Source organism: Dorea amylophila (genome assembly GCF_025567265.1).
Lineage (GTDB): Bacteria > Bacillota > Clostridia > Lachnospirales > Lachnospiraceae > Dorea_A > Dorea_A amylophila.
The window spans coordinates 1-96,566 of record NZ_JAOQJW010000008.1 but is presented as its reverse complement, the minus strand read 5'-3'; the positions used below and the strand labels follow the sequence as shown (position 1 = coordinate 96,566).

The following is a 96,566-nucleotide window of genomic DNA, read 5'->3' as shown; positions in this document are numbered from 1 at the left end:
CGGTGGAGGCCACTACGGTTAAGCATTGCCATTTAAGAAATGTTATGTTAATATACATTCATCGACAGCTATTCTGTCTGTCGGATAAATTCAAAATATATAAGAATCGGGTCTTGTATATTTCAAAATAGCGTTAGCTATTCGTGAGGGAAATCAGAAGATAATTCACAGAAAATTTTGAAACAAAGGAAAAATGAAAAGCATATTTGCACGATTGATGTTGCAGAAAAAATATATTTTTCTTATACTAAGAGTAAACATCCGGGATTTTTTTCGTGCAGACTATCTGAAAAGAAAAGGAAGCGAGGTTGTAAATATGTTGACGGCTGAGTATGATTATGAGACAGATATTGAAGTACAGAGAGGCGAAGCATATGATGAAGGAAGAGAAGAGGGAAAATTAGAAGGTAAATTGGAAGAAAGAAAAAATCTTACAAAAAAACTATATGAAGAAAAATTTACAGTTGCTGAGATTTCAAAACTGTTGAAAATGAAAGAGGATGAAGTGAAAGAAATTATTAATTATTAGCAGAAGGGAGCTGATCGTAGCTGATCAGCTCTCTTTATAATCGTGTACAGCTTTGAATATAGTAAGTTTACGGCAGCCGATTTCCGGCAGCCATATACAACCGATACCATTCTTCACGGGTCAGGTGCACATTAGATGCCTTACTGATCTGAGCAATCCGGTCCTTATTAGTTGTGCCGATGATCGTCTGGATTCCGGCAGGGTGGCGTAAGATCCAGGCAACAGCGATGGCACTGTTGGTTACGTTATATTTTTCAGCTAGTTCATTGATGACCTTATTGAGTTCCGGGAATTTTTCATTTCCAAGAAAGACGCCTTCGAACATACCGTACTGGAATGGGGACCATGCCTGAATGGTGATATCTTTTAAGCGGCAGTATTCGAGAATGCCGCCGTCACGGTTGATTGCAGAATCATTGTACATATTTGCATTGATTCCGGAATTGATCATTGGACAGTGTGCGATACTGAACTGCAGCTGGTTGATGAGAAGTGGTTCATCCAGATATTTATTCAATAATTCTATCTGCATCGGGGTCTGATTGCTGACACCGAAGTGACGTACTTTGCCGGCGGCTTTTAAAGTACGGAATGCATCGGCTACTTCTTCCGGTTCCATTAAGGTATCCGGACGGTGCAGTAATAAGATGTCGAGATAATCTGTGCGCAGGCGGTTCAAGATATCATCTACGGACTGCAGGATATGTTCTTTGGAAAAATCAAAAGCAATACCGGGGCGGATCGCGCATTTGGACTGCAGAATGATCTGGTCACGCAGGGAAGGAGTCAGGGCTTTGCCAAAAAGCTCTTCGCATTGTCCTTTTGCATAGATATCTGCATGATCGAAGAAATTGATGTCATGTGCAAGCGCAGTGTCTATCCATTCTTTTACGGCATCTGCCGTTTCCAGACTGTTAATACGCATACATCCCATACCAATTTCTGGAACAGATAAATTTGTATTGTGAAGTGTGATTGTTTTCATGGAAACCTCCTTAGATAAAACATTTGTATAAATGTATTTTAACATATCGTGTAAAGAAAGATAAAAGAAAAATTCAGTGAATTTGAAATAAGGCTACCGCAATCCCACTGGCTTTAGACGGTGGGTTAAGGTAGCCAAAAATCAGAAATTATCGTATACTCATGGCATGGGAACATGGAAATCTAAAACAGACACAAATACCTATTACAATATCACATTTTTTTTGTCTGTAAATATAGGAAGAAATTACTGGTTTCGAGGCAGATATCAGATGATATAAAACAGTTTTCGTATGAGATATGTCAGAGACACAGTGTGATAATAAGATATATGGAAACAGATAAAGACCACATTTACTCTATGATAGAGACAGAACCAACAATGTCTATTAGTAAGATTATAAACCTGATGAAGAGCTATACAACATACCATATATGGAAAAGATATCCCCAATATTTACGAAAACAATTCTGGAAAGAACATACCTTTTGGACAGATGGATATTTTGCCTGTAGTGTAGGAAATGTATCGGAAGAAATGCTGAAGAGATATATAGAAAATCAAGGTTGAGAAAGAAGGTGACAGTGGATGTTAAAGGCATATAAATATAGAATATATCCAAATAATGAGCAGAAAATACAGATTGCAAAAACATTTGGCTGTTGCCGTTTTGTATATAATCAGACACTGGCATACCGGAAAGAAGTATATGAGAAAGAGAAAAAAACAGTTAGTAAAACCGACTGTAACAATTACTGCAATAGACAATTAAAGAAAGAGTATGAATGGCTGAAAGAAGTGGATAAATTTGCTCTGACAAATGCGATTTATAACATGGATGCTGCATACCAGAAGTTTTTCAAGGAACACGCAGGTTATCCGAAGTTTAAGAGTAAACACAATAATCATAAGTCATATACAACAAATTTTACGAATGGCAATATAACAGTAGATTTCGGGTGCAATAGAGTAAAACTGCCTAAATTAAAAGGAATAAAAGCAAAACTGCATAGAAATTTTATCGGACAGATAAAATCGGCAACGATATCACAAGTTCCGAGTGGAAAGTATTATGTATCAATTTTAGTGGAAACAGAACACGTGGAACTGCCACATATAAAACAAAATACAGGAATAGATTTAGGTATTAAGGAGTTATGTATTACTTCTGCTGGAAAGAAATACGAAAATCCAAAAATCATCAGAAAATACGAAAAGAAACTGGTGAAACTGCAAAGGCAGTTAGCCCATAAAGAGAAAAGAAGTCAAAATTACTACAAAACAAAGAAAAAGATAGCAATATGCCATGAAAAAATAACAAATACCAGAAAAGATTATCTGCACAAGATGTCCCATGAGATTATCAGCGAAAACCAAGTGATAGTTTCGGAAGATTTGCAGATAAAAAACATGGTAAAAAATCACCGTTTGGCAAAGTCTATAAGTGATGTATCATGGTATGAGCTGACAAGACAGTTAGAATATAAGGCAAAGTGGAATGGCAGGAAATATGTCAAAATAGACACATTCTATGCCAGTAGTCAGCTGTGTTCAGTCTGTGGATACCAAAATACAGAGACAAAAAATCTATCAGTAAGGGAATGGACATGTCCTGTCTGTGGAACAAATCATGACAGGGATATCAACGCAGCAAAAAATATACTGGAAGAAGGACTAAGACAAATAGCATAAAAATAACAATATAGGGCAGGGACTGCCCGAATTAACGCCTGTGGAGATAGTAGGTTACGAGGTCTGCGAAGCAGGAAGCCCATTGGCTTTAGACAATGGGTAGTTCACTCGTTGACTAACTTTGTAATTGGGAATAGAATTAAGAAATGAGTATTTCTAAAGATAAGGACATTACAATATGGAAAGAGATTTAACAACAGGAAGTGTATTTAAAACAGTCATTTATTTTTCACTTCCATATCTGTTATCGTACTTTTTGCAGACATTATATGGTATGGCAGATTTATTTATAGTCGGACAGTTTGGCGGTGTCAGCAGTACGACGGCGGTATCGATCGGAAGCCAGATCATGCACATGCTGACAGTTATGATCGTAGGGCTTGCAATGGGAGCGACGGTTATGATCGGACGATGCATTGGCGCAAAAGATTATAAGAAAGCAGCAGAGACAATAGGGAATACTGCGACGATGTTCATGGGAATTGCGATCATACTTATGATCATATTACTGGCAGCAGTCAGACCGATCGTCAGTGTAATGTCTACCCCGGCTGAAGCCGTAGAGGGGACGATCCGTTATCTGACCATCTGCTTTATAGGAATTCCTTTTATTACGGCCTATAATATTATCAGTGCAATCTTCAGAGGAATCGGGGATTCGAAAAGTCCGATGTACTTTATTGCGGTAGCATGTGCGGCGAATATCGGACTGGACTATCTGTTTATCGGAGTGATGGGACTGGATGCGGTCGGAGCCGCACTTGGAACGACCATCGCACAGGCAGTCAGTGTTATCGTGTCATTGACAGTGATCATTAAAAAAGGCACAGGGATTAAATTAAGAAGGTCTGATCTGCGGCCGAAGAGGCACACGATGAAAAACATATTAAAAGTTGGTGTGCCGGTTGCATTACAGGATGGATTTATACAGATATCCTTTATCGTAATCACGATATTTGCCAATCAGCGTGGATTAAATGATGCGGCGGCTGTAGGAATTGTGGAAAAGATCATCGGAATACTGTTCCTGGTACCATCTTCGATGCTGTCAACGATATCGGCACTTGCTTCGCAGAATATCGGTGCCGGTAAGCATGACCGTGCACGTCTGACATTGCGGTATGTATTGTACATGACAGTAGGATACGGATTAGCTGCGGCAACGATCGTGCAGTTTCTATCTGTTCCATTTGTCGGATTATTTACGAATGACGGTGCAGTACAGATACTTGGAGGACAGTATTTAAGAAGTTATGCATGGGACTGCGTATTTGCAGGAGTGCATTTCTGTTTAAGTGGATATTTTTATGCATATGGCTTGTCTATCGTATCATTTATCCACAATTCCATATCTATCGTATGTGCCAGAATTCCATTGTCTTATTATGCGGCAACGCATTTTCCGGATACATTATTTCCGATGGGGTGTGCGGCACCGGCAGGATCGATGGTGTCTATTGTCATCTGTGTCGGGGTATTTGTATGGATGAATAAACACACGGAAAAATATATGGAAAGAACGTAGTGATTGGAGAGAAAATATATGACGATCGGAATTATAGAAGACGACACATTATTACATCAGGCACTCAAAACAGCACTGCAAAACGCAGGCTATCAGACCGTATCCGCATATACAAAACAAGAGGCTCTTACTACAATTACAGGCAGTGAGAGCCTTCTTCTCATTGACATTGGACTTCCGGACGGCAATGGATTTCCTGATAAGAAGCAAGTATACAAGAACGAAAAGGAAATTATCCTTACAGCCAGAGAATATCAGTTACTGGAATATCTGATGTACAATCAGGGAAATGTACTGACGAAAGAAAATATCCTGGAATATGTATGGGGAATGGTTAATTATTTTAACATTATGTTTACAGGAATTGTGGGCAGGAAAAAAGAGCTGGAGATTATGAGAAAGATTGGAATGACACGCCGGCAGGAAAGAAAGCTGTTATTGCTGGAAGGCAGCTATTATGTACTGCTTATCGCAGGCCTTGTAGCGTTAGTTGGAACAATCATACTAAAAGGAATCGACGTTTATATGAGAAAACAGCTTTCTTATTTTACCTTTCATTATCCGATAGGAGCGATTGCAGGAAGTATTGTAATTCTGGAAATAGTGTGCGTTATAATTTGTAACCTACTTATATTGAAAAAAATGAAAAAGTAGGTTAAATAAATAATTTCACCAACCGCGTCTTATCCAGCACAAAAATCGATACATCCATAAAAAGATGCGCCAGTAGCGTACTAAGGATCACACCGTTGGAAGTCAACAGGAATCCACAGTGGAATCCATACCAGCATACGATGGCGGAATAACTTCCCATCAGTACCAGAAGCGGCAGATTTCTTGCGACACCCTGCAGTGTTTCTTTGATATCTTCCAGTGTAGAATCAAAGTACAGGAAACGGCCGACTGCCAGTGTGATAAAATACATGATCAGTGAATCATAGTTCGAATCATGGTAGATGAACTTGATATATAATAAGATCAGAATAATATAAAAGGCAGAGATCAGCCGCACGGACGCCTTTTGTCTGGTCGGAATTGCAGTTAACGGAACGAACAGGATATCGAACCAGTTTGTCATAAATACAGAAAATACCAGAAATAAAAGTAAGATAATATTTTGATATTTCTGCCAGTAGAGTGCGGCTTGAGGAATACGTTCATCTATAATATAATAAAGAGACAGGAACAAAAGCACCGAAGTACTGGAAAATACCATCTCATAAAAGCTTTCAATAAGCGAGATTTCTTTTATTTTGTGGATATGGTTCAGCTTCCGGATCTGTTTTGGCGTCAGATCCTGTGTATTAAGTTTATAGTGTTTCTTAAGCTTTGCTGCCAGAATAACGATCGCAAGCACTGCGATCAGGCAGAGCAGGGAGACAAGCATGAAGCCTCCGGCATTCTTAAAGTTAAAATAATGAATTAGATAATATTGGAACATATCATATACCTTCTTTGATGTAATATTTTTTCGGTTACATATTGTAGCACTTTGAAAAAATATTGCAAATAGGAGAATTAGTAGTGGCAGGTCTTGTAGATATGAAATTGAGTTAAATGTCAAAAAAATTAAAAAAATTTAAAAAAGTACTTGCATTTCATAAAATTCCATGCTATTATAAATGAGCATTGTTGATGCGGGTGTAGTTCAATGGTAGAACACCAGCCTTCCAAGCTGGATACGTGGGTTCGATTCCCATCACCCGCTTTTTTGCTACCCTTTTTTAAGGTATGCAGGAAAGGAAGCATGAATTATGTCATTAGAAAAAGCAAAGAAGTATCTGGAAGAAAAAGGTTATGCAGATCACATCATTGAACTGGAAGAATCAAGCGCAACGGTGCAGCTTGCAGCAGAGGCACTTGGTGTAGAACCGGGAATGATCGCAAAGACGATGTCATTTCTGGTTGATGGAGAACCGATACTGATCCTGACAGAAGGAACGGCGAAGGTTGATAACCGTAAGTATAAGGATCTGTTTCATGTAAAGGCGAAGATGATTCCGTTTGGTGAAGTAGAAGAATATATTGGACATGCTCCGGGCGGAGTGTGTCCATTTGGGATTAAAGAGGGAATCACAGTCTACCTGGATGAGTCATTAAAACGTTTTGAAACAGTCTATCCGGCAGCCGGCAATGATCACAGTGCAGTCAGGCTTACAATTGCGGAACTGGAAGATGTCGCCGGGGCATGTGGATGGATTGATGTGTGTAAAGAAATTTTGCTATAAATTTTGCTATAAAGCAGAAAAGAATAGACAAGAAAAAACATGACATGGTAGAATAAAGGAAACATTTGTGGCAAAACAGACGAAAGTCTGCGACGCAAAGCTACAGAGCCTGTAAAATGGTAGCCAGTTGCAGATAATAGTAGGCACTGCTTGTTTAGCAGTGCTGTTTTTTTATAGCAGGAGTGAAAAGAAAATGAAAGGAAAAAGAAAGGAAAAAGAGTGATCGCAGGCATTCTGCTTGTGGGAATTATAGCGGTCACCCTGACAGGGTGTAAACATACAGACAGCAGTAAAAAAGAGACAGAAAAGCCGGTCATTACGCTCGGCAGCGACAACTATCCTCCATACAATTATCTGAATGAGGATGGTGTACCAACTGGTATAGATGTAGAATTGGCTACAGAAGCATTCAAAAGAATGGGATATCAGGTGGATGTTGTACAGATTAACTGGGAGAAGAAAAAAGAACTGGTGGAGAGTGGAGAGATTGACTGTATTATGGGATGTTTTTCCATGGAAGGACGCCTTGACGATTACCGTTGGGCGGGACCGTACATCGCAAGCCGCCAGGTGGTTGCTGTAAATGAGAACAGCGATATCTATAAACTGAGTGACCTGGAGGGAAAGAACCTGGCCGTCCAGTTTACAACCAAACCGGAGGGAATCTTCCTGAACCGGATGGATGAGAGAATCCCCAAACTGGAAAATCTGATCAGTCTCGGACACAGGGAACTGATCTATACGTTGGAAGAGATGCGTCAGGATGGCACATCTCTGAAAATCATTGAAAAATATCTGGATGATCCCCAGAAGTATTTGGAGGTGGATGATCTTGGATATTAAGAGAAAGAAAAAAGAAAAACGAATCCGGCTGCTCGGTGGTCTGATTGGAATCTGTGTGGCTGTAGTCTCTCTGATTTATATGCTTACGAGTGCACTTGCCATCTATGACAGTACTGCAGATAGAGTAACATTTTCTGATTTTGTAAAAGACAATATGCTTGCTTTTTTTGTCGCTGTAGGATTATTTGTACTTAGCATAATTAGCATTATCCTTGTACTTTTACAAAAGGCAAGAAAAGCAGAAGCTGTCGCAAAGCTTGTGGCCGGAATGAATGATCATATAGCAAAGCCGATCTAGGTTGATAAGCTGCTGTCGACATTAAAGACTATATTGACGGAAAATATAATTTTATAAGAAGCGGTGAAAGAAATGAAAATATCTGACAGAGTCATCCTTCCTTTGGTTGGAAGTGCATTTCAACCGGGAAAGGCAGCAGAAGCAATTGAGAAAATAGAAGATAAGGAACTGGCACAGATTGCACAGGGAGAATATTATTTCTTCTCAGCTCAGGCAGAAAGATGTGTGGAGACGATAAAAGATTATCTGGATCATGATGATGTGATGCTCCGGCTATCGGCAGATATGCTTTACACATTTGCGAATCTTACACTTGGAGATTCTCAGGCAGCACAGCATACAAGGGAAGATGTGCATCAGTGTCTGACACGGGCAATGCAGGAGGACACGCCTGTGAATGTAAAGGCGGCGTGTCTGTTCGCATTTTATGTAATCAGCACATTTCTTCATATATCGCCGGAGGAAGGAACCCCGCCACTTCAGCAGTACATTCCGTATCTTCCAATTGGGCAACGATTATTTGCAGTAAGTCTTTTAGCACATGAGATTTATCTGAGACAGGATTATGCAAAGGCAAAAGGTGTTGTACAGGGGGCATTTCTGATGGCAGACGGAGTTTATCCGATTTCCATGATTTATCTAGGGTGCGTACAGGCAATGTGTCAGATTAATCTGAAAGAACAAGAAGAAGCAATTCAGACGGTGACCCGGGCATGGGAGAGGGCAAGAGCGGACAAATTCATGGAACCATTTATCGAGTATCATGGTCTGCTTCAGGGGACTATGGAAGTCTGTATCCGGAAAAAAGAGCCGGAAATGTACAAGAAGCTGGTGGATGGTGTACTTGCATTTAGCCGTGGCTGGATGAAAATTCACAATCCCAAGACGCAAAAGGCAGTGACGGATCTTTTGACTCCGCTGGAATTTTCCATAGCCATGCTGGCGTGCAGGGATTGGACGAACAAGGAAATCGCAGAACATATGGGAATGTCAGTGAATACGGTCAAGCACTATGTCTCTGGAATTCTGGAAAAACTACAGATTGATAAACGCGATAAGATTAAAGAATTTGTAAATCAATAGAATAACAGGATACGAAAAAGTGTCTGTTTTACAAAAGAAATTGTAAAATAGGCACTTTTTGGGCTTTCAACGGGCATGTGAGGAATGTATTTTTTTTGATACAATATGTATAGAGACTTATTTTTGAGAAAAAAATGAGGAGGGATAATACATATGAAGAAACGTCTGGTCAGTATGATTTTGAGCGCGGTGCTGTTTGCAACATCAGTGCCGGTCGCAGCATTTGCTGAAGATGCGAATACGCAGAATCCGGTTGTGCATTCGGAGGAAGGAACGTCTCAGGGTTCGAATGCGCGGAAGGAATCCGGCATTGACTATAAGAAAAATGGAGGAACGTTTGCGGAAGGTTACACGGCTCCGTCTAATTACGATGAGCCGGTGACAGAGCTTCCGGGAGCGGAGCAGATCACAAAAGCGGGATATGAATTTGCCGGCTGGTATGATAATGAGGAGTTTAACGGAGAGCCGGTTACTTCGCTTAGCACTGCGGATCATTCCGGCAGTGTTGTCCTCTATGCAAAGTGGACGGAACGCTACTACTATGTGGATATTCCACAGACGGTCAATGCGGATGGGGATAAGTTTACGATAAAAGCGGATGCAGGTGGATTATATGACAAGGATCATGTGAGCGTGACAGTCCAGTCTGAAAATGACTGGAAATTAAAGAGTGGATTACATAGTCTTGCATATGAACTGAGAAATCCGCAGAGTGGTTCGGCACTGGAAAATGGTTCGGTTGTCGCAAGTCTTACGAAAGATGAGAGCCATAAGCAGCAGGAATATAACTGCAACATTCTGGACAAACCGAACTATACAGGTGATTATACAGATCACCTGACTTTTGACATTGCATTTCAGGATACAGCGTACAACATTACATATGAGACAAATGGCGGAACTATCACGAAGAAGAATCCGCAGAAGGCAGATCAGATGATCACAGTAACACAGGAGCAGTACCAGGCAGGAACTATTCTGAAAGATCTGCCGGCACCGGTGAAAAAGTCCAGTACATTTCTTGGCTGGTGTTACGATGAAGCATGCACCAGATATGTGGACAGTAAGGATCGTCTTCTGAGTGATGTGACATTGTATGCCTCTTATGCAGACAACCAGCCGATGGAAGAAGTGTCCATGGCGACTTATGCCAGAGCAAATGATGTGGCAGCAGATTTTACGATTCCGATGACGGATACAAGTGCTGCCATGACGCCTGATCAGGTGCGAAAAAATTTCACGATAAAAAATGTGACAGATTCTTCCGAAACGGTTACAGTAGATGTGACTGAAGGAGCAGACCATACATTTACAATCAGCAATCCGAACGGATGGACACCGGGGGCAGCCTATAAGCTGGAGCTTCAGGAAAAGGCGTTATATTTTACAGGATTTGACCCGACGATCCGTGTCTATGATTTTACGGTCTATCGTGAAGAAGTCAAAAATGTAGAGTTAAATAAAGAGATCAAGTATATTCATAAGAAAGAGCTTTCCGATCTGACTGTAAATGGAAAGAAAGTAGAGGAAGTCTCAATCGCGGCAATGACGATTGGAACAGACGGTTCCCTGACCGAAGAAGGCAGTGATACGACCGGAACATTTACTTATAAGAAGCAGTTAGAAGTCGGCGACCAGGTCGCAATTTATTCCGGTGATGTGATACCGACCATGGATATGTCCTCTGGTGACAACAGTGATGTGTCATTTATCGAGATTACAGGAGCGGATGGGGACAAGTATACATATCGCGGCTCCAGACCGGAAGACGTGCTCTTTATGCCGGATGTGCTGCCGCTTTCTATGGACAAAGATCAGGACGGTGACTCGGATAATAACAGTGTAACGATTAATGTCAGCGACCTGACCTTTGGTGATGATGCTATGAGCCGGGCTATGGATCTGGACAGTGAGACAACCGTAGATGAGGGCGATTATCTGGCACTTTACACAGGTACAATGGGAGAAAATGGAAGCGGAACCGTGTCTCTCTATGGAGAGATTACGAGTGTTCTGTTATCAGGAGAAAGATACATAGTAAGCTATATACCTGTGAGCGAAGAAGATATGCGCCATACTATGGACGTGTACCAGAAGGAAAATGTAGAAGGGGAGGACCTTCTGGAAGATACCGATGTGCAGGAGCTGGAAGAGGATATTGAGACACAGGCAGTAGACAGCGGATTTGCATCCGAAGTGGCAGAAAGAGTTGCCGATGCGGCAATGGAGACAGAATCTTTTGAGGAACTTCAGGAATCTCTAAAGGAAGATATGAATGCAGACATCATGGTTCAGAGCCAGGGCTATGGCCAGTTGAGAAAGGCAAGAGCCGCAGGCGGTTCCCGTGTGGAATTAGGAGTACCGACAGTAAAAGCGAATCTCGGAACGACACTGAAACATTTTGACGGAGATGTGAGTGGACTAAGGCTTGCACTGGAGATCGGCGTGCCGATTACAGTTCATGTGAACCGGGGTGCAGACATCGAGATCATGATCACGGCAACATTTGAACAGGAAGTCCGTGTATCCATCGATGTGGACGGCTCAGCCGTGTGGAAAAGATGGGGATTTATTCCGTACATTGCAGATTACCGCGTAACGGCATCTCTGGAATTATATGAATACACAGGAATCGGACTAAATGTCAACTTCAAGACTGCAGAAACCGGAAACCCGGTGTCTGATTCCAGTTCGAAATTACGAAAAGGTGTCAACAAGATTACCGAAGAGCTGAAGAATATGATGGAGAATGGCGAGGATTATCTAAATTCTGCATCAGGTCTCGTCAGTGGCGGAGATGAAATATCCGTATCCAAGTCTCTGGCAGAGAGGTACTCGGAACTTCTGGCAGACGAGGCAGACTGGGTGGAAATCTACAAGCGTCCGCTGGTAGACCAGCATTTCCGTGTGCTTCTGATCATTGATATTCAGGTGAAGCTGGAATTCGTTGTTTCCGCAAATGTGAACATTTCCATCGGAATGACGTACTGGTATAAGAATGCGAAAGAGTATGTCTTCTGTGTACGGGTCAAAGAGCGGACAGCGACCAATGATACGATAGATCTGGTAGAGGAGCAGTATGAATTTACGGCATATGCTATGGGAACTCTTGGCATCAAAGCCGGTGTGAGACTGACGGTGCGTGTGGGATTATTATCAACGTCCATCGCCAGTGTCGGTATCTCGGCGGATGTGGGCGGTTATGCACAGGTCTGGGGTTACCTCTACTACGAATTGAAATATACGGCATCGGCAGGACGAAGCAGCCGTGCTATGGGAGCTATGTATCTGGAAATCGGTATTTATCTGGAAGTGAAGTTCGAGGCACAGGCACTGTCCAATGCATTTACCTATAATCCGACACTTTACGAGAACGAGTGGCCGCTTTATAGGGTAGGTGTTCTGGAAAATGTACTGGATTTTGCTTATACCCAGGATAAGGTTGCTGAGATTAATATGAAGCGGGAGATTCAGTCGGTTCAGATCCCGGATGAATATTTCAAGATGCAGTACATGGATATGAAGACCGGACTGGACGACGGAAAATATTACGAGAAGATCTACGAAGATGATACAAAGTATTTCAACATTTCCATGACGAACAGTGCGTTTATGTATGATCCGGCGACCAATATTATCCGTGTAAATCCAGGTGATGAGCCGGAGCAGGACGGCGAGATGATCATTACATGGAAAAACCAGGAAGGTACCTTTAATACGAAGCCATGTGCAAGAAAGATCAAGCTTCACTGGGACCGCCTGCGAGATGGTTACTATATTGCATTCCAGAGTAATGGCGGATCTTTCGTCGATGCAATTACCGGAAAATATAACGCAGAGATCAAGAGGCCGGAAGATCCGGTAAGACTCGGATACACATTTGCCGGCTGGTATGAGGACATGGATCTCACCATTCCATACACAATTCCGGAAACCATGCCGGAAGAAGACAGACTTGTCTATGCAAAATGGGAGGCAGCCGATGTGGGTTATACAGTCGTAGATTATATAGAAGGAACGAATGGAACCTATGAAGCGCAGACTCCGGTGAAAATGAATGGCAGGACGGAAGAGGAAGTAAGCCCGGTTCCAAAAGAGCGGGAGGGATTTGTAACACCGCCGCAGCTTACGGAGACTGTAAAAGCAGACGGCAGCCTGGTCATCAATTACTATTATGCAAGAAATAAATATACACAGACATTCAAGTCCGAAAAAGAGACGGAGAATGGAACGGAGACAGAAGTGATCGCAGACGGAAATTACCGATATGGAACCATGATGCCGACACCGGCAGTCTACAGACCGGGATATGAATTCCTTGGCTGGGAGGACGAAGAAGGTGCGGAGGTTCCAAAGGAAGTTCCATCTGAGAATAAGACCTACATTGCAAAATGGAAAGCACTGGAAGGAATTACTTATACCGTGAAATACTACGTGCAGAATACGGATAACAGCGGATACAGCTTAAGCGAGACTGCGGCTCTGACCGGACAGATGGGAGAGAAAGTCACAGCAAAAGCAGCAGATCTTGACGAGAAAGTCTATCACTTAAAAGGTGAACTGCCGAAGGGAACGATTAAGGCAGATGGCAGTCTTGTACTGAAAGTGTACTATGATCTGAATGAGTACAAACTGACCTTTGATGCAAAAGGCGGAGAATCAGACCAGACAGAAGTGACGGCAAGATATGGTGACAAGATTGCATCACCGATGCCGACAAGAAAAGGCTATGTATTTGAAGGCTGGTATACAGACGAGGCATGTGAGAATGCATTTGGCCAGACGATGCCGGCAAAAGATATGACGGTCTATGCAAAATGGGAGAAGCAGAAAGTCAACTATACAGTCCGGCATCTGATGGAAAAACTGCCAGATGCAGAAAAAGAAAAACCGGGTGGAGATAAAGAAGAGTATCCGGACACAGATAAACCGGTTGTAGAAGAAGATCCATATATCTTATATGAAGAGGAAGTCTTTGCGGCATATCCGGAAGATAAAGTAACGCCGGACGTGAAGAGTTACGAAGGATTTACTTCACCGGAAACACAGACCACGACAGTGGACGGAAACGGCAACACAGTTATTGAGTACAAGTATGCGAGAAATATCCATAAGCTGAAGCTGGTAGACCGTGGGGCCGATGAAAATAATATGGAAGGATTCGGAATGCCATTTGGTGCGGCAATTACAGAAGTAGCGCTCCGGAGTGGATATCGCTTTGAAGGCTGGTATACAGATAAAGATTTCAACAATCGATTCGATGGAACCATGCCGGACAAAGATCTGACGCTCTATGCAAAACAGACACCGGTGATGAGCAGCTATACTGTCTATCATTATAAAGAATCTGTAGATGGTTCTTACTTTGGACTAACGGACGAAGAAGTATTAAGCGGCCTGACAGAATCAGAAGTGACTCCGCAGCCAAAACAGTATGAAGGATTTACTTCACCGGAGGCCAAAACAGGACAGGTAAATGGCTGGGGCGGACCGGATATCTGGTATCGCTATACGCGGAACAGCTATAATCTGACTTATGTCCTGAACAATGGAGAAGATAACAAGACTTCAAAAGTCCGCTATGAGGCAGATATTACAAATACTCCGTCGCGGACAGGCTATGCATTTGCAGGCTGGTACACAGACGAAGCACTGACACAGTCGTACGTACAGACGACCATGCCGGCACATGACCTGACACTCTATGCAAAATGGGAAGCCGGAATGAAGACTTATCAGGTGAGACATTATCAACAGTCCATTGGCAATTCAGAGCAGTATGATTTGGCAGAGACAGAAAATGTCACAGCTAAAACAGGAGAACATCTTACGCTGGCAGTAAAAGCGTATGAAGGATTTACAGCACCAAAGCCGGTTAGCTATGATGTGGTAGACGATGGAGAGGTTACGTATGTAGATTACAAATATACGCGTGACCGTCATCAGGTAACGATCCATTACAATAACGGTAATGACAGCGAGACAAAAGAACTTGCATATGGCGAGAAATGGGAGGAAAAACCATATCGTGCCGGTTATGCATTTGCAGGCTGGTATACAGACGCAGAGTTTAAAAAAGCATTTGACGGAGTGGTTCCGGATCGTGACATCACACTTTATGCAAAATGGGATGTGCAGAGTGTAAACTACACAGTCAAGCATTGTCTGCAAAATGCCAATGATGACGGATATTCGTTGGGAGCACAGGAGAACTTTAACGCCGATGCGGATACGGTTGTCACACCGGAAGTAAAGAACTATGATGGATTTACAGCACCGGAGAAGCAGCAGGTGACAGTCGAAGGTGATGGAACAACTACAGTCATTTATCGTTACACAAGAAATGTGCATACGCTGACGCTTAAGAACTACGATGGTAAGACAGATAAGACGGTAGAAGCAAGATATGAGATGTCCATACCGAAGCCGACAAGAGCCGGTTATGCATTTGCAGGCTGGTATACAGATGCAAAATGTACGAAAGAGTACAAAGCGAATATGCCGGATCAGGATCTGACACTCTATGCAAAATGGGAAGCAAACATTGTCAACTATGTAGTAGAACATTATCAGCAAAATGTACAAGGTGATGGTTATACGCTGAAAGAAAGCAGTCATGCACGGGCGGCTGTGGATAGCGAAGTGACACCAGAAGTCATGAAATATAAAGGCTTCGAGGAACCGAAGACAGAGAAAGTTACCATTTCCGGAGACGGACAGACGACAGTGAAGTACTATTATAAGAGAAATGTACATACAGTCACATTTGACGCAGATTCCGGAACATTCGCTGCAGAAAAGGGCGGGGACGACAGTAAGATCGTCGTGACCGGACGCTATGGTGCGAATATCACAGTGCCGAAAGCGCCGGCAAGAACCGGATACCAGTTCCTTGGCTGGGACGAAGACGTTGAAATGACGATACCGGATAAAGACCTTACCTATAAGGCACAGTGGCTGAAGATGGAATACACACTTCAGTTCAAGACAGGCGGAGGAACAACGATTGAGCCAATCAAAGGAAATTATGGTGACAAGATAAATGCACCAGAAAATCCGACAAGAAAAGGATATATTTTCAAAAACTGGAGTGAGAATGGCAAGAAAGTCGATAACCTTCCGACGACTATGCCGGCAGAAAGTCATATTTACACAGCAATATGGGAGCGGGAGACATACCAGATTACTTATGACTTAAATGGCGGAAGCATGAAGTCCGGGGAGAAGAATCCGACGACTTACAACGTGGACACCACTGTATTCAAACTGAAAAATCCAGTCCGCGCCGGATATACATTTACAGGCTGGAGTGGAACCGAAATTACAGGAGTAAGTGACAATGTGTCTGTAAAACAGGGCTCTATAGAAAAACGGGAGTATAAGGCGAACTGGAGAGAGAATACATATCAGATTACATTTATCTTAAGCGGTACGGAGGCGAAAGGTTCCATGGCAGCCAAGACGGTCAATTACACGGAAAATGTAACACTTCCAAAATGCGGATTCACCTGCAAAGGCCACTCCTTTAAGAGATGGTACACCGTGGATAAGAAGGGCAAGAAGACTTATTACTCTGACCGGCAGAAGGTGTCGAAGCTGACCGATGTGAATGGAGGCGTTGTGACACTCTATCCGGAATGGGAGGCAAATGTGTACAATGTTACATTTGACTATGGTGACGGAAGAGCGAAGACGGTAAGAAAGACCAAATACGGTGATAAGTACCAGTTCCCGTCAGATCCGACTCGTTACGGCTGGGAGTTCAAAGGCTGGAAAAAAGAAGGATCCAACACAGCATTTGACATGAGTACGAAAGAGTTGCAGCTTCAGGACGCAAAAAATATTACCTTATATGCAAGCTGGAAAGCAAATTCTTTTTATCTTTACAAACCATCGGATTATGAAAACACTTACCGGGTAGATGATGATGGCAAGACTGTAATATTTACTTTCTATGTAGACGGAAATCAGACGAAAGTGCCGACAACCGGAGATACTGGACAGAATCCGGCAGTTTATCATATGAATATGACCAATCTTTCCTACGATGCGATCCACCAGAATTACTCATCTATGGAGGTCATGGTGCTGTACAGGACTAAGAAAATTAAAGATGGTTATTCGGATCTTAAGATTTCTTATCATACAAGATCTGACAATAAAGATCATAATGACTGGCAGGTTCACACCGAGGATCTGAATAAGAATAATGGTAAGATGAGAATATGTGATTACTATCTGATGGTTGACGGTAAAATTGATGTAGACAGCCTGACACTGGAATTTGACGCTCACGGAAATAAAAGAGATGAATACGATCTTAGTAGTTTGAGTATGTATGTATTTTTCAGATAAGAGGGGGAAGAGCAGATGAGAGAAAAAGCAGGAAAAAATAAAATACTTATTGTCATTGTCATCTGTCTGTGTGCGGTCATCATTGCGGGATTGATTTATTTCATGAAATTAAAAGGAGGTTCAGATTCGGCATTTAAGCCGGATCTGGATCCAAATGCGAAGACCCAGACGGCAGACGATACCGGGGAAAAGCCGACAGGAATCCGGATACCGGGCTATCCGTCCATTACGATCGAGGCAGACAAAAAAGACGTGCAGATGAACCTGATGAATCCGGAAGGAAACCCATGTTACTTTACATTTGAAATCGTGCTTAACGACACAGATGAGACGATTTACACATCGAAGATGGTGGAGCCGGGGAAGGCGATTACAGAGGTGACATTAGAGAAGGCACTTGCAGCGGGAGAATATCCGGCGACCATCAAGATTACGACCGCATCACTCACCGATGGTTCCGCCATGAACGGGGCAAATGTAGAGACGACAATCATTGCACAGTAACGGGAGGGAGAACGATGAAAAAGAGAAGTATAAGAACAGGAAATCTTTTCGCACTACTGACTCCGGTGCTGTTAATATGTGCAGAAAATCCAATCTATGCAGCCACCACCCAGACGGCAGGAAGTGCGACAGTCAGTTATCATGTGGACCCGGCTTACCAGGTGACGATTCCGGTAGATACAAGCATGCGGTTCAATGAGACAGAAACCTCTTACGGGAATATTGTAGTAGAGCAGGCGCAGATTGAGGATGGAAAATGTATCCAGGTGTCATTGCTATCTGATCTTAACTTAAAGAATTCCAACAATTCAAAGGCAGTGATTCCTTATCAGATTCTGGCGCAGGATGAGGCGGGAAGCCGGCCATTTACATCAGCACAGTATACAAAAGCCGGGGAAGAGACACCTCTTACTATCGCGATTAAAAAAGAAGACTGGAAGAAAGCGGCGGCCGGAGAGTACGCAGATACGGTGACATTTACTATATCATACGTGGACAAAAGTGAGTAAGGGGGCGTGCATATGAGGAAAAAGACAGAAAAATTGGATATCATTGTGGATAAAAAGACTGTCCGCATTACAACGGCAGTGTTTGTGACAATGATGACTATGCTGGCTGCAATCGCAGCGATGTTTTTTACGACCATGTCCGTTCTGGCAGCAGATGCAGGAAGCTCATCGAATTCCCAGAGCACCATCAGTACAACCGTGCCGGACTCCCATAATATCCGTGTGGAAAAAAGTCACGCAGATGTAGTGATAGAAGGGGAAGAAGATCAGATAGAAGGCAACATAGATAACTTTGTTGTGGATCGTTTTGCCGAGCCGAAGATACGGATCACACCGGAAGAAGGATGGAAGGTTTCAAGGATTCTTCTGAACGGGGAAGACGTTACGGAACAGTTCAAGGACGGATATCTGACACTGGAAGAAGTCTGCGAGGATACGACACTGGTCATTGAGACAGCAGAAGATACCAGCGGCGGCGAAAGCAAAGACCCAGATAAGGATAAAGATCCGGGAAAAAATCCAGATAAGGATAAAGATCCGAATAAAGGAACACCGGGCACTGGAAAGGGACATGAATCAGAAAAAAAGACACCGTTAAATAAGCTGAAAAACCAGATAGCAGCAGTCACAGGAGACGAAGCAAGACCGATGCTTTATGCACTGGCAGCAATTGCAGCAGCAGCTGTGATCAGTGTGACGGTTATAAGAAGAAAAAATAAATAACAAAAGGGCGTATCGGTACAGATAGCAAAAGATTTTATCCCCCTCTCAGGTGTCATGCATCTGGGAAGGGGATAAAATATTATACAGGCATGACCTTTTCCCAATTAGCCGGTACATATTCTGGAAATGTAAACCCCTCGTATTTTGCAACAGAAAAAAAGATAAACAGTATATAACAGTTGACAACAGTACTATGCTGTTATATACTGTTTACAACAGGAGGAAACATATGAAGATTATAATCAATAATTCGTCGATGGTACCAATCTATGAACAAATTATGGAGCAGATCAAAGCACAGATTATCTCCGGAGAATTAAAAGAAAATGATATATTGCCGTCCGTGAGAACGATGGCAAAGGAACTGAAGATCAGTGCACTTACAGTGAAGAAAGCATATGACAATCTGGAAGCGGAAGGCATGACAGTCACGGTTCATGGGAAGGGAACTTATGTTGCGGCATCCAATACACAGCTGATGGAAGAAGAACGCAGAAAAGAAGTTGAGACAGATCTGGAAGCAGTGATCCAGAAGGGAAGGCGCTGCGGAATGAAAGAGGAAGAGATTCGTTCATTATTTGAACTCATCATGGAGGATGAATACTTATGTTAGAAATCAAAGGGGTTAAGAAAAGCTACGGCGAATTTCAGTTAGACTGTTCATTAAACGTAGAAAAAGGAAGAATTACTGGTCTGGTCGGAGAGAACGGAGCCGGTAAGAGTACCTTATTCAAAGCAATGCTCGGACTTATTTCTTATGATGGCGGCGAGATAAAGATCATGGGAAAAACACCGGAACAGTTAGGTGAAAAAGAGAAAGAAGAGTTGGGAGTTGTTCTGGCAGAAGCCGGATTCAGCGGTTATTTGAAAGGGAAAGATGTTGAGGCAGTTCTGGCAAGATTGTATCCAGGATTTGAAGCAGAAAAATTCCATCTGATGTGTGACAGATATCAGATTCCGTTGAATAAATTTATAAAAGAGTATTCAACAGGTACGAAAGCAAAATTGAATCTGATCATTGCATTGACACACCAGGCAGAATTTCTAATGATGGACGAGCCGACAGCAGGACTTGATGTCGGAGCAAGGGAAGCGATGCTGGACATTTTAAGAGAATATATGGAAGAAGAGCCGGAGAGAAGCATCCTGATCAGTTCACATATTTCTTCGGATCTGGAGCATCTGTGTGATGACATCTATGTGATTCATAAAGGAAAGATTGTACTTCATGAAGAGATGGATACGATTCTTGAAAAATATGCGGTGTTGAAAGTCAGTGAGGCGCAATATCAGGCAGTGGATAAAAGTTACATTTTGAAAGAGAAAAAAGAGAACTTTGGAATTTCCTGCCTGACGAACGAGAAGCAGTATTATATAGAAAATTATCCGGAGATCGTAGTGGAGAGCGGCTCACTTGATCAGGTGATTCTTATGTTGACAGGAGGCGAGAGATAATGAAAGGAATCAGAGGACTGCTGGAAAAGGATTTTCGGTTGTTTTTCCGGCAAGGCAGCAATCTTTTTCTGATGTTGGCGTTTATGGCATTATTCTTTATACTAACGGGAAAAACAGGAGCTACCTTCATTGCAATGTATATTCCATCCGTTATGGCAGTTTATTCAGGGAATACGATCAGTTATGATGAAAATGAACATGGCTACACGTATTTATTTTCTTTACCTGTAAACAAAAAAATATATGTCAGAGAAAAATACATGTTTTCCTTTATTATGACAGTGTTTGGATGGGGGATTGGAGTAATCTGTGCAGGAATTGCTGTATTCATAAAGCCGGGAGAAGTTTTTGATTTGGAAATGTTGGCAATGGAGCTGATCACAATTTTTGTGTTTCAGGCGATTGCGGGGATTGTGATTGCAATTCGGTTAAGGTTTGTAGGAGAGAAAGGACGATTTGCACTGCCAATTGCAGTTTTAATTGTTTTTGCAAGTTGTTATATAATTGGATCTTTTGTGAGGGCTAACTCGGGATTAAAAGAAAGTATTTCGTATATGATAGGAGAAACAGGCGATTTTGGAATCGCGATTGCACTGATTGTATTAAGTCTGATTGTATGGTTTGCTTCGTATAAGTACAGTATGAGAGTTATGAAAAAGAAAGAGTTTTAACAATTATAAGGATTCAGACACAAAGCATTCTGATATTCCCGGAGGGTTCGCACAATTATGATTTAAACAGATTGATAAAACCACTCTATGACGGCCCGGTGAATCTGGCATTAAAGACCGGAAAAAAGATTATTCCGGTTGTCCTGGTGTTTGACTTTTTGAAAAAGAGGTAATATAATTACAAGAAACGAGTAGCAAGTAAGCGTAAATCCAGTTTACCGGCTACTCGTTTTTTATTTTGCAAAAAGTAAATATCGCCAAGAAAAAGTGTGTAGCGTGTCAGCGTAAGTCCAGCTTATATGACAGGGTACGCACTTTTTTTGTGTCAAAAAGAAAGGAGTTTAAACGAAATGGCGGAAAGCAACAAGATGAAGGAGATGCCGGTGAATAAGTTGATGGTCCAGATGGGAATCCCGATGATCTTATCCATGGCATTGCAGGCAGTCTATAACATAGTAGACAGTGCGTTTGTGGGAAATATGAGAGTAGGCAGTGAAGCAGCACTAAATGCTTTGACACTGGTATTTCCGGTTCAGATGCTTATGGTGGCAGTGGGGATCGGAACCGGTGTAGGAACCAATGCACTTCTTGCAAGGACACTTGGACAGGGAAATAGTAAAAAAGCTGCAAAGGTAGCAGGAAACAGTCTGTTTCTGGGAGTGATTATTTATGTGGTCTGCTTATTGTTTGGTATCTTTGGGGTGAAAGCATATATTTCATCGCAGACAGTAGATGCAGAAGTATTGGAGATGGGAGTCAGCTATCTGAGGATATGCTGCGTAATCTCTTTTGGTATTATTTTCTTTTCTTTATTTGAAAAGTTATTGCAGGCAACAGGACGTTCTCTTTATTCCACGATTGGACAGGTGGTTGGCGCAGTTGTAAATATCATTCTTGATCCGATCATGATCTACGGTATTGGACCCTGCCCGGAAATGGGAGTGAAAGGAGCGGCTTATGCAACTGTAATTGGTCAGGTAGCATCCGCGGTATTACTGCTCATTTTTCATATCAAATTCAATAAGGAATTCGAGCATGGGGCGAAATACATGAAGCCGGATGGCAGAATTATCAAGGAGATCTATACAATCGGACTTCCGGCAATCATTGCACAGGCACTGATGTCCATTATGGTTTATGTAATGAATCTGATTCTGAAATTCAATCCGTCAGCACAGACAGCTTATGGATTATTTTATAAAGTTCAGCAGTTTGTACTGTTTCTTGCTTTCGGTCTGCGAGATGCGATCACTCCGATCATTGCATTTGCTTATGGAATGAGAAGCAAAAAGAGAATTCAGGATGGAATCAAATATGGTCTGATCTATACGGTTATATTAATGATTCTGGGAATTGTAATTACAGAGATTTTTCCAGGGGGATTTGCAACGCTGTTTAATGCAGGGGCGTCCAGAGAATATTTTATCGGAGCAATGAGGATAATCTCAGTAAGCTTCTTGTTTGCCGGAATCAATATTGCTTATCAGGGCATTTATCAGGCATTGAATGGTGGCGTGGAATCACTGGTTATTTCGCTTCTGAGACAGTTTATTATTATTCTGCCGCTGGCTGGAATTTTTTCCGTGTTTGTCAGAAATGGTGAGATGACAGTTTCGCTGATCTGGTGGGCATTTCCAATTACTGAAATTATTTCATGCTTTGTAGGATATGTGTTCTTGAAGAGAATCAGTAAAAATAAAGTTGATGTTTTGAATTAAGGAGGAATCAGAGATGGAAAAAAGAATCATTACAATCAGCAGAGAATTTGGAAGTGGCGGACGTTTTATCGGAGAAGAAACAGCGAAGAAACTTGGGATTACTTATTATGATAAAAATATCATTAATGAGATTGCAGAGAAGTCTGGTTTATCTCCGGAATATGTCCGGGAAAGTGCAGAATTATCTCCGAAGAAAGGATTATTTGCATATGCATTTGCCGGACGTGATATCACAGGAAAATCCATAGAAGACATGTTGTATGAGGCGCAGAGAAAGGTTATTTTAGAACTGGCTGATAGGGAATCTTGTGTAATTATCGGAAGAAATGCAGATTATATCCTGAAGGATCGGGATGATGTATTGAACGTATTTATCCATGGGGATATGCCGGAAAAAACACAGCGTATTATGGACTTATATAATGTAGGAGAGAAGGAAGCTGTCAAAATGATGGTAGATACGGATAAAAGGCGTATGACGAATTATAATTTTTACACCGATCAGAAATGGGGAAAGGCCAGTAATTATACGTTGTGTCTGAACAGCTCGAAGCTTGGATATAACAGATGTGAGAAGATTATTATGGAGTGTAGTTGTAATCCTTGATGAGGCAACTGCTTACACAGATCCGGAAAACGAGGCGATCCTACAGAATTCTATCGTAAAACTGGGAGCAGGGACTGGTTAATTTAATACACAAAAGTGTTGACAGAAAGAGATGGATATAGTATTATCGAACTATAAAGTAACCGGTTACGTAACCGGTTATACACGAAGGGTTAATAGAGGAATGGAGGAAGAAGTGCATGAAACTTATCTACAGGATATGAACAGCAAATATGTTTATCCAATTATCTTTCAATTAAACAGAAATACTTTGATCAATATCAGAAGTCAGTAAGCGAAGAAAAATAACGATACGAACAACAGGAGAATTTGCATGAGTGAGATGTTAGAAAAGGCTAGAAAATATGAAGAAGAACAAGGAAAGCAGATAAAAGCAGAAGACAGACCGGCTTTTCATGTGAGTCCATATATCGGTTGGATGAATGATCCGAATGGTTTTTCATACTATCAGGGAGAGTACCATCTTTTTTATCAGTATTATCCATATGATACACACTGGGACAGTATGCATTGGGGGCATGTGGTAAGTAAAGACTTATTACATTGGAAATATCTTCCAGCAGCTCTTGCACCAGATGAAGAATACGATAAGGATGGATGTTTTTCGGGAAGTGCAATAGAGTTGGATGACGGTAGACAATTGCTTATGTATACAGCCGTAGATCATGAAACATTAGAAGATGGAAGTAAAAGAGATATACAGACACAGGCGGTAGCTGTCGGAGACGGAAGAGATTATAAAGAAACAGGAAAAGCAGTACCACAGGGAGATGCCACACTGAAAGGTGCAGTTTATGGACTGTATGCCCGTGAAGATATCGTGTACCCGGATGGAGCAACGGGAACTATTTATAAAGCAGGAGAGCAGGTAGCTTCTCTTACAACAGATGACAAAGGACAGGCTTCTGTAAATGGCTTATATCTTGGCAAATATTATGTCAAAGAGATTACTCCGCCGACCGGATACCTAGCAGATGCAGAAGAGCATGATCTTACATGCAGTTATGAAGGAGATATGACAGCAGAAGTAAAAAGAGAGTGCGCTTCCAGTGAGCAGGTCATCAAACAGCCATTCCAGATCATCAAAGCAGCCAACAATGGAAAGACAGATGCAGATCTGTTATCCGGAGCTGGATTTACAGTTTATCTGAAATCTTCCCTTACAAAGAAAGCAGATGGAAGCTATGATTTTGATTCTGCCAAACCAGTAGTGAGTGGAGAAAATGGAGCAACGGAGATTTTCACAGATGACAAAGGATATGCCTGCAGTATTCCATTACCATTTGGAAGCTATATTGTGCGTGAAACTACAACACCGCACAATTACAAGCCAGTTGATGATTTTGAAGTGAATATCACAGAGCATCATCCAAATGAGCCGCAGATCTGGCGAGTGCTTCTGGATAAAGAGTTTAAGGCAAAACTGAAAATCGTGAAAAAAGACGATGAAACAAAGAAATCCGTCCTGATTGCAGGAACAGAATTTAAGGTATATGACCTGGATAATAAAAAGTATGTTGAGCAGGTAACAACTTACCCAGTGACAACAACCCATAAGTCCTATTTTACGGACAATCAGGGGTATCTGATCATGCCGAAGAATCTGAAGATCGGACATTACCGGATTGAGGAAGTCAACGCACCGGAAGGGTACACAATCAACAAGAATTATGTAGAGATTGCAGTGGATGCAAACACAGCATACCAGATGGATTCTGAAAGCGGAGATGCCATTATTACGGTAGATTACGAGAACCATCCGGTAAAAGGAAAGCTGACGATTTATAAAAAAGGTGAGATGCTGACCGGATTTAAGAAAGATTTTGTTTATGAAGAAAGATACCTGAAGGGTGCAGAATTTAATGTCTATGCAGCTGAAAATATCTATACACCGGATTACCAGAAAGATGAAAACGGAAACAGACAGCTGATCTATGCAAAAGATGCACTGGTAACAACGGTAACGACTGGGGAAGACGGAAAAGCAGTTGCTGATAACCTGCCACTTGGTTCTTACTATGTAGTAGAAAAGACTGCACCGGAAGGATTTGTCCTGAACCATGACAGATCAGAAGTCGCATTTGTCTATGCCAATCAGGATACACCGGTAATTGAACAGGAAGTGACTGTTGGCGATGACCGACAGAAAGTTGCGATTCAGGTAGAAAAACAGGATGCAGAAAATGGTGCAACCGTAGCAGGAGCTGTCTTTGGTATCTATAACAAAGCGGATATTAAGGTGGATGGAAAAGTAATCGTGAAAGCAAACACACTCTTACAGGAAATGACTTCTGATAATGATGGTCTTGCAGTATGTACGCTGGATCTGCCACGTGGACAGTATTATGTGAAAGAGTTAAAAGCACCGGCGGGATTTGTATCCTCTGATGAAATTCTGAATCTGAATGCTTCTTACCAGGGACAGGATGTGAAGACAGTAAAACTGAAAACTGTGAAAAAGAACCAGCCAACAACAGTTGAAATCACAAAATCTGATGTAACAACAGGTGTGGAACTGGATGGGGCAAAACTCACCGTTCTCGATAAAGAAGGAAATGTTGTGGATCAGTGGACTTCTGTAAAAGATCAGCCACATGTGATCAAACGACTGACAGTTGGTGAGGAATACACCCTTCGTGAGGAAATGGCACCTTATGGTTATTTGAAAGCAACGGATGTGAAGTTCACGCTGGAAGATACCGCAGAGATTCAGAAAGTAGAGATGAAAGATGAAGTTCCAACAGGACTTCTGATCATTAACAAAAATGGAGAGTTTTTGGATAAAGTGACACTTCTGGACAATGTAAAAGGTACTGTGGAGCATCTCTTTGAGTATGTAACCGGAAGCCTTTCAAATGTAACTTTCGATGTATTTGCTGCGGAAGATATCAAAGCGGCAGATGGTGTCAGCGAAGATTATTTCAAAGCAGATGAAAAAGTGGGAACTATTACTACAAATTCCAATGGCATTGCACAGATGGGAGATCTCCCGGCTGGAAAATACTATGTGAAGGAAGTAAAAACAACCCATGGTTATGTGCTGGACGGAGAGCCGAGATATGTTGACCTTTCCTACCGGGACCAGAATACACCAGTCATCACTTATGATGAAAAATGGCAGAATGCCCGTCAGAAAATAAAGGTTACGATTCTGAAGAAAGAAAAAGACACAGAACGTGTTCTTGCAGGTGGTGTCTTCGGTCTTTATACCAGTGAAGATATCAAAAATGCAAAGGGCGAGGTACTTCTTGAGAAAGACAGTTTGATTGAGCAGCGAGTAACAGATGAAAAAGGACAGATTACTTTTACGGCAGATCTTCCGGTAGACGGAAAATACTATGTGAAAGAAATCGTTGCACCGGACGGATTTGTTACAACAGAAGAAGTACAGGAGTTTACCTTTGAATATGCCGGAGAAGACCAGACAGAAGTAAGCTACGATTTTACTTTTGAAAATCAGCCAACCACAGTGGAGCTGACCAAAACAGACCTGACAACAGGTAAAGAACTTCCAGGTGCACACCTGAAAGTGACGGATTCAGATGGCAATATAGTAGATGAATGGACTTCTACGGAAGAATCCCATGTGATCAAAGAACTGGTTGTTGGTAAGGAATACACCATGACAGAGACAAAACCGGCAGATGGATATGTTACTGCAGAAAGTATTACTTTTACAGTAGAGAATACAGCAGAGGTTCAGAAGCATGAGATGAAAGATGATGTGACAAAAGTAGAGATCAGTAAGACGGATATCACAGGAGAAACTGAGATTCCGGGTGCGAAACTGACGATTCTCGATAAGGATGATCAGGTAGTAGAGAGCTGGACTTCCACAGAGGAAGCACACTATATCGAAAAACTGCCAATCGGTAAATATACCTTACGTGAAGAGCAGGCACCGAAAGGATATCTTCTGACAGCCGATGTGACGTTTGAGGTGAAAGATACCGGAGAAATTCAGAAAGTGGCTATGAAAGATGATACTGCCAAGGGAAAAGTGATTCTCAATAAGACAGATAAATCGTCAGGAGAACCACTGAAAGGGGTAGAATTTGAACTCCGTGACAGCAAAGGAAAGGTTCTGGAAACCTTAAAGACAGACGCTGCCGGTCATGCAGAAAGTAAGCTGTATGAGATTGCCACATTTAAGAACGGCAAATATGATACAGCAATCAAGTATTATCTGGTGGAAACAAAAACACTGGATGGATACACACTGGATCAGACCAAGCATGAAGTGACATTTGCTTATGCGAATGACAGTACACCAGTCGTGGAAGTTACTTTCAATCTGACAAATGAGAAACCGGAAGTTCCAGAAACACCGAACACACCGGATACACCACAGTCCCATGAAGAGACAAAAGTATCAAATGCACCAAAAACAGGTGACAGCACGAATATTTGGCTGCCGATTCTGCTTCTGGTAATCTCCACAGGAGGTATGGCAGGACTTTATATCTGCAGAAAAAGGAAAAACAAATAAGGAAACCAACGGTTATGATTGGGAGCTTCTATGTGAGGCTCCCTTTTTCATACAAAAAAATCACAGAAAGGAACAGAAAACTATGATGAAAGCAATGGAAAAAAGACAGGAAGCACGAAAAAACCAGGAGAAAACTTTAAAGAGAATGATGGCTTATCAGAAGAAAGCCGAGCAGATGGTCAGTAGAAAAAGAATGAACCATCACATGATCAGAAAGGGGTAAAAGCGTATGATGAACAGAAAAGAATTTTATGAATATGTCAAAGACAATGTAAAGGAGTATCTGCCAGAGTCTTATAAGGACGCAGAAATCAAACTGCAGGAAGTAGAAAAAAACAACGGGTTGAAGTTGACAGGTATTACGATTCCAAACGGAGATCAGAGAATCGTACCGACAGTCTATCTGGATTCCCTCTACCAGGAATATATCCATGGAAAAGATGTAGACTCTTGTGTTGGCGATGTGGCTGATATGCGTATTGAGGCACAGGGAAAAGCAGAATTTTTTGATATGGGAGTTCCGGATATTCTGGATTATGAAAAGATGAAAAATAAGTTACAGGTAAGAATTTGTGATAAGGAATGGAATACCGATCGTCTTGCAGATAAAGTAGTCACAGAACACGGAGATTTTGCAGCTTATTATGCAGTAAACCTGGAGGAAAATGGAGAGGGAATCAGCAGTATTCCAGTAACTGTTTCTCTGATGAATGAATGGGGAGTATCTGTCGAACAGATTCAGGCAGATGCGATGATGGCAGATAAGAACAGAGGTGTGCAACTGGTGGATATGACACAGATTGTCGAATCCATGATTTTTGGAGGAACACCAAAGAATCTTTTGAATGAAAAACTGGATATGGAAACTGTGGAGAATCCAATGTTCTGCCTTACCAATGAATCTAAGATGAATGGGGCTTCCCTGTTACTGCAGGAAGATATTCGTAAACAGATTGGGGAATGTTTGGGAAGTGATTACTTTGTCATCCCATCTTCCGTTCATGAAGTGTTGATTCTCCCTGATAACGGAATTTTTCAGGTTCCAGAATTAAATGCGATGGTACAGGAAGTCAATGAGACACAGGTGGAAAGACAGGAACAGCTTTCTGATAAGGTTCAGTTCTGTGATAAAAAGACAGCAGTAATGGAAAATGCTGAGCGCAGGGAAGCACGTCTGGAGAAAGAAAAAGCAGCTGAAAAAGCGGAAGTAAAAGGTGGAATCCATGGAAGATTGGAGAAAGCTAAGGCAGAAATCAAGGAAAAAGAGTCAGACAAAGTGCCAAAGAATAAGTCAAAAGATCTTGCCACAGCATTATAAAGAGTAACAATGATGATTTTAAGGGGACTGTGCCAAGCAGTCCCTTATTTTATGAAAAGGAGTAGCACATGGCAAATAAATTATATGCAATGGAACAGCTGACGGAAGAGGTGGCAAAAGATGTAGCTGCCAGTCCGCAGGAATGGATGCGGTTCCTAAACACGGCATCCAGACTGTACAAATACACTTTTCCAGAACAGCTTTTAATTTATGCACAGCGGCCGGAAGCAACTGCCGTAGCATCCATGGAAATCTGGAATCAGAAGATGTACCGCTGGATCAAAAAGGGATCTAAGGGGATTGCCTTGATTGACAATACTTCCGGATCGAAAACAAAACTTCGTTATGTATTTGATGTGCAGGACACTTATAAAGTGCGGAATCTTGGAAAGGATCCTCAGTTATGGAATCTTCCGGTGGAAGGAGAACAGCTGGTGGCAGATTATCTGCAGGAGCAGTTATCACTGGAAGATATAGAAGGAGGACTTGCTGAAAGTCTGCATCAGGCAGCGAAGGAGAGTATGCAGGAATGGCTTCCAGATACATTGGAAGAACTGAGACTGGATGTAACAGGGACATTTTTGGAAGAACTGGACGAACAGAATCAGGAAGTAGAATTCCGGGAACTGATGACCAATAGTGTCTGGTATGTATTACTAAACCGATGTGGGCTGGATGCACAGGAATATCTGGATGCAGAGGATTTTCGGCATATTACGGACTTCAAACAGCTGAAAGTATTAGGACATCTGGGAAGTGCAGTCAACGAGATCAGCAGACCAGTCCTGATGCAGATTGGACGATATGTTCTGAATGATCTGGAAAATGACCTGAAAACGGTTGCAAAAGAAAAAGAAGTAGCTTATAATGAATTCAACACGTTAATTCGTGAAAGCAATACAGATAACACAGAAGATAGAGAAGAAAAAAAGGAGGAAACAGACTATGAGAGAGATCAGTTACAGCCAGAACGGAGAGTATCAGATTCCAGATATCAGCCTGGAAGAGACGAGAGGAACCATCGGGAAGTACGGAATGATGAGGAAAGAGTATCTGAGAAACCACAAGGTAGCCAGGTTCAACATTCTGACACTGCAGAACCGTCTGGACAGTCACCTGATGGAGATCGACAGTCAGGCAAGGCAGAGAGTAGACAACCTGATGAACGAACTTCTGGAGAAAGATCCGGCACCGGACAAAATGGCAGACGGGATGGCATGGACCAGACACATGAACCAGATCAAGGCACAGGCAGAGGAGCTGGTGATTCAGGAGATTATTTACAGTTAAGCCTGTTCCCAACAGAAGAGGAACAGTTAGGAGAAATAAGGAAAGCGGCAGCTGCATTGGAACAGCCAGCCGCTTTTCTTATTTCCGATGAAGTGGTAAATGATATTCTCCGCACGGGAAGCGGACAGAAAAATACACTGTTTCATATTACAGCAAGACTGATTGAAGGTCTGGATAATGAAGAAATGCAAAGCTTCTTGAAAGATGAATATGGAACTGGTGGCAAAGGATTTACCATAGATGGTCAGAAAATCAGTATCTGGTATGACAATGATGGTATCCGTATCCGGCGAGGGGACTCTGCCAGAAGAAACTTTGACCGCATGGTTACGTGGGAAGAAGCAGCGAACAGAATTCGGGATATGTATGAGGATGGAAATTACGTGGATAATTTGATTTCCAATAATGCCATTGAACAGGAGCAGGAAGAAATGACCAATCTTCTTGCACTTCATTTTCGGGATACTTGCAGAAACTGGGAAAAGAAACAATCATATTCAGACTGGCAGGATGTAGTGAGTGGAGCATGGACAGATCAAGAGGAAGCAGATGCGATTGTCTATCGTTTTGAATGGCTGCAGAAATATATGGATGAGAATCCGGGAGATTATCACCGCTGGGAGATTCAGCATAATCCGGAATATTTCCAACGCTTTCAGGATCTTCAGAGGGAGCGTTCCTGGGTAGACCAGAAATTTACGGTCGAACGTCCGGCACTATCCTTTATCACACAGGATGAAATTGACGCAGTGTTAAGAAGAGGCGGCATTACTGCAGGAGGACGTAACCGAATCTATGAGTATTTCATGGAACATCATGATATGAAAGATGCAGCTGAGTTCCTGAAAAATGAGTATGGAACAGGTGGTTCCTCACCCGGAATACCAGGAGCAGATGCTTCCGACGCATCCCATGATGCAAAAGGATTAAAACTTGCAAAAGGGAAAATTGGCAGTCCAGAGGTAGAAGTTTTATTAAAGTGGAACAAGGTTGCAGAACGTGTCCGCCAGTTAATCCGCACAGATGATTATTTGTCACCGGAAGAAATGGAAAAGTACGAAGAACGACAGGAAGCACAAAGACTGGCAGATTTGGAAGAAGCACAGCAGATGTTAGGAGAACAGCTGGAGCAGGATACTTTGACAGCGGAAGATATAACGGATTTGCGATTAGTTGATTCAGAATATATGTCTGGTACCAGAACAAAAATCCACGATTTTGATTGCAAAGTTAAGGGAGAAGCGAATCGACTTCAATACACATTAGAATATCATGATGATGGAGAAGGTTTCACGATTCATACGGAAAAAGATGATATTTGGAATCGAATGTCAACACAAGAATTGGAACGTCTGGATGTAAAACTCGGACAAGAAGTACTTTATTATCATTATCACAACAAAACTGTAAATGCGGATACCTTAGATGAATTACGGGAAATCAGGGAAGAAATTATGGAGGAAGAGTCCTCGTATTTTACTGCTATTTCTCAACGTGTGTGGACAGATTATGATAAAAAAGAAAAAGAATTATCTGGAGAAGTTGAGGTATCGGAAGGAAAAAAATCTTTGGAAGAGATTAACGGAATATCAGAACCGATTCCAGCAACGAACTTCCGCATCACAGATGATGAGCTTGGACAGGGTACAGCAAAAGAAAAGTTCCGTGCCAATATCATGGCTATCCAGTTGTTAAAGAAATGTGAGGATGAGAATCGCAATGCAACACCGGAAGAACAGGAAATCTTATCCAGGTACGTTGGCTGGGGAGGTCTTGCAGATGCATTTGATGAGACAAAAGCTGCATGGGAGACAGAATATTTGGAATTAAAGACGGTTCTTACACCAGAGGAATATGCTGCAGCCAGAGCTTCCACCTTAAATGCTCATTATACACAGCCGATTGTGATTGAAAGTATGTATCAGGTGTTGGAGAATCTGGGATTTACAAAAGGAAATATTCTGGAGCCATCTATGGGAGTCGGGAACTTCTTTGGAATGCTTCCGGAGAATCTAAACCAGTCCAAACTCTATGGTGTGGAACTGGACAGTATCAGCGGTAGAATTGCAAAGCTACTCTATCCAGATGCCAATATTCAGATCAAAGGTTTTGAGAAGACAGATTATCCTAATGAATTTTTTGATGTGGCGATTGGAAATGTGCCATTTGGTGCATACAAGGTCAATGACCGTCAGTATGATCGCTACAATTTCATGATCCATGATTACTTTCTCGCCAAGACGATAGATCAGTTACGTCCAGGTGGTGTGGCGGCACTGATCACAACAAAGGGAACTATGGATAAGGCGTCACCGGAAGTCCGGAAATATCTGGCAGAGCGGGCAGATCTGCTGGGAGCAATTCGACTGCCGAACACAGCTTTTAAGGCAAATGCGGGAACAGAAGTCAGTGCTGATATCTTGTTTTTCCAAAAGAGGGAAAGCCTTACGAAAGAAATGCCGGAATGGATAAATCTGGATAGTGATGTCAATGGAATTACGGTCAATCAGTATTTTGTTCAGCATCCGGAAATGATTCTGGGTGAGATGAAAGAAGTGTCCGGTCCGTATGGTATGGAAACAACCTGTGCTCCAATGGAAGGAGCTGATTTGGAATTACAGTTACAAGAAGCTGTGAAACAAATTAAGGGAAGCATGGTACCGGCAGTAGATGTGGAAACAGAACTGGATGAGATGCCAGAGAGTATTCCGGCAGATCCGAATGTTAGAAATTACAGCTATACGGTTGTAGATGATCAGGTATATTATCGTGTCAACTCTTTGATGAATCAGGTGAAAATGCCTGCAGCCACTGCAGAACGTGTAAAAGGCATGGTTGCAATCCGTGATACCGTCCGGGAGTTGATCGCCATGCAGATGGAGGAATCTGTCACAGATGAAGAAATCCAGAAACAGCAGGAGAAGCTGAATCAGGTATATGATACTTACACAGCAAAGTATGGAGTCATTGGAAGTAATGCTAATAAACGTGCATTTTCTGATGACTCTTCTTATTGTCTGCTGTGTTCCCTGGAAGACTTGAATGAAGATGGAACATTGAAGCGGAAAGCGGACATGTTCACCAAACGAACCATCAAAAAGGCGGTTGCTGTGACAAGCGTGGAGACAGCAACAGAAGCATTGGCATTGTCTCTTAACGAAAGGGCAAAGGTAGACCTTCCTTATATGGCAAAGCTGACCGGAAAGACCGAAGAGAAGATCACAGAAGAATTGGTCGGGGTTATCTTCAAAAATCCACTGACAGACCAGTGGGAAAGCGGAGATGAGTATTTATCTGGAAATGTCAGGGATAAATTAAACACTGCGAGAACCTTTGCAGAGAATCATCCGGAATTTACACCGAATGTCCGTGCTTTAGAGGCAGTTCAGCCGAGAAATCTGGAAGCATCCGAAATTGAGGTGCGTGTTGGAGCTACTTGGATTGAACCTTCGGATTATCAGGATTTTATGGTAGAACTGCTTCATACGCCATGGTATCTTGCGCAGAAGGAAATACAGGTTAAATTCTCTGAGGTAAATGGTGAGTGGAGGATTACAGGAAAGAATGCCGACAGTCCGAGAAATGCGTTTGCCTATGCAACGTATGGAACTGAGAGAGCAAATGCCTATAAGATTCTGGAAGATACCCTGAACCTGAAAGATGTACGCATCTATGATAAGAGCGTCAATGAAAATGGTGATGAGATCCGTGTCCTCAATAAGAAAGAAACCATGCTGGCATCACAGAAGCAGGATGCCATGAAGGCAGCATTTAGGGACTGGATTTTTAAAGATCAGCAGAGGCGTGAACGTCTGGTAAAGGTGTACAATGAACGATTTAACAGCATCCGTCCCCGTGAATACGATGGCAGTCATTTGACTTTCCCAGGAATGAACCCAGAAATAGAGCTTCGTTCGCATCAGAAAAATGCAGTTGCACACCAGCTTTACGGAGAGAATGTACTTCTTGCTCATGTAGTAGGAGCTGGGAAGACTTACGAAATGGTAGCAGCTGCAATGGAAAGTAAAAGACTGGGATTATCACAGAAGAATCTCTTTGTCGTGCCGAACCATTTGACGGAGCAGTGGGGTGCAGAATTCCTACAGTTATATCCGGGAGCCAATATCCTGGTAGCAACCAAGAAAGATTTTGAACCGGCAAACCGGAAAAAGTTCTGTGCCAGAATCGCTATGGGAAATTATGATGCCATTATCATCGGTCATTCTCAGTTTGAGCGTATTCCAATCTCTGATGAGAGGCAGGAAGCCATGCTGCGGAAGCAGATTGATGATCTGGAAATGGCAATCCAGAGTGCAAGGTATGAACAGGACGGCGGGCGTTATACCGTCAAACAGATTGAAAAGACCAGAAAAACCCTGCAGACAAGACTGGAAAAACTGAATCAGAAAGAGAAAAAAGATCAGGTAGTTACGTTTGAAGAACTGGGCGTGGATCATTTGTATGTAGATGAAGCACACAGCTATAAAAATGCGTTTCTCTATACAAAAATGAGAAATGTAGCCGGGATTGCACAGAACGAAGCACAGAAGTCGGCAGATATGTTCAATAAATGTCAATATCTGGACGAGATTACCGGAGGAAAAGGCATTACTTTTGCTACAGGCACACCAATCAGTAACAGCATGACGGAATTATATGTTATGCAGCGGTATCTGCAGAACAGTAAATTACAAAATATGGGACTTGGATTGTTTGATTCCTGGGCTTCCACTTTTGGAGAAGTTGTCACGAGTATCGAACTTGCACCGGAAGGAACAGGTTATCGTGCAAAGTCCAGATTCGCACGGTTTTATAATATTCCGGAACTGATGAATATGTTCAAGGAGATTGCAGATATCAAGACTTCCGATCAATTAAAGCTTCCAGTGCCGGAAGCGGAATATGAAACAGTGGTGCTGAAACCAACGGAACAGCAGAAAGAAATCGTAGAAAGCCTTGGAGAACGTGCAGAAGTTGTCAGAAACGGTGGGGTAGATGCCTCGGTTGATAATATGCTGAAAATTACCAATGATGGAAGAAAGTTAGCATTGGATCAGCGTTTGGTGAATGAATTATTGCCAGATAATCCGGAAAGCAAAATAGCAGTCTGTGCAGAGAAAAGCTATGAAATCTGGAAAGATACAGCAGCACAGAAATCAGCACAGTTGATTTTCTGTGATTTGAGCACACCGAAAGGCGATGGCAGTTTCAATGTTTATGATGATTTGAAGCAGAAACTGATAGAGAAAGGTGTACCGGAAAAAGAGATTGCGTTTATTCATGATGCAAATACAGAAGCAAAAAAGACGGAGCTGTTTGGGAAAGTGAAATCCGGACAGGTTCGTTTTTTGATTGGCTCAACAGCAAAGATGGGTGCAGGAACCAATGTGCAGGATCGTTTGATTGCCCTGCATCATCTGGATATTGGTTGGAAACCATCTGACTTGGAACAGAGGGAAGGACGTATTATCCGTCAGGGAAACCATAATAAAAAGGTTCATATCTTCCGGTATGTAACTGAATCCACATTTGACAGCTACATGTGGCAGTTGATCGAAAACAAGCAGAAGTTTATTTCCCAGATCATGACCAGCAAAGCACCGGTCAGAAGCTGCGAAGATGTGGACGAAGCGGCACTGTCCTATGCAGAGGTCAAAGCACTGGCAACCGGAAATCCAGCAGTAAAAGAGAAGATGGCATTGGATGTGGATGTGGCGAAATTAAAGCTTCTAAAAGCGAACCACATGAATAACCAATACCGACTGGAAGATGATATTGCAAGGAATTTTCCGCAACAGATTGCAAAACTGACGGAGATTATTGACAGCTATAAGGCAGATATCGCTCATTTTTCTGAGCATAAAATTACAGATCCAGAGCAGTTTTCTATGGAAATCAGTGGCAAAGTGTTCACAGAAAAGAAAGAGGCAGGAGCGGCTCTTCTGGCGGTCTGCAAAGACATTAAGTCTGTAGATGCAGCTATGGACATTGGAAGTTATCAGGGATTTAACATGAGAATCCAATTCGACAGCTGGAGCAAAGAGTTTATCCTGTCTGTAAAGCATGAATCGGTAGCTAAAGTTCGGTTGGGAGCCGATGCCCTGGGAAATATCATTCGTATCAATAATCTTTTAGAAAGTTATCCGGAAAAACTGGCAGAAGCAGAACAACGGCTGGAAACGGTACAGGAGCAGATGACAAATGCCAAAGAGGAAGTCGGGAAGCCATTTCCAAAAGAAGAGGAACTGAGCCAAAAACTGGAGCGGCTGTCAGAATTAAATGCACTTCTCAATATGGATGAACGGGAAGATACAGAAACAGAGCAGTCGGAATCAAAAGAGAAAGAAGAAAGACCGGCACGAGGTTCTATCCATGAGAAGCTGCAGATTTATAAAGAAAAGAGTCAGCGGGAAAGTGAAACTGGCAAGGAAAATAGAAAGCGGGACTTCGGTCTGGAATAAGAAAACAAGGAAGATGGCATAATCTGGCAGAAAGAATGTTCTGTGGGTTATGCCTTCTTTCAGAATACGGGAGGAACTTATATGGCAAGAAGTATGATAACAGGTAGAGAAACACAGAAAATGCAGGAATATACGCAGGAACGGATCAATCAGGCAGAGCGTAGAGGCGTAGAGTTTCCAACAGATGTAAAAGAACAGATTTCTGAATATGCGAATCTGATCGGTGAGGAAGAGAAAGTTAGGACTCTGGTAAGAAATCTGGCAGATGCATTGAGCAAAGCAGATGAGGAAAGTGTAGAGGATTTACTGGATGATGCAAGAATGGATATTCAGGACTTACCAGATCCAACCATAGGCAAGCTGGAACTTCGGGATTATGGATATACAGCAGAGGATATGGTACCGCTTAGAAAAGAAGCAGCCTTAGATTATCACAGGATGGGTTCTAAGATTTATTGCTTGGGCAGCGATGGCGGTAAGGGAGAGTATGCAAGTAAAGAAATGATACAGGCACATGAAGGTCTGTTTGGCATGGAATTACAGATGTGGGAACGGATAAGGGATCAGGATCTGGATTATGCCGATGAAGATTTTGGAGCATTTCAGGAGCCTATGAGTGTCATTGACCAGGAAGAAGCACTGAAATTATACGATGCCGGAGCAGATATCTATCTGATCACTAATTTTTCATCACCAATCTATGTCACGGAACGCAAGGAAATCGAACGAGGACCGGAGCATTATCAGATGTCCATGGCAGAACGGGAGCGTTTCCGTAACTTGGAATGGGAAATGCAGAAATATCCGCAGATTCAGTCTTTGAAAGAGGCAAACCTGTTGTTAGGAACAAGGCGAACCTTTGGTATTTATCAGATCAAAGATGATTCACCGGGCGAAAATTATGCATTTATGAATATGAGTTTTATTGAAAGTCATGGTATGCAGATAAAAAAAGAAGATTATAAGCTGGTCTATGTTGGAGAATTACTGGGAAATACGTCACTGGATGATATTTTTGAAAGGTTCAACATTGATAGACCGAAAGACTTCCGTGGGCATTCCCTGTCTGTCAGTGATATCGTTGTTTTGAATGATGGGGAAAAAGTAACAGCTCATTTTGTAGACAGTATCAGTTTTGAACAGCTGGATTCTTTCTTGAATCTGGAAGAACAGGTTCTTAGTGAACTGGCATATGAGGTAGGAGAACGGTATTTTGCTATTCAGAGGACAGAAGAAGGATACGATTATTCCTTTTACGATGAAGATTTCCGTCTGATGGATGGTGGCGTCTATGAAAATGATGAAATTTCTATTGAAGAAGCGGCAGAGGAACTTTTGGAAGACGAAGGCTGGACTGGAGAACGCATCCGTGGGGATTATGATCAGTTGATGGAAAAAGTGAAAGAAATGGATGAGGTTGTAATGGCAGAGATTCAGAAAAGCCAGGGCGAATATAAGCCACTGGCTAAGGTAGAAGAACTGGAAGAGGCGAATTATAACATGATTGACAATGTACTTAACAATATGCCACTGAAGAAAGAACCTTATCTGGAATACTTTGCCACAGAATGTGATGAGTTCCATGATATGGGAGCTTATGAAAAAAGTACCGATGTTAATCAGATAGCTGCAGTCTATGAAAAATATAAGGAGAATCCAGAAACTGCGTATCTGGGATGCTCGATGGGAATTATCTATCGTGATCCGGAAGACAGTTACTACGATGATGCTGAATTTGCAATCGTAAAAGGAAATACAGTACTTGGAAATCTGATGGATGATGTTCGGTTTTATGGAGAGCTTGCACTGGTACGGGAAGGGATTGAGAAAATTCATGAAGCATTGCCGGACTACAAGTATGTACCGATGAGGGATGTTCGAGAAGCAATGTATCCAGAGAAGATGACCACAGAACAGCTGGCAGAGGCACTGGATGAGATTGCAGAAGCATTTGATCCGTATGATTACCGGGATCATGTAGAACCAGGGCAGGATACCTTACAGGAAGTCATGCTGGATCTGCAAAGTGGAAATGTTGGTTCTTATATTTCCTTTCTGAAGGATGTGATTGAAGAAGACTGTGAGCAGTCCGTGTGGGCAGGTGTTTTGCTGGAACGGCTGAAATCCTACGAACCAGATATATCCAAAGAAACAGAGCCGATGGTGTATGTGAATTACTGTGAAAAGCGGGAGCTGATGGAACCACGCTGTCAGAAGCTCTCAGATCTGGATTCCCGTACTGCACAGAAGGATAAGGAATGGTACGCAGACCGTAATCCGAGGACGGATGAGCCGATGGTAACAGCCCAGATGTTTTTTACTATATATTATGCGGAAAAAGGCGATAAAATGCTGCAATATTTCAAAGGGAAAATAGATATTGGAACAGGAAATGGCGGTATTTTAAGTCAGCTGAAACTCCAAAATGAACTGAAACTTACGGATGAAAGTTGGATTGGTTATCTGAAAAACAAGGGAAATGAAGAGTTTCAGAAGTGTATGGAAGATCTGACCGATATGCAGAACCATGTGCTGCCATATTTGCAGAGCTTTTGCAGTCTGGAAGAAAAAAGTGTGCAGGAAAAGCAGGAACGGCAGGTTGCAGAAAAGCAGGACAGCAGAGTAGAAGCGTCAAGAGCAGCGAATGTGACAAAAGGGGATAATGACAAAGCTGTGAAAAAGGTAGTTTCGAGTATGCAAACAGAAAAGAATAAAGCAACTACGAAGGCAAAGAAGCCATCTATTCATGAACGACTGGAAATCAATAAGAGAAAAATCCAAGAAAAGCAGGGAAAAGATGACCCGGAGAGAGGAGCTGATCGGGATGTAAGAACGGTATAAATTTATAGAAAGGCACTTGGCTCCGTTTTGGACATAGCAAAAGTGCTGACAGTGACGAACGAAGATGTGCTGCCTGCTTATTTGCAGAGAGTATCTGATTTTGAAGACTGCCTGCTTGCAACTTGTACGAAGGCGAATCAGTGTGATGCGATTGTGACAAGGAATAAAAAGGATTTTCTTTCCTTTTGGATTACACTGCTTTCTCCGGAAGAACTGCTGAATATTTATTCGTAAAATATGTTTTTACAATCGGTAGCAGAAGGAAAGTTGAATGATAACTCCGATCCAGCATACTGGAAAATATAAAAATTTTATAACAAAGTGGAAAACCCTGCGTAGGATCAGAAATGTTCTCACAGGGTTTCATGTATCTAATAAAATATAGAAATTTAGCTGATTTCTGCTAGAATAAGAAAAACTGTTAAAAAAATATCGTACATAGATCAAAAAGACTATATATGGGCGACCTTTTAAAGCCGATTTATATAAAATAGAAGAAAAAAAGGTGGTCGATACCGTGGATATAAAAACAGCGGTCATATATCGTTTAAACGATCTGATTAATCAGAAAGATATCACAGTGAATGAGGCGGCGGTATGTTCTGGCGTTCCTCCTTCGACATTAAAGAATATTTTGTATGGTCAGAGTAAGAATGCTGGCGTAGTTACAATAAAAAAGATATGCGATGGATTGGATGTCACAATACAGGAATTTTTTGCTGATCCCATCTTTGCAGATTTGGAACCCGAACTATAGGAAGAGTAAATGCTCATAGGATTCAGATTCTGCAGGATGGATTTTTTATGAAAAAGAGTTAGGAAAAACTAACCTATGAGGACATAGATGTATAAAATAGCAATTTGCGATGATGATAAAAATTATAGGGAGAAAATAGAGAAGGTTATAGAAACGGAAGGGATTCTTCCTAAGAGCGAGATACGGTTTTATGAATACGAGTCAGGAAAGGAACTACTGGAAAATGCTGATATTTTGCATGATTTGGTCTTTATGGATATGCGTATGCCCGGATTGGATGGGAATAAATCGGTACTGAAGCTGAGGGAATACAATAGGGCAGCGATATTGGTGTTCTGCTCCGGATACTTTGAACCGACTCCAGATAGCATCAATATTGGGCAGCCGTTCCGTTATATTATGAAAGACTTGCATGACAGAAGTCTGAAAAGGGAAATCCCTGCGATTTTATCAAAAGTAAAATTGCACTGTGGAGATTATTCCGTGACGGTTACATCAGCGGGAAGAGTAATTCGTATCTATACGGAAGACATTTTATATATCTGTCTGGCGAAAAGGGGTTGCTCTATATACGTTGCTAGGCAGGGGGAGATAGATGAGATGCATTGTAAGGAATCTTTAGGCGATTTATATGAACGTCTGGCCGGAAGGGGATTTGAGTATGCACATAACAGTTATATTGTAAATCTGGCGAAAGTGGAAGGATTGGAAAAGAATGTGGCGCTGCTACAGATGGGAATCCAATTGAATGTTTCAAGGTCGAGAAAAGGTCAGTTTGCTGACGCTCTGATCATGTTTCTTGGGGAAAGGAACGGCATGGTATAATAGTAAGAGATTTTTTGATCTGCCTTCTTCAGATGTATCTGTTGGAAGATCTGGAAAAGAACATGCTCCCATACAGAAGAGAAAACTTTTTGGGAAAATTTCTCGTATATTTTGTCATAGCGCTGGTAATGCTCGGAATCAACCACTTGGAATCCTCAATATTTAATATGGTAATGATTCCGGTAACGTATATGATTGTGTCAATGGTTGTGTTCCGGGGAAATATATGGAAGAAGCTGGTTATAGTATGCTGCTATTATGTGCTGGCAATTATTCCTGAATTTCTCTTTGCAACGCTTACGAATGCGTATGGCGTGACAGGTGCATCTGAGGGTTTTGGGACGGAAATAGAAAAGACATTAGCGCTACTACTGATGAGTACCATGACATTTCTGTTTATTAAATGCATTAATCAGGTAACGAGAAAAAGGGATTATCTGACGATTGAGAATAAAACTTTTACTGTGCTGCTCATGCTGCCAACCGCTACGATCATTATATTAGGATGTGTGTTTTATTCAAATATTTCTTTTGAAGGAATGAACAGGGTTATGGTTCCGGTAGGAGCTTCACTGCTGCTATTGACGAATATCTTCATTTTCTCAGTGTTTGACCGGTTTGTAGAGAAATCAGAAGAAGTGAAGAAGATGGCCCGGCTTTACCAGAAAAGCAGGGCGGAGATTGCTAATTTACAGTATATGAATAAGGTCAATGAGGATAACAGGGCATTCTTACACGATATAAATAAATTTATTTGTACAGTAGCCGGTTTGATGGAAGAAGGAGAAAATCAAGAGGTCAAGGAGATTATGGAACATTTAGGTGTCCGGATTCAGAGCCTTCAAAAAGGTGTGTATTGCGAACACCCGATCTTGAACAGCATCCTGTGCGAAAGGAAATTCCTTGCGGAATCTAAGAATATTTCCTATAAGATTACCCTGGGTAATGATCTCAGGCTGGACTTTTTGGAAGAACTGGATATGATCTCAATCGTAGGTAATCTTTTGGATAACGCACTGGAAGCGGCAGAAAAGACAAAAGATGGCCGATATGTAGAATGCAGGATGTATATGGGAAATGAGGAACATTTCCTTGTTATGGAATTTTGCAACGGGTATGTTGTTCCGCTGTTAAAGGACAAGGACCGGTACATAAGCACCAAAAGAGATGCAGACAGTCACGGGATCGGACTGCATACGGTTGGAAAACTGGTTAAAAAGTATGCTGGAATTATGAGAGTGGAGGTCGGAGAACAGGAGTTCTCTGTTAAGCTGATCTTTACAATAAAATAAAGATGTGCAAAAATCGCCCAAAAAGTTACCGTTTTTGCCACGGTAATTGAAAAGAGGGCGATTTTTGTGTAAACTTTCGAAAAAAAAGGAGGCATGTAACTATGAAAAAAACAATCAGAAAAAGCTTGGGTATCAAAGTACTTGGAGTTGTAAACTGTCTTGCACTCTGCCTGACGGCATATACGGCAAATCTGGCGTGCAACTGGCTGTACTATCAGGAAGAAGAGCCGGAAGAAGTTAAGAAAATGAGGAAATTCTAGTGTGGAAAAAAACTACCGGCTGGCTTTTTGAAGTGCAAAAAAGGAACGGGATTCTTGAAGAAAAAGACCGCAGGTTGTATGAATATGCTTACGGTGTACTGCTGGGCAGGGTCGCGATATACCTTATCACTGTCATACTTGGCATCGCAACGGGGAATTGGCTGGAGATGCTAGTCTTTTTATTGCCCTTTACTGTTCTAAGGCAGTATGCCGGAGGAATTCATTTAGAAAAAGCAGGGAGCTGCATGATTGTTTCCAGTATCCTTGTCCTTCTATGCAGTCAGTATCTGGCATCTGACCTAATTGTGACGTGGCAAATGCGGATTATATGGCTTGTCGCAGTTGGATTCATATTTGCTATGGCACCGGTGGATGCCAGCAGCAAGAAACTGGATGTGAAAGAGAAGAAAGTTTATGGGATGCGCGCGAGGGTAATTTTAGTGATTGAATGCGCGATAGCAGGTGTTTTTTCTGTGATTGGATATTCCCTGATCGTAAACGGGATTATGGTAGCGCATATTGTTTTGGCGTCTGGTTTAATATTAGGATGGACCAAAATTTTTTTTGATAAAGAGTTAGAGTGAACTAATCCATGATAGGAATAAGAAATACCTGGGAAAAGCGTATTGCAAAAGGATGATAAACAGAACAAAAAGAACATGATACAAGAGGAATATAAAAGTGAATTTGAAATTGATAAAAAATACAGAAAATATCAACAAAGAGAAAATAACCTTGTTCTGCCTGCCGTTTGCAGGAGGCGGCGCGTCTGCTTATAATCAGTGGGCGAAAAAGATGCAGGGAAAAGTAACGGTATGTCCAGTCCAGCTTCCGGGAAGGGAAGAACGGATCATGGAGAAACCGTATATAGATATGCCGGTTATGTTAGATGATCTGGAAGAGGCTGTAAGAGAGGTTGTGGACGGACCGTATGCCTTATGGGGGCACAGTATGGGCGGGAAGATCTCCTATGAGCTGGAAAAGCGATTGGAGGCAGAGGGATATAGAGCGAAATACCTGTTTATTTCCGGCAGCCGGATTCCCAGCATTCCGGAACCGAAGCCAATCTATCATCTTCCGGATGAAGCGTTTAAGAGGGAACTGGGAAGATTTGAAGGGACGCCAAAAGAGATACTAGAGAATCAGGAATTGTTGGATTTCTTTCTGCCTATGCTGCGGGCGGATTTTACCATGGATGAAACGTATTATGATAAGGCGGGAGTAGTGCTGCATACACCTATCTCTGCATTTGGCGGAGAAAAGGACGGTGAAGCGGATGAGAGTGCAATCTGTGAATGGGGAAAGTATACGGATAATGATTTTGACTACCGAATATTTCCGGGAGGGCATTTTTATCTGCGGGATTACGAAGACGAAGTAATAAGTGAGGTTGAGAGACGGCTTCAGGGAATGAAAAATGGAGGTTAAACGATGCGGGGAGAAGGAATTTCTGTCAGCAGACAAACTTCGTATCCGTGAAAATGAGATACATATATGGTGCATCTGTTGGCCGGAAATGACAGATTTCTGGAAGAATCATGAATATATCCTGAGTGAGCAGGAGTCGGAGCAAGCTGGAAAGTTCCGCTTTCCTGAAGACAGGATGCGTTATATTGCCGGGAAACTTATCGTGCGAATTCTCTTGAAAAGATACTTAGATGTGGAAACAGTTGATTTTTCTGTCAATGAACTGGGTAAGCCTTATCATAAAGAAATCGCAGGAAAGCAGACAGTCAATTTTAATATTTCGCATTCGGGGGAATTCATACTGGAGGGATTCGCTGTCGGAATGGATATTGGAGTGGATGTGCAGGAAATGGCAGGATGCCCGGATTACAGGGAGATAGCCGGGAATTTCTATACGGCAGAAGAAGCGGAAGATGTAATAAATGAGGGACCGGAACTGTTTTTCCAGTATTGGGCGGCGAAAGAAGCGTATGTAAAAGCGATCGGTATTGGATTGGGAAGAGGAATGGATTTCTTCTCTGTCAGAAACGGGGAAATTACAGAAAAAGGCAGGAAAGGCCAGGGATGGCATTTGTATCCGGTAAAGATTGAGGGATATGCTGCGTATGTGGCGGCGCATAAGAAAGGAGACAAATCAAATGAGTTATAAGAAGGATATGAGCAAATACGAGCATCTGGAAGGATGGGAACGATGTGGCTTTGGAGAGCAGCTTGATAAGTGGGCGGAAAAATATGGAGAAAGAACTGCGGTCACGGACAGCGAAGACGAGATCAGTTATATGGAATTAAAGCAAAAAGCAGATTGTCTTGCGGCAGCTTTTCTGCGTAAAGGGATTTTAAAGGGAGACAAAGTGCTTGTGCAGCTTCCGAATAGGATTTCTTTTGTGATCGTGTTTTTTGCACTTTCCAAGATTGGGGCGGTGCCAATCATGATGCTGCCGGCCCACAGGGAGGCGGAACTGGAAGGAATTATTGAACTGGCAAAGCCGGCCGCTTATATTGTGGTGGAGAAATATCTGGGATTTTCATATGTGCCGATGGCAAATGCGATGAAAGAGAAATATTCATGTATCCGGCATATATTTGTAGATAGCGAATCCGGGGATATCAGTGGAATGATTGCGGAAACGTGTGGAGAAAATGGAGCATTTCCGGCTGTGGATGGGTATGAAACGGCGGTGCTTTTGCTGTCCGGCGGGACGACAGGGGTTCCGAAACTGATTCCGCGCACCCATACGGATTATATGTATAATGCCCGCATGTCCGCGAAGAGATGCCGCTTGGATAGCAGTGACGTTTATCTGGCGTCTCTTCCGGTAGCTCATAATTTCCCATTATGCTGCCCGGGGCTTTTAGGCACGCTGGACGTGGGAGGAAAAGTTGTGCTTGCGTCTGCGACCAGCCCGGATGATATCCTTGACGCAATTACAGAGGAAGGTGTCACGATAACGGCATTGGTTCCTGCTATGGTTACTGTGTGCATGGAAATGCTGGAATGGGATGAAGATTATGATATATCCAGCCTGCGGATTTTGCAGGTGGGCGGCGCAATGCTGGAAGATTCCCTTGCGGATAAGATCATTGAAGAATGGCCGTGTAAACTGATGCAGGTATTTGGTACGGCGGAGGGGCTACTGTCCTTTACTAGCCCGGAGGATGAAGGTTCCCTGATCGCAAGATGTCAGGGAACTCCGGTGTCTCCTGCGGATGAAGTGAAGATTGTGGATGAAGAAGATAAGGCCGTACCGGAAGGAGTTTTTGGGGAATTATTATCCAGAGGCCCGTATACGATTGATGGTTATTATATGGCGGAGGAAGCAAATAAAAAGAGCTTTACGCCGGACGGATTTTACCGGACGGGCGATAAAGCTATGTGGACGAAAGACAGAAGGTTACGTTTGGGCGGGAGAATCAAAGAGCAGATTAACCGCGCCGGAGAAAAGATCATGCCTTCAGAGATTGAAGCTTACCTTTGCAGGCATTCGAAAATCAAAGAGGCAGCCGTTGTCGGCGTTCCGGATGAAACCCTTGGAAACCGGATATGTGCATTCCTTGTGACCGATGATGAAGCCGGGATCGATTTGCAGGAAATCCACAGGTTCCTGCGGGAAATAGGTGTTGCGGCGTATAAAATGCCGGATCAGATAGAACGGGTAGAGACATGGCCGCTGACCAGCGTAGGAAAAATAGATAAGAAAGCATTAGAACGGATGGCGCAGGAAAAATAGAAGGAGACAGAATCATGGAATATATAGAGATAAAGGAACAGATCAAACAAAAGCTGCCGGTAGCCAGAGATTTGGGGGATTCCGAAAATCTGCTGGAGCTTGGGCTTTCATCCCTGACGATCATGCGTCTGGTAAACCAGTGGAGAAAACAGGGGGTTAAGGTTTCATTCGGTTCATTGATGGAAAATCCTACCCTTGAAGGCTGGTGGGCGCTGATCCAGCGCAGCATAAAGAAAAAAGCGGGCAAAAAACGGGCGCAAGAATCTAAGATAACGCCGGAAAAGGATATGAAACAGCCGTTTCCTTTAACAGACGTACAGTATGCATATTGGGTTGGCAGGGATGAAGAACAGGCTCTTGGAGGAATAGACTGTCATGCGTATTTAGAGTTTGATGGGGGAAATATAGATCCGGAGCGTCTGGAAAAAGCATGGAATGTGCTGCAGTATCATCATCCCATGCTGCGTGCCTGCTTTCTGGAAGATGGGACACAGAAAATCCTGGATAAGCCGTATTGTGAAAAAATAAAGGTTCATGATTTTTCCCGGATGTCATCTGAGGAAGCAGAGGCAATGGCAGTATCTGTCAGAGAACGTTTATCCCATCGGAAGTTAAAGATTGAGGAAGGCGAAGTAGCAGGAATAGAGCTTACGCTTTTTCCTGAAAATAAGGCACGCCTTCATGTGGACATGGCGCTTCTGGTTGCTGATGTACAGAGTCTGCAGATCTTATTGAGGGATTTGGCGGCTGCCTATCGCGGAGAAAGCCTTCCGGCAGAATCAAAAGGGTGGAATTTTGCTTCTTATCTGGAACGGCAGAAAGAGGAAGATAAGGAAGAGAGAGACAATGCAGAAGGATACTGGAAAAAACGCTTGGAGCATTTGCCGAAAGGGCCAGGCCTGCCACTGGCAAAACGGCCACAGGAAGTGACAAAGACTGTATTCAACCGCAGGATTGTAAGGATTGGCAAGGAAGAGTGGGCTCATCTGCAAGTACGGGCAAAGAAATACCAGACAACTCCGGCAATGGTTCTTCTTACTGCATATGCGACGGTTTTGGAACGGTGGAGCAGGAATCATCGTTTCCTTATTAATATTCCATTGTTTAACCGGAAAACAGAGCAGCAGGGATTGGAAGACGTGATAGCAGATTTCACTACACTGTTATTGCTGGAGATTGACTGCGAAGGGAATCCGACGTTTGCAGAATTGCTAGACAGGATCCAGAAGCAGCTCCATGAGGATATGAAGTATACGGCATATTCCGGCGTGCAAGTCCAGAGAGACCTTGCACAGATGTATGGAGACGCATCGGCAGTGGCGCCGGTTGTTTTTGCCTGCAATCTGGGAACGCCGTTGGTAAATGATACGTTCCGGAAAGAACTGGGGCAGTTTTCCTATATGATTTCCCAAACGCCGCAGGTGTGGAATGACTTCCAGAGTTATGAAGATGAAAATGGCGTACAGCTTACATGGGACAGCGTGGATAAGTTATTCCCGGAGAATATGATCCCGGATATGCTGGAGTGTTTTGAGAATCTTCTGCATGAATTGGGAAAGAAGGACTGGAATCAGCGATTTGATGTGCTTCCTGAAAAAAGAAAAAGAGAAATTGAAGATACAGCGCGTACAGGAGTGCCGGAGCGTGTGGAATGCCTGCATTGGGCTGTTATGAACCATGCGGAAGTTTGCCCGGAAGATATTGCGCTTATTGATGCGGGAAGCGGAAGATCGGTTTCCTATGGGGAATTAAAAGCACGGGCGACAGCAGTGGCGGCAGGGATTTCAGAAAAGGATATTAAGGGAGTCCCAGTTGCACTTACCCTGCCGCGCGGGATAGAACAGATCGAGGCGGCATTAGGAATTTTGCTTTCCGGAAATTCATACCTTCCGGTCAGCTTAAGCCAGCCTAAAGATCGGAGAGCGTTAATCCATGAGAAGACGGGAGTCCGCTATGTGGTCACGAATCGGGAATTATCCGAAAAACTGGACTGGCCGGAAGGTACGGAAATCCTTGTGATGGAAGGTATGGAAGAGGGACAGGAAAATGTGAGACTGCCAGAGGTGTCGCCGAAGGACAGCGCCTATATCATCATGACGTCAGGCTCTACAGGTGTTCCGAAGGGTGTAGAGATTGCGCATGAAAGCGCATGGAATACGGTTCAGGATATTAATGAAAAGTACCATGTGACAAGTGCAGATCGGGCGCTGGCTGTATCAGCTATGGATTTTGACCTGTCGGTATATGATGTTTTTGGAATTTTAGGCGCAGGAGGAACATTGGTATTGCTTCCAGAGCAGGAGAGAAGGAATGCGGATTACTGGCTGGAACAAGTGTTGAAATATCAGATTACCGTTTGGAATTCAGTGCCGGTGCTTCTGGATATGCTTTTGATACGGGCGGAATCCATGAAACAGAAACTGCCGATCAGGGCGGTTATGCTTTCCGGAGATTGGATTGGGATGGATCTCCCGCAGAGGGTTGCGGCATGGACAGAGGATTGCCAGTTTGTCGCTATGGGAGGAGCTACAGAGGCAAGTATCTGGTCCAATTATCAGAATGTTACCCTGCCGATGCCGAAAAACTGGAAATCTATTCCTTATGGAAAGCCACTCAGATATCAGGCATATCGTGTTGTGGATGAGTATGGAAGGGATTGCCCTTACTGGGCAGAAGGCGAACTCTGGATTGGCGGTTTTGGTGTAGCAAAAGGATATAGGGGAGATTCTGCGCTTACGGGGCAGAAATTTATCACAGATCAGTATGGAAGATGGTATCGGACCGGAGATCTCGGAAGAATCTGGGATGATGAGACAATTGAATTTTTGGGAAGAAAAGACCATCAGGTAAAGATCCGCGGACACAGGATTGAATTGGGAGAAATTGAACATGCGATTCAGGAGTTTCCGGGTGTGGCTCATGCAGTTGTTGATACAGTTAGTGATGGTCATGGCAATAAAACGCTGGCTGCTTATATCGGAGCGCCGATACAGGAAGATTCTAAAGTTACAACGTATTTGTACGGCACAGATATCTTTGGCAGGGGCTGGAAAGAACTGAAGGATGATGTCAGCAATTGGCAGATGCAGCAGGAACGGAAGACAGCATACAAAAATTTCCTTGCCTATGCAGACCAGAGATGTGTACAGCTTATGCTGGAGACACTCATAGAGTTAGGCGTTTTTGTATCAGAGAAGGAAGTCCTTTCGCAGAAGGAAATTTTTGAAAAAGGGAGCATTACGGAAACACAGAAGAATACTGTGGCAAGATGGTTGGAAATTTTAAAGAAGGAAGGAATCCTGAGAGAAGAGGACGGCAGACTATCGCGTACCGGGAAGGAAGTAGCTGTACCGGAAAAAGCTGGAGATGCGGAAACGTATTTTAAGAAACTGAAGCCGTATCTGAAGCATATGGTTACTGGGAATGAAGTTCCACTGGACGTATTCTACCAGAAAGAGCCGGCTTTGGCTCCGAATATGCTGCTTCGGAGGATTCCGGGCTGCGAGGAAACAGTGGAAAGACTGGTGCAGGGATTAAGGCTTCTGGCAGAAGAACGCAGAAAAGAGCCACTCCAGATTATAGAAATTGGTACAAGGGACACTGCAATTACAAGACAGTTTTTGAATGCACTGGAAGATGTAAGCGTGGCTTATACATATGCGGATTCTTCAAAATATTTTCTGCAGGAAGCAGAGAAAGAACTTGCGGGATATGAGAGAGTCGAGTTTGAGATGCTGAATCTGGAAGAAGGCATGGATAAGCAGCAGATGTCCTTGCATAGCTATGACGTTGTGATATCGGTAAATGCTTTACATAGAAATATTGATGCTGCGGATGCGGTAAAGAAAGTAGCGGAATTACTGAAGCCAAACGGAATATTGCTGATGACTGACCTTGTGGTAAGGACATACCTTCAGGAACTTACAGCGGCTTTTTTGGAAAATGGTTTTGCGGATATTCGGGACAAGAGAAAAGAAGCAGGGCTGGTTACCCCGGATTGCCTGCTGTGGAGAGAATGTTTATCAGAGGCAGGATTGGGCGAAGACTGTGCTGTGACAGAGAGATATGGAAGATGTATATGCTGCAGCAGACAGCAGGCGTCTGTCCTGTCCTATCATAATGGAGCACTAAGGGAATATCTGTCAGAAAAACTGCCGGATTATATGGTTCCACAGAACTATCATTTCATGGAGCAGCTCCCAACATTGTCCAATGGGAAGATTAACAGGAGGCAATTGCGGGAAGATTTTAAAGAAGAAACTGCGGTTATCCGATTTTCAAAGGCAACGACAGAAACAGAAGAAAAGCTTTTAGATATCTGGAAACAATTATTTGGATATGAAAATATCGGAATTGAAGATAATTATTTTAGCCTTGGGGGAGACTCGCTGATTGCCACAAGGTTGATCTCGGAAGTACAGAAAACCTTTGGCTACAAAATAACGATCAGTACGATTTTTGAAAATCTGACCGTAAAATCTCTGGCAAAAGCTATTGAACAGTCCGAACAGAAAGAAGATACACTGCAGATCAAACCGAATCTGGAGGAAGCATATCATCCGTTCCCATTAACCGATGTGCAGTATGCTTACTGGCTTGGCAGAAGCGGATTGTATGAATTGGGAAATGTTGCAACGCACTGTTATTTTGAACTGGATGCAGACGGCCTTGATACTGAGTGCGCAGAGACGGCATGGAATCTGTTGATACAGAGGCATGGGATGATGCGTGTTATTATCCAGCCGGATGGTATGCAGCGCATACTGGAGAATACTCCCCAGTATCATATTGACGTGACGGATATCCGACAATTGGAAGAGACAGAAAAAGAAAAGGCATTGGATGAAAAACGGGCAGAGATGTCTCATCAGGTAATTCAGACAGATGAATGGCCTCTGTTTGATGTGCGAATCACTAAAATAGAGGACCAGAAGCATAGAATCCATATCAGTTTTGATAATATTATCTTTGATGGCTGGAGTATGTTCCATCTCTTAAATGAGTGGGCAGAAGTATATCGAAATGGAAAAGCGGAAATGCCGATTACTTTGTCTTTCCGGGATTACGTGCTGGGACTGGAGCAGATAAAGTCTACCTCTGCTTATGAGAAAGATAAAAAATATTGGGAAGACCGGGTGGAGACTTTTGCGGACGCACCGGATCTGCTGCTTGCAAAGAACGAAAGCCAGATTACAGAGCAGCGTTTCTGTCGCCGGAGCGCAAAACTGTCACAGAAAGAATGGCTGTCTGTAAAAGACGCGGCGGGAAGACTGGAGGTAACGCCTTCTGTTCTTTTGATGAGTGCTTATGCGGAGACTCTCCGCTTGTGGAGCAGTAATAAGGATTTTACCCTTAATCTGACGCAGTTTGACCGGAAACAATTGCATCCGGAAGTGAACAATCTGGTTGGAGATTTTACAACACTGACATTGCTGGAGATAAAGAATGCAGGGAATAATTTTGCGGAAAGGACAAAGGCAATTCAGAAGCAGCTTACAGAAGATCTGGAGCATACAGCTTATGGCGCGGTTGAACTGGAGCGCGAATTAAAGAAAAAGACTGGAAATATGCGGGGCGCTATTATGCCGGTAGTGTTTACCAGTGGTCTTGGCGTGGAGCAGTGGAATGAAGGCAAGTGGCTTGGAAAACTGAATTATAACATTTCACAGACACCGCAGGTGTGGCTGGATCATCAGGTGGTTGAAATGGATGGCAGCTTATGCCTGTTCTGGGATTCTGTAGATGAATTGTTTTATCCGGGAATGCTGGATGAGATGTTCCGGGCATATACCGGCCTGCTTCATACGCTGGCAGTTCATCCGGAGATCATGCAGGAAAAAACGGCAAGTTTGGTAACAGCGGAAATTTCAGAAAAACGGCGTCAGGCGAATGAAACGGCGATTGAATTTGAAGAGAAAACGTTGGATGGATTATTTTTGGAGGCGACAGACAGATTCCCGGATAAGGAGGCGCTGGTAACGTGCAGCAGGCGGATGACTTATCGGGAGATAAAAGAAGAGGCGTTTTACATTTCCGGGCAGTTGAAGAGCATGGGAATAAAAAAAGAAGAGACGGTAGCTGTATTTATGGAAAAAGGGTGGGAGCAGGTAGTTGCTGTTTATGGAATCCTGTTTGCCGGAGCCGCATATCTTCCGATAGATATCCATAATCCGAGAGAACGAGTTGAAAAGATTCTCCGTGACAGTGGAACAAGAATCATTCTTGTGCAGAATCAGGCGTATGATCAGGATACCGAATGGCTGCACGAGTGGGATTGTATTTCTGTGTCTGGATTAAAAACCGATTCTGAATACAAAGCACAGGAGAATAAGGCGGGAGACCTTGCGTATGTAATCTATACGTCGGGAACAACCGGGATGCCGAAAGGAGTAATGATTACTCACCATAATGCAGTGAATACAATACTGGATATCAATGCACGCTATCAGATTACAGAACAGGATACGGCGTTTGGAATCTCCAATCTTCATTTTGACCTGTCTGTTTATGATGTTTTTGGCGTTTTAGGCGCAGGTGGGAAATTGGTTCTTCCGGATCCGGAATATGGAAAAGATCCAGCGCATTGGATTCACTGGTTGAATCATGAGAATATTACCGTATGGAACAGCGTGCCAGCTTTTGTAGAAATGCTGGCAGAATATGAGGAATATCAAAGGCAGGTAACTTCACAATCGTTGCGGTTGGTAATGATGAGTGGCGACTGGGTTCCGGTTTCACTTCCGGGGAGAATCCGTAATCTGTTTCAGAATGTTGAGATTGTTGCACTTGGAGGAGCGACGGAAGGCAGTATTTGGTCCAATCATTTCGAGATCCCAGAGATTGTGCCGGAAGATTGGAAGAGTATTCCGTATGGGAAACCGCTTGCAAACCAGAAGTATTATGTTCTGGATCAGAATATGGAAGATTGCCCTGACTGGGTACCGGGAACACTTTATATTGCCGGAGATGGCGTTGCACAGGGATATTTAAACGATAATGAAATAACAGAAGAAAAGTTTGTTGTTTTAGATAGAACTGGGGAACGATTGTATTGTACTGGAGATATGGGACGGTATTGGAATGAAGGTAATATTGAATTTCTTGGAAGATTGGATAATCAGGTAAAAATCAATGGATATCGGGTAGAATTGGGCGAAATTGAAGCTGCATTACGAAGGATTCAAGGTATAACGGAAGCGTTTGTTTTTTTTAAAAGGGATAATGCGATAGAAGACATATGTGCTGTATTAGTAGAGGAAAAAAGGTATCGTGACCGGATAGACAAGTTTTATAAGGAAATGTTAAAAAAAGATCTTCCGATCTATATGATTCCAACAGAATATATTAAAACGAATGCTATTCCGCTTAATTCAAATGGGAAAAAGGATATTCATAAAATTTTGATTGTTGCAGAAAAAAATAGAAAGCCTATTTTTAAAAAGAATAATAATTGTAAACAGCTTACTCAACTTCAGGAGCAATTACTCGCAATTTGGAGAGAAGTTTTAAAAATTGAAAATATTGATATAAATGATAACTTTTTTGAAATAGGTGGAAATTCGATACAGGCAATACAAATTACTAACCAAATGACGGAGAAAATAGGGTGTTTTATGGATATCGGCAAGTTATTTGAGTATCCGACTATCAGCAAAATCGAAAGATATATATTAGAGGAAACGTAATGAGTAAATACATATGAGATTTGATGAAATATTACGGGCATCGTTGACGATGCCAACAATTATGGGGATTGCTCAGTATATATCGGATTGTAAAAATCCTTCAAAAAATCAAATGCATAGTAATGCAGGAAATCAAACAAGAAATTCATATACTGTTGTATATATATTTGGGGATAACGAAAATGAAATAAGAGATGTTCTTATAGAAAAGTTGAGCGCTTCAAACATAAGTTGTAAGAGAGTGGGAGGGCAAGAAATAATTGAAAGATGTCATGAAGACATAAGTGTTAAAAAGAAATATATTATTGCCTTTTCCGAAATGGCTTCTTTATGCATAACTAAGGCAAGTGAACTATTGGGGGAAAACATTATTATTAACCGCATTTTTTTAATAAATCCATCTAAAGCAAAAGAAAGTGATTTATATTTAGGAGATATAAGCATAATTGACGGAAATTCAGTTGCTATTAAATCTTGGGAAAAGGCTGTTTTAGGTAACGTTAGAGAATTTGAATCTAATAGTAATGACATTTTTGATATTATTATGAGGGAACTAGAAAATGATAAATAATCGCAGAACAATCTGTATTCTTGGCGGAACAGGTACTGTTGGTGTGACAGCGTGTAAGGTTTTAAGTAAGTTAGGCTATTCATTAAGAGTCAGTGTACGGAATATAGAAACAATAAAAGATACAGGAATGTATATGGCTCCCAACATCCAATTATTTGAACTTGATATTGATAAGGAAAGTAATATTGGAAAATTCTTTAAAGGAAGTGATTTGGTAATAGGAGCAATCGGACCTTCCGCAGACTATAGTGAAAAAATGTTACTTGAAGCAATGGCAGAGAATATTCCGTATGTTGACCCAGGAGGAATTCATTTAATTAGAAAAATGAGGAATTCTAGCATGAAAGGTACCGCTATAGTTGGTTCGGGAATATTTCCGGGGTTATCAGGATGGATGTTGTCTTCTGTGCTTAAAGAAGCTTTCAATGATGACTTAATAGAGATGATTATTGGAGGTGTCTATAATTTTTCAAAAGCTGCCGCAATCGATTATGTGGAAGAAATAAAAAGTTATAAAGCTGGAATTCCTATGGCATGTGTGCGAAATGGAAAAATTTTACCTGCTCAGAAAAGAAGTCCGCTGAATCTTCCAACAAGAATTTCGAAATTATCTATATTGCCATATGTTACAGAAGAAATTCAAGAAATTATACAAGGGAAATATATGCTTAATATTGATTCATATACGGCGGCACCTGTAAGTTTATTTTCAATAGTAAATAAGGCGCATTGTCAAAAAAAAGATTTAGTAAATGCATTAATGGGACAGAAAAATAGCAACCAAAAAGCTTTTATATGGGTAAGACAAAATAAAGGAAATGATAGTAGATGCATTTATTTTGAAGGAAAAAATCCGAGTGTTTTAACTGGCGAAATATTAGCGATTACTGCCAATGCAATATTTGAAATGCCTAGGAAGGATGGAATTTATACAATGGCAAGTTATCTTGAAAAATATCAAGTGTTAGATGAACTTAAAAAAATAGATAAGTTCAAATCAGAGGGAAAGATATGAAGAAAAAACAGATTTTAGTATGTGGAACAGGATTTGGGAAAATTTATTTGAAAGCTATTGCAGAAAGTAAAGAATATGAGCTTATGGGTATATTGGGAAAAGGAAGCGATAGATCCAGACTTCTTTCAAAGAATCTAAATGTGCCAATGTATACGGATATTAAAGAAATAAATCAAAATGTTGATGCAGCATGTGTAGTTGTACCTAATGCGGCTGGAGGTGGAAACGGTGCCAATATAGCTAAAAGTATACTTGCAAAAGGGATACCAACATTATTAGAACATCCTGCTCATGAGGTAGAAATTGTTAATTGTATAAGAGAATCCGGAAGTGCCGCTTTTATGTTGAATCCATTTTATCGGTATATCAAGCCAATTCGAGATTTTTTAGAGGCGGCACAAATAATAAGTAAACATGCTCATCTTATAAATGCATCCTTGGAATGCGCTATACATGTATTATATGATGGAATAGATATATTGGGGTGTGCGTTGGGAGGCTTATCTACATGGAAATTGGGAAATGTAGCAGAATCTTATACAACTTCTATGGCAGGAGGGGGTAACAGAGTTATTAGTGGTATAATTGGAATGGTTCCGGTAACATTTATAGTGAATACCAATGTGGATCGTAACGATATAGACCATCCATTACATTTATATCATAGAATAGAATTGACATTTTCCACAGGGCGGCTCTGTCTGGTCAATACCCATGGTCCGGTAATATGGCTTCCTTTCTTGCATATGCCAAGAGATGAATATGGAACACTAAGTATTAATGTAGAAGAGGAAGTAAATATACCCTCTGGTGTTACTATAGGAAATGTAATGTTACCATCAGTAAAAGAAACGTTTGAACAAATATGGCCGGATGCAGTAAAGAAAGCTTTAGAGATTTTATTTAAGCAAAATAGAACAGAAAAAATGTCCATGGCGCAATATCAAATATATGTATCAAAATTATGGTCTGAAATATGTCAGAAAGTGGGCTATATGAATATCGTTGATTATGACAATTTTGGTGACATAAAAAGTATATTTTATGATTTGGAAAAAAGACATTTAATAAAAAAGGAGAATGACGGGATTGAATGAAATTGAGAATGTATACGGAGAGACAGTAGAATTTTATGATTTATCAGCTCTTTCACAGATAGGGAACAAAAAAATTGTTTTAAACAAATTTGCTGATATGGTTAAGGATTTAGATGGAATCATTTTGGATATAGGTGCAGGAACTGGAAAAACAACAATAGAGATGGCTAATATGATATGTGATAAAGAAATAATTGCTTTAGAACCATCGGCTTATATGAGAACAGCGTTTATGGCAAGATTAATGGAGCATAATGAAGTTAAAGAGAGAATTTCTCTATTGCCGATAGATGTAGGTAAATATTCATTTCGAGATAAAATAAGTGGTGTAATGTGCATGGGAGTACTTGGACATTTAAAAAGGGATGAACAAGAAAAATTATTGTATAAATTAGATAAAAATTTGAATATAAATGTCCCAATCCTGATAGAACTTTTAGAACCGAAATTTCTTGTTGCGCCAGTAGGAAGTAGAATATCGGTGGCTACTCAAGGAAGATTGCGCTATGAGACGTATATTACCGATATAAAGCAAGTGGGGATGGATCAATGGACATGGAGATTGACCTATAAAGTTTTTTGTGGTAAAAAAATAGTTAGTACTGTAGATAGCCTAATGTCGTGGAATTATCAGAGTGTGGAAAAAATTTTAAACCAATTGACAAAAATGCACTTTAGAACAGCTAAATTATCAGAAACATTATTACTTGCAATAAAAGCACGATAAATATGAACTTCAGATAAAATTAACTCTCGAACTGTCAGGTGTTCCTAAAATGCCATATTTATAAGATAATTTAGCGATGTGCAGGGAGAACAATGAGAATTAATATTAAATTGTCAGTACAATGGGTTTTAAAAGTGACTTTATCGTCTTGTGAGATGCAGAAAGAAATGGAAGTAAGTGAAGTTTGTAATTTACATTAAGTAGTGTCTGCTTTTTACATGATTACAAAATTTGACTTTTTACTTTGGAAGTTGTAAAATTTAATTAGTCTTATCTAACTTCGGGAGGAATGCTTGTACATGACAAACCAATACATGAATAATCTTTATCGTGATCTGCTCTCTAATTCACCGCAGACAATAACCATAGATATTCCAGCAGACATGGGGACAGGGCAGATTTTACAGGTGGTCACGAAACAGGGAGCAGTTGTTTCGGACTGGAAAATGAATTATTTTTCAGATATGAACGTGCAGGGAGTGAGTAGCGAAGAATACATTCAAATGTTGTTCTGCTTCAATGATGGTGTTTCCTGGAATATTGCAGATAGCCGACAAAGTATCAGCATACAAAAAGGTGAGTCCTGTATTTATCGTGGACACGGGAAAATGGAATATCTGTGCTATTCCAAACAAAACGATTTCCTTTTCAAAAATGTAAAAGTACCACTGTCGTATTTCCGTAAAATTATGAATGACTATTTTGATGTTGGTGAGATTGAGGTTTATCAGAAAAAACTATTGGAAGGTATATCAAAAGTAGGTATTACTCCCTATATGGAGCACATTTTTGCGGAACTGAAAGACTTCACGCAATATCGCGGCGGATTGGGATACCTGTTTTTGGAAAGCAAAGTTTTTGAGTTGTTATCTGTATATTTGAGTGAGATTTTGGAACTGAGTATTCTTGCGTCAACTTATATAGCAATTTCCAGAAGTGACCGAGAATCCATCATAGAAGCGAAGAGAATCATTGACAGTCAGCTTGCTTTGGCACCAAGTTGTGAGGAATTGGCGCGAAAAGTCAATATTAGTACTTCAAAATTGTCAAAGGGTTTTTCCTCGCTGTTTGGAACATCGGTTCATGCGTATATTATAGATCAGCGATTGGAAAAGGCGGCAAGTCTACTATTAGAAAGTAATTTGAACGTAAGTCAGGTGGCAGCATTTGTAGGCTATTCAAAACCGAGTAACTTTGCTGCGGCATTCAAAAAGAAGTATGGGGTAATTCCTAAAAACTATAAAACGGAAAATACGATTGGTTAAAATTAAAAAATACCGATTTTGGGTAGAATAAAACCGTTTTTGGGTTGGAAATGTAGGCGTAAATTGTTATTATATGTGGTGTAGTTAGAAAATACTAACTACACCATTTTTTAGATAGGAGGATACTGGTATGAGTTCCCAGAAAAAAAGTTCCCGGCTTGAGGGAAAAGATTTAATTACTATCGGCATCTACACCGTCATCTATGTCGTCATTGTTATGCTGGTGGCGATGCTTGGCTTCATCCCCATTTTTATTCCGCTGATGGCGGTGCTGTGTCCTTTGATTGGCGGCATCCCCTATATGCTGTATGTTACAAAGGCTAAAAAATTCGGGATGACTGCAATCATGGGTTTCCTGATTGGTCTAATCATGGTGTTCTTCGGCAACGGCTATCTTACTATGGTAACTGGTCTTGTTGGCGGCCTGTTGGCTGACGTGATCCTGAAAAAGGCAGACTACAAAAGTGCAAAGAGTACAGTTCTTTCCTGCGGTGTGTTCAGCATCTGGGTGTTTGGCAACTTTGCTCCCATTTTCCTGAACCGTGAAAGCTATATGGTAATGCTGACTGAAGGATACGGCACTGAATATGCAGCTACCCTTAATACATATATGCCTATGTGGATTGCGCCTATTTTGCTGGTTGCCTGCTTTGTGTTTGGCCTTGTCGGAGGTATGATTGGGAAAGCCATTTGCAAAAAGCACTTCCAGCGTGCCGGTATTGCATAATGGCGCGGGAAATTCTGCTCAGCAAAAAAACAGAACAAGGGTTGCGGCTCGATCCGCGTACAAAACTGTTGCTCATCTTCATCATAAGCATTTTTGTCATGGGTGGAACAGGCGGAGAAGCTATGGGACTGATCCGCCTTGTTCTTTGTGTGGTTCCGGCTATATTGCTGCTTACCTCGAAACAATGTGCAAAAGCTGTGGGCTATATTGCTGTGTTTTCTGTTTTTTATGCTGTCCAAATTTATGTTTTGCCGCACCTTACGGGGATATTGAATTTCCTTGTTCTGTTTACAATAGGATTCTTCTGCCGAATCCTTCCCAGTGTTGCGATTGCTGCCTATGCAGTGAAAACAACAACGGTCAGTGAATTGATTTCCGGCATGGAAAGAATCCATATGCCTAAAGAAGTGACGATCCCCTTAACGGTCATGTTCCGCTTCTTTCCAACTGTCTTTCAGGAGTCAGAAGCAATCAGTGACGCTATGAAAATGCGTGGGATTAAACTTGGAGGGAAAAAATCTTCAAAAATATTGGAGTATAAGCTGATCCCGATGATTACCTGCTCCGTGAAAATCGGTGAGGAACTTTCCGCTGCGGCAATTACCCGTGGCCTCGGCGCTCCTGTCAAACGCACAAACATTTGCCAGCTTAAATTCAATTTTGCCGATGTGGTGCTGATCTTGTTTTGTTGCTTTGTAGTGTTTTGGGCGATTGCTTCCCCGATAATTTCCGCAGGAGGGATTTTGCCATGATAGATTTTCAAAATGTTTCTTTTTCTTATGGTGAAGAATCCAGCGGCGGAGGGATTAGAAATGTCAATCTCACCATAAACACAGGGGAATTTGTTTTACTTACGGGAGAATCCGGCTGTGGGAAAACAACGATTACCCGTTTGGTAAACGGGCTGGTGCCTCATTATTACGAGGGCAAATTAGAGGGCGATGTCCTTCTGGACGGAAAAAGCGTATCAGATACGCCGCTTTATGACTTGGCTGCTATGGTGGGATCTGTATTCCAGAATCCCAAAAGTCAGTTTTTCAACGTGGATACGGATAGTGAATTAGCCTTTGCCTGTGAAAATTTAGGCTATCCTCAGGAGGATATCCTGAAAAGGATTGACCGGACAGTTTCCGATTATCATATTGAAGATTTGATGGGGCGAAGCGTGTTTGCTCTGTCCGGAGGCGAAAAGCAAAAAATAGCCTGTGCTTCATCAAGTGTATTGCTGCCGGGAATTATGGTCCTGGACGAACCATCTTCTAATTTGGATATGGCTGCTATTGATGACCTGCGGCAGGTCCTAAGCCTCTGGAAAAAGCAGGGCAAAACAATTCTGATCGCAGAACACCGCCTTTACTACCTTCACGATCTTGCAGATCGTGTGCTGTATGTAAAAGATGGGGAGATTGAACGGGAATACACGCCTGCTGAATTTGACAGCTTATCGGATGGCACTCGAAAAGAAATAGGGCTGCGGCCGTTTTCTCTCTCGAAGTTGAAGCCTGCGAATCAGTATCAGGCGCATACAGCTAAACAGATGGAATTTCAAAATTTCTGCTTTGCGTATAAAAAGCGGGAACCGGAAAGCCTCCATATTCCGAGTGCAGAACTGCCTGTTGGAGAAACGATTGCCATTATCGGTCTGAATGGCGCTGGAAAATCTACTCTGGCCCGCTGTATTTGCGGACTGGAAAAGAAGTGTGGCTTTTTGCAGGTTGAGGGGAAAACCCTTGATTGGAAAGCCCGGCTCAAACATTGCTACATGGTAATGCAGGATACCAGCCATCAGCTATTTACCGAAAGCGTGGCGGATGAAGTGCTTCTGAGCATGGACAACAAGGATGAAACTGTTGTGGATAAAATCCTTAAACAGTTTGATCTGCTGGAATATAAAGACAGGCACCCGCTTTCTCTTTCCGGCGGGCAAAAACAGCGGGTAGCGATCGCGTCTGCCATTGTGAGTAACCGGGAGATCATTGTGTTTGACGAACCAACAAGCGGGCTTGATCTCAAACATATGCGGGAAGTTGCGCGGAGTTTGAAGTCACTCGCGGATCAGGGCAAAACGCTTCTTGTTATTACGCATGATCCGGAGTTGGTGATGGCGGGATGTTCGTATGTAGTCCATATGGAAAAAGGGCAAGTAAAAGAAAGCTATCCATTGGACGAATCCGGCAGTAAAAAGGTTTTGGATTTTTTCCGAATCCGCCAGTGAATTTTAGAAATTATGAATGTCAGGGCCGCCTTGACTGGACAGAAAGATAATGATAAGAGGCCGCTTTACTTTGGCGGCCTCTTGTTTTTGAAGCACAGACAGTACGGCTCAATATAAGGAGGGCTTATGTTCAAAAAAATCTTTGAGTACGCAGGGCCATATAAGAAAAATATGTATGTGGCCACGGTTGTCGTACTGGTCAGCGTTCTTATGGGCATCCTGCCTTTTGTGCTGGCCTATCAGGTCATTTCGCCATTGGTTATGGGCGATTCTGTTGAAACAGAATTTGTTTTATTGCGTGTTATAGGGGTTTTGATCTGTCTTGTTTTGCAGGCGTTTTTTTATGGATGGGGATTATCAATTTCTCATAAAGCAGCATATAACACATTGTTCCGGCTGCGGGTATCTCTGCAAAAGAAGTTTGAGAAACTTCCCCTTGGCATTGTGGAGGAAAAAGGGACAGGGACAATCAAAAAGCTGTTTGTCGATGATGTGGACAGCTTGGAATTGCTCCTTGCTCATTCAGTCCCAGAGGGTATCGCAAATTTACTGATCCCGCTGGTGATTTATGTTGCTATGTTTTGTGCGGACTGGAAACTGGCTCTTATGTCTTTGGCCTCTATCCCGATCAGCCTGCTCTCCATGGTCATTATGTACTCTGTTGGAATGAAGCGCATGGGTCCCTACTATCAGTCTGCACAGAAAATGAACAACACGATCATTGAGTACATCAATGGTATGGAGGTTGTCAAGGTTTTCAACCGGGAGAGCGAATCTTACGAGAACTTCCGCAAGGATGTAACGGACTATCGGGATTATACCTTGGCATGGTATAAGGCCGCCTGGCCCTGGATGGCGATATACGGAAGTCTACTGCCCTGCACTGTTATTCTGACTTTGCCTCTTGGGGCATGGTTTGTTCTCTGTGGCATAAGCACTTTACCTGATTTGATTTTAGTCCTCTGCCTTTCCCTCAGCATTGGGATTCCTCTCCTGAAAGCACTGGGCTTTATGGAGACGATTCCGAATCTGAATTATAAGATCACGGCACTTGAACAGATGTTAAATACGGCACCGCTGCAAGCTGCTGAGGATGATTTCCACGGACAGGATTTTAACATTTCTTACGATCATGTTTCCTTTGCGTATCAGACGACACAGCCTGGCCCAGATGGGAAACCGATAATAGCGGAAAACGAAGTCCTCCACGATATTACCTTTGTGGCACAAGCAGGACAAAAAACTGCCCTAGTTGGTGAATCCGGTTCTGGCAAGAGCACCCTTGCAAAACTGTTGATCCACTACTATGACCCGCAGAAAGGGAGCATTTCCATTGGCGGGCAGAAACTTTGTGATATGAGCCTGGAGGCATTGAACAGCCGCATTTCCTATGTGGCTCAGGATCAGTACCTGTTTAACACCTCCCTGCTGGAAAATATCCGTCTTGGACGTTTGGATGCTACCGATGAGGAAGTAATGCAGGCGGCGAAGAAAGCCCGGTGTATGGAGTTTCTGGAAAAGCTGCCGCAAGGTATTCACTCCATGGCGGGCGATGCGGGGAAAATGCTTTCCGGGGGGCAGCGCCAGCGAATTTCCCTGGCGCGGGCAATATTGAAGGATGCCCCGATTGTAGTGCTTGACGAGGCCACGGCCTATGCTGATCCAGAAAATGAGGAAAAAATGGAGGCTGCTATTGCGGAGCTGGTGGAGGGAAAAACCTTGGTAGTTATCGCTCACAAACTTCCCGCTATAATGAACGCAGATCAAATATGCGTTATGGATCACGGAAAGATGGTGGCAACCGGAAAACATCAGGAGCTGATTCAAGCTTGCCCAGAATACCAAAAGTTGTGGAAAGCGGCTCAGGACAGCGCCGAGTGGAAAGTATCTACTGCAAAGGAGGGAAGATAAATGTTTGCATTGATTTCAAGAATCCTGAACCTCTCCGGGAGGTATAAAAGCCGTATTCAGGCTGCATTTCTATGTGCATTTGTCGAGTCCATTCTCTCCAAAATGCCGATCTTCATGGCGTTTATTGTCTTGGCCGGGTTTGCTGATAATACGCTGACTGGAAAGACCTGTCTGTTTGTCGGACTTGGATTATTAGCTGTTGTAGTGGTTCAGACAGTGGTTCACTATTTGAGCGACCGTCTGCAAAGTGCCGCTGGATTTATGATCTTTGCTGATAAACGGATGGAGTTGGGAAATCATTTAAGAAAAATGCCGATGGGTTACTTTACATCGGGGAATATTGGAAAAATCAGCTCTGTTCTCAGTACGGATATGGTATTCATTGAGGAAGTTTCTATGAGTACCATTGGCAACATGATGAGCTATATGCTGTCTACTTTGGTTTTAGCTGTTTTTATGTTCGTACTGGATTGGAGACTTGGGCTGATTGCGGTAATCATTACCTTGCTGGCATCACTGGTTGCAAAATATATGAATAAGGTTTCCTTCAAGGAGGCTGTCGGGCGTCAAAACCAAAGCGAGAATTTGACGGATGCGGTCTTGTCTTTTGCTGAAGGAATTGGGGTTATCAAAAGTTACAATCTGCTCGGAGAAAAATCTGACGAATTAACGGAAAACTTCAAAAAATCAAGGGATGTCAATACGAAGTTTGAGCAGAAAATGACACCGTGGACCACTGGCTTAAACATTCTCTATGGCGTGGGTATTGCCGCTATCTTCGATTTATCCGTTTTTTTACATCAGGAAGGCGTACTCTCCCTGGCTTATCTTTTGGGCGTGCTGCTGTTTGTCTTTGATCTCTTTGGACCTCTGAAAGCTCTTTATGGAGAAGCAACCCGACTGACCGTGATGAATGCCGCATTAGACCGCATTGAAGCTGTTTTGGACGAGCCCGAACTTCCCGATAACGGAAATCAACATATTCTGTCACAGGCACAGCCGGATCAGCCAGAAGTACAATTTAGCGATGTGGGCTTCGCCTATCAGGACAAGGAAGTCCTGCACAACATCAGCTTCTCTATGCAGAAGAATACCATGACCGCACTTGTGGGACCGTCTGGCGGTGGCAAATCCACGATTGCGAACCTTCTGGCGCGGCTGTGGGATGTGAAATCCGGCAAAGTGACAATCCGTGGTACAGATATTCGGGATGTACCTCTCGCCGAACTGATGGAACAGATCAGCATGGTTTTCCAGAGGGTGTACTTGTTCCAGGATACCATTTACAACAATATCAGCATGGGTAAACCGGACGCTACCGAGGAAGAAGTCTATGAGGCTGCAAAAAAAGCCCGCTGCTATGATTTTATCATGGCGCTGCCAGATGGATTCCAGACAGTCATCGGTGAAGGCGGCGCTACTCTGTCCGGCGGCGAAAAGCAAAGAATCTCTATCGCCCGATGCATTTTGAAGGACGCACCGATTGTCATTCTGGATGAAGCGACTGCAAGTGTTGATACCGATAATGAAAGCTATATCCAGGAGGCAATCAATGAGCTGGTAAAGGGTAAAACATTACTTGTGATTGCACATCGCCTGAATACCATCCGTCAGGCAGATCAGATTTTGGTGATCTCTGATGGACGGATCAGCGAACAGGGAACCCATGACGAGCTTATGGCAAAAGCCGGGATTTATCAGGATTTTGTAAATATCCGTAAAAAGGCTTCCGGCTGGAGCCTTGCATAAAGGAGGAACCGATGAAGATTCATGCGTCCGGGGAGGATTATCTGGAGGCTGTGCTGATTCTTCAAAAGAAGCAGGGTATGGTCCGATCCATTGATCTTGCCCGGCACATGGGATTCAGTAAACCGAGCATCAGCCATGCAGTAGGTGTGTTAAAGAATGGCGGTTTCCTGACTGTCGATGAAGATGGATACCTCAATCTGACTAATGCCGGGCGGGAGGTTGCCGAGAAAATTTATGAACGCCATCAGTTCTTTACGGAGCAGCTTGTAGCTGTCGGGGTTGATCGGGAAACTGCAGAAAGAGATGCCTGTCGGATAGAACATGTAATCAGTGAAGAAGCTTTTGAAAAATTGAAAACTTCGGTTGAAAAAAAGTATTAGTACAATGTTGATTCACCGAATCTTTTATGTTCATCATACTATAGAATTGTTGAGAAACGTGAAACAGGGTATGAAACTCGTATACTAAAAGACATTCAGAGTGGAATTACACTAGAAACACTTATGGCAAAAGGACATAGGAAAACGCCGGAAGAAAAAGCAGCTGTTGCGAAACAAAAGAGGAAACAGAGGCGAGCAAAACGGAAAAAAGAAGCAAGAGATAATCTGACCAAAGAAGAGATCTTGCAAGATGACCGATTTTTCTGTATTGCTGGTTATACCTCCGGAGGTGCACCGTATGGTGTCACCTGGGAGGAAAAGGATTTGAAACCTTGGGAAGATTGGGAAGAAAATGAGTGAGTTGCCAGTGCAATCTTATTTTTCTCTTGTGACAGAAACAGGTTCCTTTTTTGCCGGAAGTAAGTCTGAACTGATCTCTGGAGCATCGAGCAGTGCAGTGAAATTTTGCTGAATGATCTCTAGGGTTTTCTGCTTTTTCTGCAATTCCTGTTTTTCCCGGACAGTAGCATCCTGTTCAGATTCAAGATTTTCAATCCGCTTCTGGATTTTATTAGAGCTTGGGATTTTGGTGACACCGAGATCCTGAAGCTCTTTTTTTAGTGAATCGTGGAGCTGGTATTCTGCCTGATGTTTGGTGCGGTATGCTTTTGGATTTTTAGCAGATTTACAATCTTCAATTACTTTACGACAAAGCCGGTAAGAATCGCAGTGTTTCTGAATGACTTTCTGCGTGCTCAGCTCACTGTTGATTTGTGCTATTCTTTGGTCGGCAACTTTCACAGAAGCTTCAATGTCAGATACATGCTGCCTGAAATCGTCATAATTCAGCAAGTTATTTTCGGAAAGATAGTTGAAGGTATGGGCTGCCTCTTTTAGATTATTGAGCTTTGCCCATCGTTCAAATCCCTCTCGATTTCCAGTTGTGACATAAGTGGAGATATTGATATACAAGCGAGCTTCTCTGGACAGATGTCTTGGAGTTTTTACTTTGCTACGATTTTTAGCCAGACGGATGCGAACATTTTCTTCGGAATAATAGCTTCCGAGAGATTTCATATAAGTGAAGTTCTTCTGCTCCGGTGCACGGAAGGACAGGTGCTTTCCCTGCCGGACTTCATATCCGGCTAACTGCATCTTTTGCAGAAATTCCTCATAGTTGATGGAAGTCCAGATTGATTTATCAACTGCGACACGTAGCTTGGCTTTCCAACTGGTGCCACGATGATATTCCATGTTCTCTTTATAGCTTTTACCTTTTTCTCCGGTTGGCATGCTGGTGGCAAGTCCATTTTCATGGCAGATACGATTACTGATTCTGCAGAGTTTATGGTAGCTCCGCTTATTGGAAACATACTTGTGATGATCAACAAAGCTTGCAGCGTTGAAGATGATATGATTGTGAATATGATTTTTGTCAACGTGTGTGCTGATCACGTACTCATATTTTCCTTTCAGCACTTCGTCAGCAAATTGTTGACCTAAGCGATGGGCATTTTCGGCATCAACTTCTCCAGGTTTAAATGATTGGATCAGATGAAATGCCAGGTTATCGCCTTTATCCATTCCATTCTTTTTTGCCATTTCTCTTGTCATAGAAAATTCAAGATCTGCAGTTTCCGGGGAACAGCCAAAACTGGAAACTAACAGTTTTTCATCTGTCTTATCTGGATTTGTAATATAGTCCAGAGCTTTCTTGTCAGTTACCTTAATGGGGAAGATTTTAAGATACGCCATAATTCTTTCACCATCTCTTTCAATTCTTGCATTTCTTCTGGATATAGATCTCCGGTGGTATTTACCTTTTTTGCAATCTGGTTGATATTTACACCAATCTTGTGCATTTCCTCATACTGTTTCTTCAGTGGGGTGGTATCGGTGTTGACGATGTAACCGTCGATTGCCATCTTACGCAGATAAGCTCCCATGTTTTTGGTTTTTGATTCTATCATCTTCCTGCGTATAAGCTTCCTTTCTTCTTCGGTGACATAAAAATGGATTTCTTTGTTTCTCTTTCTTTCAGCCATTGGTGGGTTCTCCTTTCTGAGAGGACAGTAGTATCGTTGCTTTCAACGTTTTTCAATTTAGGGCAGGGTACCCTAAATTGGGATTTCCCGGAAGTGTATCCTCACTTCCTGTCCTTGCTGTTTTACCTCTCTATTAGTTAAAGTCAGGAGAACCGGGAAAATGCAAAAGAATTTGGCAGGTAGTACGGGATACGAAAATGTGGTATGATTATGGGCAGGATATCAGAAGAATCAGGAGTTGAATAGATTGTGAAGAAAGAAGAAATTTTTGAATATGTGCAGAAACAGTATGGCACGATTCCGGAATATTTATGGAGTAAACTACCGGACAGTGCAGTACTTCGACATAAGAATGGGAAATGGTATGCAGTGATCATGACGGTTGAAAAATCGAAACTGGGATTAGAAGGAAGAGAGATGGTTGATATCATTGACGTAAAGTGTGATCCGGACATGACAAATATGATTATTCAGACTTATGGATTTTTACCTGGGTATCATATGAATAAGCAGCACTGGATCACTATTTTACTGGATGGTTCGGTCAGCGAAGCAAAGGTACTGGACTTTTTAGATATGAGTTATGACCTGATTGATGGAGCAGGCAGAAAGGAAAACAAATGAGAAAAGCAATCGTATATGCATCTGTGCATCATGGAATTACACTGATTTTTGAGCAAAAGGAAAACCGGGGATTTTATTCCTCGGTTTTTCGGCTGTTATGCTTCAGTCTTCAACTTGAAAAATATCTTCTACAGGCACTTTCAGGTAATGGGCCAGCCGGATTGCAATCTCAAGAGAGGGATTACGTTCTCCACGTTCGATGCGGCCTATAGTCTGGCTGCAGGAACCTATGGCTTCAGCCAAATCTGCTTGAATGAGATTCCGTTCTTCACGAATATCTTTTAATGTATTATTGATTGCCATTCAATCACTTCCTTTGCTTATTGTTATCAGCAGGATCATGAACCTGCTGTTGAAATCTAATGAAATCCCGGAATTTCTGCACCTTTGCATTTTCCGATTACTTTTCCAAAAATCTTAAAAGAGTCAGATTCCAAAACTTGGATAGGACGATATTTTTGATTTAAAGAAATCAGATAAACACCATCTGGCTCATCGTGTAATTCCTTGATGTAAGTATTACCGTTGAGATAGAAGATTCCAATTTCACCATTAGCAAGAGAATCTTTTTTCTGAATCCATGCGACATCGCCTGTATGATAAAGTGGTTCCATACTGTCACCGGAGATCCGTACACCAAAGTCAGTCTGCTCAGGAGCAAGGTGTCCTACGTCATAAGTTTCTTTTACAGAATCTTCCAGGTAATTTCCAGTACCAGCAGAAACTGGTTCCCAGGTAATTTCTACAGGATGATGGAATGGGATAATCTTTGCAGACAGTGGAGAAAACTTTTTAGAAGCTTTCAAAATATCAGCAAATTCAATCAATTTATTTCTGCCTTCTTCATTCAATCCACTCATAATGTTATATGGATTTTCTCCAAAGAAAGATTCATATATATCTTCGATATCAAGTAACTGGCAAAGTGTCAGGAAAACATGTAAAGCTGGTTCTCGTGCATTGGTCTCCCATTTGGAGATTGCTTTTGTAGTGACCTGAATACCTTCCTGAGAAAGCAGGTCTACCAGATCTGATTGAGAGTATCCTTTCTTTTTTCTATTTTCTGCTAATATTTCCCCGAAATCACGCATTTGTTCGCCTCATTTCTATTTGAATTTTCTATATGCATTATACCGTATGTTAGAAATAAAATCAACAATAATCTCCAAAATGGAGAAAATACAACCAAGATGTTACTTGACTATCTCCGGAATGTCGATATATACTAAACATACAGAAATTGATAAGACATCATATTGAAGGAAACAGCTAGGAGGTGAAAAGTTTGAGTGAGCGTGTGATCCTGCATAGTGATATGAACTGTTTTTATGCCAGTGTAGAAATGCTACATCATCCGGAATTTGCAGGAATGCCTCTGGCAGTAGGTGGCGATCCGGAAGCCCGGCATGGGATTGTGCTGACAGCAAATTATATTGCAAAGCAAAAAGGTGTAAAGACCGGAATGGCATTATGGCAGGCAAAACAGATTTGTCCGGAAATCATATTTGTACCACCACGGATGGATTTGTATTTGAGATTTTCAAAGATGGCAAGAGAAATCTATTCGGAGTATACGGACAAGATCGAGCCATATGGAATTGATGAAGCCTGGCTGGATGTATCGGACAGCAGAAATCTGAAAGGAAGCGGAATGACGATTGCAAGAGAAATCAGCCATCGGATTAAATACGAACTGGGTGTAACGGTAAGTATTGGAATTTCCTGGAATAAGATTTATGCGAAACTTGGTTCAGATTATAAAAAGCCGGATGCAATCACAGAGTTTAATCGAGAAAATTATAAAGACAGGATATGGCAGCTTCCAGCGTCAGATTTGCTTTATGTCGGAAGACAGACAAATAAGAAATTGCAAAAACTTGGAATCCGGACAATCGGGCAACTTGCGGAATCAGACGAAAAGTTGTTAGAGAGTCATTTTGGAAAAATAGGAAATGTATTATGGGCTTTCGCAAATGGCTGGGATGAAGATCCGGTTTGCAAGGAAGGATATGAAGCACCAGTAAAGTCGATAGGTAATAGCACTACAACACCGAGAGATCTGGAAAATGATCTGGATGTCTGGATCATTCAAATAGCATTGGCAGAAAGTGTAGCTGCACGATTGCGGAAACATGGATTTAAATGCAAAACAGTAGAAATTACAGTTCGAGATAATCGATTGTATAGTTTTTCCAGACAGATACATTTACGACAGCCAACGAATATTACAAACGAGATTGTAACTGCAGCATTTCAGCTATTTAAAGATAATTACAAATGGGAACATCCCATTAGAAGCCTGGGGATCCGAGCTGCGGATCTTGTGTTAGATGATATTCCCGTGCAGTTGGATTTATTTGGAAATCAGGAGAAAAAGGAAAAGTTAGAGAAGCTGGATCGTACTGTAGATGAGATCAGACGACGGTTTGGTTATTTCAGTATACAGCGAGCGGCAATGTATCAGGATAAAGTCTTATCCCACTTAGACGCTGGTACGCACACGATCCATCCACATAGTTATTTCCATGGGTAATTGGAGGGATAGATTTGAAAAAAGCATTAACCAGAAAACAGGAAGAAAGTTATCAGTGTATTTTACGATATACCAATGAACATGGATATCCACCGACAATACGGGAATTTGGAAAATTGATCGGGGTGAAATCAACATCATCAGCATTTTCCAGAATCAAGCAGTTGGAGTTAAATGGATATATCCGCAGAATCCCGGCATCGCCAAGAGCAATTGAGATTTTATAGTGAGGTGTCGGCATGAACAAAGTATATGTAGATGTAGTAGCAGAGTTTCGGAAAGACGGACAGCTGGTTCCCATATTTTTTACATGGGAGGATGGAAGAAAATATAGTATTGACAGAATTTTGAAAATCGAGCGATGCGCCAGCAGAAAGGCAGGCGGTGTAGGAATGATGTACACCTGTATGATACAGGGGCAGGAAAGCCACTTGTTTTACGAAGTGGATAAATGGTTTATGGAGAGAAAAACAGCATAAGGAGAGATTGGTATAGACGATATTATTTGGATTATTAACCGGCAGGGATAGTCACTTTCCCTTTATATTCCTGTAGGTTTTACATAAGAAGATGGATTCCGGTCAGCAAAGGCAGCTCCCACAATGCCTTTTGGATATCCGCTTCTGCAAGTTGTAGTAAGTAATTGCTTCCCATCAAAATCATGGGGAAAGCGAACTGGTCTGAAAGACCGCCAGTTAGTGTGATGATGATAAGGAGATTTTGAAACTGATGACAGACAGAGATTATGCAATTAAATCAATGAAAGAAATTACCTTCCAGATGGCAAGTCATGCACAGGATTATCTGGAAGTTACAATCGAAAGACATTATACTGATATTAAAGAATTGATGACAAGCTATCAGAAATTGATTTTGGAAAATCAGATTGTGTTAGAAGAACTGGATATGGAATGCCAGGAGAAAATCAATGAAGATATGGCATATGCATTGAGTTATCTGAGCATTTATAACAACCAGCTGAATGTGCCAAAGATGCACCGGGAGATGAATAATCTGATGATTATTTATGGATTGTCGGACATGATCTATCGGGGAATGACTTTGGTGAAGTTCTATGCACCGAATGGTGTGATGCTCAGTGAAATCCTTCACTCCTGTTTTTGCAGTCATTATAATAAGACAGATGTGGAAGTACAGCAGGAGTTAGGAATAGGCAGGACTTCTTTTTATAAAATGAAGAAGCAGGCACTTGGGTATTTAGGATTTTATTTTTATGAGATCGTGGTACCGCAGGCAAAGGATAAAAGATTTAAACCGTCACTGGGCGTTGAGGAAGAGTAGGTGAATAATATGAGATACGAAGATTCGATGAAAGGTGTAGCTGCTCAGATAATCAAAGAACAGCTGAGAGCCAGTAAAATTAAAAACAATCCAGAAGATTTCCATTGGCATGATGAATATGCAACGTTGAATTTCTTTCGGTTTATCTGCAAAAATATCGGTAACTTGGGAAATGGAGAAATTGAAAAAATGGTCACACGCTTGAAAAGCATAGATCAGAAAGCAGTGGAAAACCATGTGAATGGTGCTGTTTGGGCATTTGATTATGATAAGATGTTCTGTGTATTGATGGAGAATGAAATTTGCCGAAAGGTGTGCGAAAAGAATAAATATAATAGTTGGATGAAGCTGATTGGACAGTATTGTATCTCAATGGCTTAAAGATAAAGAAAGTTGCTGGAGAGAAAAAATATTCTCCAGCAACTTTGTCTTTGATGAATAAAGGTCAATTTTTTATTTAACTATTCTCACTATTATTTGATTCAGTGATTTTTTTCTTCTTTGGAGAAACCAGTTTGTGACCGGAATAAATGGACATGCCCATACAAAGCAATGAAGAATAGGCAAAGTATTTATGTGCAGTCATAGATTTTTTGATTCCAGAATAAATGCATCCCAACATACAGAAAAGTGCGCCTAAGGACCAGTATTTATGTGATTTCATGATTTGATACCTCCTTTGATTTAACTGATTCAATCATAACGCTTTTTTACGAAAATGCAAAGAAAAACTTTGAATATAGTTCTGTAGAATTAGAACTTGGCTTTGCGATTCTGTATATTTAAGATATCCACAAGTATACTAAATTCAGAACGATTATTCGTTCTGGAGGAGGTGTTACGATGGATTTGAAAGCAGTAGGACAGCGAATCAAATCAGCACGAGAAGCAAAAAATCTCACGCAAGAGGAACTGGCTGCATTAGTAAATTTAAGTCCAACGCATGTGAGTGTAATAGAGAGAGGCTTGAAAGTTACAAAATTGGATACCTTTGTTACAATTGCAAATGCATTAGATGTTTCAGCAGATACTCTTTTGATTGATGTTGTGGCACATTCAGTTACAGGTGTTACCAATGAGCTGACAGAAAAAATTGAAAAACTTCCGATCAAAGAGCAGAAAAAAATGATCAAAGTAATTCACACATTATTGGAAGAGTGATATGACAAACTGGGAAGAGCGAGTAGCTCTTCTTTTTTTGACCTTTTATTCAGCTTTAAGTTGTAAAGTGTCTTTTCATGATAATAGAAATATGCTAAATTAGTTCTATAGAACAAGGTGTAATTCTACTTATATATTGGAGGAAAATGAATGAGAGAGAAAACTATTTATGAGAAGATTGCAGAAAAGTACAACACAACACCAGAAGAGGTACGCAGAGAAATGCAGATAGCCATAGATGCAGGATTTGATAATCCCGATCCGGCTGTGCAGGAAGAATGGAAGAAAATGACACTTAAAGGAGACAGACCCACACCGGAAGAAGTAATCAATTACGCAGTAAAAAAACTAAAAGGAAAATAAAAATATGAAGAAAAAGATAATTGCATTGATTTCAGGAGCAGTGATCTTGATAATTGCTGCAGGAAGTATTTATGGGAAATCTGAATCTGGTCATAAGGAAGGCGAACCGGATGTAGTTGGAACATTTTCCGTAAATCGAGATGAAAATATTACAGTGGTTGCTAACCGGGGACATATCGGGGATAAAGAAGCTTTTGCAAGAGAACTTTTGCAGATGTACAAGGATGATTCATTTTATTCGACAAAATTCTCCACAGACAGGGGATATGCGACGAGCCTTGATATGAACATCTATTTATGGAAAGAGGATATTGAAGATGGGGAATCGGTAATGACAGCCGAATATAGACCTGTAGAATACGGAAAGGACTATGATGTAGTCAATCATCCTGATAAATTTCAACTATATATAGATGGAAAAGAAGTAGAAGAATAACACGATGAACTTTTTATACTGAAATATGTACGATTCCAATAATGATATGAACTTATGGGAATATATTGCGGATACTTTGTGAACTTTATCCTGATACAATGATTATGCTGATGAAAGAAGGCATAGATAACTGAATACAAGAAAGAGACGAAAGCCTCAGTAGTTAAGAAAAAACTACTGGGGCTTTTTTTCGTGCCTGAATTTCTCAGCCAATAACTGCGGGCGTATCCCGGCAGGATAAAGGCGGAGCAGGCATGATCCTAAACAGAGGTCCGCCTTCTGGATTTGAAACGAGCAACAAGATTTCAAATTCAGGAGGAACGGATATGTATATTGAACACCCATATTTTTACGAAGGAAAGTATTACGCAAATATTGATGGAGAAATGATCGAGATTACAAAAGAAGTTGCGTATGCGATGAATAATTTTTACAGAAGCAGCAAGGCAAAAAAAGTTGAGATTAAGAATGAACTGGGTGAGGTTGTGGATAAGATGCTGAGAGAAGTACCTTACAGCGGTCAGTCCATTGATGGAGAAGGCTTCATGATTGAGGATTTTCCAGATCTGAACTGTGATGTGGAGCACTGTGTACTGACAAAAATGGAACAGCAGGATATTCACACAGTGATCAATCAACTGAACTCAGAGGAACGCATGATTATTTATGGCATTTTCTTTGAAAACAAGACACAGACACAGATGGCGGAGATTATGGGGATTTCCAGACAGATGCTGTCATACAAGCTGAAATCCACTCTTAATAAGATGCGTGAAATGTATATGAATAAATTTTTTTAAAAAATTTTTCAAAATCTTTTGCATTTGCCAAAGTCATTTGACTTTAGTAATTAGAGGAAGTTAAAGGACTTCCTAAAATGAACCATGATAACTGAATATCCAATAATAACTGACGTGACATTTCATGCAAAGAGCACGAGGAAGATGCCGCTATAGGATTATAAGACAAAACAAAGATTTTTAGTTCAGTCTGTAATGCTGCGAAAAAGCACTGACCGAAGCCAGCTGGCAGGCTGGTGATGCGATGATATGTATGAGATGCGATACACTTGCAGATCCTGAGAAGTCTGTAACTGGTAAACCTATGAACTGCTGGAGCCTGGAAACGAGAGTTTCCGGGTTGTGGTCCGGAGTATGCATCTGGGCAGGTTATTATTCCCTTCCTGCATATGCGGGAGTAACGATTCGGGGTATCGAGGATAAATAGAATCGAGCGAGCACTGTTTAATAATCAAATTGGCTATAGAGGTTATGCGGCAGAGCTTTCCCTATGGGAAAGAAACTCTGCCGTATTCCTGTGGAGCCAATATAGCGCTATGGATGCTTTACAAATAAAAATAATAGATTGGAGAGAGGACAAATGACAATCCGCAGAGGAGATATTTTATGGGCAGATCTCGGTATGTTTCCTACAACATCTGTTCAGGGTGGAGTAAGACCGGTGATCGTAGTGAGTAATAATAAAGCCAATACATACAGTTCAGTCATAACGGTAGTTCCGCTGACATCAAGAATTTATAAGAAACGGTATTTGCCAACACATGTATTTATCAGCAAATATGATATGACGGGAATCCGAAAAGGAAGCCTGGCACTGGCTGAACAGGTTATGAGCATTTCTACGAAATGTATTATTGAGAAATGCGGAAGAGTAAATAAGTGGAGCCTGGATCGGGTACTGAAAGCAGTACAGATTCAGATGGGAATGGAAGGAGAAGGGCATGACGGCAGAGGAATATAGAAACTATCTGGAGCAGGATTTCAGTGATGTAGATATCAATGAAATGACTGATCTACGGATGATAAAAGCAGACAGAAATAAATCGCTTCAGGAACGGAGAGATATTTTTCTGAATAAAGTAGGAAATCCATATTTGGTCCGGATCGGCAATATGAAAGTAAAAGTCAGATTTGCCAATAACGGTATATCTATGGAGCAGGCATTTGAGAATATGCTTCTGAGTGTCTGAAAAAGTACTGGCAAGATTGAGGGGACTGTGTTAGAATGTCAGTAAGGACAAATTATGCAGCCCCCTTTTATTACATGGATTTTCTGACGTAATAAAAGGAGGTAAGATATGTATCAGAATATCAATAAAATCTATCATGCCGCCATCTATGTCAGATTATCTAAAGAAGATGGCGATATTTCTAGTTCAGCAAAACTGGAAAGTAACAGCATTTCTAACCAGAAAGCTTTGATTCTGGATTTCCTGAAAGACAAAAAAGATATAGAAGTTGTTTCAGTCCGAGTTGATGATGGCTACTCAGGCTCTAATTTTGAGCGCCCTGCATTCCAGGCAATGCTGGAAGATATCCGGCGTGGGATTGTAGACTGCGTAGTGGTAAAAGATTTATCACGATTTGGAAGGGAATATATTGATTCCGGGAAGTATATCGAGAGATTATTCCCGGCTCTTGGTGTGCGTTTTATTGCTATCAATGATAATTATGACAGTCTTAAGGGAAAGAATCAGGCAGACGAAATCATTATCCCATTTAAAAATTTAATCAACGATGCTTATTGTCGTGATATTTCTATTAAGATCAGGAGTAATCTTGAGATTAAGAGGAAAAAAGGTGAGTGCGTGACTCCGTTTGTAGCATTTGGATACAGGAAGACAAAGACAGATAAGCATAAATTAGAGATTGACCCATCTGCAGGCAGTGTAGTACAGGATATTTTTAAGATGAAGCTGCGGGGAATGAGTCAGGATGCGATCGCTAATCGTTTAAATGAACTGGGTATTCTTTCCCCATTTGAATATAAAATCAGCAGCGGCAGTCATTATGAAACTGGCTTCCGGCAGAAAGAACAGGCACTTTGGAGTTCCGTTACAGTCCGTAGGATACTGGAAAACGAGGTTTATATCGGAAATCTTGTGCAGGGAAAAAGGACAACACCGAACCATAAAGTGAAGCAGACTTATGTGAAACCGGAAGATGACTGGATCCGGATTGAGAAAAATCATGAGCCACTGGTGAGTGACCGTGATTTTGAAATTGTGCAGAGGCTTCTGGGCATGGATACACGTACTTCACCTTACCAAAAGCAGGTATATCTGTTGTCCGGAATTGCTGTATGTGCGGATTGTGGTGCACCTATGACAAGAAAGGTTTCTACTGTGGCAGGGAAAAAATATGCTTATTATCTATGTTCCGCAAATAAAGAAACAAAACGCTGTTCTAGTCATAGAATACCGGAAAAGGATCTGGAAGATGCCGTACTGGTGATGCTGAAACAGCATATCCAGAATATCCTGCACCTGAAAAGAGTCCTGGAATTTGTTGGTACTGTGCCATTTCAGGAGATCAATATGAAGAAGCTGCAGGACAGGCTGGAGAAGAAAAAACAGGAGACAGAACGTTGTAAGGAGTTACGGATGATGCTCTATTCGGATATGAAAGAGGGCATTGTATCAAAAGAAGACTATGTAGAGCTTCATGCAGCCTATGGAAAGAGGCTTAGAAATGCGGAAGAGAGTATCCGTGCAATCCAGAAAGAAATGGATAGTGAGCTGGAAAAAGCAGACAATGCCAATACCTGGCTGGATTATTTTGTGAAATATCAGGATATTGAAGAACTGTCCCGCACAGTGGTGGTAGAACTGATCAGGAAAATCAGAGTATATGATAAAAAGAATATAGAGATCACTTTTGATTTTGATGATTGTTATCAGACATTGCTGAATCAATTACCGGCTATGGGAGTTGATACGGTAGTAGATGATGATAATAATCTGCAGGTCAAGGTAAAGGAGGTTGTATAAAATGGCACGAAAGAGTAGGAAAAACATTCCGACAGTAGTCGGCAGTGCAACCGTCCAGACAGAGGTGAGAAGACCATTCCGGGCAGGATTGTATGCCAGAATTTCAATGGAAACAGAAGAAACATTAGAAAGAGGGACGATAGAAACCCAGGTGGAATTGATGAAAAACTTTGTAGCAGATACGGAAGATATTTCGGTTGCGGAAGTTTATAAGGACTCAGACTATTCAGGTACAAATTTTGACCGTCCTGGATTCGTACAGATGATGGAAGATATCAAGCATGGAAAAATCAATTGTGTTATTGTAAAAGATTTGTCCAGACTTGGAAGAAATTATGTCGAAACCAGCAACTATATTGAACGAGTATTTCCGTTTTTTCATGTAAGATTCCTGGCTGTGACAGATGATTTCGATTCCTTCAGAGAGGGTGTGGATCTTACAGTTCCACTGAAGAATATTATCAATGAGTTCTATTCGAAAGACCTTGCCAAAAAGAGCAGCAGCGCAAAAAAAGCTCTTTGGAAAAAAGGAAAATTTACAAGTGCCTGGGAACCGTATGGTTACAGAAAGTCAGAAGAAGACCATCATCAGCTGATCGTTGATGAAGAAGCTGCAGAACATTTGAAAAGTATATTTTCTATGTATATGGATGGCAGGAACTATAGTGATATTGCAAGACAGCTCAATAAAGATGGAGTTTTATCGCCGACTTTACAGAGAAAATTCTATAAAACCGGTGAGAAGCCGCTTCCGGAGTCAAAACCCTGGAACAATTATGAAGTGAAACGAGTTCTTCAGGATGTTCATTGCACAGGTGATTCTGTATTTGGAAAATATCAGCAAAGTGTTTTCCAGGGAAATAAACAGAGAAATCGACCAGAGAGTGAATGGGTGCATGTGGAGAACACGCATGAAGGGATTATAGATAGAGAGTTGTTTCAACAGGTACAATCTAAAATCCAGGAATATACGGAAGCTTATAAGAAGAAACATCAGCAGAACAATGGGGCTATTAGAAACCATAATTTCTATACAGGAAAGATATGGTGCGGAGGCTGTGGCAACCGCATGACGTTGTCCAGAGAAAGAAATGGCACATTCTTTTATATCTGCGGAGCCAATACTAACCATAAATCCGGAGGAAAGCAATGCAAAGGGCACAGAGTCAGAAAAGAATATGTGGATGACGATGTTCTTCGCCTGATCCAAACGCATATGAAAACCGTATTGGATACAGAAAAAATGATTCAGAAAATGAATGCAGCTTCCAAAAATCAGACACAGTACCTGCTTTTGGATAAAGAGGTAGGAAAACTTCGACGAGAACTAAGCCGTATCAGTAAGCGTAAATCGGATTTATATGAAGACTATTCCGAACGTTTGATTACAGAAGAAGAATACATACAGTTTTCTCGGATCTATTCCAATGAAATTGAGAATATCAAGAGCCGTCTGGACACAGTATTGGCGGCACAGGTTCGGTATTCCCAGGATTACCACATTGAAGAAGGCTGGGGAAATGTGATACATACTTATATGTCAAAGCGTAAGCTGACAAAAGAAATGGCAGATGCCTTTGTGGATTCAATTATTATCCATGGTAAGTATGATTATGAGATCAAGCTGGTATATGACGATCAGTTTGCAGATTTACAGAAACTAAAGAAAGAGAAGGAGGCGCAGTCAAGATGACAGATCTTAGAAAAACAGCTGTTTACATCCGTTTGTCTGCAGAAGATGACAATGTAGATGGCAGAGCCAAAAAAGAGAGCGACAGTGTAACTTCTCAGAGAATTCTGTTAAAATCATTTGTAATTGATGAGCTGGGTGTAGTTGAGTCGGATATTCTGGAATATGTGGATGACGGTGTCAGCGGTACTCATTTTAAAAGGCAGGGATTTCAACAGCTGCAGGATGACATGAAAAGCGGAGAAATCGGCTGTGTAGTTGTGAAAGACTTTTCCAGATTTGGAAGAGACTATTTGGAAGTTGGATTTTATATTGAATATATTTTTCCACTTCTACAGATTCGATTTATTTCGATTAATGACAGCTATGACAGTGCAGCAAGTAGCGGAATGACTGGTGGAATGAATGTAGCATTGCAGAATCTGGTATACAATATGTATAGCCTGGATTTGTCCAAGAAAATTTCATCAGCATTGCAGACAAGAACGAGAAATGGTACACGCCTTCCGGTAAATGCCAGATATGGCTATAAAAAAGGAAAAGATGGAAGGCTGGAAGTAGATCCAGAGGCTGCAAAAGTCGTGAAAATGATTTTTCGGATGGCAGCGGAAGGAACAAGTTTTGCGGATATTACAAGGGAATTGAACGGACAGGCGATTGCCACTTGTGATGAGCAGAAATTATCAAGAGGGGATCAGGTGCAGTTCCAGAGGTTTGACACGATCAAAAAGAAACACTGGAGCCCTACGACAGTAGCGGCAATTGTCCGGGATGAGATTTATATTGGAACCAGAATCTGGGGAAAAACACGTTGCAGTATGCATACCGGTCATAAAGCAGTTCTGAATGATGAAACAGAATGGGTTCGCCTGGAAAATCATCATACGGCAATTATAGACAGGGCATTGTTTGAAAAAGCAAATGAAATGCATCCGAAAAAGAAGAGAAGTGTTGCGGAATCACGTACCAATTTTACTCTGGAAAGACGTAAAAAACAGCCGGCATTGTTGCTATGTGCTAACTGCGGGCATTCTCTGCTAAAAGAAACAGAGCATTTGCTGAAATGTTCAGATGCCCGAACCAATGGAGATCCTGTGTGTCGAAGTCTGGTGATCCGGCGGGAACCGTTGGAGGAGAATATCCTTGGGCTTGTTCATCAGTATGCAGCGTCAATATTGGAAAAAGAAAAGAAAGTATCTTCCAACAGGCAATGCGACGACAAAGAGATCAATACCGCAGAATTGCAAAAACAGAGCCGACAGTTGACCTCGGAAAAGATGAAACTCTATGATGATTACAAAGATGGTCGTATAGATCGTGATTCGTATAAGCAGAGAGCAGGAAAGATAAGTGTACAGCTGGAGGAAATAAAACGAAAGATAGAAGATGCGGAGAATAGTAAAAAGCTTCTTGAACAAAATGAACTTTCTGATAAAATAAAACTAAAAGATTTCTTGGGAATTCAGAAGTTCGATACAGAGAAGCTGCGTGAGATTATCAAGGTGATCCGTGTTCATAGTCAGGATGAAATCGAAATCGAATGGAATTTTGACGATATTTTTTCAGAATAGAGGTAACTTGAGCAGGACAAGAATGACTTACCAGAAGATAATAAAGGTGCTGGGACTACCTGATGGAAGCGTCAGATAGTCTTCGGCAGAAAAAAATAAAATTTTTTTTGTCCTATACTTGACACATCCACATACCCTTCGTCATACGGGATGTACCAGACTGGGTGAGAATAACGTCAATCCCAAAGTTATGCAGTATGTGATGGGCCATTCAGATGCACAGATTACAATGAATGTCTATAATCATATTGCAGAAAAGTCTCATGTGGAGAACGAGATGTCCAAAATGAACCTGCCAGAAACCGTACCTGCTGTGGTATAAACCATAAGTCGTTGTCGTAAAATGTGGTAAGAAAATCAGACGAATATATTTTTCCAAGAATTTGTCGTAAAAATGTGGTCAAATCAAGAAAATCGAGTGCGAAAGCAAGTGAAAAATCCCTGTGAAGCCCGTAAAATCAAGGCTTCACAAAATCTTCACAAAATAATTAGCACTCATCTCTTGTTATTACAGCGTCGCTTTTGTCTTAGTTCATAGAGTGCCGTAAAGTGCCTATTTACAGGCTTTTCACGGGTTTTATGAATTTATCACATTTCATCAGAAATCGTCAATATACAAAAAATTGGTGTCAAAATTGGTGTCAAATAACCTTGATTTGAGATTTTGATGAGCAACACATCAGTATAAAAAACTGAATATTTTATAGATTATGGAACGCCTAAAATGACGTTCCTTTTCTATTTCCAGCCGTTCTTATTGGACGGCTATTTTATTACCCAAAATGAAAGGAGCATTAGATTTTATGAAAAAGATGTTAAAACGATTGTGTACGGGCTTCTTAGCTCTTGCAACTGTCGTTACTGCTTTACCGACTACACCCGTCCATGCAGAAAGTAAGCAATACTGGACGGAAAGTGCAGAGCGTGTCGGTATCATTGAAAAAGTAATGAATGACGGTTCTATCGGTTCGACATTCAATGAGGGCTATATGAAAGTCGAGGGCGAAACTGCCTATTGTATCGACATTAACACAAACTTTAAGAACGGTTACAAGACCAGAGCTGACGCAAGCTCACGCATGAGTGTCGACCAGATTTCAGATGTGGCGTTATCCTTAGAGTATGTCAAACAGTATGGCGAAGCTCACAAGGAACTGAATTACAAGCAAGTCTATCTGTTGGAACAATGTGTTGTCTGGCAGAGATTGAGCGTACATCTTGGCTGGCAATGTGATAACGTGCGAGCTTCTTATGATGAAATACCAAAGGCTACGCAGGACGAAGTTTTCTCTGGTGCAAGAGCCTTTGTCAAAGAAAATAAAGAACGCTATGAATGTGGCGGTTATATCTACTCTGGCGAGGGGCAGGAATTGGGACAATTCTGGGCGAAACTGAATGTCGGAAATGCGAAACTACAAAAGACTTCCAGTAATACCAGCATTACAAACGGTAACGGGAATTACTCTATTGCAGGTGCGACCTATGGTGTCTTTTCTGATAAGGACTGCACGAAACAGCTTGCCACCCTTACGACTGATGAAAACGGAAATACAGATATTGTAGAGGTAAAAGCAGGCACAGTCTATATCAAGGAATTATCCGCACCAGCAGGATATAAAGTGGATAAAACTGTATATTCTTTAAAGGTTGAAGTTGGAAAGACAGCAACCTTGAAAGTATCAGATACACCGAAAGTAACGGACACTTTGATTGAGCTTTTCAAGATTGATATGGAAACACAGAAAGACAATCCGCAGGGGAACGCTTCTTTAGCAGGTGCGGAATTTACATGGAAGTATTATGCTGGCTTCTATAACAAAGACAATCTCCCTGCCGAAGCTACTCGTACATGGGTTACAAAGACAATCGCTGAAACAGACAGCGACGGGACAACTCACTACATCACAAAATTAGCGGACGCATACAAGGTATCTGGCGATAGCTTCTATATGCAGGACGGCAAGGCGGTTCTTCCACTTGGAACGCTAACCGTTGAGGAAACGAAAGCTCCAAACGGCTACTTGTTAGAGGGTGCATATATGCAGGCTGGCGATAAGTCCGAACAGATTAAGGGCTTATATGTAACACAGATTACCGAGGACGGCGACCTTGCCGTATTATCTGGAAGTAACCAGTTTTCTGTATCAGACAAGGTTATCCGTGGCGGTGTCAAAATTCAGAAACGAGATTTAGAAACGGGCGATACAAAGCCACAAGGAAGTGCCACTCTGAAAGATACTGTCTTTGACATCATTTCCTTAAATGATAATTCTGTTTTGGTTGAGGGCAAGCTATATAAGAAAAATGAAGTCGTAAAAACTATTCGTACAGATATTGAGGGTATCGCTTCTACTTCCGCTGACCTTTTGCCTTACGGAAATTTCCGTATCGTTGAGAAACAAGCTCCCGACGGTTACTTAACTGACGGTGCAAAACCGATTGATTTTACAATCACAGAAAATGGAAAAATCGTGGACTTAACCGACGAAGCTCATTCTATCTACAATCAGATTAAGCGTGGAGATATTGAGGGTGTAAAAATCGGTGCAGGCACACATAAGCGTCTTGCTGATGTTCCTTTTAGGATCACAAGCAAGACAACGGGCGAAAATCATGTTGTGGTAACTGATGATAACGGGCAGTTTTCCACTTCTGCTGACTGGGCTTCTCATAAGCACAACACAAACGCAGGCAAGACCAGTGAGGACGGTGTGTGGTTTGGGACTTCTGAACCAGACGACAGCAAGGGGGCATTACCTTATGATACCTATATCATTGAAGAAATGCGTTGCGATAGTAACAAAGGCTTTGAACTTATCCCACCTTTTGAAATCGTGGTATCAAGAAATAACCTTGTGATTGATTTAGGAACGCTAACTGATGAATACGAAAAAGAAATCTCTATTCATACCACAGCGACCAGCAAAGACGGCGAAAAGACTATCCTTGCAGGAAAAGAGGTTACAATCGTTGATACTGTCAAATTAGACGGACTTACAAAAGGCGCAAAGTATCAGTTGAAAGGCTGGCAGATGTTAAAGGAAGAAAACGCCGAGCTTATCATTGACGGGAAACGTGTAGAAAACGATTATACCTTTGTCGCTGATGATGAAGAAATGAAAGTGAAAATTTCCTATACATTCAATGCGTCTGCTTTAGGTGGCAAAAACCTTGTTACCTTTGAAGAATTATATGATTTCAGCAATCCAGACGAACCCGTAAAAGTTGCAGAACACAAAGACATTGAGGACGACGGGCAAACGGTACTTATCACAGAGCGTATCATCAAGATACATACTACCGCTACCGATAAGGACGGCAACAAAGAGCTTAAAGCAGGAAAAGACGTTACAATCATTGATACCGTAACCTTAGAGGGCTTAGAAGTCGGTACACAGTACAAACTTGTGGGCTGGCAGATGTTGAAAGAAGAAAATGCAGAACTTCTTATCAATGGAAAACGTGTGGAAAGTGATTACACTTTTATTGCTGACAGCGAAACTATGAAAGTGGAAGTTGCTTTTACGTTTGACGCTACTTCTCTTGACGGCAAACAGCTTGTAACTTTTGAGGAATTATACGATTTAAGCAATCCAGACGAGCCGAAGAAAGTTACCGAGCATAAGGATATTGAGGATAAGGGACAGACGATTACTTTTAAGGAAAAGCCAGAAGAACCAGAGAAACCCGAAACACCACCGACACCGGAAAAGCCTAACAGACCTAGCGACAGTCCCAAAACGGGCGACAGTACAAATGTAATGGCATTTGTCGTGATGTTGCTTGCGTCTGCTGGTGGACTGGCTGGAACATATCTTTACAAACGCCGTAAAATGAAGAAATCATAAGGCGGTAACGGTATGAGGAAAGAAAAATCACGCTCTCCGCCGAAGCTGTCAAACGGCAGATTTTTGCTTATTCTGGCTTGTCTGCCTACAACCTGCAAGAACACGGATAGTCAAGGGTGCGTAAGCATTGATTTTACCCTTTACTATCTGGGGGATTGCTGGTACTTCCCAAACCGCCAGAATAAGAAATCACAATTAAAAAACTTATCAAATATAGAAAGAAACGAGGTAAAACAGTATGGAAATGAAATATGTCGTGCCAGATATGGCACAGTCTTTTGGAACTCTTGAATTTGCAGGCGAAAGCGAGCCAGTCTTTGAAAGAGATAAAAATAATCGCAGGGTCTTAGCCAGACGAAGCTATAACCTTTATTCTGACATACAGAAAGGCGAAAATGTTGTGGTGGAAATTCCTGTGCAGGCTGGCGAAAAGCATTTCAAGTATGAACAGAAAGTAAAACTTGTCAATCCGAAGTTATACGGCAGAGGTTACGCAATCGGGGATATGGGACATACCGATTATGTATTAGTTGCTGATGATATTGTAGCAGTTGAAGAAAAGTAAAGGAGTGAAGAATTTATGAGATTATCAAACGGGTTTGTTATTGACAAAGAGAAAACATTTGGAGAATTAAAGTTTACAGCGGTACGTGATGTGTTCTTGCAGAATGAGGACGGGACACCGAGTACCCAGCTTAAAAAGCGTATCTATGATTTGAAGTGCAGTCTGCATGGTGGAATTATCCCCGTATCTGTACCGCCAGAAGTACCGTTAAGGGAATTTCCTTACAATGCAGTCGTGGAGCTTGTCAATCCCGTAGCCGATACGGTATCACGAAAAACCTATACGGGTGCAGATGTGGACTGGTATGTAAAGGCAGAGGATATTGTGTTAAAGAATAAAGGCAACCAGAACGCAGGCAATCCACAGAATAATAACACGCAGGGACAACCGAAAAAATAGTAATTGATATACCTTTCAAAAAAAAGTGTTGTTCAATTAAAATATACTGTTGACATTCATAGTACTGTGTAGTACGATATACCTATCAAGAAAACAGTGAGGTGAACAACATGAACTTAGACAAATGGAAATCTCAAATAGTGCGAGGTACATTGGAATATTGTATTTTGCTAATGCTGGATAAAAAAGTATATTATGGGTATGAGATTTTACAAGAATTGAGCAAATATCCTATAATTACTTCTACGGAAAGTACAGTATATCCATTGTTAAGAAGATTACAAAAGGAAAATTATTTGCAATCAACTTGGCAAGAGTCCACAGAGGGCTTGCCACCTCGTAAATATTATTCATTAACACCAGACGGAAAAAATTATCTGGACGCTATGAATACTGAATGGGAAAATTTATTAAATGCTATGTCTGATTTGAAAGGAGAATAAAATTATGAATACTACATTTGAAAAATATTTAGACACTATTGATAAATGTTTGAAACCACTTCCAACTTCTGAACGTGTTGATATTGTAAAAGAAATAAAAGGCTCTATTTTAGAAATGGAAAGCGAAAATCTCTCAACAGAACAAATTTTAACCAGATTAGGAAAGCCAAAAGACCTTGCAAAAGCCTATCTTGGAGATTTACTTGCAAAGGAAAACGGTTTTAGCTGGAACAGATTTTTAACAGTTTGTGCTTTTTATAGCTTAGTAGGTTTTTCTGGATTGTTTGTAATACCTGTTTTGGTTATTGTTGCACCTACTTTTATTCTGTGTGGTGTTGCTTCTGCTGTATTAGGGATTATAAAATTAGTAGATTATTTATTACATTTGAATATTCCTTATGTAGATTATATTGGTTTTCAATTTGGAAATACAGCTTTAAGCCCTATTCCAGTATTTATCTTATCACTAATCACGGGAATAATCTTGTTCTTATTAGGACGAGGTGCATGGAAGTTATTGATTACCTATTGCAAAGGTATTAGTAAGACTAAAAACAATTTATCAATTTAATATGTATGTGTGTTTAAGCAGTTAGTCTATACGATTGACTGCTTTTTTCATATCCAGAAAGGAGTGATTGATTTATGCGTAAGATTTGTAACAAAGGACACCGTATCAGAGCCAGCGACAAGCAACTTGTCTACCACTTTTCCATAGGAACGTTTCTGTTTGTATTCGTGGCGATTCTCCTGCTATTGAATATCAAACAGCTCATGCGTACCGATTGGGAGCATTTTAGCTTGTTAGAAAACGGCTTGACGCTCTCCCCTTACAACTTCATAACCATACTGATAGCGACTGGTGTTTGTGCATTGGTCGCTTTTCTGTATTATCGCTTCTGTTATGACAATTTCAAGAACCTCCTGCACCGTCAAAAGCTGGCAAGAATGATACTGGAAAACAAGTGGTATGAAGCCGATACCGTACAAGATAGCGGTTTTTTTACTGACCTGCAAGGCAGATCAAGGGAAAAAATCGTCTGGTTTCCAAAGATTTATTATCAAATGGAAAAGGGACTGCTTCATATCCGCTGTGAAATTACGCTGGGAAAATATCAAGACCAGCTTTTACGGTTAGAGGATAAATTGGAAAGTGGCTTATATTGTGAGTTGACCGACAAAACCTTACATGACGGCTATATCGAATATACCCTGCTTTATGATATGATAGCGAACCGCATTACCATTGATGAAGTAAGGGCAGAAAACGGCTGTCTTAGACTGATGAAAAATCTTGTCTGGGAATATGACGCACTCCCTCACGCTCTGATTGCTGGTGGGACTGGTGGCGGTAAAACTTATTTTCTGCTGACGCTCATTGAAGCCCTACTGCATACCAACGCTGTCCTTTACATCTTAGACCCGAAGAATAGCGACCTTGCGGATTTAGGAACGGTCATGCCAAACGTCTACCATACCAAAGAAGAAATGATAGATTGCGTCAATGCTTTTTATGAGGGAATGGTACAGCGAAGTGAGGAAATGAAACGACACCCAAACTATAAGACGGGCGAAAACTATGCCTATCTGGGACTGCCACCCTGCTTTCTTATCTTTGATGAATATGTAGCATTTTTTGAAATGCTGGGGACGAAAGAAAGTGTGAGCTTACTTAGCCAGTTAAAGAAAATCGTTATGTTAGGACGACAAGCAGGTTATTTCCTTATCGTTGCCTGCCAGCGTCCAGACGCAAAGTATTTCTCGGACGGGATAAGGGATAACTTCAATTTCCGTGTGGGCTTGGGGCGTATCAGCGAATTAGGTTACGGTATGCTGTTCGGTTCAGATGTGAAAAAGCAATTTTTTCAGAAGCGTATCAAGGGACGTGGCTATTGTGATGTGGGAACAAGCGTTATAAGTGAGTTTTACACGCCTTTAGTTCCAAAAGGACATGATTTTTTGCAGACTATCGGCTTTCTTTCACAAGCAAGGCAGGACGGGACGGCGACGTGCGAAGCGAAAGGCGACGGCACGGACTAGCCGTTGCTGGTGTGGCGTAAGCCACGCCAGCAGGTAAAACCCCTCGGTATCTAACAGAGGGGTACGTTTGCAAATAGACAATAGACGAAAAACATAGGAAACATAAGGCTTCTGGCATGATTTTCTAGCAAAAATCGGCTGTGAAGTTGCCTTAAAAAACTTCACACTTTACAGATTGGGGGTATGGTTCTGAATGAAGAACAAGGGATAAAAGAATTACGGGACAAACGGATTGCTTACGGTATCTCACAAGGCAGGCTGGCGGTGGCTTCTGGTATCACAAGGGAATATCTCAACAAGATAGAAAGCGGAAAAATGAAGCCGTCAAAGGAGCTTCTGGAAACTCTGCATAAAGAACTGGCAAGGTTCAATCCAGAAGCACCGCTTACCATGCTGTTTGATTATGTGAAAATTCGTTTTCCCACGCTGGATATACAGCACATTATCAAAGATATATTAAAACTGAATATCAATTATATGCTCCATGAAGATTACGGACATTACAGCTATACGGAGCATTATTCTCTTGGGGACATCTTTATCTATACGTCGGCTGACGAAGAAAAAGGTGTCCTTTTAGAGTTAAAAGGGCGTGGTTGCCGACAGTTTGAAAGTTACCTGCTGGCACAGCAAAGAAGCTGGTATGACTTTCTCATGGACGCACTCGTAGATGGTGGCGTGATGAAGCGTATCGACCTTGCTATCAACGACCATATGGGCATTTTGGATATACCAGAGCTTGCGGAGAAATGCAGGAAACGGGAATATATCGGAAAGTCCAGAAGTTATAAGTTTTATCAGTCTGGCGAGCTTATCAAGCATAGAGAGGACGACAGAGAATATATGGGACGTACCCTTTATCTTGGTTCTCTGAAATCAGATGTGTATTTCTGTATCTATGAAAAGGACTATGAGCAGTACGTCAAGCTGGGGACACCTCTGGAAGAAGCCGACATTATCAACCGTTTTGAGATACGGCTTCGGAATGAACGAGCCTATTATGCAGTACGAGATTTGCTGACCTATTATGACGCAGAGCAGACTGCCTTTTCTATCATCAACCAGTATGTGCGGTTTGTTGATGAAGAAGCAGACAAGCGAAAAAATGACTGGAAACTCAATGACCGCTGGGCGTGGTTTATCGGCGATAACAGACAGAGCTTGAAGCTGACGACAAAGCCAGAACCTTATACCTTAGACCGCACATTGCGTTGGGTACAAAGGCAGGTAGCACCGACCTTAAAAATGCTGAAAAAGATTGATAAGGGAAACGGTACAGACTACATGGAAACAATCGAAAAGCAGGCAACCTTGAGTGAAAAACATAAAATGATAATCAAACAGCAGACGACCCCTGCAAAAGATTTAGTGGAAAGTTAGGAGTGATAAAAAATGTGGGAATTAGGAAAAGACTTCCTGTTGGTATCTATGGGAATGGGTATCGGCGTTGTCTTGATGTGTATTTTGAGTGTTGGCAAAGAAGCTGACTATAAAATGAAACAATTAGAAGAAAGCGAGGACAATTAAATGAATTTCGGACAAAATTTGTATCAATGGTTTTTATCAAACGCACAGAGCTTGGTGCTTATGGCGATTGTGGTTATCGGTATCTACTTAGGGTTCAAGCGTGAGTTTTCAAAGCTCATTGGCTTCTTAGTAGTTGCCTTGATTGCTGTCGGCTTGGTATTCAATGCTGGCGGTGTGAAAGATGTACTGTTAGAGCTGTTCAATAAGATTATCGGTGCATAGAATTTTATTGTGATGCTGATATGAGAATGGTATAATGTGGATATATAAAATTCTGATTTATGGGGGCGTTATTTTGAAGAAAGCAATGATATATGTTCATGGTAAAGGTGGAAGTTATCTTGAAGCTGAACAGTTCAAAAATATTTGTTTAGATTTTGATGTTTTTGGAGTAGATTATAATGACTATTTCCCGTGGATTGTAAAAAATAAAATTATGGAAGTCTACGATAAAATATCTGAAAAATATGACTACATATATGTACTTGCTAATAGTATCGGAGCTTATTTTACAATGCACACATTACAGAATTTCAAGATTGAAAAAGCATTGTTCATATCGCCTATACTTGATATGGAACAACTTATAGTAGATATGATGAGCTGGGCGAATGTGTCTGAAAAGGAACTTTCTGAAAGAAAAGAAATACCAACTGATTTTGGAGAAACATTATCGTGGGAATATCTATGTTTTGTTCGGGCAAACCCGATAAACTGGAAAACGCCTACTGAAATTTTGTATGCTGAACATGATAATCTTACATCACGTCAAACGGTAGATAAATTTATTGATAGACATTGTGCAAATCTTACCGTTATGAATGACGGAGAACATTGGTTTCATACTGACGAACAGATTTTCTTTAGAGATAATTGGCTAAGAAAAGTTATACAATAGAATTTAGATTTTATATCCACACACAAAGCAGTTAGTTTTAGGATTGACTGCTTTTTTCTTATCAAAATTTCAGATTGGAGTGATGAAATGGTGTCTATTAGAGCTGTTCAATAAGATTATCGGTGCATAAAATTTTATTGTAGTGCTGATATGAGAATGTTATAATATAAATATAAAGAAAGCGATAAGATTTTATTAGGGAGGGCTTATAATGAAATGTACAGAATGCAATAACACTCTACATAAGACAATAGGCGAATTTTCAATGAGTATTGACGGGAAAACTATAAAAGTGATAAATGCTCCTATTTTACATTGTAAAAACTGCGATTTAGTAGTTGTTGACGATGAAATAAAGAACAATGCAAAAGAATTCGCAAAAATATATTTATCCGATAATATTCTTGATTATGCAGAATGCGAAGCTGGAACTATGATACCAATAATGAATTTGCTTTTTTAATCTGATATTTTATCAAAGAAAATATAGGACGAACAATTTCATATCCATACACACAAAGCAGTTAGTCTTGGGATTGACTGCTTTTTTCTTGCCTAAATTTCAGATTGGAGTGATGAAATGAGCGATATTTTTAAGGATATGCAGGCAAACGTCGGCTGTGAATACATTTCCGACCTGCCCTCTTACAAACGTAAGGTGTGGCAGGAAATGAAACGACTGAACCCTGCCGACTATGAAGAAAGACAGTTAGACGATTTTTATAAATATGTGTTTGGTATGTCGTACCAGACCTTAAAAGATGTGATGAAACAACAGAAAGGACGTGAGGAACAATGCAGGAAACAAAGGTGCTGGTGGAAACGAAAGGAACAACTGGCGAAGAAACAACATCATACTGGTTCGACCTGCCGATAGATGTTGCCGAGTTTGAAGAAAAGTTAGGTATCGGTGCAGAAAGTGGGGATTACCGTATTATCGAAAAGGTGTTGCCTTATGCTGATGAAGTCCACGAACATACAAGCGTGTACCAGCTCAACGAATTAGATTTTATGTACCGCCAGTTACCAGCCGATATGCAGGAAGAATATACAGCACTTCTTACCGTATTTGAGAACTTAGAAGCACTTTATATTTGCAGGAACGTGATTACCATTTATCACGATTGTAAAAGCATGATTGATGTTGCAAGGCAAAAGCTGATGAATGACCCGACATTCAAACATTTATCCGAGGATTGTCAAGAATACTACTTCGATTTTGAAGCCTACGCTTCTCATTTGCTGGAACACGGGAAATTTTTAGTAACAGAACACGGTATCTTTGAACTGCCAGAGTAGGAAATGAGGTGGTGCTTATGATTGATGATATGGCGGTTTATATCGCTAATCTTGGCAAATACAATGAGGGCTATTTAGTCGGTGCTTGGTTTACATTTCCCATTGACGAGGAAGATGTAAAAGAAAAAATCGGCTTGAATGAACAGTATGAGGAATACGCTATCCATGATACCGACAACTTCCCCATTGCGATTGGCGAGTATGTTTCCATTGAAGAACTCAATGAGATGTATGAAATGATAGAGGAACTTCCCGACTATATCGTAGAATGTCTGGACGAATTTATCAGCCACTACGGGACGCTGGAAGAAGTCGTGGAACATAAGGACGATATTTATTATTATCCCGACTGTGAAACCATGACAGACGTTGCCTACTACTACATAGACGAATTGCAGGCACTGGGGGATATTCCACCCAGCTTGCAGAACTACATTGACTATGAAGCCTACGGGCGAGATTTGGATATGGGCGGTTGCTTTATTGAAACAAGCCGAGGTATGTGCGAGATACCATATTAACGCTGGAAGATCAACAACAAGCATTGTTGCTACTGACAGCGTATTTCTCTTTAAGGGACAGTCTGAAACATGGCTGTCCTTTTCTCTTTGAAGAACTTACGAAAGGAGCTGAAAGAACTTGAAAAAGATTAAATCTTATACGGGTATCTGGAACGTGGAAAAAGTCTTGTATGCAATCAATGACTTTAACCTGCCTTTTCCCGTTACCTTTACACAGATTACATGGTTTGTGATTACAGAATTTATCATCATTCTGTTTGGGGATATGCCCCCACTTTCCATGATTGAGGGAGCATTTCTCAAATACTTCGGTATTCCCGTTGCTCTCACTTGGTTTATGTCGCAGAAAACCTTTGACGGAAAGAAGCCGTACAGCTTTTTGAAATCACAGATAACCTATGCCCTGCGACCAAAAATCACTTATGCAGGAAAAGCCGTAAAACTGCATAAGCAGACCTTGAATGAAACAATCACGGCAGTAAGGAGTGTGAACTATGTTCCCGATAAAATATATTGACAATAACCTTGTCTGGAACAAGGACAATGAGGTGTTCGCCTACTATGAGCTGATACCGTACAACTATTCTTTCTTATCCGCAGAGCAGAAATTTATTGTGCATGACAGTTTTCGACAGCTTATCGCACAGTCCCGTGAGGGTAAAATTCATGCCTTGCAGATTGCCACGGAAAGCTCCATACGAAGTATGCAGGAACAGTCAAAGAAACTGGTAACTGGAAAATTAAAGGAAGTTGCTTACCAGAAGATAGACGAACAGACCGAAGCGTTAGTATCTATGATTGGGGACAATCAAGTGGACTACCGCTTTTTTCTTGGCTTTAAGCTCATGGTTACGGAAGAACAGCTCAATCTGAAGAACATCAAAAAATCGGCGTGGCTGACGTTCACGGAATTTCTCCATGAAGTGAACCACACGCTGATGAATGATTTTGTTTCCATGCCGAATGATGAAATCAACCGTTACATGAAAATGGAAAAGTTACTGGAAAATAAAATCTCCCGTCGCTTTAAGGTGCGTCGCTTGGAAATCAACGATTTTGGGTATCTCATGGAACATCTTTACGGCAGGGACGGTATCGCCTATGAAGATTATGAGTATCAGCTACCAAAGAAAAAATTGAACAAAGAAACGCTGATAAAATACTACGACCTTATCCGTCCGACAAGGTGTGTGATTGAAGAAAGCCAGCGATATTTACGCTTGGAACATGAGGACAAGGAAAGTTATGTGTCCTATTTTACCGTCAATGCGATTGTCGGCGAGCTTGATTTTCCGTCAAGTGAAATCTTCTATTTCCAGCAACAGCAATTCACATTCCCCGTTGATACTTCTATGAATGTAGAAATCGTGGAAAATCGAAAAGCATTAACGACAGTCCGCAACAAGAAAAAGGAATTGAAAGACCTTGACAATCACGCTTATCAAGCAGGAAGTGAAACCAGCTCAAATGTGGTGGACGCATTAGACAGCGTGGACGAACTGGAAACGGACTTAGACCAGAGCAAAGAAAGTATGTATAAGTTAAGCTACGTGATACGGATGTCTGCACCCGATCTTGACGAGCTGAAACGCCGTTGTGATGAAGTCAAGGACTTTTACGACGACCTCAATGTAAAGCTGGTGCGTCCTGCTGGGGATATGCTGGGGCTTCATTCTGAATTTTTACCTGCCAGCAAGCGATATATCAACGACTATGTGCAGTATGTAAAATCAGACTTCTTGGCAGGGCTTGGCTTTGGAGCGACCCAGCAGTTAGGGGAAACTACGGGTATCTATATGGGCTATTCCGTTGATACGGGAAGAAATGTGTACCTGCAACCGTCTTTAGCTTCGCAGGGCGTAAAAGGCACAGTTACAAATGCCCTTGCTTCTGCTTTTGTCGGTTCGCTTGGCGGTGGTAAGTCGTTCTGCAACAATCTTCTTGTGTATTATTCGGTGTTGTTTGGGGGACAAGCGGTTATCTTAGACCCAAAATCAGAGCGTGGCAACTGGAAAGAAACACTTCCAGAAATCGCCCATGAAATCAATATCGTAAATCTTACCAGCGACAAGGACAATGCAGGACTTCTTGACCCATTCGTGATTATGAAGAATGTTAAGGACGCTGAAAGTCTGGCAATCGACATCTTGACATTCCTTACGGGTATTTCCTCTAGGGACGGCGAAAAATTTCCCGTACTTCGTAAAGCGGTACGTTCCGTTACCCAGAGTGACAGTCGGGGCTTGCTCCATGTGATAGACGAGCTACGCCGTGAAGATACACCCATATCAAGAAATATCGCAGACCATATCGACAGCTTCACGGACTACGACTTTGCACACCTGCTGTTTTCAGACGGTACGGTGGAAAATGCAATCAGTTTAGATAATCAGCTCAATATCATTCAAGTAGCCGACCTTGTGTTGCCAGATAAAGATACCACTTTTGAGGAATACACGACCATTGAATTATTGTCGGTGTCTATGCTGATTGTGATTAGTACCTTTGCCCTTGATTTTATCCATTCGGACAGAAGTATTTTTAAGATTGTAGATTTGGACGAAGCATGGGCGTTTTTGAATGTGGCACAAGGAGAAACTTTATCAAATAAGCTGGTTCGTGCTGGACGAGCTATGCAGGCAGGCGTTTATTTCGTTACACAATCTTCTGGGGACGTGTCAAAGGAAAGTCTGAAAAACAATATCGGCTTGAAATTTGCCTTTCGTTCTACTGATATTAACGAGATAAAACAGACCTTAGAATTTTTCGGTATCGACAAGGACGACGAAAACAACCAGAAGCGACTTCGTGATTTGGAGAACGGACAATGCTTATTGCAGGACTTATACGGGCGTGTCGGTGTGGTGCAGATACACCCAGTCTTTGAAGAACTGCTACACGCCTTTGATACCAGACCGCCCGTACAGAGAAATGAGGTGGAGTGATGAAAGAAAGGATAAAAGGTGCGTTCACAAAAAAGAAGATTTTCCACTTTCTCAAAATGGCTCTGTTCGTGGTGGCACTCTCCATTATCCTGCTTTCACTTCTGGGGACGGTGGCTCATGCGACGGGGCTTGTGGACGATACCATAAACGCAGAAAATCTTTACTCAAAATATCCCCTTTCCAACTACCAGCTTGATTTTTATGTGGATAATAGCTGGTCGTGGCTTCCGTGGAACTGGCTGGACGGTAT

The 96,566-nt window shown here is 41.6% G+C and carries 85 protein-coding genes, 1 tRNA gene, 1 pseudogene and 1 riboswitch; of the genes and pseudogenes, 80 read left to right on the top strand and 7 right to left on the bottom strand.

All coding sequences use genetic code 11. The features are described from left to right. The first annotated feature begins 316 nt into the window (after positions 1-316). Positions 317-529, top strand: a complete 213-nt coding sequence (locus OCV72_RS06615) for a hypothetical protein (RefSeq protein ID WP_155515212.1) — start codon at positions 317-319, stop codon at positions 527-529. A gap of 67 nt (positions 530-596) precedes the next feature. Here the strand turns inward: OCV72_RS06615 and OCV72_RS06610 are convergent, their stop codons facing one another. Continuing rightward, complete coding sequence (locus tag OCV72_RS06610; protein ID WP_055282766.1) at positions 597-1,514, bottom strand: aldo/keto reductase; 918 nt, start codon at positions 1,512-1,514, stop codon at positions 597-599. Between the two features lie 216 nt (positions 1,515-1,730). On the opposite strand from OCV72_RS06610, the gene tnpA reads away from it, so the two are divergent. The 4 genes from tnpA to OCV72_RS06590 all read left to right on the top strand — a co-directional run bounded on the left by tnpA (position 1,731) and on the right by OCV72_RS06590 (position 5,385). Next, positions 1,731-2,084: an IS200/IS605 family transposase gene (gene tnpA, locus OCV72_RS06605; protein WP_081021023.1), complete on the top strand. Its 354-nt coding sequence runs from the start codon at positions 1,731-1,733 to the stop codon at positions 2,082-2,084. An 18-nt stretch (positions 2,085-2,102) separates the two neighbouring features. Beyond that, entirely contained in the window at positions 2,103-3,206 is a 1,104-nt protein-coding gene (gene tnpB, locus OCV72_RS06600; RefSeq protein ID WP_055282764.1) for an IS200/IS605 family element RNA-guided endonuclease TnpB, read from the top strand. Positions 3,207-3,384: 178 nt separating this feature from the next. Continuing rightward, positions 3,385-4,731, top strand: coding sequence for an MATE family efflux transporter (locus tag OCV72_RS06595; protein WP_055282762.1), 1,347 nt, complete (start codon positions 3,385-3,387; stop codon positions 4,729-4,731). Between the two features lie 18 nt (positions 4,732-4,749). Continuing rightward, entirely contained in the window at positions 4,750-5,385 is a 636-nt protein-coding gene (locus OCV72_RS06590) for an FtsX-like permease family protein (protein ID WP_055282760.1), read from the top strand. Position 5,386: 1 nt separating this feature from the next. On the opposite strand, the gene OCV72_RS06585 is transcribed toward OCV72_RS06590, so the two are convergent. Further along, complete coding sequence (locus OCV72_RS06585; protein ID WP_055282758.1) at positions 5,387-6,172, bottom strand: hypothetical protein; 786 nt, start codon at positions 6,170-6,172, stop codon at positions 5,387-5,389. Positions 6,173-6,368: 196 nt separating this feature from the next. Here OCV72_RS06585 and OCV72_RS06580 point away from each other — a divergent pair. From OCV72_RS06580 to OCV72_RS06375, 41 genes are all read left to right on the top strand, one after another. Beyond that, positions 6,369-6,439: transfer RNA gene (locus OCV72_RS06580), tRNA-Gly, on the top strand. 46 nt (positions 6,440-6,485) lie between these two features. Next, positions 6,486-6,959: a YbaK/EbsC family protein gene (locus OCV72_RS06575; RefSeq protein WP_028086734.1), complete on the top strand. Its 474-nt coding sequence runs from the start codon at positions 6,486-6,488 to the stop codon at positions 6,957-6,959. A gap of 59 nt (positions 6,960-7,018) precedes the next feature. After that, positions 7,019-7,094: riboswitch (cyclic di-GMP riboswitch) on the top strand. Positions 7,095-7,178: 84 nt separating this feature from the next. Beyond that, positions 7,179-7,802, top strand: coding sequence for a substrate-binding periplasmic protein (locus OCV72_RS06570; protein WP_055282756.1), 624 nt, complete (start codon positions 7,179-7,181; stop codon positions 7,800-7,802). After that, on the top strand, positions 7,792-8,100 hold the full coding sequence (locus OCV72_RS06565; protein ID WP_242859229.1) for a hypothetical protein: 309 nt from the start codon (positions 7,792-7,794) through the stop codon (positions 8,098-8,100). Before OCV72_RS06570 ends, OCV72_RS06565 begins: the two co-directional genes overlap by 11 nt. Before the next feature lie 72 nt (positions 8,101-8,172). Further along, on the top strand, positions 8,173-9,183 hold the full coding sequence (locus OCV72_RS06560; protein ID WP_055282752.1) for a response regulator transcription factor: 1,011 nt from the start codon (positions 8,173-8,175) through the stop codon (positions 9,181-9,183). A 153-nt stretch (positions 9,184-9,336) separates the two neighbouring features. Next, complete coding sequence (locus OCV72_RS06555) at positions 9,337-17,538, top strand: InlB B-repeat-containing protein (RefSeq protein ID WP_055282750.1); 8,202 nt, start codon at positions 9,337-9,339, stop codon at positions 17,536-17,538. Positions 17,539-17,553: 15 nt separating this feature from the next. After that, a complete protein-coding gene (locus tag OCV72_RS06550) occupies positions 17,554-18,042 on the top strand; it encodes a hypothetical protein (protein ID WP_055282747.1) in 489 nt (162 codons plus the stop codon). Positions 18,043-18,056: 14 nt separating this feature from the next. Further along, positions 18,057-18,551 carry a hypothetical protein gene (locus OCV72_RS06545; protein WP_055282746.1) on the top strand — a complete coding sequence of 165 codons (495 nt, stop codon included), beginning with the start codon at positions 18,057-18,059 and terminating at the stop codon, positions 18,549-18,551. Positions 18,552-18,563: 12 nt separating this feature from the next. After that, positions 18,564-19,274, top strand: a complete 711-nt coding sequence (locus OCV72_RS06540; RefSeq protein ID WP_055282744.1) for a hypothetical protein — start codon at positions 18,564-18,566, stop codon at positions 19,272-19,274. Between the two features lie 229 nt (positions 19,275-19,503). Then, entirely contained in the window at positions 19,504-19,887 is a 384-nt protein-coding gene (locus tag OCV72_RS06535; RefSeq protein ID WP_055282742.1) for a GntR family transcriptional regulator, read from the top strand. Continuing rightward, entirely contained in the window at positions 19,881-20,729 is an 849-nt protein-coding gene (locus tag OCV72_RS06530; RefSeq protein WP_055282740.1) for an ABC transporter ATP-binding protein, read from the top strand. The genes OCV72_RS06535 and OCV72_RS06530 overlap by 7 nt, the downstream gene beginning before the upstream one ends. Continuing rightward, positions 20,729-21,400, top strand: coding sequence for an ABC-2 transporter permease (locus OCV72_RS06525; RefSeq protein ID WP_055282737.1), 672 nt, complete (start codon positions 20,729-20,731; stop codon positions 21,398-21,400). The genes OCV72_RS06530 and OCV72_RS06525 overlap by 1 nt, the downstream gene beginning before the upstream one ends. A gap of 350 nt (positions 21,401-21,750) precedes the next feature. Then, positions 21,751-23,118, top strand: coding sequence for an MATE family efflux transporter (locus tag OCV72_RS06520; RefSeq protein WP_055282735.1), 1,368 nt, complete (start codon positions 21,751-21,753; stop codon positions 23,116-23,118). Positions 23,119-23,131: 13 nt separating this feature from the next. Continuing rightward, on the top strand, positions 23,132-23,725 hold the full coding sequence (locus OCV72_RS06515) for a cytidylate kinase-like family protein (RefSeq protein ID WP_055282733.1): 594 nt from the start codon (positions 23,132-23,134) through the stop codon (positions 23,723-23,725). Between the two features lie 334 nt (positions 23,726-24,059). After that, complete coding sequence (locus OCV72_RS06505; RefSeq protein WP_330376562.1) at positions 24,060-28,235, top strand: SpaA isopeptide-forming pilin-related protein; 4,176 nt, start codon at positions 24,060-24,062, stop codon at positions 28,233-28,235. 82 nt (positions 28,236-28,317) lie between these two features. Continuing rightward, positions 28,318-28,458 carry a hypothetical protein gene (locus tag OCV72_RS06500; protein WP_005344203.1) on the top strand — a complete coding sequence of 47 codons (141 nt, stop codon included), beginning with the start codon at positions 28,318-28,320 and terminating at the stop codon, positions 28,456-28,458. 6 nt (positions 28,459-28,464) lie between these two features. Continuing rightward, a complete protein-coding gene (locus OCV72_RS06495) occupies positions 28,465-29,553 on the top strand; it encodes a DUF5688 family protein (protein WP_055282730.1) in 1,089 nt (362 codons plus the stop codon). A gap of 68 nt (positions 29,554-29,621) precedes the next feature. After that, the gene (locus OCV72_RS06490; protein WP_055282728.1) at positions 29,622-37,304 is read left to right on the top strand and encodes a DEAD/DEAH box helicase family protein; all 7,683 of its coding nucleotides are present in this window, start codon (positions 29,622-29,624) and stop codon (positions 37,302-37,304) included. Between the two features lie 81 nt (positions 37,305-37,385). After that, complete coding sequence (locus OCV72_RS06485; RefSeq protein WP_055282726.1) at positions 37,386-40,145, top strand: YodL domain-containing protein; 2,760 nt, start codon at positions 37,386-37,388, stop codon at positions 40,143-40,145. 27 nt (positions 40,146-40,172) lie between these two features. After that, entirely contained in the window at positions 40,173-40,379 is a 207-nt protein-coding gene (locus OCV72_RS06480; protein WP_055059678.1) for a PIN domain-containing protein, read from the top strand. 283 nt (positions 40,380-40,662) lie between these two features. Beyond that, the gene (locus OCV72_RS06475; protein ID WP_054337273.1) at positions 40,663-40,902 is read left to right on the top strand and encodes a helix-turn-helix domain-containing protein; all 240 of its coding nucleotides are present in this window, start codon (positions 40,663-40,665) and stop codon (positions 40,900-40,902) included. 87 nt (positions 40,903-40,989) lie between these two features. Continuing rightward, on the top strand, positions 40,990-41,727 hold the full coding sequence (locus tag OCV72_RS06470; RefSeq protein WP_015528430.1) for a LytR/AlgR family response regulator transcription factor: 738 nt from the start codon (positions 40,990-40,992) through the stop codon (positions 41,725-41,727). Positions 41,728-41,816: 89 nt separating this feature from the next. Further along, a complete protein-coding gene (locus OCV72_RS06465; RefSeq protein WP_242859228.1) occupies positions 41,817-43,019 on the top strand; it encodes a sensor histidine kinase in 1,203 nt (400 codons plus the stop codon). Between the two features lie 101 nt (positions 43,020-43,120). Beyond that, positions 43,121-43,279, top strand: a complete 159-nt coding sequence (locus OCV72_RS06460; protein WP_015528432.1) for a cyclic lactone autoinducer peptide — start codon at positions 43,121-43,123, stop codon at positions 43,277-43,279. Continuing rightward, positions 43,279-43,863: an accessory gene regulator B family protein gene (locus OCV72_RS06455; RefSeq protein ID WP_055282723.1), complete on the top strand. Its 585-nt coding sequence runs from the start codon at positions 43,279-43,281 to the stop codon at positions 43,861-43,863. The genes OCV72_RS06460 and OCV72_RS06455 overlap by 1 nt, the downstream gene beginning before the upstream one ends. A 97-nt stretch (positions 43,864-43,960) precedes the next feature. Further along, positions 43,961-44,707 (top strand): thioesterase II family protein, encoded by a 747-nt coding sequence (locus OCV72_RS06450; RefSeq protein ID WP_005344230.1) that lies wholly within the window; start codon positions 43,961-43,963, stop codon positions 44,705-44,707. Beyond that, positions 44,697-45,395, top strand: coding sequence for a 4'-phosphopantetheinyl transferase family protein (locus tag OCV72_RS06445; protein WP_005344231.1), 699 nt, complete (start codon positions 44,697-44,699; stop codon positions 45,393-45,395). Before OCV72_RS06450 ends, OCV72_RS06445 begins: the two co-directional genes overlap by 11 nt. Beyond that, complete coding sequence (locus OCV72_RS06440) at positions 45,385-46,974, top strand: (2,3-dihydroxybenzoyl)adenylate synthase (protein ID WP_005344232.1); 1,590 nt, start codon at positions 45,385-45,387, stop codon at positions 46,972-46,974. Before OCV72_RS06445 ends, OCV72_RS06440 begins: the two co-directional genes overlap by 11 nt. Before the next feature lie 14 nt (positions 46,975-46,988). Continuing rightward, positions 46,989-54,659: a non-ribosomal peptide synthetase gene (locus tag OCV72_RS06435; protein WP_055282721.1), complete on the top strand. Its 7,671-nt coding sequence runs from the start codon at positions 46,989-46,991 to the stop codon at positions 54,657-54,659. A 13-nt stretch (positions 54,660-54,672) separates the two neighbouring features. Beyond that, positions 54,673-55,230 carry a hypothetical protein gene (locus OCV72_RS06430; RefSeq protein ID WP_055282719.1) on the top strand — a complete coding sequence of 186 codons (558 nt, stop codon included), beginning with the start codon at positions 54,673-54,675 and terminating at the stop codon, positions 55,228-55,230. After that, positions 55,220-56,245: an NmrA family NAD(P)-binding protein gene (locus tag OCV72_RS06425; protein ID WP_055282716.1), complete on the top strand. Its 1,026-nt coding sequence runs from the start codon at positions 55,220-55,222 to the stop codon at positions 56,243-56,245. Before OCV72_RS06430 ends, OCV72_RS06425 begins: the two co-directional genes overlap by 11 nt. Then, a complete protein-coding gene (locus OCV72_RS06420; RefSeq protein WP_015528442.1) occupies positions 56,242-57,342 on the top strand; it encodes a Gfo/Idh/MocA family oxidoreductase in 1,101 nt (366 codons plus the stop codon). The genes OCV72_RS06425 and OCV72_RS06420 overlap by 4 nt, the downstream gene beginning before the upstream one ends. Further along, positions 57,335-58,069, top strand: a complete 735-nt coding sequence (locus tag OCV72_RS06415; RefSeq protein ID WP_055282714.1) for a class I SAM-dependent methyltransferase — start codon at positions 57,335-57,337, stop codon at positions 58,067-58,069. Before OCV72_RS06420 ends, OCV72_RS06415 begins: the two co-directional genes overlap by 8 nt. Positions 58,070-58,368: 299 nt before the next feature. Then, positions 58,369-59,334 (top strand): helix-turn-helix domain-containing protein, encoded by a 966-nt coding sequence (locus tag OCV72_RS06410; RefSeq protein ID WP_015528443.1) that lies wholly within the window; start codon positions 58,369-58,371, stop codon positions 59,332-59,334. A 130-nt stretch (positions 59,335-59,464) separates the two neighbouring features. Beyond that, on the top strand, positions 59,465-60,061 hold the full coding sequence (locus OCV72_RS06405; RefSeq protein ID WP_008395315.1) for an MptD family putative ECF transporter S component: 597 nt from the start codon (positions 59,465-59,467) through the stop codon (positions 60,059-60,061). After that, positions 60,061-60,813, top strand: a complete 753-nt coding sequence (locus tag OCV72_RS06400) for an energy-coupling factor transporter transmembrane component T (protein WP_055222061.1) — start codon at positions 60,061-60,063, stop codon at positions 60,811-60,813. Before OCV72_RS06405 ends, OCV72_RS06400 begins: the two co-directional genes overlap by 1 nt. Then, entirely contained in the window at positions 60,810-62,276 is a 1,467-nt protein-coding gene (locus OCV72_RS06395) for an ABC transporter ATP-binding protein (protein WP_054335617.1), read from the top strand. Before OCV72_RS06400 ends, OCV72_RS06395 begins: the two co-directional genes overlap by 4 nt. A 126-nt stretch (positions 62,277-62,402) precedes the next feature. Next, entirely contained in the window at positions 62,403-64,187 is a 1,785-nt protein-coding gene (locus OCV72_RS06390; protein WP_015528446.1) for an ABC transporter ATP-binding protein, read from the top strand. Then, the gene (locus tag OCV72_RS06385; RefSeq protein ID WP_055222059.1) at positions 64,188-65,936 is read left to right on the top strand and encodes an ABC transporter ATP-binding protein; all 1,749 of its coding nucleotides are present in this window, start codon (positions 64,188-64,190) and stop codon (positions 65,934-65,936) included. It abuts the gene before it with no gap. Between the two features lie 11 nt (positions 65,937-65,947). Next, a complete protein-coding gene (locus OCV72_RS06380) occupies positions 65,948-66,316 on the top strand; it encodes a metal-dependent transcriptional regulator (protein ID WP_015528448.1) in 369 nt (122 codons plus the stop codon). 123 nt (positions 66,317-66,439) lie between these two features. Beyond that, the gene (locus tag OCV72_RS06375; RefSeq protein WP_015568877.1) at positions 66,440-66,676 is read left to right on the top strand and encodes a hypothetical protein; all 237 of its coding nucleotides are present in this window, start codon (positions 66,440-66,442) and stop codon (positions 66,674-66,676) included. 15 nt (positions 66,677-66,691) lie between these two features. Here OCV72_RS06375 and OCV72_RS06370 read toward each other — a convergent pair whose 3' ends face one another. Both OCV72_RS06370 and OCV72_RS06365 read right to left on the bottom strand, forming a co-directional pair. Next, a complete protein-coding gene (locus tag OCV72_RS06370; protein ID WP_015568876.1) occupies positions 66,692-68,071 on the bottom strand; it encodes a relaxase/mobilization nuclease domain-containing protein in 1,380 nt (459 codons plus the stop codon). Continuing rightward, entirely contained in the window at positions 68,038-68,361 is a 324-nt protein-coding gene (locus OCV72_RS06365) for a MobC family plasmid mobilization relaxosome protein (protein ID WP_015528451.1), read from the bottom strand. Before OCV72_RS06365 ends, OCV72_RS06370 begins: the two co-directional genes overlap by 34 nt. A gap of 249 nt (positions 68,362-68,610) precedes the next feature. On the opposite strand from OCV72_RS06365, the gene OCV72_RS06360 reads away from it, so the two are divergent. Next, positions 68,611-68,985, top strand: a complete 375-nt coding sequence (locus tag OCV72_RS06360; RefSeq protein WP_054356897.1) for an MmcQ/YjbR family DNA-binding protein — start codon at positions 68,611-68,613, stop codon at positions 68,983-68,985. 102 nt (positions 68,986-69,087) lie between these two features. On the opposite strand, the gene OCV72_RS06355 is transcribed toward OCV72_RS06360, so the two are convergent. Then, on the bottom strand, positions 69,088-69,288 hold the full coding sequence (locus tag OCV72_RS06355; protein WP_005344265.1) for a helix-turn-helix transcriptional regulator: 201 nt from the start codon (positions 69,286-69,288) through the stop codon (positions 69,088-69,090). Between the two features lie 56 nt (positions 69,289-69,344). Next, the gene (locus OCV72_RS06350; protein WP_008688138.1) at positions 69,345-70,076 is read right to left on the bottom strand and encodes a helix-turn-helix domain-containing protein; all 732 of its coding nucleotides are present in this window, start codon (positions 70,074-70,076) and stop codon (positions 69,345-69,347) included. A 194-nt stretch (positions 70,077-70,270) separates the two neighbouring features. On the opposite strand from OCV72_RS06350, the gene dinB reads away from it, so the two are divergent. The 5 genes from dinB to OCV72_RS06325 all read left to right on the top strand — a co-directional run bounded on the left by dinB (position 70,271) and on the right by OCV72_RS06325 (position 73,201). Beyond that, the gene (gene dinB / locus OCV72_RS06345; RefSeq protein ID WP_024728258.1) at positions 70,271-71,518 is read left to right on the top strand and encodes a DNA polymerase IV; all 1,248 of its coding nucleotides are present in this window, start codon (positions 70,271-70,273) and stop codon (positions 71,516-71,518) included. 14 nt (positions 71,519-71,532) lie between these two features. Further along, positions 71,533-71,745, top strand: a complete 213-nt coding sequence (locus OCV72_RS06340) for a LexA family protein (RefSeq protein ID WP_024720752.1) — start codon at positions 71,533-71,535, stop codon at positions 71,743-71,745. 12 nt (positions 71,746-71,757) lie between these two features. Beyond that, positions 71,758-71,997, top strand: coding sequence for a hypothetical protein (locus OCV72_RS06335; protein ID WP_005344271.1), 240 nt, complete (start codon positions 71,758-71,760; stop codon positions 71,995-71,997). A 250-nt stretch (positions 71,998-72,247) separates the two neighbouring features. Beyond that, positions 72,248-72,820, top strand: coding sequence for an ArpU family phage packaging/lysis transcriptional regulator (locus OCV72_RS06330; protein ID WP_008688147.1), 573 nt, complete (start codon positions 72,248-72,250; stop codon positions 72,818-72,820). Between the two features lie 9 nt (positions 72,821-72,829). Then, on the top strand, positions 72,830-73,201 hold the full coding sequence (locus tag OCV72_RS06325; protein ID WP_054356898.1) for a hypothetical protein: 372 nt from the start codon (positions 72,830-72,832) through the stop codon (positions 73,199-73,201). 76 nt (positions 73,202-73,277) lie between these two features. Here the strand turns inward: OCV72_RS06325 and OCV72_RS06320 are convergent, their stop codons facing one another. Continuing rightward, positions 73,278-73,484 (bottom strand): DUF6219 family protein, encoded by a 207-nt coding sequence (locus OCV72_RS06320; RefSeq protein WP_008688150.1) that lies wholly within the window; start codon positions 73,482-73,484, stop codon positions 73,278-73,280. Between the two features lie 179 nt (positions 73,485-73,663). On the opposite strand from OCV72_RS06320, the gene OCV72_RS06315 reads away from it, so the two are divergent. The 28 genes and pseudogenes from OCV72_RS06315 to OCV72_RS06180 form a co-directional block, all read left to right on the top strand. Beyond that, on the top strand, positions 73,664-73,981 hold the full coding sequence (locus OCV72_RS06315) for a helix-turn-helix domain-containing protein (protein WP_055282712.1): 318 nt from the start codon (positions 73,664-73,666) through the stop codon (positions 73,979-73,981). A 150-nt stretch (positions 73,982-74,131) separates the two neighbouring features. Beyond that, the gene (locus OCV72_RS06310; RefSeq protein ID WP_029732086.1) at positions 74,132-74,344 is read left to right on the top strand and encodes a sporulation initiation factor Spo0A C-terminal domain-containing protein; all 213 of its coding nucleotides are present in this window, start codon (positions 74,132-74,134) and stop codon (positions 74,342-74,344) included. Positions 74,345-74,348: 4 nt separating this feature from the next. Then, on the top strand, positions 74,349-74,780 hold the full coding sequence (locus OCV72_RS06305; protein WP_015568869.1) for a hypothetical protein: 432 nt from the start codon (positions 74,349-74,351) through the stop codon (positions 74,778-74,780). Between the two features lie 326 nt (positions 74,781-75,106). Next, on the top strand, positions 75,107-75,580 hold the full coding sequence (locus OCV72_RS06300) for a sigma factor-like helix-turn-helix DNA-binding protein (RefSeq protein ID WP_172677211.1): 474 nt from the start codon (positions 75,107-75,109) through the stop codon (positions 75,578-75,580). Between the two features lie 244 nt (positions 75,581-75,824). Then, entirely contained in the window at positions 75,825-76,007 is a 183-nt protein-coding gene (locus OCV72_RS06295) for a hypothetical protein (protein WP_055282710.1), read from the top strand. A 153-nt stretch (positions 76,008-76,160) separates the two neighbouring features. Then, positions 76,161-76,541, top strand: a complete 381-nt coding sequence (locus OCV72_RS06290; protein WP_015568867.1) for a type II toxin-antitoxin system PemK/MazF family toxin — start codon at positions 76,161-76,163, stop codon at positions 76,539-76,541. Continuing rightward, positions 76,522-76,770: a DUF6870 family protein gene (locus OCV72_RS06285; protein ID WP_015568866.1), complete on the top strand. Its 249-nt coding sequence runs from the start codon at positions 76,522-76,524 to the stop codon at positions 76,768-76,770. Before OCV72_RS06290 ends, OCV72_RS06285 begins: the two co-directional genes overlap by 20 nt. 108 nt (positions 76,771-76,878) lie before the next feature. Further along, positions 76,879-78,570 (top strand): recombinase family protein, encoded by a 1,692-nt coding sequence (locus OCV72_RS06280; protein ID WP_015568865.1) that lies wholly within the window; start codon positions 76,879-76,881, stop codon positions 78,568-78,570. 1 nt (position 78,571) lies between these two features. After that, complete coding sequence (locus OCV72_RS06275) at positions 78,572-80,263, top strand: recombinase family protein (protein ID WP_026648814.1); 1,692 nt, start codon at positions 78,572-78,574, stop codon at positions 80,261-80,263. Continuing rightward, positions 80,260-81,831: a recombinase family protein gene (locus OCV72_RS06270; protein WP_026648813.1), complete on the top strand. Its 1,572-nt coding sequence runs from the start codon at positions 80,260-80,262 to the stop codon at positions 81,829-81,831. The genes OCV72_RS06275 and OCV72_RS06270 overlap by 4 nt, the downstream gene beginning before the upstream one ends. 118 nt (positions 81,832-81,949) lie before the next feature. Beyond that, on the top strand, positions 81,950-82,153 hold the full coding sequence (locus tag OCV72_RS06265) for a tyrosine-type recombinase/integrase (RefSeq protein WP_227198731.1): 204 nt from the start codon (positions 81,950-81,952) through the stop codon (positions 82,151-82,153). A 481-nt stretch (positions 82,154-82,634) separates the two neighbouring features. Then, positions 82,635-85,679 (top strand): SrtB-anchored collagen-binding adhesin, encoded by a 3,045-nt coding sequence (locus OCV72_RS06260; RefSeq protein ID WP_055282708.1) that lies wholly within the window; start codon positions 82,635-82,637, stop codon positions 85,677-85,679. Positions 85,680-85,917: 238 nt separating this feature from the next. Next, positions 85,918-86,244 carry a YdcP family protein gene (locus tag OCV72_RS06255; protein ID WP_055056278.1) on the top strand — a complete coding sequence of 109 codons (327 nt, stop codon included), beginning with the start codon at positions 85,918-85,920 and terminating at the stop codon, positions 86,242-86,244. A 15-nt stretch (positions 86,245-86,259) separates the two neighbouring features. Then, a complete protein-coding gene (locus tag OCV72_RS06250) occupies positions 86,260-86,643 on the top strand; it encodes a YdcP family protein (RefSeq protein ID WP_007286209.1) in 384 nt (127 codons plus the stop codon). Positions 86,644-86,753: 110 nt separating this feature from the next. Beyond that, complete coding sequence (locus OCV72_RS06245) at positions 86,754-87,086, top strand: PadR family transcriptional regulator (RefSeq protein ID WP_007286208.1); 333 nt, start codon at positions 86,754-86,756, stop codon at positions 87,084-87,086. A 4-nt stretch (positions 87,087-87,090) separates the two neighbouring features. Then, a complete protein-coding gene (locus tag OCV72_RS06240; RefSeq protein ID WP_055056277.1) occupies positions 87,091-87,657 on the top strand; it encodes an HAAS signaling domain-containing protein in 567 nt (188 codons plus the stop codon). 74 nt (positions 87,658-87,731) lie between these two features. Next, complete coding sequence (locus OCV72_RS06235; protein ID WP_055056276.1) at positions 87,732-89,126, top strand: FtsK/SpoIIIE domain-containing protein; 1,395 nt, start codon at positions 87,732-87,734, stop codon at positions 89,124-89,126. 183 nt (positions 89,127-89,309) lie between these two features. After that, positions 89,310-90,506: a MobT family relaxase gene (gene mobT / locus OCV72_RS06230; protein WP_055056275.1), complete on the top strand. Its 1,197-nt coding sequence runs from the start codon at positions 89,310-89,312 to the stop codon at positions 90,504-90,506. A gap of 12 nt (positions 90,507-90,518) precedes the next feature. Then, entirely contained in the window at positions 90,519-90,653 is a 135-nt protein-coding gene (locus OCV72_RS06225; protein WP_055056274.1) for a DUF3789 domain-containing protein, read from the top strand. After that, positions 90,654-90,875 (top strand): hypothetical protein, encoded by a 222-nt coding sequence (locus OCV72_RS06220; protein ID WP_002323342.1) that lies wholly within the window; start codon positions 90,654-90,656, stop codon positions 90,873-90,875. It begins immediately after the preceding gene. Between the two features lie 34 nt (positions 90,876-90,909). Then, positions 90,910-91,551 (top strand): alpha/beta hydrolase, encoded by a 642-nt coding sequence (locus tag OCV72_RS06215; RefSeq protein ID WP_008393975.1) that lies wholly within the window; start codon positions 90,910-90,912, stop codon positions 91,549-91,551. 211 nt (positions 91,552-91,762) lie between these two features. Beyond that, positions 91,763-92,014, top strand: a complete 252-nt coding sequence (locus tag OCV72_RS06210; protein WP_055056273.1) for a YgiT-type zinc finger protein — start codon at positions 91,763-91,765, stop codon at positions 92,012-92,014. Between the two features lie 117 nt (positions 92,015-92,131). Further along, a complete protein-coding gene (locus tag OCV72_RS06205; protein WP_081019442.1) occupies positions 92,132-92,428 on the top strand; it encodes a conjugal transfer protein in 297 nt (98 codons plus the stop codon). Continuing rightward, positions 92,347-92,850, top strand: a complete 504-nt coding sequence (locus OCV72_RS06200; protein ID WP_055056272.1) for an antirestriction protein ArdA — start codon at positions 92,347-92,349, stop codon at positions 92,848-92,850. Before OCV72_RS06205 ends, OCV72_RS06200 begins: the two co-directional genes overlap by 82 nt. A gap of 17 nt (positions 92,851-92,867) precedes the next feature. Continuing rightward, positions 92,868-93,371, top strand: coding sequence for an antirestriction protein ArdA (locus OCV72_RS06195; protein ID WP_002323345.1), 504 nt, complete (start codon positions 92,868-92,870; stop codon positions 93,369-93,371). A 118-nt stretch (positions 93,372-93,489) separates the two neighbouring features. Continuing rightward, on the top strand, positions 93,490-93,888 hold the full coding sequence (locus OCV72_RS06190; protein ID WP_011861948.1) for a conjugal transfer protein: 399 nt from the start codon (positions 93,490-93,492) through the stop codon (positions 93,886-93,888). Continuing rightward, positions 93,866-96,316: a conjugal transfer ATPase TcpF gene (gene tcpF, locus OCV72_RS06185; RefSeq protein ID WP_055056271.1), complete on the top strand. Its 2,451-nt coding sequence runs from the start codon at positions 93,866-93,868 to the stop codon at positions 96,314-96,316. Before OCV72_RS06190 ends, tcpF begins: the two co-directional genes overlap by 23 nt. Continuing rightward, positions 96,316-96,566 (top strand): annotated as a pseudogene (locus OCV72_RS06180) (YtxH domain-containing protein); the annotation flags it as partial. The gene tcpF and the pseudogene OCV72_RS06180, both read left to right, overlap by 1 nt.

What these genes read in the sequence shown, in the direction of transcription:
- OCV72_RS06615 (WP_155515212.1), top strand. Translation starts at nt 317, where the DNA reads ATGTTGACGGCTGAGTATGATTATGAGACAGATATTGAAGTACAGAGA.
- OCV72_RS06280 (WP_015568865.1), top strand. Translation starts at nt 76,879, where the DNA reads ATGTATCAGAATATCAATAAAATCTATCATGCCGCCATCTATGTCAGA.
- OCV72_RS06530 (WP_055282740.1), top strand. Translation starts at nt 19,881, where the DNA reads ATGTTAGAAATCAAAGGGGTTAAGAAAAGCTACGGCGAATTTCAGTTA.
- OCV72_RS06370 (WP_015568876.1), bottom strand. Translation starts at nt 68,071, where the DNA reads ATGGCGTATCTTAAAATCTTCCCCATTAAGGTAACTGACAAGAAAGCT.
- OCV72_RS06320 (WP_008688150.1), bottom strand. Translation starts at nt 73,484, where the DNA reads ATGAAATCACATAAATACTGGTCCTTAGGCGCACTTTTCTGTATGTTG.
- OCV72_RS06220 (WP_002323342.1), top strand. Translation starts at nt 90,654, where the DNA reads ATGAATTTCGGACAAAATTTGTATCAATGGTTTTTATCAAACGCACAG.
- OCV72_RS06310 (WP_029732086.1), top strand. Translation starts at nt 74,132, where the DNA reads ATGAGAGAGAAAACTATTTATGAGAAGATTGCAGAAAAGTACAACACA.
- OCV72_RS06355 (WP_005344265.1), bottom strand. Translation starts at nt 69,288, where the DNA reads ATGGCAATCAATAATACATTAAAAGATATTCGTGAAGAACGGAATCTC.
- OCV72_RS06525 (WP_055282737.1), top strand. Translation starts at nt 20,729, where the DNA reads ATGAAAGGAATCAGAGGACTGCTGGAAAAGGATTTTCGGTTGTTTTTC.
- OCV72_RS06595 (WP_055282762.1), top strand. Translation starts at nt 3,385, where the DNA reads ATGGAAAGAGATTTAACAACAGGAAGTGTATTTAAAACAGTCATTTAT.
- OCV72_RS06305 (WP_015568869.1), top strand. Translation starts at nt 74,349, where the DNA reads ATGAAGAAAAAGATAATTGCATTGATTTCAGGAGCAGTGATCTTGATA.
- OCV72_RS06270 (WP_026648813.1), top strand. Translation starts at nt 80,260, where the DNA reads ATGACAGATCTTAGAAAAACAGCTGTTTACATCCGTTTGTCTGCAGAA.
- OCV72_RS06520 (WP_055282735.1), top strand. Translation starts at nt 21,751, where the DNA reads ATGGCGGAAAGCAACAAGATGAAGGAGATGCCGGTGAATAAGTTGATG.
- OCV72_RS06560 (WP_055282752.1), top strand. Translation starts at nt 8,173, where the DNA reads ATGAAAATATCTGACAGAGTCATCCTTCCTTTGGTTGGAAGTGCATTT.
- OCV72_RS06200 (WP_055056272.1), top strand. Translation starts at nt 92,347, where the DNA reads ATGCAGGAAACAAAGGTGCTGGTGGAAACGAAAGGAACAACTGGCGAA.
- OCV72_RS06245 (WP_007286208.1), top strand. Translation starts at nt 86,754, where the DNA reads ATGAACTTAGACAAATGGAAATCTCAAATAGTGCGAGGTACATTGGAA.
- OCV72_RS06550 (WP_055282747.1), top strand. Translation starts at nt 17,554, where the DNA reads ATGAGAGAAAAAGCAGGAAAAAATAAAATACTTATTGTCATTGTCATC.
- OCV72_RS06405 (WP_008395315.1), top strand. Translation starts at nt 59,465, where the DNA reads ATGAGTTCCCAGAAAAAAAGTTCCCGGCTTGAGGGAAAAGATTTAATT.
- OCV72_RS06500 (WP_005344203.1), top strand. Translation starts at nt 28,318, where the DNA reads ATGATGAAAGCAATGGAAAAAAGACAGGAAGCACGAAAAAACCAGGAG.
- OCV72_RS06365 (WP_015528451.1), bottom strand. Translation starts at nt 68,361, where the DNA reads ATGGCTGAAAGAAAGAGAAACAAAGAAATCCATTTTTATGTCACCGAA.
- OCV72_RS06460 (WP_015528432.1), top strand. Translation starts at nt 43,121, where the DNA reads ATGAAAAAAACAATCAGAAAAAGCTTGGGTATCAAAGTACTTGGAGTT.
- OCV72_RS06390 (WP_015528446.1), top strand. Translation starts at nt 62,403, where the DNA reads ATGTTCAAAAAAATCTTTGAGTACGCAGGGCCATATAAGAAAAATATG.
- OCV72_RS06275 (WP_026648814.1), top strand. Translation starts at nt 78,572, where the DNA reads ATGGCACGAAAGAGTAGGAAAAACATTCCGACAGTAGTCGGCAGTGCA.
- OCV72_RS06590 (WP_055282760.1), top strand. Translation starts at nt 4,750, where the DNA reads ATGACGATCGGAATTATAGAAGACGACACATTATTACATCAGGCACTC.
- mobT (WP_055056275.1), top strand. Translation starts at nt 89,310, where the DNA reads ATGGTTCTGAATGAAGAACAAGGGATAAAAGAATTACGGGACAAACGG.
- OCV72_RS06430 (WP_055282719.1), top strand. Translation starts at nt 54,673, where the DNA reads ATGAGATTTGATGAAATATTACGGGCATCGTTGACGATGCCAACAATT.
- OCV72_RS06585 (WP_055282758.1), bottom strand. Translation starts at nt 6,172, where the DNA reads ATGTTCCAATATTATCTAATTCATTATTTTAACTTTAAGAATGCCGGA.
- OCV72_RS06575 (WP_028086734.1), top strand. Translation starts at nt 6,486, where the DNA reads ATGTCATTAGAAAAAGCAAAGAAGTATCTGGAAGAAAAAGGTTATGCA.
- OCV72_RS06295 (WP_055282710.1), top strand. Translation starts at nt 75,825, where the DNA reads ATGATATGTATGAGATGCGATACACTTGCAGATCCTGAGAAGTCTGTA.
- OCV72_RS06395 (WP_054335617.1), top strand. Translation starts at nt 60,810, where the DNA reads ATGATAGATTTTCAAAATGTTTCTTTTTCTTATGGTGAAGAATCCAGC.
- OCV72_RS06400 (WP_055222061.1), top strand. Translation starts at nt 60,061, where the DNA reads ATGGCGCGGGAAATTCTGCTCAGCAAAAAAACAGAACAAGGGTTGCGG.
- OCV72_RS06315 (WP_055282712.1), top strand. Translation starts at nt 73,664, where the DNA reads ATGGATTTGAAAGCAGTAGGACAGCGAATCAAATCAGCACGAGAAGCA.
- OCV72_RS06495 (WP_055282730.1), top strand. Translation starts at nt 28,465, where the DNA reads ATGATGAACAGAAAAGAATTTTATGAATATGTCAAAGACAATGTAAAG.
- OCV72_RS06250 (WP_007286209.1), top strand. Translation starts at nt 86,260, where the DNA reads ATGAGATTATCAAACGGGTTTGTTATTGACAAAGAGAAAACATTTGGA.
- tcpF (WP_055056271.1), top strand. Translation starts at nt 93,866, where the DNA reads ATGTTCCCGATAAAATATATTGACAATAACCTTGTCTGGAACAAGGAC.
- OCV72_RS06610 (WP_055282766.1), bottom strand. Translation starts at nt 1,514, where the DNA reads ATGAAAACAATCACACTTCACAATACAAATTTATCTGTTCCAGAAATT.
- OCV72_RS06555 (WP_055282750.1), top strand. Translation starts at nt 9,337, where the DNA reads ATGAAGAAACGTCTGGTCAGTATGATTTTGAGCGCGGTGCTGTTTGCA.
- OCV72_RS06490 (WP_055282728.1), top strand. Translation starts at nt 29,622, where the DNA reads ATGGCAAATAAATTATATGCAATGGAACAGCTGACGGAAGAGGTGGCA.
- OCV72_RS06385 (WP_055222059.1), top strand. Translation starts at nt 64,188, where the DNA reads ATGTTTGCATTGATTTCAAGAATCCTGAACCTCTCCGGGAGGTATAAA.
- OCV72_RS06235 (WP_055056276.1), top strand. Translation starts at nt 87,732, where the DNA reads ATGCGTAAGATTTGTAACAAAGGACACCGTATCAGAGCCAGCGACAAG.
- OCV72_RS06425 (WP_055282716.1), top strand. Translation starts at nt 55,220, where the DNA reads ATGATAAATAATCGCAGAACAATCTGTATTCTTGGCGGAACAGGTACT.
- OCV72_RS06210 (WP_055056273.1), top strand. Translation starts at nt 91,763, where the DNA reads ATGAAATGTACAGAATGCAATAACACTCTACATAAGACAATAGGCGAA.
- tnpB (WP_055282764.1), top strand. Translation starts at nt 2,103, where the DNA reads ATGTTAAAGGCATATAAATATAGAATATATCCAAATAATGAGCAGAAA.
- OCV72_RS06545 (WP_055282746.1), top strand. Translation starts at nt 18,057, where the DNA reads ATGAAAAAGAGAAGTATAAGAACAGGAAATCTTTTCGCACTACTGACT.
- OCV72_RS06350 (WP_008688138.1), bottom strand. Translation starts at nt 70,076, where the DNA reads ATGCGTGATTTCGGGGAAATATTAGCAGAAAATAGAAAAAAGAAAGGA.
- OCV72_RS06515 (WP_055282733.1), top strand. Translation starts at nt 23,132, where the DNA reads ATGGAAAAAAGAATCATTACAATCAGCAGAGAATTTGGAAGTGGCGGA.
- OCV72_RS06375 (WP_015568877.1), top strand. Translation starts at nt 66,440, where the DNA reads ATGGCAAAAGGACATAGGAAAACGCCGGAAGAAAAAGCAGCTGTTGCG.
- OCV72_RS06240 (WP_055056277.1), top strand. Translation starts at nt 87,091, where the DNA reads ATGAATACTACATTTGAAAAATATTTAGACACTATTGATAAATGTTTG.
- OCV72_RS06410 (WP_015528443.1), top strand. Translation starts at nt 58,369, where the DNA reads ATGACAAACCAATACATGAATAATCTTTATCGTGATCTGCTCTCTAAT.
- OCV72_RS06195 (WP_002323345.1), top strand. Translation starts at nt 92,868, where the DNA reads ATGATTGATGATATGGCGGTTTATATCGCTAATCTTGGCAAATACAAT.
- OCV72_RS06255 (WP_055056278.1), top strand. Translation starts at nt 85,918, where the DNA reads ATGGAAATGAAATATGTCGTGCCAGATATGGCACAGTCTTTTGGAACT.
- OCV72_RS06505 (WP_330376562.1), top strand. Translation starts at nt 24,060, where the DNA reads ATGAGTGAGATGTTAGAAAAGGCTAGAAAATATGAAGAAGAACAAGGA.
- OCV72_RS06485 (WP_055282726.1), top strand. Translation starts at nt 37,386, where the DNA reads ATGGCAAGAAGTATGATAACAGGTAGAGAAACACAGAAAATGCAGGAA.
- OCV72_RS06435 (WP_055282721.1), top strand. Translation starts at nt 46,989, where the DNA reads ATGGAATATATAGAGATAAAGGAACAGATCAAACAAAAGCTGCCGGTA.
- OCV72_RS06300 (WP_172677211.1), top strand. Translation starts at nt 75,107, where the DNA reads ATGTATATTGAACACCCATATTTTTACGAAGGAAAGTATTACGCAAAT.
- OCV72_RS06380 (WP_015528448.1), top strand. Translation starts at nt 65,948, where the DNA reads ATGAAGATTCATGCGTCCGGGGAGGATTATCTGGAGGCTGTGCTGATT.
- OCV72_RS06540 (WP_055282744.1), top strand. Translation starts at nt 18,564, where the DNA reads ATGAGGAAAAAGACAGAAAAATTGGATATCATTGTGGATAAAAAGACT.
- OCV72_RS06470 (WP_015528430.1), top strand. Translation starts at nt 40,990, where the DNA reads ATGTATAAAATAGCAATTTGCGATGATGATAAAAATTATAGGGAGAAA.
- OCV72_RS06205 (WP_081019442.1), top strand. Translation starts at nt 92,132, where the DNA reads ATGAGCGATATTTTTAAGGATATGCAGGCAAACGTCGGCTGTGAATAC.
- OCV72_RS06285 (WP_015568866.1), top strand. Translation starts at nt 76,522, where the DNA reads ATGACGGCAGAGGAATATAGAAACTATCTGGAGCAGGATTTCAGTGAT.
- OCV72_RS06335 (WP_005344271.1), top strand. Translation starts at nt 71,758, where the DNA reads ATGAACAAAGTATATGTAGATGTAGTAGCAGAGTTTCGGAAAGACGGA.
- OCV72_RS06535 (WP_055282742.1), top strand. Translation starts at nt 19,504, where the DNA reads ATGAAGATTATAATCAATAATTCGTCGATGGTACCAATCTATGAACAA.
- OCV72_RS06325 (WP_054356898.1), top strand. Translation starts at nt 72,830, where the DNA reads ATGAGATACGAAGATTCGATGAAAGGTGTAGCTGCTCAGATAATCAAA.
- OCV72_RS06445 (WP_005344231.1), top strand. Translation starts at nt 44,697, where the DNA reads ATGGAGGTTAAACGATGCGGGGAGAAGGAATTTCTGTCAGCAGACAAA.
- OCV72_RS06215 (WP_008393975.1), top strand. Translation starts at nt 90,910, where the DNA reads ATGTGGATATATAAAATTCTGATTTATGGGGGCGTTATTTTGAAGAAA.
- OCV72_RS06330 (WP_008688147.1), top strand. Translation starts at nt 72,248, where the DNA reads ATGACAGACAGAGATTATGCAATTAAATCAATGAAAGAAATTACCTTC.
- OCV72_RS06260 (WP_055282708.1), top strand. Translation starts at nt 82,635, where the DNA reads ATGAAAAAGATGTTAAAACGATTGTGTACGGGCTTCTTAGCTCTTGCA.
- OCV72_RS06290 (WP_015568867.1), top strand. Translation starts at nt 76,161, where the DNA reads ATGACAATCCGCAGAGGAGATATTTTATGGGCAGATCTCGGTATGTTT.
- OCV72_RS06225 (WP_055056274.1), top strand. Translation starts at nt 90,519, where the DNA reads ATGTGGGAATTAGGAAAAGACTTCCTGTTGGTATCTATGGGAATGGGT.
- OCV72_RS06420 (WP_015528442.1), top strand. Translation starts at nt 56,242, where the DNA reads ATGAAGAAAAAACAGATTTTAGTATGTGGAACAGGATTTGGGAAAATT.
- OCV72_RS06440 (WP_005344232.1), top strand. Translation starts at nt 45,385, where the DNA reads ATGAGTTATAAGAAGGATATGAGCAAATACGAGCATCTGGAAGGATGG.